A 113,084-nucleotide genomic window follows, 5' to 3' on the forward strand; every position below is an offset into this window, starting at 1 on the left:
TGCCGATGCCGCGACCGGCGATGGCGTCGAGCATGGAGTCCGCTTCGGCCGTGGGCATCATGCGGCGATACGCCGACAGCGCGGTGTTGGTCGCGACGGGTGCCGGAGTGTCGGTGGCACCCAGCTGGCGCGCGATCATCGGCGCCAGTCCCAGCCCGCGCCCCTGCGACATCGCGGTGGCGATCTGCTGGTCGTACATATCGCGGAACACCTGGTTTTCACCCGGGAACAGCGAATCCCCGAAGCCTGCCTCGCGCATGCACTTGATCATCATCTGCGCGAACTGGCCTTCCAGCTTCCGCGCGACATCGTGGATGCGGGCGTTGTCGGGCTTGCCATTGGCGTCGGCCAGCGGCAAGGGAGAATTCAGTGCGCCGATGGGCGTGCTGGCCATGTCAGATCACCTCGAGCTCTGCCCGCAGGGCGCCGGCCTGCTTCAGGGCTTCCAGGATCGCGATGAGGTCGCCGGGTGCGGCGCCCACTTCGTTCACGGCGCGGACGATTTCGTCCAGCGAGGTGCCGCCTTCGAACTTGAACATCCGGTTGCCTTCCTGGCTGACGGAGACGGTCGATTGCGGTGTCACCACCGTGTTGCCGCCGCGCGAGAATTCATTCGGCTGGCTGACGTTGGCCGATTCGGTGATGGTCACCGTCAGTGAGCCATGCGTCACCGCCGCCGGCATCACCTGCACCTGCGCGCCGATCACCACGGTGCCGGTGCGCGCGTTGACGATCACCTTGGCCGGCGCACTGCCGGGCGTGAGTTCCAGGTTCTCGACCTGGGCGAGGAAGTTGATGCGGCGGGACACGTCGGCGGGCGCGCGCACGGCAACCGTGACGGCATCCAGCGCATAGGCATTGCCCGCGCCGAAGTTCTGTTCCAGCGCGGCCACCATGCGCGAGACCGTGGTGAAGTCGGCGCGATGCAGGTTCAGCGTGATCGTGCCGTCGCCGGTGTCCAGGGCGTTGGGCACCGCGCGTTCCACCGTGGCGCCGTTGGGAATGCGGCCCACGCTGGGGACATTGACCGACACGCGCGAGCCATCGCGTCCCTGCGCGCCGAAGCCGCCCACCACCAGGTTGCCCTGGGCGATGGCGTAGACCTCGCCATCGGCTCCGCGCAAGGGCGCCATCAACAGGCTCCCGCCGCGCAGCGAGGTGGCGTTGCCGATGGAGGACACGGTGATGTCGATCGGCTGGCCCGGCTTGGCGAAGGCAGGCAGGTCGGCGTGGATCGCCACCGCCGCGACGTTCTTCAGCTGCGGATTGACGTTGGCCGGCACGTTGACGCCCAGTTCGCCGAGCATGTTCTTCAGGCTCTGCACGGTGAAGGGTGCCTGGCTCGTGCGGTCGCCGCTGCCGTCCAGGCCGACCACCAGGCCGTAACCCACCAGCGGATTGCTGCGCACGCCACCGACCTGGGCGAGATCCTTGATGCGTTCGGCACGCGCGGCGGGTGCCAGGCAGAGCAGCACCAGCCCGATCCACGCCAGCAGCCCGAGCAGCGTATAGGTGTCGATGCGGCGCGGTTTCTTCGCGGGTGTGGGGTTCGAGCGTTCGGCGTTGGGCGTGTCCATGGCGCGATGCTCAGTTGGGGAAGACAGGCGAGTTGAAGAACCGGCCCAGCCAGCCCATCGAGTTGGACTGCGCGATGGCGCCGCGGCCGCCGAAGGCGATGCGTGCGTCGGCGACCTTGCTGGAGGCGATGGTGTTGTCGGTGCCGATGTCGGCCGGGCGCACGATGCCCTGGATCTGCACCAGTTCGTCGCCCTGGTTCAGGCGCATGTTCTTCTGGCCCTGCACGACCAGGTTGCCGTTGGGCAGGCGCTGGATCACGGTGACGGTCACGCTGCCCTGCAGGCGGTTGCTCTGCGCGCTGTTGCCGGCGCCGCTGAAACCGCGCTCGCCGTTGACCGAGGCGCTGAGGATGTCGCGTCCGTTCCAGGTGACCGGGGCACCGGCGACGTTGGGTGCGGCCATGCTGATCTCGCTGCTCTTGTCCACCGACGTGGTGGCCGAGGTCTGCGCGGCGGTGTTCTCCACCAGGTTGATCGTCAGCAGGTCGCCCACGTCGCGCGCGCGGCGGTCGGCGTAGAGGTTCAGGCCCGGACCGGCGCGATAGATGGAGCCCGCGGTGGCCGGTGCCTGCGCGGCGACGATGGGCTGGATGGGCTGCATCGGCGCGTACGGGCGCACGTCGCCGTAGTAGCGTGCGCAGCCCGGCAGCAGCATCAGCGCGCAGGCGAGGGTGGTGGCGGACGTGGAGCGCTTCATGGCGATTCCCGGTATGCGTGGGTCAGACGTTGTTGTTGAGGTAGCCGAGCATCGAGTCGGTGGTGGAGATGGCCTTGGCGTTCATTTCGTAGGCGCGCTGGGTTTCGATCATGCTGACCAGCTCTTCCACCACGTTGACGTTGGAGCCTTCCAGTGAGCCCTGCACCAGGCTGCCCAGGCCGTTGAGGCCGGGGGTGCCGTTCTGCGCAGGACCGGACGCGGTGGTCTCGACGTAGAGGTTCTCGCCCTTGGCCTGCAGGCCGGACGGATTGACGAAATCGGTGAGCGTCAGCGAGCCGATTTCCAGTGCCTGCGCCTGGCCAGCCATGGTCACGCTGACCGTGCCGTCATTGCCGATGGTCATCGACTGCGCACCCTCGGGCACCTGGATGCCGGGTTGCACGGGATAGCCGCTGTTGGTGACCAGTTCGCCTTGTGCGTTGATCTGGAACGAGCCGTCGCGCGTGTAGGCCGGCGAGCCGTCGGGCAGCAGGACTTCGAAGAAGCCGCGGCCGTTGACCATCACGTCCAGCGAGCGGCCGGTCTGCTGCGGGTTGCCCTGCTGGAAATCCTTGGAGGTGGATACGACGCGCACGCCGGTGCCCAGTTGCAGGCCGGACGGCAGCTGCGTCTGCGAGGAGGTGGAGCCGCCAGGCTGGCGCACCTGCTGGTACAGCAGGTCTTCGAAGCTGGCGCGGTCGCGCTTGAAGCCGGTGGTGTTGGTGTTGGCCAGGTTGTTGGAGACCACGGACATGCGCGTCTGTTGCGCATCCAGTCCGGTCTTGGCGACCCAGAGGGCCTGGTTCATGGCGTGGTTCCTCGCTGGTGGAAGGGGTGGAGCCGCGTGGTGCGGTTCCTCGCCTCCTCTCAGGCAAGTCCTGTGCCGGAATGGGTGTCGTGGTTCTGGCGCTTGGATTCGGGTCGAACTGGGACCGGGGTCATGGCCTTGGACCAGGCACCGGCATTTTTCTGGCGGCAGGGCCTGTTCAAGCCCCTCTCCCTGCGGGAGAGGGGTTGGGGAGAGGGCCAACGAAGTCCATCGCCTGTGTGGGCCTTGGGCGTGTCCAAAGGGCGCGCCTTTGTTTCAGGTTTCTGGGCGTGGGGGGATGGTTCTTTTGGCGTGCAGGCATGGGGCTGCTCGCCGCAGAGGCCTTCTTTCTTTGCTTGTGCAAAGAAAGAAGCAAAGAAACACACCCCAGGCGGCACGCCCTCCGCGCTGCGCGCTCCGGGTTCGCGAGTGGGCCGGGAATTTTCGTAAGGCACATCCCTGTGCCATACGAAAACGCCGCCCTCCATGGCGGCGCCCTGCGGGTTTTACCCGACCCACTCGCCGTGCCTCATGGGGGCCCGAAGGCAACAGCCACAGCAAAGCACTTTCTACGGATATGCCCGGCCCAGCTTCGGGGCCCCTTAGGTCCGGCAGTCACGGCGGGTCAAACCCCGTAGGGGCGGCGCACAGGGATGTGCGTCGTTTCCGGATGACACAGGATGTGTCTTCCGGAAATTCCCGCCGGGACTGCGAACCCGCCGCGAAGCGGCGGGCGGGCCGCCGGGGTGTGCTTTCTTTGCCTACTTTCTTTGCACAAGCAAAGAAAGTAGGGCCCCCGCGGCGAGCGGCACCATGCGTGACCTCAAGCAGACTCGCACCGAAAGATGCATGCAAAAGATTCGTCGCGCGTGAGTGCTTTCGGTGAATCGTAGATGTTGTCGGGCCGCCGGTTTATCGGGGCTGGGTGACTTCGTTGGCCCTCACCCCAGCCCCTCTCTCCCACAGGGACTTCCTTTGGTCGCCGTGGGGAGAGGGGGCTTCCAGCGCAGAGAGAGGGACGGAACGAAGCGTCAACCACCCAACCGCAGCAGCTGGTTCGACGACTGCGCCATCTCGTCGCCGCTGCGGATCACCTTCACCTGCATCTCGAACTGCCGCTGCAACTGGATCATCTGCACCAGCGCACCGGCTGCATCCACGTTGCTGCCTTCCAGCACGCCCGTGGTGAGACTGTTGCCATTGGCGACCGGCAATGCCGGTGCCTGCGGATCGGCGGGCCGCATCAGGCCATCGCCACCCCGCGCCAACTGCTGCGGCGTCGCCTGGACCACGCGCATGCGCCCGACAACAGCCATCGTCTGCGGGCCTTCGCCCTGCGGAACGATGGATACCGTGCCATCGGCGCCGATGTCGATGGATTGCGCGGGTGGTACCGCAATCGGATTGCCGTTGTCGTCCAGCACCGCCCGACCGCCGGCCGTGACCAGCTGGCCGTTCGGGGTGACGCTGAGCTCGCCATTGCGCGTATAGGCCGTGCCGCCGTCCGCCGCTTGCACGGCGAGCCAGCGGTTCGGCTGCAGCGACACGTCGAGGGAGCGACCGGTGACCATCTGCGAACCGGTCCGCGAATCGAAGCCGGGATCGATCAGCATCGCGTCCACGCGTGAAGGAAAGCCCTGTCCCTGGATCTTGAACGCCTCGGTGCCGGCCAGCGCCGCCTTGAAGCCCTTGGTGTCCACGTTGGCCAGGTTGTGCGACACCGTGCCCTGCGCCTGCAGCGAAGCGCGGGCACCGGTCATTGCGACATAGAGTGCCTTGTCCATGCGTCAGCCTCCGTCGGCCGTGCCGTCATCAACGGATGTTGATGACCGTCTGGGTGATCTGGTCCTGCGTGGACAGCATCTGCGAGTTCGCCTGGAAGTTGCGCTGCGCCACGATCATGTTCACCAGCTGCTCGGTCAGGTCCACGGTCGAGGCTTCCAGCGCGCCGGAGGCCACCTGGCCGAAGTCCGACGTGCCCGGCGCACCGATGCGCGGCTCACCGGAGGCGAAGCTGTGCGTCCAGGTGTTGTTGCCCTGCGATACCAGCCCCTGCGGGTTGGTGAAGTTGGCCAGCCCCACCTGCCCGATGGCGCGGTCCACGCCGTTGGAGTAGCGCGCATACACCACGCCCTCCGGCGAGACGCTGAACTCGTTGAGCTTGCCGGTGGCATAGCCGTCCTGGTTCTGGATGCGCTTGGCGAACTGTTCGCCGTACTGGGTGGTGCCGTTGATGTTCAGCGTCATGTTCAGCACGCCCGCGCCGGTGCTGGGCGTGAACGGCGACAGCGTCACCAGGCCATTGGCCGGCGCGGTCAGCGTGCCGTTGTTGTCGAACTGCACGTTGGTCGGCGCACCCATCGAGGTGCCGTCCACGTACACGTGCATCTGCCACTGGTTCGGGGTCGGCGTCTTCACGTAGTAGACGGCCTGCTGGTGCGCCACGCCGAGCGAGTCGTAGACGGTGACCGAGGTGGTCTCGTTGTAGCTGGCGCTGTCGGTGGGCGAGAACGGGGCGATCGTCGGCTGCGCGGCATTGCCGGGCAGGGTGACGCCGAGGTCGACGTTGGTGGTGGGCGCGGGTGCGCTGTCGGTGGTCAGCAACTGCAGGTCGACCAGGTTGCCGGTGTCGAAGCCGACGCCATCGGCGCGCGGCGGGAACACCTGCAGGCGGTAGCCGTCCGGCGTGGTGACGTAGCCGTTCGGATCGCGCTGGAAGTTGCCGGCGCGGGTATACACGTTCGTCCCGTTGTTGCTGACGGTGAAGAAGCCTTCGCGGTCCACGGCCAGGTCCAGGTAGCGTCCGGTCTGGTTGATGTCGCCCTGCGAGAACTGCTGGGCGACGTTGGTCACGCGCACGCCCGCGCCGATGCCGTTCTGCAGCAGGCCGTAGCCGGTGGTGGAGAACACTTCGGCGAACTCCGCGCGGGACTCCTTGAAGCCGGTGGTGTTGACGTTGGCGATGTTGTGCGAGGTGACGTTGAGGTCGGCGTTGGCCGCCCTCATGCCGGACAGCGAGCTGTTGAAAGCCATGGATGACTCCTTGCTGGATGCGGTGGGAGTGAGGGGGTCAGGACGCCGACTTGCCGATGCGCAGCACGTAGTCGAGCGGAGCGGTGCCCAGGCCGGGCAGGTTGAGGTACAGGCCGTCGGAGCCGATGGTCACGCTGTCCACGGTGGCGTCGACGTAGGTGTTGAGCGCAGTGCCGGTGCCATCGGTGGCGGTGTGCGTGGCCTTGATGGAGTACGCACCGGCGGCGGCGCGCTCGCCGTTGGCCTTGATGCCGTCCCAGGTGAAGGCGGTTTCGCCCTTGCCGGTGGACTCGACGTCGAGGGTGTCGACCACGACGCCACTGGCGTCGGTGATTTCGAACGTGACCTTGCCTGCGCCGGGCGACATCACCAGGCCGCTGGCATTGCCGGTGGCCGGCAACGCGACCGAGTCGGAGGGCACCACGACGGCGTGCCCCACCAATGCGGCGCCCTTCAGCACCTGGTCGCCGGTCAGCGCCGAGGTGAAGCCGCCGACGGTGGTGTTCAGTTCGCTGATGCCCTGTACGGTGGAGAACTGCGCCAGCTGGGCGACGAACTCGCTGTTGGACAGCGGCTTGAGCGGATCCTGGTGGCTCAACTGCTCGGTCATCAGGCGCATGAAGTCGGCCTGGCCCAGCGTGTCGGCCTTCTTGGTCGTGGCAGCGCCCGACGTGGCGTTGTTGATGGCGGCGAACGGATCGCCATTGATGGTGGTCATGTGCGTGGTCGCTCGGTGGCAGGGCGTCAGCGGCCCATGGTCAGGGTGGCCAGGGCGAGTTCCTTGGCGGTGTTCAGTACTTCCACGCCGGCCTGGTAGCCGCGTGATGCCGAGATCAGGTTGACCATCTGCGCGACCGGATCGACATCGGGCGCGTAGACGTAACCATCGCCATCGGCCATCGGGTGGCCGGGCTCGTAGCGCTTGATCGGCGGTGCTTCGCTCTGGGTGATCTCCTTCACCTGCACCGATGTCAGCGAGCCGTCCGTATTCAGCGGGCGCGCCTGGAAGATCGGCTCGATGGGCTTGTAGACCGCCTCGGGCGAGGATGCGATGGAATCCGCGTTGGAGAGATTGCTGGCGATGGTGTTCAGGCGCACCGATTGCGCCTGCAGCGCGGAACCGGCGACGTCGAAGATGGGCAGGTTGCTCATGGCGCGTCCCCTTACTGGCCGGTGATCGCGGTGAGCATGGTGCGCACCTTGGATTCGATGAAGCTGAGCGAGGCGCGGTATTCCAGCGCCGCGCGGCCGTAGGCGGCACGTTCGGTATCGGCGTCGACGGTGTTGCCGTCCAGGCTGGGCTGCACGCCGGCGCGTTCGAAGATGCGCGGGGTGGCATCGAGCAGGGTCAGGTGCTGCTCGCTGGTGGTCAGCAATGGGGAGGCCTTGGCCGCCGCGCTCTCCAGCGCAGCCTGGAAGTTCAGGTCCTTCGCCTTGTAGTTCGGCGTGTCCGCGTTGGACAGGTTGCTGGCGATCAACTGCATGCGCTGCTCGCGCAGGGGCAGGGCCGCTCCGTGGACACCCAGGTAGTTGGAGATGGGATTGGACATGGCACCGCTCCGGCAGACCGTTGCCGGAGATGCTGCAAGGCGTGTGCCAGAACGGGGCAGGTCGGCATCCGGGCAGGCAGTGATTCCCTGTGCCGTCATCCCAGCGAACGCCGGGATCCATCTTGATCCTGCCCTTTGTCTCTTACCTCTTCCGTGGGGAAAGCAAATGGGTCCCAGCGTTCGCTGGGACGACGATCAGGCCGCCATCTGCGCTGCGACCACCTGGTTCAGGCGGAACAGCACGTGCTCGGCCAGTTCGTGCGGGCTGTACTTCGCCACGAAGGCATTCGCGCCCACGCGTTCCACCATGGCGTTGTTGAACACGCCCGACAGCGAGGTGTGCAGCAGCACGTACAGGCCGGCCAGGCCCGGGTGGCGACGGATTTCCGTCGTCAGGGTGTAGCCGTCCATGGCCGGCATCTCGATGTCCGATATGACCATGGCGTAGCGCTCGGCCGGGTTCTCGCCGGCGGCGTGCACCTGCAAGAGGTGGTCCAGCGCCTGGCGGCCGTCGGACAGCAGGGTGGTGGTCACGCCCAGTTGCTCCAGCACGCTGCGGATCTGCGAGCGCGCCACGCGCGAGTCGTCCACCACCAGCACCTGCAGCGGCGGTGCGTCCGCGGGCAGGGCCATCTCGGGCGCCAGCGTGGCGTCCATGCGCGACTGGCAGATGTCGGCCAGCACGCTTTCCACGTCGATCACCTGGATGAGTTCGCCCTGGAAGCGCGTCACGGCGGTCAGGTAGCTGTTCTCGGCGCCGAGTTCCGGAGGCGGGTGGATGTCTTCCACCGCGATGTTGACGATGCGTTCGACGCCGCTGACCAGGAAGCCCTGCACGGAGCGGTTGAATTCGGTGACCACCAGGTAGTTGGGGGTGTTCTCCGGATTCGGGTCGCGTTCGGGGTGGCGGATGCTCAGACCCAGGTCCAGCACCGGCACCGAGCGACCGCGCACGTCGGCCACGCCGACGAATTCGGTGGGCAATCCGGGCAACTGGAACAGATCGGGCCGGCGCAGGACTTCCTGCACCTTGAAGACGTTGACGCCAAAAAGCTGACGCCCGCCCAGGCGGAACAGCAGCAGGGCGAGGCGGTTGTGGCCGGCCAGGCGGGTGCGCTGGTCGATGCGGTTGAGCAGATCCTGGGTCATGCACAGCATATCGGCCTCTTCGAGGGGCGCTTGAGCGTCGTTGCTTGTTCCTTCTTCCCGCTTGCGGGGAGAAGGTGCCCGAAGAGCCTGCCCCCGCACGTGATGCGGGGGCGGATCAGGGGCAGAGCGCGGTGCTGGGGCGGCGCCAACGCAGCGCTGGCTTCGTTCGCCCCTCACCCGCCTTCGGCACCCTCTCCCCGCATGCGGGGAGAGGGAGAGGGGCACTCCTTTTCCCATTGAAGTCCCCTTCTCCCCGTTTACGGGGAGAAGGTGCCCGGCGGGCGGATGAGGGGCGAGCGGAGTCAGGGCATCGTCCAATCAAGAAACATCGTCCACATGCGTGCGCGTTCTTTCCCAAACTCGATGCGCCTTGCGACGCCAGTGAATGCGGCTCTGGCACGCCCCTTGCAGCTTCCCGGCCGATGAACCTCCGGATCCCGCCCATGCTGCGCCTGACCCTCGCCCTGATCGGCGGCCTGACCGCATGCACCGTGCTGGCGGCCGACTTCCACAGCGTGGACAGCATCAAGGCCGCCGCCCTGGGCGCCCTGCCTGCCGGCAGCGAGGCCGAGGCCACACTGGACTCCGCCTTGCGCCTGCCACGCTGCGACGCATCGCTGGTGGCACGCGTCCAGGGTAGCCACAGCGTGGAAGTCAGCTGCCCGGATGGCTGGCGCCTGTTCGTGCCGGTGCGGGTACGACGCAGCCAGACCGTGCTGGTGCTGAGCCGCGGCATCGCACCGGGCGAAACGATCACCGCCGACGCGTTCATTCCCGAAACCCGCGACGCGTCGCGCATCGTCGGCGCCGCCGTCGCTGATCCATCCCAGGCCCTGGGCCGCGTGGCACGGCGCATGCTGTCGGCAGGCACGGTACTGTCGGCCACCGATCTGGTCGCCCAGCGCCTGGTCCGCCGCGGCGACAACGTGGCGCTGGTGTCCCGTCGCGGCGGGGTGGAAGTGCGCGTGGCCGGCAAGGCGCTGGCGGATGCCGGCGAGAATGAGCGGGTCACCGTGGAGAACCTGTCCTCGCGCCGGGTGGTGCAGGGCGTGGTGGGCCCGGGCGGCGACGTCTGGGTCAACCGATGAAGAAATGTGGAACATGGCCCTCAAGTTGTTCCGGGGGCGGCCGATACCGAACGCGGGTGGAAGGAAACCGGGCAGCATCGGGCCCTTCCTCGGAAATGCGGCATCCGTCACTAAAGTCGGATCAGTCGCGGCCGATAACTCCCTTGAACCCTGTTACAGGTGAACCGACATGAGCCAGAAAATCGAAGGCACTCCCCCCGCCGCCGTACGCACCACCGGTCCCGTCAGCGGGCGTGTTGCCAACGCGGGTGCCGACCGTTCCAGGCCGGTGGAAGCCAGCGCCGGTGGTGACAGCCTGCGCCTGACCGGCGAGGCCGCCAGCCTCCAGGCCATGCAGCGCGAGCTGTCCACTGCGCCTGCCATCGACAATGCCCGTGTGCAGGCCGTGCGCGAAGCGCTGCAGGCCGGCACGTACAAGGTCAATCCCGAGGCCATTGCCGACGGGATGCTGCGACTGGACGACCAGCTGGGCGGTTGATCGCGATGACACCGGCCCCCCTCCAGCGACTGTCCACGGCCCTGGGAGAGGAGCGTCGCGCCATCCTCGAGCATGATGTCGAGGCACTGGTGCGCGCCACGCAGGAGAAGCTGGAGGCATTGCGCGCGCTGGAGGCGGCCGCTGCCGGCTTCGGCTTTCCCGATGAACTGCAGGGGCGGCTCGCCGAACTTGCCGAGATGAACCACGCGAACGGCATCCTGCTGGCCCGGCGCCGCCGCGAAGTGAACTGGGCACTGCGTCATCTGGGCCGCACCGAGAGCAGCGGCGCGTACGACGCGCAGGGCCAGACCGCGACCCTTTCCGCCACCCGTCCGCTTGCGGTTGCCTGAGCCCGGTGCCGGATCCGCAAACTGCGACGCCGCAACTTGCCGCTCCAGCGGCCGCGCCGGATACTGGCGCCCCATCGCCGCCGCCCGATGCGTCCTTGGCCACCGCCCCTCCCTCGACCCCACCGTCCAGAGCCTGCACTGCGGATGACGTCCCGACCTTCGCCGATCTGAAGGCGTTGGCCGAACTGATGGACGACGGCTACCTGTTGTGCCGTGGCGACGCCCGTCCGTTGCACGCCAACGCGGCGGCGCGCGCACTGGTGCAGGATGCCCCCGATGTGCTCGGCGCCCTGTCGCGGCTGCTGCCGCCCGACGCCATTCCCACCGCGCGCCAGTCCGGCCGCTGGAACGGCGACCTGGCCCTCGACGACGGCCTGGTGCTGCAGGTACGCGCGTACTTCCATGACAACCCGGGCGGGGGCCACTGCCTGATCGTCTTCCACGACGTCAGCGAAGCGCACGCGCGCCAGCAGGAACTCCAGCGCCGGCACGCGCAGCTGCGGCAGACGCTGGTGCGCCTGGCCGGCACGCAGGAACAGCTGGTGCAGTCGGAGAAGATGGCCTCCATCGGCCAGCTTGCCGCCGGCGTTGCGCACGAGATCAACAACCCGATCGGCTACGTGCACTCCAACCTCGGCTCGCTGCAGGAGTACCTGCACAGCCTGTTCTCGCTGATCGAAGTCTACGAGCGCGCGCTGCGCCTGCCGGACCCGAAGGCGATGCTGCCCGAGATCGAGGACCTGCGCGCGCGCTACGACATCGACTTCATCACCGGCGACCTGCCGCAGCTGATGTCCGAGTCGCGCGAGGGCATCGAACGGGTCACTGCGATCGTGCGCAACCTGAAGGACTTCTCCTACTCAGGCCGCGACGACAGCTGGAAGTCCGCCGACTTGCATGCCGGCCTCGATTCCACCATCAACATCATCTGGAACGAGCTGAAGTACAAGGTCACCCTGGAAAAGCACTACGGCAAGCTGCCCCTGGTGCAGTGCCGGCCGTCGGAATTGAACCAGGTGTTCATGAACATCCTGCTCAACGCCAGCCACGCCATCGACGAGCGCGGCACGATCACCGTCGCCACGGGCGTGGAGGGCGACGAAGTCTGGATCGAGATCCAGGACAGCGGCCATGGGATTCCCGACGACATCCTGCAGCGCATCTTCGACCCGTTCTTCACCACCAAGCCGGTGGGCAGCGGCACGGGCCTGGGCTTGTCGATCTCCTACGGCATCGTGAAGAAGCACAACGGCCGCATCGAAGTGCGCAACGAGCCCGGCTCCGGCGCCTGCTTCCGCATCATGCTGCCGATCCGGCAGCCGAGCGCCGACGCCGCGTGATGTCGCTCCCTTCTCCCCGCGAGGCGGGGAGAAGGTGCCCGGAGGGCGGATGAGGGGCGAGCGCAGGAGTACGCCTCGCGGCATACACTGCGATTGTTGCGATGGCGCCAAGTGTCCCGGCTCTGGGTCTTCGTTCGCCCCTCACCCGCCTTCGGCACCCTCTCCCCGCTTCGCAGGGAGAGGGGAATCGGTCGGCGCTTCGAAGAACGCCAGCTTCTTCGCGCGCGGCATCCGCTTGAGCTGTGCTTCCGCGCGCGACGCTGCGCTGCGATCCGGATAATCGCGGCTCGCCAGCACGCGTACCGGCGGATTCGCGCGCGTGTACTTGGCGCCCGTACCCGCCACATGCGCGGCGTAGCGCGCGTCCAGCCGGTTGGTGATGCCGGCGTAGTACGCGCCGTTGCGGCACTCCAGCAGGTACACGCACCAGCCGTCCTGCGTTCCGGTGCGGGTCTCAGGCATGCGCGCGATGGTGCGGCTGGTGCTCGTAGGTGGTGAACGCCTGGCGGATGTGTTCGCGCAGGTCGTCGTCGTTCCACGGTTTGGTCAGGAAGCGGTAGATCTCGCCGCGGTTGATCGCCTCGGTCACCGTGGCCAGGTCGGTGTACCCCGACAGCACCAGGCGTATCGTGTCCGGATACAGCATGCGCACGCGGCCCAGGAACTCGGTGCCGCTCATGTCCGACATGCGCTGGTCGGACAGGATCACCTGCACGTCGTTGGTCGCCAGCAGTTCGAATGCGTCGGTGACGTTGCTGGCAGCCAGGATGCGGTAGCCGTCGCGGCGGAACAGGCGCACCAATGAACGCAGGATGTTCTCTTCGTCGTCCAGCAGCAGCAGGGTGCGGTCGGGCTTGGTGGCGGCGAAGGCATCGGCGCGCAGGTAGCGGCGGCGCAATACCGCGCCGGCATCTTCGGCCGACATCGGTTCGCCGAACAGGTGCCCCTGGAACATGTCGCACTGGTTCCTGCGCAGGAATCCCAGCTGCACGTCGGTCTCCACGCCGTGCGCGATCACCTTCATGCCCAGCTGGTGGCCCATCGCGATGATGGCGCAGGTGATGGCCACCTCGCGGTTGCCGGACGGCACGCCCTTCACGAAGTTGCGGTCGATCTTGATCTTGTCCACCGAGAAGCGGACCAGCGAGTCCAGGTTGGAATCGCCCATGCCGAAATCGTCCAGCGTCAGCCGCACGCCTTCGTGGTGCAGTTGCGCCAGCGTGCGGTGAACCAGGTTCATGTCCTTGGCCAGCGCGTTCTGGCGGACTTCCAGCACCACCATCTGCGGGGGGATGCCGGCCTCCTGCATGGCCTCCAGCACTTCGGACACGAAGCTGGGGCGCAGCAGCTGCAGCGTCGACACGTTCACCGCGATCTCGAAATCGTCGAAGCCCCAGTCGCGCCAGACGCGCGCCTGCTTGAAGGCATTGCGCAGCACCCAGTCGCCGATCTGCACGATGACGCCCAGCTTCTCGGCCACGTGCATGAAACGTTCCGGCACCAGCAGGCCAAGCGCGGGCGAGTACCAGCGCAGCAGCGTTTCCATGCCCACCACGCGGCCGTCGTGGGCGTTGATCTGCGGCTGGTAGAACAGGCGCAGCTCGTTGTGCTGGATGGCGTTGACGATCTGGCGGGCGATGATGCTGTCGCTGCGCGCGGTGATCGCGGCGCCGCGGCGATACAGGCGCACCAGGTTCATGCCCTCGTGCTTGGCCTGTTCCATCGCGCTTTCGGCGCACTGCAGCAGGCCGGACGCAGTGTCCGCATGCTCCGGGCACAGCGCGATGCCCAGCGTGCCGGTCAGGAACAGCGTGTACGGCAGCACCGTCATCGGCAGTTCGATCTGCTCGCGCAAGGCATCGCCGAAGCGTTCCGGCGGCAGCGTGCCCGGCAGGCGCGGCACCGCCACGATGAATTCGTCGCTGCCATGGCGCCAGGCGCGTGCTTCCGGGCCGAGTGACCGCTGCAGCCGGTCGCTGAGGATCGCCAGCGCTTCATCGCCGACTTCCACGCCCATGTTCTCGTTGATCGAGCGGAAGTGGTCGATGTCCAGGTACAGCAGCATCAACGGCGTGCCGTCCGCATTCGCGGTGTCGACCATCCGCTGCAGGTCGGGTTCGCCGGCGCCGAGGCGGGGCAGGCGGGGCAGGTGGGCGTGCTCGGTGTTCAAGCGGTGTCGATGTGCGTCACGGGTGCAGGCGCATAGGGTAGGCGAAGTTGCCATCGGCTGCCGCGCCCGCCGCTGCTGGATTCCAGCCCGCCGCCAAGCGTCGCGGCCAGGGCCTGCAGCAGCGGCAGTTCGCTACACGCCGCGTCGACATCGGCATCCAGGGTGACGGCGAGTCCGCCCTCGGCATCGGCGTCGCCGGCCAGCTCCAGCGCCAGCCGGCCTCCCGCACCCGCCACCGCGCGCATGGCGACCTGCGCGATCCGGAACGCCACCAGCGCCGTGTCGGCCGCAGGCATGTTCGGCAACGGAGCGAGTGTCACCGCGGTGCCGGGAAACACGCGTTCGTGCTCGGCGCGCAATGCGGCGTCCAGCCCGATCGCTTCCAGCTGGGGCGGGTGCAACGTGGCATGCAGGTCGCGCAGGATCGCGACGGTCTCGTCGCAGGTGCGGATGATGTCCTGCAGGTCTTCCTGCTGCTGTGCCGGATCATCCTCGGACTGCACCAGGTGCGCACCCATCTTGATCGCCGACAGTGCCTGCCCGACCTGGTTGTGCAGGGCGCGCCCCACCTGGAGGCGTTCGGCTTCCTGCAGCCGGAACAACTGCAGCAAGAACGGGGAGGGAAGCGGCGGGTTCGACATCGTCAGCAGCGGTGCGATCAGCCTGCAGTATGCCAGTGGCGATCCGCAGCCGGGCGGGCCGCCGACCGGAACGCGACGGGGCGACCAGATCCTGGTCGCCCCGTCGGGATTCAGTGGTGTGCGGACGCTGTCGCGGTCAGAACAGTTCCACCGTGCCGGCGCCCATGTTCTGTTGTGCGACCGGCTTGTGCGGCGGGCGTTCCCACTCGGTGCGCTGGTCGCGCAGGCGGTTGCCGATCAGGCGCAGTGCGCTGAGCAGTTCGTTGTCGGTCGCGCCGCCGGAGCGATGCAGGAGTTCCTGCAGGGCGAGGGCTTCCTTGTTGATCGCGGTCAGGCGGTCAAGGTGGGTGTTCGCACTGCCCAGCGACTGGGTGGCGATGTCCTCGAACTGCAGCGAGCGGACGGCATCGGCCACGCTGGCATCGATGGCGTGGCCGCACATCGAGACTTCGCGCATGCCATCGCCCAGCGAGGCGTTGATCGCGGCCACCTGGTTCAGCATGCCGGCGGCTTCCGAGCGTGCCTCACGGGAGCGGTCCAGGTCGCGCGAGGCCATGTTGGAGACCGTGTCGCGCACCTTGGCGATGGATTCCTTGGAGCTGTGCGCCAGCTTGCGGATCTGTTCGTTGAACGCGGTGGAGCGCTCGGACAGGTTGCGCACTTCGTCGGCCACCACCGCGAAACCGCGACCGGCTTCACCGGCACGGGCGGCTTCGATGGCGGCATTCAGCGCCAGCAGGTTGGTCTGGTCGGCGATGGACTTCACGTCTTCCAGCAGCGAGAAGATGCCGTCCAGGTGCTGCGCCATGTCGTCGATGTGGTGCACGGTGGTGCCGCTCTGGCCGGCGACCTGCTCCAGCGCCTCCACCAGCTGTTCCATGCGCTGGCTGGCGTTCTGCGCGAAGCGCGCCACGTCCACGCCGGCACGGTCTCCCTCGCCATTGCGGTCGATGATGCGGGAGATCGCGGCACTCTGTTCGCGCGACTTGCGGTTCATCGCATCGAAGCTGCCGCCGAGGTTGCTGACGGCCTCGCGGATCAGCTCGCGGGCGCGGTCGATCTCGCTGCGCGAGCCTTCGATCTCGTTGTTGACGAAGCGGCGCAGCTCGGTGAGCAGCGCATCCTGCTCGCGGATGACGGTGGCGTGCTCGGGCGACACCACGTGGCTGTTGACGGCCGTCAGCCAGGCGAAGATCAGCCAGGCCAGCGTCAGCGAAGTCAGCAGGGCCCACTGCAGCGCGTTCGGCCAGTCGAAGGCGACCGACAGCGGGAACAGCAGGGTGAGGATGAGGGGTGCCGCAAGACGAACCAGGATGCGCGAGTACATGGGTGCTCTCTGATGAAGCTCACTGTTGAGTATCGGCCGTAGGGATCGGCTCTTTAGGCGGGAAATCGGGTGGTTTTTCGATCCCCCGCGATCTGTGACGGGCGTTGCGACCTTCTGCAGGAGCGACGTGAGTCGCGACCGCCGCAGGGAGGGGCCATTGGCATTGACGGAGTGGGATGCTCGCCCGCCACAGCCCCTTGCCTGTATCGCGAGCCAGGGCAGCGTCGGCCGTGCGGTTGCGACTTACGTCGCTTCTACAACGGCGCCAGCGCCTCAGGCGATCGCTGCCGCCAGGTCCAGCAGGCGCTGCGCGATGCGTTCCAGCGGCAGGGCTTCCTTGGCGGCGCCCAGGCGCATGGCGGCGCCGGGCATGCCCCAGACCACGCTGGTGGCTTCGTCCTGCACCAGGGTCGGCGCGCCGGCCTGGCTCATTTCCAGCAGGCCGCGGGCACCGTCGTCGCCCATGCCGGTGAGGATGGCGCCCACCGCGTTGCCGCCCGCGCTCTGCGCGACCGAGCGGAACAGCACGTCGACCGCCGGCTTGTGCCGGTTCACCGGCGGGCCGTCGTCGATCCGGCAGCGCCAGCGCGCACCGTCGCGGATGACCCGCATGTGCTGGCCGCCAGGCGGCAGGTAGGCGTGACCGGGCAGGATGGCTTCGCCATCGCTGGCTTCGCGTACGGCCATGGCCGAATGACGGTCCAGTCGTTCCGCGAAGGCGCGGCTGAAACCGGCCGGGATGTGCTGGGTCAGCACGATGGCCGGCGCGTCGGCGGGCATCTGTTCCAGCACCACGCGCAGGGCTTCGGTGCCACCGGCGGAGGCGCCGATGGCGATCAGGCGGTCGGTGGTGCGGAAGCGCAGGGCCGGAGGGGATGGCAGCGCGGTGTCCAGGCCCACGCGGGGTGCGCCGGTGCGAGCCAGCGGGCGGACACGCGCCTTCGCGGCGGCCTTCACCTTGGCGATGATCTCGTCGGCATACGCCTGCAATCCACTGGCGACATCGAGTTTGGGCTTGGACACGAAATCCACCGCACCCAGCGCCAGCGCCTGCAGCGTGGTGTCGGCGCCACGCTCGGTCAGCGAGGAGATCATCACCACCGGCATCGGCCGCAGGCGCATGACGTTTTCCAGGAACGCCAACCCGTCCATGCGCGGCATTTCCACGTCCAGCGTCATCACGTCGGGATTCAGGCGCTTGATCTTGTCGCGGGCCAGCAGCGGATCGGCGGCGGAACCGACGACTTCGATGCCCGGATCGCGCGAGAGGATCTCGGTCAGCATCTGCCGCACGACCGCCGAGTCATCGACGATCAGCACCTTGCAGGAGGAAGGACTACTCATCAGAACAGCTCCACGCCTCCGGTGACCGGCGCCCTCGACAGGCGGGCGCGGGCGGCGGATTCGGCGGCCAGGACCTCGGCATCATGGGCATGCGGCAGGCGCTGCACGACCACGCGGCCGGTGTTGGGGAAATACCAGACCTTGCGCGGATGGATGCCGCGCAGGTCTTCGGCGACCACGGGAATGCGTTCGGCATCCAGGTACTTGCGGACGAACTCGGCATTGCGCGTGCCGACCGGGTTGCTGGTGAAGCCTTTCAGCACGTTGGCACCGCCGAAGACCTTGGCCTCCAGGCGGTTGCGCGCGGCGCCCCGCTTGAGCAGGTCGTTGATCAGCAGTTCCATCGCGAAGCTGCCGTAGCGCGCGGGCGCACCATCGCCCACGTTGCCGTCCGGCAGCAGGAAGTGGTTCATGCCGCCCAGCTTGAGCAGCGGGTCGCGGATGCAGGCGGCCACGCACGAGCCCAGCACGGTGACCAGCGCGGTGTCGTTGTCCACCACCAGGTACTGCGTGGGCAGCAGTTTGGCCGCTTCGGTCTTGAAGCGGGCGTCGTGGTAGCGCATCACGCTGCCGTCGGCGAACGAGGCGGCGGCTGAACTCATGCGCCGGTCCCGGCGCGGCGGTACAGCGTGCGACCGCAGGGCTGGATGATGTCGGCGGCGTGCAGGTAGTTTTCCGAGTGCCCGGTGTACAGCATGCCGTCTTCGGCCAGGTGCGGCACCAGGCGCGCCAGGATGCCGCGCTGGGTGGGCTTGTCGAAATAGATCATCACGTTGCGGCAGAACACCGCGGTGAACGGGCCGGCCACGTCGTAGCGCGCGGTCAGCAGGTTGAGCGGGCGGAACGCGATCAGCTGGCGCAGGGCCGGATGCACGCGGCACTTGCCTTCGTTGGGGCCGCTGCCGCGCTGGAAATAGCGCCGCTTCAGGGTGTCGTCCAGGCCGGCGATGCGCTCGACCGGATAGACGCCGCGTTCGCCGGTGGCCAGCACCTGCGTGTCCACGTCCGTGGCCAGGATGCTTACCGGCGGGGTCAGCGTGCCGTAGGCCTCGCAGGCGGTGATGGCGATGGAGTAGGGCTCTTCGCCGGTGGACGCGGCACATGACCAGATCTTCAGCGGGCCGTCGTTCCGGCGCTTCGCGAGTTCTTCCTGCAGCCGCTCGAAGTGGTGCGGCTCGCGGAAGAACGAGGTGAGGTTCGTGGTCAGTGCGTTGGTGAACGCCTGCCACTCATCGCCACCGTCCCGTTCCAGCTGGTCGAGGTAATCCTTGAAGCTGCGCAGGCCCAACGCGCGCAGTCTGCGTGACAGGCGGCCATAGACCATGTCGCGCTTGCCGTCGGCCAGGGCGATGCCGGCGCGCTGGCGGATCAGGTCGACCACGCGACGGAAGTCGCGGTCGTCGAACTCGAAATCGCGTGCTGCCGATCCTGCCGCGCCGTCGTCGGCGGGAAGCGGCGCAGGGGTCCGTCGTGTCGTGGCAGCCGGGGCAGGGGAGCGGGTACTGACGGACATCGGATTCTCGACGGGACGGATGAGGCTAGGGGCGTGGCGGGACCCTTTCCCTGCCGCGGGGACAGGGAAAGGGAGCTGTTGCCGGGATGCGATGCAAACCGCGTGCCTCAGAATTCCTGCCAGTCGTCGCCATCGGCCAGGGCGGGCTCCAGCATCGACGGCGTGGCGGCGCGCGGCGCGGGCCTGGACGGAGCCGGGGCTGCTGCCTTGGCCGGCTTGGCGACCACGGCGGTCGGGGCGGCGTGGGCATGCAGCTTGAACACCGACACCGACTCGCTCAGCGCTTGTGCCTGCTCTTCCATCGAACGGGCGGCGGCAGAGGCTTCTTCCACCAGCGCGGCGTTCTGCTGGGTGGTTTCGTCCATCTGGGTGATGGTCTGGTTGACCTGTTCGATGCCGGCGCTCTGTTCCTGCGAGGCGGCGGAGATCTCGGCCATGATGTCGGTCACGCGCTGCACGCTGGCGACGATCTCGCCCATCGTCGCGCCCGCCTGGTTCACCAGCTTGGAGCCATCGGCCACCTTGTCCACCGAGGTCTCGATCAGGCCCTTGATCTCCTTGGCGGCATTGGCGCTGCGCTGGGCCAGCGTCCGGACTTCCGAAGCGACCACCGCGAAGCCGCGACCCTGCTCGCCGGCACGGGCGGCTTCCACGGCCGCGTTCAAGGCCAGGATGTTGGTCTGGAACGCGATGCCATCGATGACCGAGATGATGTCGGCGATCTTCTTCGACGACTGCTCGATGTCGCGCATCGTGGTGACGACCTTGCCGACCACTTCACCGCCTTGCGAGGCGACCCCGGCGGCACCGATGGCCAACTGGTTGGCCTGGCGGGCCGACTCGGCATTCTGGCGCACGGTGGAGGTCAGTTCCTCCATCGAGGCGGCGGTCTCTTCCAGGTTGGCGGCCTGCTGCTCGGTACGGCGCGACAGGTCGCTGTTGCCGGACGCGATTTCGCCGGCAGCGGTATTGATGCTGGTCGACGCGTCCTGGATGCGGCCAACGATGTCGGTCAACTGGGCGACGGTGGCGTCCGCGTCATCGCGCATGGTGGCGAACACACCGTGGAAGTCGCCTTCCATCCGTGCGGTCAGGTCGCCGCGTGCGATGGCCTGCAGCAGTTCGGAGACCTCGGCCAGGTTGCCGTCGGTGGTTTCCATCAGCTGGTTCAGGCCGTCGATCATGTCGCGGAAGTCGTACTGGTACTTGTCCACGTCGCCGCGCTGGCTGAAATCGCCGGAGGAAGCGGACATCGCCAGTCGCTTGATCTCGCCGTTGATCGCCGACAGGTTGGCCTTGGTGGCGTCCATCGTCTCGGTGAGATTGGCCTTCTCGCCCGGCAGCTTGGGCATGTCCAGGCTCAGGTCGCCGATCGAGTAGCGCTGCATGATCTTCAGTGCGTCGCCGATGGCCTGCAGGTGCGAGGCGACCAGGGCGTTGGTGTCGCGCACCATGCGGCCGTACTCGCCCGGGAACGCACTGTCGTCCATGCGATAGCTGATCTGGCCCTCGTCGTGGCGCGCGGCCATTTCGCTCTGGGCGGAAATCACCGACTGCACCTGCGTCTGCATGCGCTGCATGGCGGTCAGCAGCTGGCCCACTTCGTCCTGGCGGCTGGTATCGATCTTGCCGTCCAGCTTGCCGGCGGACACGTCATTGGCCACGCGGACGGCTTCGCCGACGGCGCCGGCGATGGCGCGGGCGAAGAACCAGGCCAGGGCCAGGCCGCCCACGATGCCCACCAGCAACATGATGACCATCAGCGTGCTGGAGGCAGTGAAGGTGCTGTCGGCGCTGACGCTGGCCGTCTTGGCCTGCTGGTCGACCACGTTGACCAACGTGTTCAGTGCCGCGACCGCCTTCCGGTGCTGGTCGCGCGTGGTGCCGATGAAAGTATCCACGGCATCGTCCGGCAGGCCGAGGTCCAGCATCTCCTGCACTTCGGCATACGACTGCTTGGCTGCCTTCCACTCCTTGACGAAGGTGTCGTAGGCCTTCTTTTCGTCCGGGCTGATGATCAGCTTGGCGTAGTCCTTGATGGACTGCTCGATCTTCTTGTCGGTCTGGGCGGCCAGCGTCTTGGCTTCCGCCTTGACGGCGTCGCTGGCGCGCACATGCTGCCGGTAGGAGGTCGTGCGGTATTCGCCGATCAGGTTCTGCAGGTCGCCCGCGGCCTTCACGCTGGGCAGGACGTTGCCGGTCACCTCGGTGGTGGCGCCGTTCAACGAGTTCAGGCCGACGAAAGCGGCGATGCCCTGTACCAGCATCAGCGCCAGCACGGCGCCGAAGGCGAGCATCATCTTCGTCGTCAGTTTGAGGTTCTTGATCCGCTGCATGGGATTCTTTTTCCTTTACCGGTGGCGTGCCGCGCCGCTCTCAGGTGCGACCAGGGCGGGCAGGGCGTGGCGCCCTGCCGTTGGAACGGATCAGCGGATCGTCGCGAGCTTCAGGTTGGCCGGCGAACTGACCACGATTTCGGCGCGCGAGTTGTCGCGCTCGATGGCGCCGATCACGCAGACGTCCTTGCCTTCCAGTTCTTCCGGGGCCGGCTTGAACTTGGCGCGGGCATCGCCCGGGATGCGTGCGGTGAAGGTATGGCGCGGGAAGTTGCCGCCCATGTACAGGAAGGTCGGCGTGCCTTCGGAATTCTCGGCGAAGCGGGCCTTGCCCACCTTGCCGCACACCGTGCCGTTCTTGCCCGCGAAGCGTGCGGCCATGTCGGCGGGGATCGCGTTGTCGACCTGCGACTGGCTGTTGGCCGGCGTCGCGGGCATCAGCAGGGCGGCGCCGACGACGGCGATGGACAGGGTCAGGGCGGATGCGATTTTCATTCCAGTAACTCCGGATGGACAGAGGAGGGGTAACGACTCACTGCCTGAGATCGGCCCGCCTTGGCCAAACTTGAGGCGAAGGCGTGGTGCGGGATCGCCCGTGCGCACGACTGGGCGCTGGGTCACACTTTCCGGGTGGTCGGGGCGAACACCGGTCGCGCGGCACTGCACTTACCCGGGTGCACCGGCTTCGGTTTCGACTTCGCGGGCTGCGGTGTAACCCTGTGTTTCCAGCCACTGTTCCAGCGGGCCGGGCGGCAGCGGTGGCGAGAACAGATACCCCTGCAGCACGGGAAAGCGCTGCTCGGTCAGGAAGCGGTGCTGCGATTCGGTCTCCACGCCTTCGGCAACCACCTTCATGCCCAGGCTTTCGCCGATGCGCAGCACCGAGGAGGTCAGCGTGCGCGCAATCGCGCTGGTGTCGATGTCGCGCACGAAGCTCTGGTCCAGCTTGAGTTCGCTGATGGGCAGGCGGTGCAGGTGGCTGAGGCTGGAGTAGCCGGTGCCGAAGTCGTCCAGCGACAGCCGCACGCCCAGCACGTAGATGGCCTCGATGTTCTCGAGCACGTCCGGGTCCGGGTCCAGCATGACGCTCTCGGTGATCTCCAGCGTCAGGTCGCCCGGCTCCAGGCCATGCTCGTCCAGCAGGTCCGAGATCTGCAGGGACAGCTCCGGATCACGGAAATTGATCGCGGAGACGTTCACTGACACGCGCGGGATGTCGATGCCGCGCTGCCGCCAGTCGGCCATCTGCGCACACGCCTGGCGCAGCACCCACAGGCTGAGATCGGCGATCAGTCCGCATTCTTCGGCCACCGGCACGAAGCGCGCGGGCGGAATCACGCCGAGCTCCGCGTGGTGCCAGCGCAACAGCGCTTCCACGCCATACAGCTGCCTGTCGTCGCAGCCGCCGACCTGGGGCTGGTACTGCAGCTTCAGCTGGTCCAGCCGCAGCGCCTCGCGCAGCGCGGTCTCCAGCGAAACACGCTCCTGCGCCAGCCGGTTCATGTCGACGCTGAAGAAGCGGAAGCTGCCGCCGCCATCGGTTTTTGCGCGGTACATCGCCATGTCGGCATGACGCACCAGCAGGTCGATGTCGCGGCCGTCGTCCGGGAACATCGCCACGCCGATGCTGGCACTGGGGTGCAGGGTCATCAGGCCGGCGGCGGTCGGCGCCGCGATGGCCCCCAGCAGGCGCTCGGCCACGCTGCCGGCATGCTCGGTGCTGCACATCGGCAGCACCGCGACGAATTCGTCGCCGGCCTGGCGTCCGACGATGTTGATGCCGCCGAGTTCCTCGCTCAGGCGCGCGGCGACATCGCGCAGCAGGCCGTCGCCGGCCGCGTGCCCCTGCGCGTCGTTCACGCGCTTGAAGCGGTCCAGGTCGATGAAGAGCACCGCGGCGGTGCCGTTCACCTGGGCGACGTTGGCCAGCGCCTGTTCGGCCTTGGCGCTGAACATGATGCGGTTGGGCAGGCCGGTCAGGGTGTCGTAGAACGCCAGCTGGTGCACGCGTTCGTTGGTCTGCTCGCGCTCCAGGGTCAGCGAGCACAGGTGCAGGCAGGTATCGGCCAGGCGTTCGTGCAGCTCGTCGGGGCCCCGGTTCTCGCGGTAGTAGAACGACAGCGTGCCCAGCACGCGGCCGCTGCTCGACTTGATCGGATGGGTCCAGCAGGCGCGCAGCCCGAGCGGCGAGGTGAGGTGGCGGGTGTTGGCGCACAGCGGATCGCTGGCGATGTCCTTCACCAGCACCGCGCGGCCCCGCCAGGCGGCGGCACCGCATACGCCGGCACGCGGGCCGATCGCCATGCCGTCGATCTTGCGTGCCCAGGCTTCGGGCAGGCTGGGCGAGGCGAGGGCGTGCATCAGCCCCTCGTTGTCCACGGTGATGATGGAGACCGTCAGTTCCGGCGCGATGTGCTCCACCTCGCGGCAGATCAGCGTCATCACGTCGGCCACGCTCCATTCGTGCACCAGCGCATCCAGCACCTTGTTGTGCAGCACCTGGTGCATCTTGGTCTGGGTGATGTCGCTCAGCACGCTGACCAGGCCCAGCAGTGTCCCGTCCTCGTCGTGCACGGGGTTGATCGCGGCCGACAGCCACAGCGGGCGGCCCGACTTGGTGTACAGCAGCACTTCCGTCTGCAGGCCTTCGCCGGCCTTCATCGCCTGGCTGATGCGATCGTCCAGGGTGGCGTCGGTATGCGCGCCGGACAGCAGCTGCGAGGGCTTGATCCCGCGCAGCTCTTCAAGCCGGTAACCCAGCATGCGGGTGAAGCCGCTGTTGACGTAGACCACTTCGCGGTCCGGCGCGCTCACGAAGATCGCGTTGTCGCTCTTGTCCACCACGATCGACAACTGGCGCAGGCGCTCGAGCTGGCGCTTCTGGTCGCTGGTGTCGCGCACGAAGGCGGTGTGGAAGACCTGCGTGCCCAGTTGCACCTTCGACATGGAGACCGAACAGGCGACCTCGCTGCCGTCGGGCCGATGCAGCACGGCATCCCGATGGCTGCCGAGCAGTTGCGCCAGCGCGGCGTCGGCGGTGTTGTCCGGCTGGGAGCTGGACAGCAACCGGGTGAACGGCATGCCATGCACATCTTCGCGCAGGCAGCCCCAGAGGGCTTCCGCCGCCGGATTGAACAGCACCACCCGGTGGCGCCCGTCGATGACGAACGCGGCGTCGACGGACTGTTCCAGCACGTGCCAGAGGCTCTCCGTCGGGAGATCCGTGGACGCCTGTGTGTCGCGCACCGATGTCAGCGAAGTCAGCGTGCGGCGAAGCATGCAGTGTCCTCGCGGCGCACTTGCGTGCAGCGGCTGGCGTCGTCGGTGGCGGAGGGTGCGACGGTCATCGGGTGCCAGGGAAGAGGGCCTTCTGGTGACATATCGGCCGGAGTCCGGGTTACTTGAAGGCGGTCACGGAACAGGGCGCGCGCCGGGCGCGCCCGGTGGCTCAGAATTCCTGCCAGTCCCCGTCGGCGAGTGCCGGTTCGGGCTTGCGGGCGACCGGCTTGCGGGCCACGGCCTTGGGCGTCGCCACCGGCCGCAGTGCTGCGGCGGTCACAGGGGCCTGGCGCACCGGGGCACGGGAGGCGGCCTGCAGCTTGAACACCGACACGCTCTGGGTCAGCGCACCGGCCTGTTCTTCCATGGAGCGCGCAGCGGCGGTGGCTTCCTCCACCAGTGCGGCGTTCTGCTGGGTGGTTTCGTCCATCTGGGTGATGGTCTGGTTGACCTGCTCGATACCGGCCGACTGTTCCTGCGAGGCCGCGGAGATCTCGGCCATGATGTCGGTCACGCGGTGCACGCTGGCGACGATCTCGCCCATGGTCGTGCCGGCCTGGTTGACCAGGGCCGAGCCATCGGCCACGCGGTCCACCGAGTTCTCGATCAGGCCCTTGATCTCCTTGGCCGCATTGGCCGAACGCTGGGCCAGGGTGCGGACTTCCGAGGCGACCACGGCGAAGCCGCGGCCCTGTTCGCCGGCACGGGCCGCTTCCACCGCGGCGTTGAGCGCCAGGATGTTGGTCTGGAAGGCGATGCCGTCGATGACCGAGATGATCTCGGCGATCTTCTTGGAGGACTGTTCGATGTCGCGCATGGTGGTGACCACCTGGCCGACCACTTCACCGCCCTGCGAAGCGACGCCCGCGGCACCGATGGCCAGCTGGTTGGCCTGGCGGGCGGACTCGGCGTTCTGGCGCACGGTGGAGGTCAGTTCCTCCATGGAGGCAGCGGTCTCTTCCAGGTTGGCGGCCTGCTGTTCGGTACGGCGGGACAGGTCGTTGTTGCCGGAGGCGATCTCGCCGGCGGCGGTGTTGATGCTGATGGCGGCCACCTGGATGCCGCCGACGATCTCGGTCAGCTGGGCGACGGTGGCGTTGGCGTCGTCGCGCATGCTGGCGAACACGCCATGGAAGTCGCCTTCCATGCGCGCTGTCAGGTCGCCGGCCGCGATCGCGCGCAGCAGGGCGGACAGCTGCGCCAGGTTGCTGTCGCTGATGGTCATCATCGCGTTCAGGCCCTGCACCATCTGGCGGAAGTCGTGCTGGAAGCGGGCTTCGTCGCCGCGGGCGCTGAAATCGCCGGCCGCCGCAGCCTGCGCCAGGCGCTTGATCTCGGCATTGATGGCCAGCAGGCTCTGCTTGGCCGCGTCCATCGCTTCATGCAGGAACGCACGCGTGCCTGGCAGGCGGCGCGCATCCTGGCTCAGGTCGCCGTTGGCGTAGCGCTCGAGGATGCCGATGGCATCGCGGAAGGCGTCCAGGTGCTCGAACATCATGGTGTTGATGCCACCTGCCAGCTCGCCGTACACGCCGGGGAAATCCTCGGGCATGCGATGGCTGATGTCGTCGGCTTCGTGCAGGCGGATCATCACGTGCGTTTCCTGCGAGAAGCGTTCCAGCATGTGCACCATTTCGTCGGTGGCCTTGAGCATCTGGCCGACTTCGTCGCGGCCGTGGTGGCCGGTGCGCACACTCAGGTCGCCGCGCGAGACGCCGCGGATCGCGGACAGGGCGCGCGCCACCGGTTCCAGCACCGACTGCCCGATCACCCAGCCGATCGCCATGCTCAGCAGCACCAGCAGGCCGCCGGCGATGGTCATGATGAAGGTGAACTGCAGCGCCTGCGCCTGGGTATCGTCGATGTAGACGCCGGTGCCGATCACCCAGCCCCACGGCTGGTACAGCGCCGCATAGGAGGTCTTCGGCACGGGGTCTTCCTCGCCCGCCTTGGCCCAGCTGTAGTCGACATGGCCACCGCCTGCGCGCGCCACGTGGACGAACTCGGGGAAGATGCGCTTGCCATCCGGGCTCAGCACGTCGTCCAGCGGCTTGCCGATCAGATCGGGACGGGTGGGGTGCATCAGCATGGTGGGCGCTTCGTCGGTGACGAAGAAGTAGTCCACGCCCTTGTTCGCCTGCATCGAGGCGAGCGTGGCCAGCGCGCTTTCCTTCGCCTGGGCTTCATCCAGGGTGCCGGCCTGCACCTGCTTCGCATATCCCTCGATCACGCCCAGCGCCATCTCGGTCTGCGCCTTCAGGCCGGCCTGCCGCGTTCCGGTGAGATCCAGGTACTGCATGCGCGCCGCCACCACGGCCAGTGCGATGGTGCCGATGGCGACCAGCGCGGTCTGGATGAGGAACTTGCGCTTCAGCGGCAGGTTGGAGAGCAGGGCGGCGATCTTGGCGTTGAACGTCATGGCGGGGTCTCTGGCGACAGGCCGGGTGGCCTGGGCATGCGGATTGCGGGGGCGGATTGCCCTCACCGTTGATAGCGGCCCGGGTCGGCGGAATTTCAGTGGTTTTTCGCGCCCCTACGACGAAAGGCGGGGAGTCCGGATGCCAGCAGCCGCGCAAACACAAGGGACCGCACGCCTTGCGGCCTGCGGTCCCCGGGATGCACGTGCTGCGTACCGCGAGGGCGATGCGTCAGGCCGCGGCCTGTTCCGGCAGCGGCTGGCCCAGGTCGGCGCTGTCGATGAGCGTCTCGATGTCCAGCAGGATCAACATGCGTTCATCGACGGTGCCGATGCCGGAGATGAAGCGGGTATCGACGCTGGCGCCGAATTCCGGCGTGGGACGGATCTGCTCGGCGCTGAGCGCGATCACGTCCGACACGCTGTCCACCACGATGCCGACCACGCGGTCCTCCACGTTCAGCACGATCATCACGGTGAAGGCGTCGTAGCGTGCATCCTTCAGGCGCAGCTTCAGGCGCAGGTCGATCACCGGCACGATGGTGCCGCGCAGGTTGATGACGCCCTTGATGTAGTCCGGGGCATCGGGCAGGCGGGTCACGGAATCGTAGCCGCGGATTTCCTGGACCTTCAGGATGTCCACGCCGTAGTGCTCGTCCCCCAGGGTGAAGCTGAGGAACTCGTCCGCGCTCGCCGCGGCCTGGGTCTTCTTGTCGCTCATTCGTCGGGCTCCTGTTGCAGCCGGTGAAGGTGTCGGGGTTCCCGGGACGGAACCGGTCATGGCCTAGATCGGCCCCGGGGCGGGTTTCTTTAGGGATTCAGTACGGATGCGGTTCGGCAGCGCCCCGCGGCGCGGTGCCGGCCGCGATGCGGGTCACGCGTTCGTGCACCAGTCGCGCGACACGGCCATGGCCGTCCAGGCGGAAGGTGGACACGGCCTCGGCCAGTGCCTGCGCCTGTTCTTCCATGCTGCGGGCAGCGGCGGTGGCTTCCTCCACCAGTGCGGCGTTCTGCTGGGTGGTTTCGTCCATCTGGGTGATGGTCTGGTTGACCTGTTCGATGCCGGCCGACTGTTCCTGCGAGGCGGCCGAGATCTCGGCCATGATGTCGGTCACCCGCTGCACGCTGGCCACGATCTCGCCCATGGTCGCGCCGGCCTGGTGCACCAGCGCCGAACCCTCGGCGACCTTGTCCACCGAGGTCTCGATCAGGCCCTTGATCTCCTTGGCCGCATTGGCGCTGCGCTGGGCAAGGGTGCGCACTTCGGAGGCGACCACCGCGAAGCCGCGACCCTGCTCGCCGGCACGGGCGGCTTCCACGGCCGCGTTCAAGGCCAGGATGTTGGTCTGGAAGGCGATACCGTCGATGACCGAGATGATCTCGGCGATCTTCTTCGACGACTGTTCGATGTCGGTCATCGTGGTGACCACGCGACCGACCACCTCACCGCCCTGGGAGGCGACACCGGCCGCGCCAATCGCCAACTGGTTAGCCTGGCGGGCCGACTCGGCATTCTGGCGCACGGTGGAGGTCAGTTCCTCCATCGAAGCGGCGGTCTCTTCCAGGTTGGCGGCCTGCTGCTCGGTACGGCGCGACAGGTCGTTGTTGCCCGATGCGATTTCGCCGGCAGCGGTGTTGATGCTGGTGGAAGCGTCCTGGATGCGGCCGACGATGTCGGTCAGCTGGGCGACGGTGGCATTGGCATCGTCGCGCATGCTGGCGAACACGCCGTGGAAGTCGCCTTCCATCCGCGCGGTCAGGTCGCCCTTGGACAGCGACTGCAGCACGCCGGAGACCGAGTCCACGCTGCCCGCGATGGCGACCAGCAGGCCGTTCAACTGTTGCGACAGCGCCAGCAGGAAGCCCTGCTTGCCCGACTCGGAGATGCGCCCGCTCAGGTCGCCCTGTGCCGCCGCCTGCACGATGCGCGTCACTTCCTGTTCCACCATCACTTCGGCAGTGCGGTCGGCCCACTCGACCACGTAGCCGATGCGCTGGCCCTCGCCGTCGGTCACGGGGTTGATGATCAGCTGCATGATGCGGCCGCCCACGCTGATCTGCGCGCGATGCGTGCCCTGCAGCTGGGCCAGCATGCGCGACTGGTGCTCGGGTTTCTTGTGGAAGATGTCGATGCTGCTGCCGATGACCGTACGCACATCGAAGGCGGGCAGGTCGCGGCGAAGATCCTGTTCCACGTCGCCCAGCATCTTCATCAATGGCCGGTTGGCATAGACGATGGTGCGGTCAGCGTCGGCGATCATGACGTTGGTGGTCACATCCTCCAGTGCGGTGCGGATGCGCAGGCTTTCCTTCGCCACCACGGCGTCGCGCTCGATGCGCTCGCGCAGGTTGCCTTGCATGCTGCGCATGGCCTTCATCAGGGTGCCGATCTCGTCGTCGCGACCGACATCGATCTGGCTGTCCAGCTTGCCGCTTGCGATATCGTCGGCCACGCGCACGGCGCCGGCCAGCGGCACACCGACCTGGCGACGCAGCAGCCAGAACACGGCGCCGCACAGCAACACAGCACCCAGCGCACCCACTGCGACCACCGTCCACAGCACGGCACGCGCTTCGCGCATCAGCACCGCACGCGGCACCACCACGCCCAGCGCGAAGCGCTCCTGCGCGGCGCCGATCTGCAGCGGCACGTAGGCTTCCATCACCGTTTCACCCGCGGCATCGGTCGCCTCGCGGAACACCGGCTTGCCGGCGGCCACCTGCTTGATGACGTCGGCAGCGTGGGCGCCTGCATATGGCTTGCCGACCGAGGCGGCATCCTTGTCCGCGATGACCACGCCGGCCGGCGTGAGCAGGCGGACGAAGCCTGCATCCATCGGCGTGAGCTTCGCGATGCGCTCCTGCAGCGATTGCAGCGCGAAGTCCACGGTCATCACGCCGAGGTGGTCGCCATCCTGGAGGATCGGCGTGGACAGCGTGGTCATCAGCACGTCCTTGCCGGCGATCTTGTAGACGTAGGGCTCGGCGACCACCGGACGCTTGAGTTCGCGCGGGCGACGGTACCAGTCGCCGGCACCGGGAACTTCGTAATCGCGCAGGGCTTCCAGCAGCGGGGCGCCATTGCTCCATGCCCAGTAGCTCATGAAGCGGCCGGTGTCGTCGTGGCCTTCGGCGCCGATGTGGTCCGCATCCTTGCCGTCGAAGGCATCGGGTTCCCACAGCGTACCGACGCCGACCCATTCCGGGTGCGCTTCCAGCTGGCGCTTGAAGATGGCGCTGGCGGCACTGCGGCTGATGCCGTCGTCCCCGCGCTGGGCGAGCAATGCATGCGCGAGCGCATCGTTGCCGTCGAAGGCGCGGGTGAGTTCGCCCGAGATGCGCTGCGCTTCCTGGTTCGCCAGCCCTTCCATCGTGGTCCGCGCGCCGGCCAGCAGGGACTGGCTGCTGCGCAGGTAGCTGGCCGCGGCGGCAACGCCGAAGGCGAGCAGGGCCACCAAGGCGGTGCCGTACATCACGCGTGTGGCGATGCTGCGGGAGGAGGATCGGGAGGGTGTGGATGACATGCTGGCCTCTTGCGGACTGGACGGTACGGCTTGGCGATGCCTGCGAGTGCAAGCACGACCTTGGATGGCCGTGACGCCGGTATGCAGGACCGTTACAGGGAGGTATCGGCGCGTGCGCGGGGAGGTTGAGCGGGTGTCGGCCAGAACCGACGAAAGGCGTCCGGAAAGCGGACGCAGATCACGCAGCGCCGCGTTCGCGGGCGCTGCGCTGGCGTTCGAGGCGGAAGATGTAGCGCTGGATCAGCGCATCGCCCCCGCGCGGCAGATCGGTGAACTGGCAGCCGGCGCGCCAGCTTTCGGTGCCGTTCTGGTTGAGCTGGCGATGCAGGCTCTTGACCATCAGGCGGATGCACAGCGGGCCGCTGTCGGGCAGGTGCAGGAGGCTGCCGGGGAATTCCTTGTAGGGGCGGAGCGTCGGCTCTTCGGCCTGCACGGCCAGCGCGATGCCGCCGCCGCTGATGTCCAGCACGCGATAGTTGCGGTAGGTGGTCTCGCCGTCCGGGTGACGCTCGGCGACGGCGCACTCCATGGGCTGCGTCACCGGCACCTGCAGGCGGTAGAACTCGCGACGTTGCAGGCGGAGGATGCTGTCCGGCAGCGGCGCGAGGAAGGCGACCTGTCCTTCCTTCTGCACGCGCTGCAGGTCATGGAGCTTGAACTGCACGTGGATACGGTCGAGCCGGGAGACGCAGGTGACGTGGCTTGCTTCCTCGATGCTGCGGTTGAGGGTCTCCGATGCGCTGCCATCGATCAGGACGCCATCTTCGTCCTCCATCACTTCAATGATGGAGGTGGGAAAGGTGTGGTTGCGCGGCATTGCGCAGCCACTGACGAGCGCGCGCCTGGCGATCAGCGACTGCAGGATCTGCCGGATCTCGTATTCGCCATGCACCAGGTACTTTTCTTCTTCGTCGTACCTGACGGGATCGGCCAGAGGGGCGTCGCTGGGCTCGGTCATGCGGGCGTGAAGCATCTGGGCAGGGAAGGCGTCACAGGCTGTATCGGCGGGCGTTGCAGCATCTTTAGGGTGCCGCAGGCTGTGTGGAGAGTGCCGGACCGGGACCTCGGGTGGGTGAGGCTATCGATCAAGACGGATGCTGATTGTGAGAGGGCCGGCGGGACGTAAATGTACTTACCCGACTTGCCGTCTTCCCGGTTATGCGGGGACCGTGTAGCGTTCTGGCTTGTTCACGAGGCGGCCATCCGCCGCACCTTTTGCAAGGCAGCTGAAGAGGGGATAGGGATGTTCAGAGGGCTTTCGATCATCGCGGCGATCGCGATGCTGGCCGTAGTGGCTGACGTTCGTGCACAGGCGGTTGTGATTGACGACCCCACAGGAGGGATTGCGCCTGCGGCAGTCTATTGCCCGAGTGCTGGAGGTGCGTGTAGGACATCTTGGGCGGAAGCCGAAGCGGCGCTCCGTGCGGCCACGCCCGATGTTGGACATCTGCTCACTCTCTCTGGGGAGGAGCAGATTACGACGGAAGGAATGTACAAGTTCTTCCGAGTACCAAATCAGCCCCTGGAGTCCATAGGCGCTTCCCTGTTTGGGACCGTTGAATCCGTCATAGGTGAAAATGGGCATTGCCCAGGTTCAATTGCCACCGACAGTCGAAAGAATGATTGGGGCGGGTACTATTGCTATTCCGAAGAGGAAATGATCGCTGGGTTCATAGTAAAAAAGGCAGCCGACACAAGTTGTGGATGGAATCGGTGCACTTATCACTCATTTGAGGTTGTGGGAGGGTATGCGTCGCCCTACGATTTTGTTCGCGGAAACTGGGCTTCGCGTACAGGATGGATGTACTGGAAGACATCGGGTAACAAGCAGATAAATTTCGTAGAGACGAACCTTAGTTACCCCGGATCGATCAACAGGGTACTGAGCATCTACAGACTGCAGCCGTTCACCTGTCCGCCGGGAATGCATCCGTTCGATACGGATGATCGAAATTTGTATCCGCGGCTCTGCCAAAGCACGATTAGGCCCCATATCGAAATCAGGAAGGCGCGGCAGTTTCAGTCGTGTCCAGTGAATGGTAATCCTTGTCATCCCTCCTCGGGAGACAAGACAAGAGCGGAGGTCGACTTCACATTTGCGGGCCGTCCCTTCACGCGTCACTACCATTCACTACGCGAATTTCGGCCCGATTCGTCGCGACTCGGTATAGGTTGGTCGCATTCATTTTCTATGAAGCTAGTCGCCCCTGGGGCGAACAGCACGGGGCTCTATTTGGGGAGCGGCTATCGGGCGCCACTGCAATATGTCACCAGTACTCGGTTCATTGTGCCAACGCTGGGCGACGCGCTCCTGGAGAAGCTCGCGGACAATTCATGGCGGATGACCGAAGCCAATGGCGATGAGAGCCGTTTCACGGCTGCCGGCGTCCTGACCGGCATCCGCAATAGCCGAGATCCATCGCGCGACCTGACATTTGTAGCCAACGCCAATAATCGGGTCGAGCGCCTCATCGACAGTTCCGGTCGAGAGCTAGTTCTTAACCACAACCAGTCTGGCTTTCTGACCAGCGTCACGCTGCCAGACGGCAAGGTCATTGCTTACGGTTATGACGACAAGCAGAACTTGATTTCTGTCGACTACGGTGACGGTCAGATACAGCGGTATCACTACGGTGAGACGGGTTTGGCCACGAATGGCGATCAGGGCTTGTTGACGGGAATTACCAGCGAAGATGGAAAGCGTTACGGGAGCTTTGGCTACGACATCCACGGTCGAGTGGTGCTCAGCACTCTGTTTGGCACCAGCGAGCAGCCCGTTGAAACAACTCGAATCTATTACAACGCCGCGAATCAGGCGCAGGTGACGACGGAAAATGGTGCGTTACGCACCTACACCTATAACACCGGCGATCACCGCAGGCCTCTGGCTATCAGTGATAGTCAGGGAACGTCTGCCTCAACCTTTGAAGGTTACGGGCGTCCTTTGACGAGGACTGACGTCCGGGGGGCGCAGACACGCTACGGCTACACGAGCGGGAAACTGACGTCGGTGGTCTCGGCCTTCGGCACACCTGACAAGCAGACCCGCGAAACGGTTTGGCACGCTACGTTGAACGTGCCCACACAACTGCGAACCCTGAACGCCGCTGGTCAGGTCGTGTCTCAGACCAATATGGACTACAGCGCCACCGGGCAGCTGTTGACGACGACATCCCTGGACCCGTCGACACTGGCTACGCGTACTGCCACGCGCTCCTACTGCGAGCAGGCCGATGTCGATGCCGGTACCTGTCCCCGTGTCGGCCAGCTGAAGTCGATCGATGGTCCACGCACGGACATTCCCGACACGAACGCATACGTCTACTACGGCACCGTAGGCGCGGCCTGCAGCAGCACGCTGTCCGGCTGCGGCTATCGCCCAGGGGATCTGTGGAAGCTCACCGATGCGCTGGGCCGGGCTACTGAAGTGCTGGCCTACGACGCAGCCGGGCGTCCGCTGGCGGTCAAGGACGCGAACGGCGTGGTGACCGAGACGCTCTACTACCCGCGCGGCTGGGTGGCCACGATGACGGTCAAGGGCGCGACGAGCGCAGATGACCGCATCACCTCGTACGAGTACTGGCCCACCGGGCTGGTGAAGAAGATCACCGATCCTGACGGCGTCTACACCTCGTACGAATACGACAATGCCAAGCGCCTGACCGCAGTCGCCGACAGTGCAGGCAATCGCATCGAGTACACGCTGGATGGCGCGGGCAATCGAATCGGTGAGAGCACCAAGGGTGCGGGCGGTGTGCTCAAGCGCACGCTGTCGCGCGTCTACAACACGCTGGGGCAGCTGGCCACGCAGGCCGACGCGCAGTCGAGCCCGACTGACTTCACTTACGATGCAAGCGGAAACGTGAAGACCGTGACCGACGCGCTGGGGCATGTGAACAGCAACGACTACGATCCCCTGAACCGGCTCAGGCGCACGTTGCAGGACGTGGGCGGGATCGAGGCGGAAACGAAGTTCGAGTACGACGCCAACGACAACCTGACCAAGGTCACCGACCCGAAGGGGTTGGACACCACCTACAGCTACAACGGCTTCGGCGATCTGGTGCAGTTGAGCAGCCCGGACACGGGCATCACCACCTACACCTACGACAGTGCGGGCAACCGCGCCAGCCAGACCGATGCCCGCGGCATCACGACGACTTATCAGTACGACGCGCTGAACCGGCTGACGCAGGTCGGCTATCCCACCGCCAGCCTCAATGTCTCCTACACCTACGATGTCACCCAGCCGGCCTGCCAGGCAGGCGAGACGTTCTCGGTGGGGCGGCTGACGCTGATGATGGATGGCAGTGGCTCGACCCAGTACTGCCACGACCGCTTCGGCCAACTGGTCCGCAAGGTGCAGACCACGGATGGCGTGGCGCTGACGCTGCAGTACGCCTACACCAAGAGCGGGCACCTGCAGGCGATGACCTATCCGGACGGCACGGTGGCGGACTATGTCCGCAACGCGCAAGGCCAGATCACCAGTGTCGGCGTCACCCGGCCGGGACAGGTGCGGGAAATCCTGCTGCACCAGGCGACCTACCACCCCTTCGGTCCCATCGCAGGATGGGTGTACGGCAACGGTCGTGTCATGCAGCGCGACGTTGACCTGGACTACCGTCCAACATCGATCCAGGGAGGAACGGGCGGTCTGGATCTGACCTATGGCTATGACGTGGTCGGCAATCTGGTCGACATCGATAGCGGCAGCTCACCACCGATGGAGTACCGCTATGACGCGTTGGGTCGCCTGACGGAGGCGCTCGATGGCCCGGCCCAGGCAGTCCTGGACAAGTACGAATACGACAAGACGGGTAACCGGATCAGCTACACGGACTCGTTCGGTACGAAGGCCTATGCGTATCCGGCCAACAGCCATCGGCTGGACTCGGTGGCAGGCGAGAATCGCGCCTACGACGCAGTCGGCAACACGCTGTCCATCGGTGCGGCACGCGAGTTCGAGTACAACGATGCGGGCCGGATGAGTCGGGTGCGCAACGGTGGCGTGGTGGCCATGGAGTATGCGTACAACGGGCGAGGGGAGCAGGTCCGAAAGCACCTTGGAGCAGTAAGCGCCTACACGCTCTACGATGACTCAGGGCGGTGGCTTGGTGACTATGGAACTTCTGGCGCGATGTCGCAGCAGACTGTCTGGATGGACGACATGCCGGTAGGCGTCCTGGATGATGGGCAGCTGTACTACATCCAGCCCGATCATCTGGGGACGCCGCGCACGGTCGTTGATCCGGCGCGTAACGTCGCTGTCTGGACGTGGGACTCGAAGAGCGAAGTCTTTGGCAATACACCGCCGGAACAGGACGGCGATGGAGATGGGGTTCCGTTGGTGTTGAACATGCGGTTTCCGGGGCAGCGGTTCGATGCGGCCTCAGGTCTCAACTACAATTATCGCCGCGACTATGACGCTAGTATGGGGCGTTACTCGCAAAGTGATCCGATAGGGCTCAGTGGCGGTGTATCAACTTTCAACTATGTCTACGGGGCTCCACTATCCTTCTATGATCCCTATGGGCTGGCTGCTTGTCGCATTGTTTCGAAGCAAGAATGGTTGGGTTCAGCGTACGAGCGTAGTCTAATGGTGGGTGACTCCAAGAGGATATTCCCTATATGCACGACGACGCCGGGCTATCCATGGAGCCCCGGACCAATAGATTACGTTCCAGATCCAATTGAAATGTCTAGGCGCAAGTTTCCTTTTGGTCTTCCAATGCCAACTAACGTTTACTGCGGCTGGATATGGCGTGATCGTATGCGTCTTGAGCGTGTTCAGCGTTGGCGGCAACATCGTTTCGAAGTGTGCATTGATGATTGTGGAGTGAAAACATCGCGCCATCTCTCAGGAAGCTCGGTGGACGGTGAGGATGTTGAACTTATTAAGTATTTCAACAGCTATTGGCGGGATGATCAGATGTCTAAGGTGGGATCTTACTGATGGAAAAGTGTGCAGAGAAATTTGTCTTGTTGGTTGTTTCCGCCTTTATGCTCGGTTGCAGTCCTGAGTCAAATAGAAGTCTGGATCCTGTTGTCATCGCGGATGAGTTTGCCAAGTCTCCCACAAGCGCTTCGGTCGACTATCGTAAGAAGTGGGACGGCAATCAATTGACGGAGCTGGATCGGACAACGTTGGCTGGCGAACTACTTAGGGCAGATTCTCCGCGGGGCGCAGAGTATCTAGCTCAGATTCGAGCTTCGGCCCGTTCGGATGATCCGGAAATTGCTGCCGCAGCGGCGAACTCGCTGCGGAACGCTAACGACGATGAGAGTCTTGACATGCTAGAGGAGTTGTCAGCATCGCATAAGCCGCAAGTAGCACGAGCGGCGGCGCACTCATTTGGCTATAAGCGTCAGGAGATCGTGGGTGGCGAATTAGCTGGCCCTGACGCTACACGCGTTGAGCTTCGCCTCGGCCGCATTTGCTCCCGATCGCCATTGGTGGGTTATGTAAGGGAGCTGGTGTGCGATTAGCGCGTAGGATGGGTTGAGCGAAGCGATACCCATCATCGTGATGAAGGCGCCACATGCTCGATGGGTATCGCCTACGGCTCAACCCATCCTACAGAGTGAATCTTCACGGATTTCCTTGCTTCGCATGAAAGTACAGGGCCCGGAATTTCTTGGCTGTGTGCTTGTTGCGGGCGGTTTCATACGAGCCACTCAGAACTCCTGCCAACCCTCGCCATCTCCATCGACAAACACGGGTTCCGGTTTGCGTGCGGGCTGCTTGCGGACTGCGGTCTTCGGTGTCGCCACCGGCCGCGGTATAGCGGCGGCCACAGGGGCCTGGCGCACCGGGGCACGGGAGGCGGCCTGCAGCTTGAACACCGACACGCTCTGGGTCAGCGCACCGGCCTGTTCTTCCATCGAACGGGCGGCAGCAGTCGCTTCTTCGACCAGCGCAGCGTTCTGCTGGGTGGTTTCATCCATTTGCGTAATGGTCTGATTGACCTGCTCGATGCCGGCACTCTGTTCCTGAGAGGCCGCCGAGATCTCGGCCATGATGTCGGTCACGCGCTGCACCGAGGCCACGATCTCGCCCATCGTCGTGCCGGCCTGGTTCACCAGCGCCGAACCCTCGGCGACCTTGTCCACCGACGTTTCGATCAGACCCTTGATCTCCTTGGCCGCATTGGCGCTGCGCTGGGCAAGGGTGCGCACTTCGGAAGCGACCACCGCGAAGCCGCGACCCTGCTCACCGGCACGGGCGGCTTCCACCGCCGCGTTCAAGGCCAGGATGTTGGTCTGGAACGCGATACCGTCGATGACCGAGATGATCTCGGCGATCTTCTTCGACGACTGTTCGATGTCGGTCATCGTGGTGACCACGCGACCGACCACCTCACCGCCCTGGGAGGCGACACCGGCCGCGCCAATCGCCAACTGGTTGGCCTGGCGGGCGGACTCGGCGTTCTGGCGCACGGTGGAGGTCAGTTCCTCCATCGAGGCGGCGGTTTCTTCGAGATTGGCGGCCTGCTGTTCGGTGCGGCGCGACAGGTCGTTGTTGCCCGATGCGATTTCGCCGGCCGCGGTGTTGATGCTGGTGGCCGCCATCTGGATGCCGCCGACGATCTCGGTCAGCTGGCCAACGGTGGCATTGGCATCGTCGCGCATGGTGGCGAACACGCCATGGAAGTCGCCTTCCATCCGTGCGGTCAGGTCGCCCCGTGCGATGGCCTGCAACAGTTCGGAGACCTCGGCGAGGTTGCCGTCGGTGGTCTCCATCAACTGGTTGAGTCCCCCGATCATCTCGCGGAAATCGTGCTGGTACTTGCCCACGTCACCGCGCTGGCTGAAGTCGCCCGAGGCGGCGGCCAGCGCCAGGCGCTTGATCTCGCCATTGATGGCCGACAGGCTGGCCTTGGTGGCATCCATCGTCTGCGTCAGCACCGCCTTTTCGCCCGGCAAGCGGTCCATGTCCACCGACAAGTCACCGATGGCGTAGCGCTGCATCACCTCGACGAGCCGCATCTTCACCGCGATGTGAGAGGCGACCAGCGCATTGGTGTCGCGCACCATGCGGCCGTACTCGCCGGGGAACGCGCTGTCGTCGATGCGGTGGCTGATCTGGCCGTCGTCGTGGCGGCGCGTCATCTCGGTCTGTGCCTCGATCACCGACACGACCTGGGTCTGCACATGGCGCATGGCCGACAGCAGTTGGCCGACCTCGTCATGGCGTGAGGTGTCGATGCGAGTGTCCAGCTTGCCCGCGGCCACCTCCTCGGCGATGGCGACGGCGCCACGCAGCGGACGCGAGACCACGCGGCGCACGCCGAGCCAGGTCAGCGTCGCGATGACCGCCAGCGCCAGCAGCGACAGCAGCAGGATGATGACCGTCAATGCATGGCTGGAGGCCAGCACGGTGGAGCGGGGCTCCACGGCCACCAGCGCCCACTTCCAGGGGGTGAACTGTTTCACCGCGACCAGTGCGGGTACGGCCTCTTCGCCTGTCTTGGGTGCGATGTCGAGCACGGTGTGACCATGGTCCTGCGCCAGCAGCGCCTTCATCTCCGGCACGGAGTCGGCATCCACCACCGAGGAATACAGCGCGTCCTGGCTGGCGGGATGCGCGGCCAGCGTGCCGTGGTGCTCGCCTTCGGCGATATCCACCACGAAGAAATAGCCCGCTTCGCCCAGTGCCGTGTTGCGCAGCTTGTCCTTCAGCGCCGCGAGACCATCACCGTAGTTCTGGCCGACGAACAGGATGCCGATGGTGTTGCCTTCCGCATCCTGCAGTGGCTCGTAGTGGGTCATGTAGTCGCGGCCGAAGAGGCGCGCACGCCCGGTGTAGGGCTTGTCCTGGAGGATCAGCGCGTATGCCGGGTGCTTGTGGTCCAGCGCGGTGCCGATGACGCGTTCGTCCTCGGTGTTGCGCAGGGACGTGGTGGCACGGATGAAATCGTCGCCCTGGCGCACGAAGAGGGTCGCGACCACGTCGGTGGCTTCGGTGAAGCGGTCGACGGTGGTGAAGTCCAGGTTGATCGTCTGCGCACCGAAACGCAGCTCGGGAACCTCGAAGTCGCCGATCGGCGTGGTGCGTCCGGCATCGATCGACACATCACCGGAAGGCAGGGCTGCGCGGAAACTTCTGGCCATCCGCTGCGTGGCGTCGGTCAGGGTGCTGTCGTAGAGGGCGATGGATTCCAGCATCACCTGCGCGGCGACGTCGAGATCGGCCAGGGCACGCGCCTCGATGGCGCGGCTGGATTGCCGCTGCACGACGGCGGCGAGGAGGGTGAGGACGACGGCCACGGCGACGGTGACCTGGAGGGCGAGCTTGCTGCCGAGAGAAAGGCGCTTCAGTCGATTCATGGGGGCAGGGCGGGTTTGTGGTGGTAGCTGATCCGATATCGGCGTCACAGTTCGGTCATTGAGCCCCTGTGGGGATTTCCCCGACGAACGGTAAATGCGGATACCTGTGCGAACGGGGCAGCCCAGACAGGCACGGCCCGGAAAGTCCGGGCCGTGCGGGGTGCTTCAGTCGCGCGTTCCGATCCGCGATCAGAACTCCTGCCAGTCCCCATCGGCGAGTGCCGGTTCGGGCTTGCGGGCGACCGGCTTGCGGGCCACCGCCTTCGGTGGCGCTGCCGGCCGCGGTGCTGCGGCCGCCGCGATGGCCTGGCGGACCGGGGCACTGACGGTGGCATGCAGCTTGAACACCGACACGCTCTGGGTCAGCGCACCGGCCTGTTCTTCCATGGAACGCGCGGCAGCGGTGGCTTCTTCGACCAGTGCAGCGTTCTGCTGGGTGGTCTCGTCCATCTGGGTGATGGTCTGGTTGACCTGTTCGATGCCGGCGCTCTGTTCCTGCGAGGCGGCGGAGATCTCGGCCATGATGTCGGTCACGCGCTGCACGCTGGCGACGATCTCGCCCATCGTCGTGCCGGCTTGGTTCACCAGCGCCGAGCCGTCGGCCACGCGGTCCACCGAGTTCTCGATCAGACCCTTGATCTCCTTGGCGGCATTGGCCGAACGTTGGGCGAGGGTGCGCACTTCGGAAGCGACCACCGCGAAGCCGCGACCCTGTTCGCCCGCGCGTGCCGCTTCAACGGCGGCATTGAGCGCCAGGATGTTGGTCTGGAAGGCGATGCCGTCGATGACCGAAATGATCTCGGCGATCTTCTTCGACGACTGCTCGATGTCGCGCATCGTGGTGACCACCTGGCCGACCACATCGCCACCCAGCGAAGCCACGCCGGCGGCACCGATAGCCAACTGGTTGGCCTGGCGGGCGGACTCGGCGTTCTGGCGCACGGTGGAGGTCAGTTCCTCCATCGAGGCGGCGGTTTCTTCCAGGTTGGCGGCCTGCTGTTCGGTACGGCGCGACAGGTCGTTGTTTCCCGATGCAATTTCACCGGCGGCGGTATTGATGCTGGTGGCCGCCATCTGGATGCCGCCGACGATCTCGGTCAGCTGGGCGACGGTGGCGTTGGCATCGTCGCGCATGCTGGCGAACACGCCATGGAAGTCGCCTTCCATCCGTGCGGTCAGGTCGCCGCGTGCGATGGCCTGCAGCAGCTCGGACACGTCCGCCAGATTGCCGTCCGTGGTCTCCATCAGGCGGTTCAGGCCTTCCACCATGTCGCGGAAGTCGTACTGGTACTTCTCGGCGTCGCCGCGGTGGGTGAAATCGCCGGCCGCGGCGGCACTGGCCAGACGCTTGATCTCGCCGTTGATCGCGGACAGATTGGCCTTGCACATGTCCATCGCTTCGGTGATGACCACCTTCTCGCCCGGCAGGCGGTCCATGTCCACCGACAGGTCGCCCACGGCGTAGCGGCGCATCACGTCCACGGCGCGCATCTTCACGCCGATATGCTGTGCCACCAGCGCATTGGTGTCGCGCACCATGCGGCCGTATTCGCCGGGGAAATCGCCGTCGTCGATGCGGTAGCTGATCTGGCCGTCGTCGTGGCGGCGCGCCATCTCGCCCTGCGCGCCGATCACCGATACCACCTGCATCTGCATGCGCTGCATGGCGGACAGCAACTGGCCGACCTCATCCTTGCGCGACGTGTCGATTCGGCCGTCGAGCTTGCCGGCGGACACGTCGTTGGCGACGCGCACGGCTTCGTCGACCGGTTTGACGATGGCACGCGCGATGACCCAGCCCAGGCCGATCGCCAGCAGCGTCAGGCCGATCATGCCGGCGACGATGGCGCGCGCACTGGCGCGGTAGCCGGCGTCGGCATTGGCGATCTCTTCGTTCAGTACGTCGACGCTGTGCTCGTTGAGCGTCTTCAGCGCAGCGAACAGGTCGCGGCGGCGCGGACGCGACTTTTCGTCCGAGACGGACTGCGCAAGCACGTAGTCACCTGCTTCAAGCGCGGCATCGATTTCCTTGCGCGCGTCGAAATAGGCGGTCAGCTTCGTGGTGACGTCGGCATACAGCTGCTTCTCTTTGTCGTCGGTCGGCAGCGCCTCGAACAGCGCCTGCTGCTCTTCGACGATCTTCTTGCTGGCGGCCATGCGCTTGTTGTAGTCGATGATCGCGTCGGGTTCGTCCAGGCGAGTCAGCTGGGCGATCTCGAAGGTCCGGAATTCGCCCAGCTGCGAACGTACTTCGCCCATGTACTGGACGGACGGCATGTCGACGCCGCTGACGGCCTGCAGCTGTTCAACGCGCCGAGGCGCAGCAGCGAGAACACGCCCAGGATGACGGTCATCAGGGCGGTGAGGGCGAAAGCGACGGCCAGCTTCCGGCCGATGGACAGGTTCTGGAACCATTTCATGTGATGCATCTCCGGTTGAGCATGGAAGGCGTGCAGCCAGCCAGCGCCCACGGGTATGTGGACGTCGCGGTATCGATGAGGGGTTCCCCGTCCCGATCCGGCCTTGCCGGCGTTGCATCGTCTGCAGAGGAGGTAACGGCGGCCCTGGTGGCTTCTTTATGACCGTTCGGCGGGAAAGTAATCGTGTTTACCTGATTGCCGGCCTGCGTCGCGCGCGAACTGTGACGCGCGCGACGCGTCCGGCGTGGTGCGCGATCAGAAATGCATCTGTGCGCGCAGTTCGAACACGTCGGGGCTGGCGGAGAACGCGCCGCGCTCGGCATCCACCTTCACGTAGTTGGCCTGGAACTTGAAGTTCTGCGCGAGGTACCACGTGGCACCGAGCGTCCAGTTGTCTTCGCGGCCGCCGGCAATGCCGTCGCTGTCCAAGTCGATGCGGCTGTAGCGTGCAAGCAGTTCAAGCGCACCGTACTTGCCCTTCGGCTTCGGATTGCCGACGTTGCCGGCGCTGTAGGCGCGCGACTCGCCGGTCACCATCCAGCTGCCGAACACGTAGGCGCCATCCGCCGAATACGAAGGCAGGCCGAGCTCGCGCGTGGTCTTCTGGCGCAGGTATTCGCCCTGCAGCGACCACGCGCCATGGATCCACAGGGCTTCCAGGCCGTTGCGGTCGATGCGGTCCACGCGCGTCAGCGTGCCCGAGTCCACCAGTCGTACCGCCGTCAGTGCGGCTTCCGGCTTGGCGCGCCAGCGCGCGCTCGGGTAGACGGTCACGCCCAGTCCGTTGACTTCGCTGTCCGGTCGCTCCTGTGCGGCCGAGATGCCTAAGTGCAGCACGTTGCCGGCCTGCTTGAGGGGGGTCCATGCCACGCGCGCGGCGGCGGTGTCGCCCTTGTTGTTGCCCTGCAGGTCGGATTCGAAGAAGTAGCCGGCGTTGACGATGTAGGCCTCACGCTCGAAGGCCCAGTCGATGCCGGTGCGGCGCCCCTGGTAGAACGCCTGCGTGGGCAGCGAGGCTTCCACGAAGGCTGCGCTGCGCGTGGCGGTATTGCCTTCGAATCCCAGCGGCAGCTTCATCTGGCCGACGCGCAGCTTGCCTGCATCGTGCCCGAACAGCGCCTTGGTTTCGACGCGCAGGGCGACGTCGTTCCAGGTCTTGGCTTCGAAATCGAAGGTCGCGCCGAAGTCGTACACGCCCTTGCGCTTGAGCGTCACGCCGATCTCCTGCCGGCGCCAGGCGTCGTCATCTTCCAGCGCCGCGCCGTTGTAGCCGGTGCCCGAGAAGTGGTTGGCGTCGTACTGCAGGTTGCCGCCCAGGCTCAGCTCGGTGCCGTTGGCGAAGGTGATCTTCGGCGGCCAGGCGGTGGCGCGGGTGCCGGCGTCTTCGGCATGGGCGCTGGCATGGATGGCCATCAGGGCCAGGGCGAGGGTCGACACGTACTTCATGGATTTACCTGCTGGGTGTGGGCAAGCGCCCGCCTGCCGCGACCAGTCTACGGTCGCGTCCGGTGACGGCGCATTCGTAAAAAAGTGGAGCGGCGGCGTCAGGCCGCCTGCAGCGTCTTGCGTGCGCGCACCAGTCCGCCGACATCGACGATCAGGGCCACGCGGCCGTCACCGAGGATGGTGGCGCCGGAAATGCCGTCGATGCGGCGGTAGTTGTTTTCGATGTTCTTGACCACGACCTGCTGCTGGCCGATCAGCTCGTCCACTTCCAGCGCCAGCTTCTGGCCGTCGGCTTCCACCACGACCACCAGCGGATCTTCCGCCTCGCTCTGGCCGTAGCGGTAGTAGTCGTTCAACGACACGATGGGCAGGTATTCGCCGCGCACGCGCAGCACGCGGCCGTCGCCGGCCACCGTACGCACGTCCTCGGCCTGCGGCTGCAGGGCCTCGAGCACGTAGCCGAGCGGCAGGATCAGGGTTTCCTCGCCGACCGACACGCCCATGCCGTCCAGGATGGCCAGGGTCAGCGGCAGCCGGATGACCACGCGCGTGCCGCTGCCGGACGCGCTTTCCAGTTGCACTTCGCCACCCAGTGCCTGGATGTTGCGGCGGACCACGTCCATGCCCACGCCACGACCGGAGAGATCGGTCACGGCTTCGGCGGTGGAGAAGCCCGGCTGGAAGATTAGGTCCCAGACCTGCGAATCGCTGGGATTCTCCGGCACGGCCAGGCCGCGCTCGGCGGCCTTGGCCAGGATGCGCTCGCGATTCAGGCCGCGGCCGTCGTCGCTGACTTCGATGACGATGTGGCCGCCCTGGTGCGAAGCGGCGAGGGTGATCGTGCCGGTTTCGTCCTTGCCCGCCTCGCGGCGCGCATCGGGCAGTTCGAGGCCATGGTCGATGGAGTTGCGGACCAGGTGCACCAGCGGATCGGCGATGCGTTCGATCAGGCCCTTGTCCAGTTCGGTGCCTTCGCCGATGGTGCGCAGGCGCACCTGCTTGCCGAGGCGTGCGGACAGGTCGCGGACCAGGCGCGGGAAGCGGCGGAACACGGCATCCACCGGCAGCATGCGCACGCCGATGACGGCTTCCTGCAGGTCGCGCGTATTGCGTTCCAGCAGGTCCAGACCGGCGAACAGGCGCTCGCACTGGGCCTGGTCGAGCAGGCCGGAGACCTGCTTCAGCATGGCCTGGGTGATGACGAGTTCGCCGACGAGATTGATCAGGCCGTCGATCTTGTCGACGCTGACGCGGATGGAGGTTTCTGCGGTGTCGTTGGCGGCGGGCGCGGCGCCTGCCGGTGCCTGCGCACCGCTGGCGGTAACCGGGGCGACCGGCTGCGCAGCCACGGCCACGGCGTCCACCGGCACCGCATCGCGCTGCATCGGCTGGATGTCGAGTTCGCAGTCGTCCACGACCCAGGCGAACACGTCGTCGACGGCGCTGCGCGGCACCTTGCCGATCAGGCCCAGGTCCCATGCGAGATAGGCTTCCAGCGGATCGATCTGCTCGAAGCCCGGCAGGCGTTCCATCCGGCACGCGATCTCGAGCGGACCGAGGTGTTCCAGTTCGCGCAGGATGCGCAGCGGATCATTGCCGCTCATGAACAGCGACGGCGCGGGGGTGAAGCCGATCTTCCAGCCTTCCGGCGTTTCGTCGGCCTTGGCGGCGGCGGGCGTGGCGGCAGGCGCATCCTGGCCGGACAGGACGGCGTTGAGCCGGTCCTTCATGGCCTGCACGGCGGCGGGGTCGGCCGGAGTGCCGTGTTCGGCCTCGGCCAGCAGGGCACGCAGCACGTCCACCGAGGCCAGCATCGCGTCGACCGCCGGCGGGCTGACGGCGCGCTGGCCGGCGCGCAGTTCGTCCAGCAGGGTTTCCAGTACATGGGTCATGCCGGCGATGGCGTCGAAGCCGAACGTCGCCGAACCACCCTTGATGGAATGCGCCGCACGGAAGATGGAATTGATCAGGTCGCCGTCGCGGCTGCCCTGTTCCAGCGACAGCAGGCCGGCTTCCATGGCTTCCAGCCCTTCGCGGCTTTCCTCGAAGAACGTGGCGTGGAAGCGCTGCATGTCCATGTTCATTGCGGTGGAGCCCTGTGGCGGTATGCGAAGTGGGGAGGAAGTGCGGGGCTCAGCCCAGGACTTTCTGGACGGTGGCGACCAGCTGTTCCGGATTGAACGGCTTGACCAGCCAGCCGGTGGCACCGGCGGCCTTGCCTTCGGCCTTCTTGTCGGCGGCCGATTCGGTGGTCAGCATCAGCATGGGCGTGAACTTGTAGTCGGGGATGCCGCGCAGGGCGCGGATCAGCGAGATGCCGTCCATGTTGGGCATGTTGACGTCGGTGACCACCGCGTTGAACTTCTGCCCCTGCGCACGTCCCAGCGCGACCTGGCCATCTTCGGCTTCATCCACCGAATAACCCGCCGAAGTCAGGGCGAAAGCGACCATCTGTCGCATCGAGGCCGAATCGTCCACTACCAGAATGCGTGCGCTCATGCGGCGTTCTCCACTTGTTGCATGTTGTTTTCGTTGTTGGTGGTCGCCAGGCCAAGCTGCGGCGCGAGGCCGAGCAGGCGTGCCGCGTCGCGGAAGCTCTGGCTGACCGCGCTGAAGTCGGTGGCCAGCCCGGCCTGCTCGCGCTGGCGCACGAAGCTGCACAGCACCTGCAGGCTGGCGGTGTGCACGCGCTGCACCGTGCCGGCGTCCAGCACCAGCGGGCCAGGCTGTGCGACATGCATGGCCAGGTGTTGCTTGAGGTCGGTGGCGGCCTCGATGCCGAGGTCATCACCCAGGGGCACTGCGCTCATCGTGTCTCCGGAAGGGCGGCTCTAGTGGGGTATCGGCGCACGCGGGCCACTCTTGAGCGTCCGGTGTGAATATGTGATGCGCGTCGACCTGCCATCGCCATGGCCTAGGTGAGCAGCTGCGAGGCATCCAGCAGGATCACCGCGCGTTCGTTCAGGCGCGCCACGCCGCGGAACAGCGGATTGGCGATGCGGCCGACGCGGGCGTTGTCCGGGGATTCGATCTGGTTGTCGGTCAGGTTGGCGACGTCCTCCACCGCGCTGACGCGCAGGCCGAGGGTCTCGCCATGTTCCTCGAGCACCACGATGCGCGTGGCGGCATCGGTGTCGATCGCATTGCGGCCCAGGTACAGGCCCATGTCGATGACCGGCACCACCTGCCCGCGCAGGTTCATCACGCCCAGCATGTGCGGCGCGGCACCACGCAGGGGCAGCAGGGTCGCGGGGCGCACGACCTCCTGCACCTTCAGCAGTTCCAGCGCGTAATGCTGCTGGTCGCAGCGCAGCCGCAGCCAGCGGGTCTTGCGTTCGGTCGCGCGGCGGCGCTCGCCGGTATCGGGCAATGCCTCCTGCAGGTAGGGCTTGCTCGGCAGCGGCGGCAGCGCGCGCGGCGCCTGCACGGGGCGTGCAGCGGGTGCAGCGACCGGAGCGGCGACCGGCGCGGCTTCGGAAACCCGCGCGGTGGGCGCCGCGCTTCCGTGCAGGTCGTCCAGCAGGGCCTCGAACTCGTCGTCGCTGATCATGTCGCTGGCGCTGCCTGCGCGCGCAGGTGCGACGGCGAGCGCAGGCGCGGGCGGGGCGGTGACGACGGGTTCGCTGGGGGGGCTGGTTACGGCGGTGGGCGCGCCGCTGCCGTGCAACTGGTCCAGCAGCGCTTCGAATTCGTCGTCGCCGATCATGTCGGCGTCGCTGCCTGCACGTACCGGTGCGATCGCCAGCGCAGGGGGAGCTTTGAGGTTCGCGGCGGGCGGTGCCGGTGTGTCGGCCGCATCGGGCGATGTCCCGGTGGCGGCTGTTTCCGCGGCGACCGCGGTCAGGGACGGGGCGGCAGCGGTCGCCGTGCCCACGTCGCCCAGCAGGTCGTGCAGGTAGTCGTCGAGGACGGCGGGCGTGGTCATGCGGCTTGCTCGGTGGCGCGTGCTTCCGTCAGCAACAGCCAGTCCAGGGCGCGGCGGTACGCCGACAGGCCGCGGCCGGGATACTGCGCGGCGGGGCTGGAACGGGTCAGTGCATCGACGCTGCAGATGCGCGTGTCATTGGGGATGGCGTCGTTCCAGACGCGTCCGCCGTACTCGTCCTGCATCGCCTTCAACGTCTCGGCACCGGTGCGGGTGCGCTTGTCGTAAAGCGTGGGCAGGATCGAGACCGGCAGTTCGCGATGGCGCGAGCGCTGGATCATGTCGGCGGTGCGGCACATGCCTTTCAGGCCGTGCAGAGCCAGCGGTTCGGTCTGGGTCGGAATGATGACGTGGTCGGCGGCAGCCAGTGCATTGACCATCAGCAGGCCCAGCGTGGGCGGGCAGTCGAACAGCACGTGGTCCCAGGCTTGGCCGCCGCGCGCGAGCGCATTGGACAGGGCCAGGCCCAGGCCTGGCTGGGTGGCGCTGCGGCGCTCCAGCGTGGCCAGCGGTGTCTGTGCCGGAACGAAGGCGAGGTTCTCGATCTCGGTGGCGCGCGCCACGCTGGCGAGCAGCGGCGGCTGCTCGTCGAACAGGTCCAGCACGCCGGCAGGCTGCGGCTCGGCGGGCACGCCGAACGCGCGCGTCAGCGACGCATGCGGATCCAGGTCGACCAGCAGCACGCGACGGCCACGCATGGCCAGGGCGCGCCCGAGGGCGAGGGTGGTGGTGGTCTTGCCGACGCCGCCTTTCTGGTTGGCGATTGCCCACACGCGCATCACTGGACTCCTTCATGGACCTGGGGCGCCGGCGGCGCTCCGGGCATGGGCGACGCGGCGTGGGTCGGCAGCGACGGCAGTGCGATCACTGACGGCGCTTCGACGGCCTGTTCCTGGGCATGCAAGTTCGGTGCCGGGCCGGCCGGGCTGGCCAGGATGATCAGCAGCACGCGGCGGTTGGCGTTGCGGCCTTCGAGGGTGGCGTTGTCGCCGATCGGCCGGAACTCGCCGTAGCCGATCATCGCCAGCCGCTCCGGCGGAATTCCGTCGCGGACGAACAGGTGCACCACGCTCGCCGCACGGGCCGAAGACAGTTCCCAGTTGGACGGGAACTGCGCGGTGCGGATCGGGCGGTCGTCGGTATAGCCTTCCACGCGCACCGAGTTGGGTACGTTGCCCAGCACTTCCGCCAGCTTGCCGACGGTCTGCTGCGCCTGCGGATCCAGCGCCGCCGAGCCGGTGGCGAACAGGATGTCGCTGTTGATCTGCACTTCCAGCCACAACTCGGAGCGCTTGATGACCACCAGCTTCTCGTCGATCAGCGGCGCCAGCGCGCGCTCCAGGTCATCGGCGATGCGCTTGAGCTCGCCCTGCGCGCTCTGCAGGCCCTTGGCGTCCAGCGAGAGGTTCATCTGCGAGGCCATCGCCGCCAGCAGGGTGACGTTGGGCGAAGGCGAGGGCGCGGAGGGTCCCTGTTTGGCACCGGACTTGATCGGCGAGGGCCGGTCGAAGTCGGCACCCTGCAACTGGTGGTTGCCCACCTGCACCGGGTTGATCGTGCGCGGGGCGCCGCCGAAGGCGGCCGTGAGCGCATCGGCCATCACGCGGTACTTGCCCTCGTTGATGGTGGAGATGGCGTACATCACCACGAAGAAGGCCAGCAGCAGCGTCATCAGGTCGGCGTAGGGGATCGCCCAGGCCTCGTGGTTCGCATGCTCCTCGTGTTTCTTCCTGCGCGCCATCGCCGTCGTTCCGCAGGGGTCAGTTCAGGAAGCCGGCCAACTTGGCCTCGATGTTGCGCGGGTTCTCGCCCTGCGCGATCGCGATCAGTCCTTCGATGATCATTTCCTGTTCGCGGCTGCGCCCGCCGATCACGCTCTTGAGCTTGCTGGCGATGGGCAGGAAGAACAGGTTGGCCGAGGCGATGCCGTAGATCGTCGCGGTGAACGCGGCGGCGATGCCATGGCCCAGCTTGCTGGGGTCGGCAAGGTTCTTCATCACCGCGATCAGGCCGAACACGGCGCCGATGATGCCCAGGGTGGGGGCGTAGATGCCCATGGCCTCGAAGACCTTGGCGGCCGCGAGATCCTGGTGTTCCTGGCCGTTGAGGTCGATCTCCATCATGTGGCGGATCGATTCGGGCTCCACGCCGTCCACCAGCATCTGCAGGCCCTTCTTCAGGAACGGGTCGTCCTGCTGGTTGACCAGCGGCTCCAGCCCCAGCAGGCCCTGCTTGCGGGCGATGTTGCTCCAGTCGACGATCTCGGCGATCAGCGCATCGCCATCGGTGCCCGGTGGCCGGATCACCCAGCGCACGATGGACAGCGCGCGCTTGAATACCGGCGGCGGCGTATGCACCAGGATCGCGGCGATGGTGCCCAGGATCACGATGACGAAGGCCGCCGACGACCACAGCGAGGACAGGCCCGCGCCCTTGAGGATGCTGCCGCCTACCAGGGCGACCAGCGCCAGGATGAGTCCGATGAGGCTGAAGATGTCCATGTGCAGATCTATCGGCCCGGTTCAGGTGGACTTGAGTCGTGAGTCCTGTAGGAGCGACGCAAGTCGCGACCGTGATCACACAGACACCGGGTTGTCATGCCGCGCGTGATCTGGAATCGCGAGCTGTCGCCTGGCGGTTGCAGCAGCGACGTTATTTGCGACCGGGTCACACCGCCATCCAGGCGTCATGTTGTGCAGGGCGTGCGGTCGCGACTTGCGTCGCTCCTACAGGGAGCACGATGCGTCACGCCGTCGCGCGCAGGCCGTCCACGTCCAGGATCAGCGCCATGCGGCCGTCGCCGATCAGGGTGGCGCCTGCGTAGCCGGGCAGGCCGCGCACGGCGCGTGGCAGGGGCTTGATGACGACTTCTTCGCGGCCGCGCACCTGGTCGACGATCAGGCCGAAGCGTTGTTCGCCCATCTGCAGCACCACGATGGTGAGCAGGGGCGTCATCACCGGGTCCACCTGCAGCCAGTGGCGCAGGTCGACCAGGGGCAGGGTATGGCTCTGGCGGTCCAGCACGGCCTGGCCATCGAACCAGCGCAGGCTTTCGGACGGTGCGTGCAGCACTTCCATCACGCGCGCGAGCGGCAGTGCATAGACGGGGTCGCCGGCCTGCACCAGCAGGGTGGGCAGGATCGCCAGGGTCAGCGGCACGCGGATGACGAAACGGCTGCCGCGCCCGATGTCGGAATGGATGGTGATCTGCCCGCTGAGTTCGCGGATGCGCGATTGCACCACGTCCATGCCCACGCCGCGGCCTGAGATGTCGGTGACCTCGGCCTTGGTGGAGAAGCCGGGCAGGAAGACCAGCTGCAGGCATTCGTCGTGGGTCAGGCGCGCGGCGGCTTCGGGATCGATCAGGCCCTTTTCCAGCGCCTTGGCGCGCAGGCGTTCGGGATCGATGCCGGCGCCGTCGTCGCGGATTTCGATGGTGACGAAGTCGCCTTCCTGCTGCGCCGACAGGCGTACGTGGCCGGCACGCGGCTTGCTGCAGGCTTCGCGCAGGCTGGGCACTTCGACACCGTGGTCGATGGCGTTGCGGACCAGGTGCACCAGCGGATCGGCCAGCGCTTCCACCAGGTTGCGGTCCAGCTCCGTCTCGGCGCCGACCAGTTCCAGGTCCACTTCCTTCTGCAACTGGCGGGCAACGTCGCGCGCGACCTTGGGAAAGCGCGAGAACACCTTGCCCACCGGCTGCATGCGCGTACGCATCACCGCCGTCTGCAGGCGCGCGGTGGCGATGTCGAGGCTGCTGACGGCGCGGTCCAGTTCTTCGTCGCGGATGCGCGCGCGCAATGTCTTCAGGCGGTTGCGCGACAGCACCAGTTCGCCCACCAGGTTGACGATGGCGTCCAGCCGCTTGGTGTCCACGCGGATGGTCTGTTCGGTTTCGCCACCGGTTTTCGCGGCCGGCTTCGGTGCGGCCGGTTTCGCAGGCGAAGGTGCCGGTCGCGCGACGGGTGCGGGCGCAGCGGCGCGGGTGGGTGCGCCATCGCCGTGCAACTGGTCCAGCAAGGCCTCGAACTCGTCGTCGCTGATCAGGTCCGCGCCGGCCGCAGCGGGCGCGGCGCTTGTCGCGGCGGTGGGTTTCGGCGCGGCGGGTGCGGCATCCCCCCGGGTATCGAACTGGTCGATCAGCATCTGCGGGGCGTGCGGCGGGTCTTCGCCGGCACCGATCGCATCCAGCATCTGTTGCAGCCAGTCCAGCGATTGCTGGGCGGCATCGAAGTGTTGCGGTTCCAGCGTCGCCTGGCCGGCGCGCACCAGGCCCAGCGTCTCTTCGGCCGCATGGCACAGGTTGACCATCGGCTGGATGCCGAGGAAGCCGGCGCCGCCCTTCAGGGTGTGGAAGCCGCGGAATACCGCGTTCAGCTGCTCGCTGTCGGAGGGGTCCTGTTCCAGCGTGACCAGTTGCTCGCCCAGCCGGTCGAGGATTTCCTGCGCTTCGATCAGGAAGTCGGCGGCGATTTCAGGGGTGACGGCGGACATGGGCGGGGCAGGTACCGGGACGGGTGATCAGCGGGAGGAGTCGAGCAGGTGCAGGGCGTGCGCGTGGCGACGCCGCAGGAAGCGGCCGACCAGGACATCGCAGACCAGCAGCGATCCCACGAACAGCAGGACGAGGGGATGGCAGGAACGGCGGGCGGAAGCGTCGGGCATGGCAGGTCTCCGGTTCCGCTGCGCGTTCGCGGGTGCCTACAGCCCCAGTCCGGAGAGCAGGTCGTCTGCGTCGTTCTGTGAAAACGCGTTGCGGTCCAGACCAGCAACGGCCGGACCGGCCAGATCTGAAGGGTTCTTCTTCTCCGGCGGCGGCAGGCCCAGCGCGCCGAAGCCCTCGTGCACGCGACGGACGATGCCCGCGACGCGACGGATGATCTGGCCGGTGAGGTCCTGGTAGCTCTGCGCCAGGGCCATCTCCGACAGCCCCTTGCCGATGCTGTCCACCAGCGCCGCCTGCTCGGGCGACAGCGCGGTGCCCTTCAGTTGGGTGGCGTAGCCACGGCACTGTTCGGCCAGGTCCAGCGTGGCGTGGCTGGCCTGTTCGGTCATTTCCACCACATGGTCCAGGCGCGCGCAGGCGTCGTCCAGCTCGCCCGGTCCGGTGGGTGGCAGTTCGCCCAGCGTCTGCGCCAGCTCGCGCGCCAGGCGGCCCAGGCCCTGCATCATCGGCTGCGTGCGCCAGGCGGCGATGGCATCCAGTTCGCGACGCCAGCCGGCTTCGTCGCCCTGTTCCAGGGCATCCAGCGCGTGCTGCAGTTTTTCCACCAGCGCGGCGCGTGCGCCGGCGACATCGGCCACGGCGCTCATCAGGCAGCGGCTCCCAGGCGTTCGAAGATCTTGCCCAGCTTCTCTTCCAGCGTCTGCGCGGTGAACGGCTTGATGATGTAGCCGTTCACGCCGTTCTGCGCCGCCTCGATGATCTGCTCGCGCTTGGCCTCGGCGGTGACCATCAGCACCGGCAGGGTCTTGTAGCGGTCGTCGGCGCGGATGGCCTTCAGCAGCTCGATGCCGGTCATGCCGGGCATGTTCCAGTCGGTGACCACGAACTCGAAGCTGCCCTGGGACAGTGCGGTCAACGCGCTGTTGCCGTCTTCGGCCTCGGCGGTATTGGTATAGCCCAGGTCATTGAGCAGATTCTTGATGATGCGGCGCATGGTGGAAAAGTCGTCCACGATGAGGATGCGCATGTTCTTGTTGGCGGTCACATCGAACTCCAGTAAAGCGTGCCCGGTCAGGGGCGACGGCAAGGCAGGGGCTGCACGCGGCGGCCTACCGGAGCCTTATCGGCAGGCCGTGGGGATTCTTCAGTCGTTGTCTTCCAGGCCGGCGTCGGCCTTCTCGAACACCTGCAGGCGTCCGCGCAGCCGCACCATGGCCTGGCCGTGGATCTGGCAGACGCGCGACTCGCTGACGCCGAGGACGGCGCCGATCTCCTTCAGGTTGAGCTCCTGCTCGTAGTACATGGACAGCACCAGCTGCTCCCGTTCGGGCAGGTGGCCGATGGCCTTGACCAGTTGCTGGCGGAACTCGCTGCGCTCCAGGTGCTGCTGCGGCGAGGGGCCGCCGGTACGCGCGGTGTTGGGTTCGCCATGGTCGTCGATGTGCGATTCCAGGCTCAGCACCTGGCCACGCGCGGCATCTTCCATCAGGCGCAGGTACTCGGGCAGCGGCATTTCCATCGCACTCGCCACTTCGGTGGCGATGGCGGCACGGCCGGTGCGCTGTTCGATCTCGCGCACGGTGGCGGCCGCCTGGCGGGCGCGACGGTGGACCGAGCGCGGTACCCAGTCGCCGCGGCGGATCTCGTCGATCATCGACCCGCGGATGCGGATGGAGGCGTAGGTCTCGAACGAGGCGCCCTGCTCGGCATCGTAGCTGCGCGAGGCTTCCAGCAGGCCGATCATGCCGGCCTGCACCAGGTCGTCGATCTCCACGCTGGCCGGCAGGCGCGCGGCCAGGTGATGGGCGATGCGGCGGACCAGGTCGGCGTGCTGGGTGACGAAATCGTTCGCACTGCTGCGCTGTACGGCGCGGTATTGGGCGGCGGCGGTGTTCATGCGGCGACTCCCCGCTGGATCAGGCGTTCGACGAAGAACTCGACGTTGCCGCGCGCTCCCAGAGGCGGCTGCCAGCGTGCCGTCATGCGCGCGATCTCGGCGATGGCGCGGGCCGACGGGCTGCCCGGATAGGCTTTCACGACGGGCTGCTGGCGCTGCACCGCACGGCGCAGCCAGTCGTCCTGCGGCACCGCGCCGAGGTAGTGCAGGGCGACATCGCCGAGGAAACGCTCGCAGACGCGGGCGAGTTTTTCATACAGCTTCCGGCCCTCGTTGGGGTCGCGGACCATATTGGCGATGACGTGCACGCGGTCCAGGCCGCGCTCGCGCGCCAGCACCTTGATCAGCGCGTAGGCGTCGGTGATCGAGGCCGGCTCGTCGCAGACCACCACCACGGTGTCCTGCGCGGCCTGGCAGAAGGTCAGCACGCTGTCGGTGATGCCGGCGGCGGTGTCGACCACCATGAAATCCAGCGCCCGCTGCAGTTCGGAGAACACGTTGACCAGGCCCACGTGCTCGGCCGGCGCCAGTTCGGCCATGTGGCGGAAACCCGACGAGGCGGGAACCACCAGCACGCCCTCGGGGCCTTCCAGCAGTACGTCTTCCAGTCCGCAACGTCCTGCGACCAGGTCGGCGAGGGTGAACTTCGGCGACAACCCGAGCAGCACGTCCACGTTGGCCAGGCCCAGGTCGGCGTCCATCAGCAGCGTGCGCTTGCCCATTTCGGCCAGCGACACGGCCAGGTTGACCGACACGTTGGTCTTGCCCACGCCGCCCTTGCCACCGGTGATGGCGATGACGCGCACGGGATGGAATGCGCCGGCGGCCGGCGGCGTGCTGCGGGGATTGGTCTGCAGCAGGTGGTCAGGCGACATGGGTGGCCTCGGTCGAGCAGGGTTCGTCGGCTTCGCGGCGCAGCTGGTCCAGCCGCAGCACGAGGTGGGCGCTGTTGGCGCGGTGGAGATCGTGGGGAACGCGCTGGCCGTCGGTTACCCAGGTCATCGGCAGCTGGTGGTCCACGACCACCGACAGGGCGCTGCCCAGGCGGCCTGTCTCGTCCAGCTTGGTCAGCACCACGCCTTGCGGCTGCACGCTGCTGAAGCGGCGGACGACCTCGTCCAGGTCGGAGAAGTGCGAGTTGGCCGGCAGGCACAGCAGGGTCTTCACCTGGCCCGATGCGCGCAGCCAGTTGAGCTGGCCCACCAGGTTGCGGTCGCGCTGGCCCAGGCCGGCGGTATCGATCAGTACCAGCTTGTAGTCGCGCAGGCGCTCCAGCAGCAGTGCGAGGGCCTGCGCGCTGTCGGCCTCGTGCACGGCGATGCCGAGCTGGCGGCCGTAGCCGTGCAGTTGCTCGCGACCGCCGACCCGCACGGTGTCGGTGGTGATCAGCGCCACGTCGCGTGCGTTGTAGCGCTGCGCGAAGCAGGCGGCGAGCTTGGCGATGGTGGTGGTCTTGCCCGCGCCGGTGGGGCCCACCAGCGCGATGACGCCGCCGGTTTCCAGCAGGTCGGTGTCGACCACCGGCAGCTTCTTCGACAGCAGGCCCAGCATCAGGCCACGGCCGCGGTGCAATTCGGTGTCGGCGGGAATCTGCAGGGCGATGTCGCGGGTGATGCCGGCGTCGAAGCCGTAGTCTTCCATCAGTTCCATCGCCTGCATCCGCACCGGCGAACCGCGCAGGCGTTCGTCGGTGAGGCGGTGCATCTCGCGCTCGATCATCTCGCGCATGGCGGACAGTTCGCCGCGCATCTGCACCAGCTGCTCGTCGCTCTCGCGGGCGTGCGTGGCGTTGTCGGTGACGACGGTCAGCGTCGGTACGGTGACGGCAGCGGGCGCCGGTACCGGTGCGATCACCGGTGCACGCGTGGCGTGCAGCGCGACGACCGGCGCAGGCTCGGGTTCCGGCAGCGACACCGGCGGCGCGATCGAGGGCAGCAGCGCATCCAGGTCGAGCGTGTCATCGGCGTCGGCGCGCGGCGCGGGCTGACGGCGCGGCGGTGCAGCGGGTTCGCTCGCGGCGACCGGCTCGTTGGCGGGAGCGGCCGGCAGGCAGGCGGCCAGCTTGGCGGCGAAGGATTCGGGTTCGATCAGCAGCGGCGCGATGTCGCGGACGACCGGCGCCGGAATCTCGCCGGTGATCGGCGCGGGCGTGGCGGCCACCGGCGCGCGTGGCGCTGCGACGGGTGCTGCCGGCGGTGCGATCGACGCAGGTGCGGCGACGGCCGGCTTGGCGGTCCCGGCACGCGGTGCAGCGGGGACGGCCGGCTGGCGGCGGGCGAAGTAGCTGGCGGCGGCTTCGGCCGGTGACAGGGCCGGAGCGTTCGCGGTCGGTGCCTGCGGCGCCGGGTCGAGCAGCGGATGCAGCGGCGCAGGGGGCGTGGCCGGGCGCATCGCTTCCAGCGTGCGCTGCACCAGCGCTTCGTCGTAATTGCTGGCAGCAACGATCTCGATGCCATCCTCGGTCACCCGGTTGGACAGGATCACCGCGTCCGGGCCGTGTTCCTGCCGGACCATCGCGAAGGCGGTGCGCATGTCGGGGGCGACGAAGCGTTTGATTTTCATGGCGTGCTATCCGGTTCGATGTCGCGTCGGGTTCTGCTGCTTCCGGTCTCAGCTGATCGTGCCGACCAGCTTCAACCGCTTGTCCTCGGGAACCTCGCTGTAGGCCAGCACCGACAGCGAGGGGACGCTGTGGCGGACCAGGCGGGCGAGGGCGGCGCGGACCGAACCCGGTACCAGCACCACCGCAGGCTCGCTGCGGGCTTCCTGCTTGTTCACCACGTCGGCGAGGCTCTGGTGCAGGCGTTCCGCCAGTCCCGGTTCCAGCGCCGCGCCGGTTCCCTGGGTACTGTCCTGCAAGACGCGTTCCAGATTCGGCGCCAAGGTATAGACGGGCAGTTCCGGCGCCATGCCGGAGATTTCCTGCACGATGAACCGGCCCAGCGAGGTGCGTACCGCAGCGGTCAGTGCGGCCGGATCGGCGTTCTGCGGGGCGAACTCGACCAGCGCCTCGACGATGCGGCGCAGCTGGCGGATCGGCACGCGCTCGATCAGCAGGTTCTGCAGCACGCGCACCACCGTGGCCAGCGGCAGCGCCTTCGGGGTGAGGTCCTCGACCAGCTTCGGCGCGCTGCGGCCCAGCTGGGACAGCAGCTGCTGCACTTCCTCGTGGCCCAGCAGCTCCGGCGCGTGTTCGCGTACCAGATGCGAGAGGTGGGTGGCCATCACGGTGGCCGGATCGACCACCGTATAGCCCAGCGATTCGGCGGTGGCTTTCTGGTGCGACTGGATCCACACCGCGTCCAGCCCGAACGCCGGGTCCTTGCCGGGGATGCCGTCGATGGCGCCGAACGCGCCGCCCGGATCGAGGGCCAGCTCGCGGTCGGGATGGATCTCGGCCGACGCCACCGGCACGCCATGCACCAGCAGGCGGTAGCCGTTGGACGGCAGTTCGAGGTTGTCGCGGATGTGTACCGGCGGCACCAGGAAGCCGAGGTCCTGGGTCAGCTTGCGGCGCACGGCCTTGATCCGCGACATCAGTTCGCCGCCCTGGTTCTTGTCGACCAGCGGGATCAGCCGGTAGCCGACTTCCAGGCCAAGTGGGTCGACCGGGCGCAGCTCGTCCCAGGTCAGTTCGGCATTGCGGTCGGGGGCTCCGGGTGCAGGCAGGGCCGCCAGGTCGCCGGCAGCGGCCTCGGGGCTTTCCTGGGTCCGCTTCCACATTTTCCAGGCCAGGTAGCCCAGGCCGGCCGCGAGCGTCAAAAAGGCGACGTTGGGCATGCCGGGCACCAGCCCGACCAGGCCCAGTACGCCCGCCGACACCGCCAGCGCCTTGTGCTGGCCGAAGGCCTGGCCCATCACCGCCTGGCCCATGTCCTGCGAGCGCGAGGCGCGCGTCACCAGCATGGCGACCGAAGACGACACCAGCAACGCAGGCAGCTGCGCGACCAGGCCGTCGCCGATCGACAGCAGGGTGTAGGTGGAGGCCGCGTCCGCCGCCGCCATGCCGTGCTGGAACATGCCCACGGCAAAGCCGCCGACCAGGTTGATGAACAGGATCAGGATGCCGGCGATGGCGTCGCCGCGGATGAACTTGTTGGCACCGTCCATCGCGCCGTAGAAATCGGCTTCCTCGCGCACTTCCTCGCGGCGGGCCTTGGCTTCCTCGCGGGTCAGGATGCCGGCATTGAGGTCGGCGTCGATGGCCATCTGCTTGCCGGGCATCGCGTCCAGGATGAAGCGCGCCGACACTTCCGAGATGCGCCCCGCGCCCTTGGTGATCACCACGAAGTTGATGATGGTCAGGATGGCGAACACGACGATGCCGACCGCGTAGTTGCCGCCCACCACGAATTCGCCGAACGCGGCGATGACCTTGCCTGCGGCGTCATGGCCGTTCTGGCCATTGAGCAGGATCACGCGGGTGGACGCCACGTTCAGCGCCAGCCGCAGCATCGTGGTCATCAGCAGGATGATCGGGAAGATGGTGAAGTCGAGTGGCCGCTTCACGTACACCACGGCCAGCAGCACCACCAGCGAGATGGCGATGTTGAAGCTGAAGAGCGCATCCAGCACCGGCGGTGCCAGCGGCACCACGATCATGGCCAGCAGTGCCAGCACGACCAGGGGTGCGCCGAGGCCGTTCTTCAGCATCTCCATCCAGCGCATGCCGCCGACGGGTTGCGCACTCATGCCTTGCCCCCGTGCTCATCCACGTCCACCGCGGGCAGGTCGGGCAGCGGGGCCTCGCCCACGCGCCAGGCACGCAGCTGGTACACGTAGGACAGGATCTGGGCGACGGCGGCGTAGAGTCTCACGGGGATTTCCCGGCCAAGTTGACCTTCGCGATACAAGGCGCGTGCCAAAGGGGGCGCCGAGACGATGGCGATGCGGTGGGCATCGGCCACTTCGCGGATCCGCATGGCCAGTTCGTCCACGCCCTTGGCGACCACCGTGGGTGCGCCCATCTGACCGGCCTGGTATTTCAGCGCCACCGCGTAATGGGTCGGATTGACCACGATCACGTCGGCGGTGGGCACGTCTTCCATCATCCGGCGCTGCGACAGCTGGTGCTGCATCTGGCGGATGCGGCCCTTGACCTCGGGGCTGCCCTCGCTTTCCTTCATCTCTTCGCGGAGTTGCTGGCGCGTCATCTTCAGTTTCCGCAGCCAGTTCCATTTCTGGTACGGCGCGTCGATGGCGGCCAGCAGGATCAGGCCGCCGGTGGTCGCCAGCAGCAGGGTACTGGTGAAACTCAGGCCGCTGCGCACGGCCTGTTCCAGCGGCATGGTCAGCAGTTCCCGCAGCGGGTTCAGGCCCAGCTTCACGCAGATCGCCGCCGCGCCGCCGATCAGGGCCACGCGCAGCAGCGACTTCAGCAGCTCGGCCACGCTCTCGGCGCCATACAGCCGCTTGAGGCCGGCAGCGGGGCTGAGCCGCTTGAAATCCGGCATCAGCGCCTTCTGCGAGAACTGGAAGCCGCTCATCGCGATCGGTGCGGCCAGGCCGGCCAGCACGCAGATGCCGGCCACCGGCGCGACCACCGCCAGCAGCTTCAGCAGCAGCAGGCCGACATGCCCGAACAGCTGGTCCGGCTGGCGCATCAGCGCGGGGTCGGGCGTCAGCGCGATCTTCATCCAGCCGAGCGTGTCGCGTGCCAGGCCCGGGCCCATCGCGATGATCGCCAGCACGCCGGCCCCGAAGACAGCCGCCGTCGCCAGCTCGCGCGAACGCGGGATGTTGCCCTGCTCGCGGGCTTCGCGGCGTCGTTTTTCGGTAGGAAGTTCTGTGCGTTCGCCGCTTTCGTCCTGCTCAGACATGGCGCGTTTCCGACGGGGTCGGGTAGGTCACTGCAAGACGTGTTCCAAACCAGCGCCGGCGCGGTCTGCTGCTGAAGAAATCCGCGGGCGCAACCGATGCGACCCCGCTTCGTGATGATAGTAATTGGTGTGGGACGACGGCGCGTTCTGCATAGCGATGACTTCGCGCGAAGCTTCTTGTAGCCCTCAAGCGGCTAGCGTTAAAGTCACTCAGCTCGAGAGGACGCGCGAGCGAACGTGTGCGTCACCGACATTTCACACTTCATGGAAGGCATCAATGATTAAGATCGCACTAGCAGTATCGCTATTGGCAGGCATGACGGGTCTGGCGTTTGCTGGAACGGGCAATGGAAAGGTAGTTCACATTTCGCCCCTGCCGGGCGATGTGGTCATATTTGCCACTCAGATCCACTCGAGCAAGCCCGCCTGTTCGACGGCCGGAAACGACTGGACAATCAAACTCGATACTGAGACAGGACGAGCTACTTACGCGTTGCTGCTCTCTGCGGCCAGCTTGAATAAGCCCATTACGGTGTATGGCACTAACGATTGTCGCCACTGGGGCGATCGCGAGGCGGTAGAGCGTATCGTGGTCGGCTACTAGGTCGTACGCAGCGTTGCCAGTTACAGGGCTGGGCTCGCTTTGGCCCGGATGAAGGCGTTCAGCACTACACTGATGGCTCAGCAGTATGAGCGCTACGGCGCTGATGAGGCCTAGCACTGGCGTGATCGTGGTCCTAATCGAGCTTCAGCGCGATCTTTATCCCGCCCAGAGCGTTGCGCGCGAGACAGGGAGCCATGCCGATGATCGTCAGCACGCCCATCCAGAACACCGCCGCCGTCACCAGCTGGCGTGAGCGCGGGATGGTGCCCTGCTCACAGGCTTCGCGAAGGCGTTTCTCGGTGAGTATTCAGTGTGTTCGCCGCTTTCGTCCTGCTCAGGCATGGTGCGTTTCCGACGAGGCAAGGGACATTGCACGACCTGTTCCAAAATGCTCCAGACATGCATTGCTATCGGGGCACACCGAGCCCGCAGATGCTCGCTACGAACTGGTCAAGACGGATGGGGGCGCTAGGCCCTGCCGCGGCCCATTTCAACGGCATGCCAACGTCTACTGCAGCGAGTACGCGGATGGAAGCATTGGAGTTGCGCAATCGCTCCCATGTCGCCCTTCAGTGCGCCAAGTAAATGCATGTAGATGACCCCGTCACTTTCTGCTCGAAAATCTCTTCTTGTCCCCTAAGTGGCTGATCATTCGAGGCTTGCGATTCGTGATGCGTGGTTGCGGCTCGACTCAAAAGTGAGTCGATAGCGATAGCAGTACAGACAAGCGGGTGAGAGCCTTGACATTCAGTTGCGTGATTCGGATAAATGAAGTGCGCCATCAGTGGCGCTCGGGGATCCAAGACGCAAATCGTGCCAGGCGCATGCGTCTTAAGCGCAAGATTGGATAGAAGCCGCAGGGAGTAGGCATGCGAACGAGTTTGGCTTGGAGCGGAGAGCCCGTTGCGGCTCGCAGCTGCGCGAACGTCCGAATGGACGTGAGGCCCGCGATAGTCGCGACGGCGTCTACTTAGTATTCCCTCAGGAAAATGGAGCAATACATGCGACGAGAAGCGTTTCGAATCGGCGGACTCATCGGTCTGTGCGGATTGATGCTACTGATCGGTGCAGTCAGTGCAGAGCCGTCTTCGCCCGCTACAGTCAAGATCATGCAAGTCAGGCCGTATGCGAATAGCCACTCGGTCTACATCCATGTGTCTTCAGGTCAGCTCTGTAGCACTTCAGCTTTCGTCATCATGACGGATGAGCCAGGAGGTAAGGGAATGTACGCCGCGGCACTCACTGCGCTTACCACTGGCAAGCGGGTCATCCTCGAAGTTTCCAATGCAACTGGGTGCACTGGCTGGGGTACCAAGCTGCAGTCCTTGTACGTACTGGCTAACTGATGACGTCTTAGAGAAGCGCTTTTCCAATTACCTGGTCGATGAAGGACGATGATCATGCTCAACAAGGCGTTAGTTATTGCGGCGGTGGCAGTAGGGGTGTTGGGACTGTTGGTGTGGAGGAGTGCACATGCCGCTGAGGTCGTAACGGCGCGGGTGACGCTGGTGGAGCCGACCTACATGCCGAATGTCGTGTCGTTCCAGATAGACAAGCCCTTCCCATCGTGTCCATTGGGGTCCTGGCTCACCTGGAACAAGGGTCCTGATAACAATCGCGCCGTCTACGCCGCGTTGTTGTCCGCTATGAGTTCCGGCAAGCGGATAACCCTGTACATCAACAGTGGGGACACCACATGTACAGGCCAGTATCTCCACGTGCTGAAGGACTGATCATGAAGATGGTCCGTGCGTTGCTGATTGCGATACTTTTGCTTTCAGCTGCCAATGTTGGCGCTGAGCAGCAGTTCATCAGCAACATCAAAGTGGTGCAGATCGGAGCCTATCAGCACTCACCAGGCCACTTCGTTTGGTTCTCGATAGCACTGCCGGGATGCGCGTCAACGCCGAGCTTCGATGAGTCCAGGCCCGGGGGAAAAGCACTCCTCACGCTGCTGACGACGGCGCTTGTGGGTGGGCGCAAGGTGGATGTTCGCTATCAGGCTTGTGACATCACGGAGATCTATCTGAAATGAATTTCCGTGCGGTAGATCAGTACTAGCGAGGGGGTGAGTATGAAGCGGAAGGCGTGGTTGATGGGTGCGCTGGTGATGTTCTGTGCATCAAGTGCTGTGGCGGACACTTGGGTCGTCTTCATGTCGGCACGTGTCACTGCCATTGTCCAGTGGCAAGACAATGCCGACGTGCTCTTCGAGGTGGCGCCACAGACGTACTGCTATCTGCCGGCCGGTGAGAAGAACGCGATCGCGTTAGTGACGACCCTGTACAGCACCGGTCGCAAGGCTGACATCCATTGCCACGCGGCCTCGGTGACTGTTGGTGGCATGCCTGCTCATCGCGTGCATCGAATTATCGCTCGCTGATTATCGGAATTGAAGTTAGGGCGTGGTGCGCCGTTTGTGCGTGGGAAATTAATAGCGTCTAGGGAGTAAACAAGTGCTATCAATTCGATTCAAGGGACGTGGGAATGACTCGGGCGGAATCGCCCCAGCGACGCTGACGCAATGTCTCGTCAAGCGAGAGGATGATCTGATCTGGTTGCTGAGGCGCGCAATCAGAGACGGGAGTGATTCTTGCCCATCCAGCCGACGATCGCTCGGATCATCAAGTATCGTTGTTGCATTCTTGTTTGCGGCAGCGGCGCTGTCGCCTGCCACTCAAGCCGCGGAAGATCAAGCAGACCCAAGTACGATGGATCCGGTGGTGGTAACGGGAGTTAGGCCGCCGGTGCTGGATGGTTTTAATAACGACATGTATGGCCGCGTCTCACCCCTCTCCCTTGCATCCAATTTCGGAACCATTGGCCCCGGCTACTATTTCATCCCTAGCCAGCAGGTGCCTTCCGGGGCGATATCGTCCGTGGTGCCCAGTGACTGCAGTGATGCGGCGGGAAATCCCGAGGTGGCGGGGAATCCCGTCGTGCTTCTCAACGGAAACAAAATCGAGCGCGAGGTGGATTTCGTCGCCGACGGTGAGGCGGGACTACACTTGCAGCGCGTTTACAATCACTATTGGCCTGGGATTGGGATCTTCGGAAAAAACTGGATCAGCAATTTTGATTTCAAGCTTGCGTTCGGAAGCACGCAATCGACTGACGCTTGCTATCCAAGACCCGGTGGTGGCACCTGCGGTGTCGGCGCCAACACGAAAATCTACGCATTGCGTCCAGACGGCAGCGTGAGGTGGCATGAGTTGAATGCGGCCGACGGTATCTTTTACGAAGTCAAGGATGGCCCCGTATCGAAGATCGTCAGGCAGACGAACGGAGATTTCGTACTGTATGGCGAAGGAAATCAGATCGAAACTTATTCTTCCTCGGGCTACATAAAATCGGTGGAGAATGCGCAAGGTGTTGGCTGGACATTCGCATACACGAACCTCACCTATCCCGTTCGTGTAACTCATACATCAGGGCGATATGTCGAGTTCATTTGGACAGGTAACCAACTGACCACTGCGCGCGACCCGGCGGGAACTTCCTATAGCTATACCTATACCGCCAACCAGTTCGGCACCGGGCTCCACCGCTTGGCTTCTGCGTCCCAAGCCAATGCTACGACCACCTACCACTACGAGTTGGCTGTCGACCCCTCTGCACTGACGGGAAAGTCGTTCAACGGCGCCCGCTACTCGACATTCACCTATGGCGCCGGAACTCGTCCGGCTGCTATCCAGACAACGCATAATGGCGTCGAGACCTGGAAGTTCACATATGAAGATATGAGCGGAGCGCCCGGCGGCGGCGGCGCCGGCATCACCGTTACGACTTATGTGAATCCATTGGGACGAACCACAAAGAACGCATACAAGAATGGAAAAATCTACTTGGTTTCAGGATTAGCCAGCGCTAACTGTCCTGGAACCATCGTGAGTACGACCTATAACGCCACCACCGGCTACCCGGAGGTGGTGACGGATGCCAGTGGCAACAAGACTGCTCTCACGTACAACACCAAAGGCCAGTTGCTTGCCCAAACAGAAGCTTATGAAACTCCACTTGCTCGTACGATCACCTACGCCTGGGATGACGCCAAAAACCGTAAGATCAGGGAGACAGTGGCAGGACTGAGCGAAACCAGCTTCAGCTACGCTAACCACGGCCGATTCGCGTCGGTAGTGGTCCGGGATTTGGTTACCGGACAAGTGCGTACCACCACCTATCATTACACCCATCACAGTAATGGTGTCCTCGCATCAGCGCGAGTGGACGCGCCGCTGACAGCGGATGACGTGACGAGGACCTACAGCACCAGTGGCGACCTGATAACAGTGACCAACGCAGGCAATCAGGTTACGACTTACGGGAATTACAACGCATTGGGGCAGCCTGGTCGCATCATCAGCCCCAGCGGAGCGGTGGTTGAGTATGACTACGATGCCAGAGGCCGAGTTGTTGCGGAACGGACATTCCCGGCCGGTAGTCCGGTGGAGGTCCGCTACGTCTATGGCGCCAGTGGGCTGTTGGAGGCAAAAAGCACCAGCGACGGCAACACTTCCCTCTATCATTACGATTCAGCACGGCGCTTGATACAAGAGGATCTGACCGAGCCTGGTGGTGGGTATTCTGTCAAGCGGTACACCTATGACGCCATGTCCAATCCAATCAAGGTCGAGATAGGCCGCGACAACTGATGTGGTCGATTGTTGGAAGCTCGAGAATCGTGCCAGCTTGCATGCATCGGAGTTCAGGCAGATACCTTTCAAGGGGAAGGATCCATGTTCAGTAGCATCATCTTGGCCTCGGCCTTGACCGTCACCCAAGTGACGACTTATGAATACGACGAATTGGGGCGGGTCATTGCCGTGAAAGGCGATAGTGGTCGGCAGCTGTCCAGGATCGCGTACGACGCCGAAGGCCGCGTCATCGAGCGGACAAATGGAAACAACGAGACGACGCGGCTCAGCTACGATGCTCTCGGGAGGGTGGCAACCTCTACAGACCCACAGGGCGGAATAACCAGGCTCGGCTATGACGCGGGTGATCGGTTGACCCGCGTTGAAGATCCCCGGGGATTGGTCACAACATCGCGCTACGACGGGTTCGGCAGGCTCCTGGAACTGGTTAGCCCAGATACCGGGCGCACAACTTTCACCTACCGAGCCGATGGCTTGCCAGAGCAGATCGTCCGTAACGACGGCAGTTCGATCAGCTACCAGTACGATGCGCTTGGGCGTATCACCAGGGCGGCCGGCGGCGTGGATGAGCGCAGCTTTGTTTACGATACGTGCGGCGCGGGCTTCCTGTGTGAGCAGCGCGTCGCCGCATCGGGTGCCACGCAGGCTGTGACCAAATTCACCTACAGTGCCGATGGCCGCCTGCTCACGCGCTCCGACGCGATTCCGGCCGCTGAAGACGTCACCCATTATCAGTACGACACGCTGGGTCGGATAAGCGGGGTGACCTATCCAAGTGGTGTCAATCTTGGTTATGGCTATACGTTGGGGCGGCTCACCGCCATCAGTGCGGTGGTTGATGGCACAACATATCCCGTCGTCAGCAACGTCCGGTACCGGCCGTTTGGTGGGCCCGAATCTTGGACATACGGCAACGGACTGGAGCGGCGCTACAACTTCGACAGGGACGGCCGCCTGTTTGGTGTTAGTGCGACTAACGTCGACACCGTCGCCCAGAGTCTGACCTATGGTTTTGACGCGGCCGACCGCATCAACAGCATCTCCAACGGCGGCGGCCTCCCGGTCGGCCAGCAATACAGCTATGACGCGATAGGAAGACTTCGGTCGGACTCGATCAGCGGGCAGAGCGGTCATGACTTGATTGATGCTTACGACGCCAACGGAAATCGGACCCGGCACGGCTGGAACGGCGAAGTGGAGGCGCACGCTATAGATGCCCAAAGCAACAGGCTGATGGCAATCTTGGGCACGTCGAACGCGGCTCGCCACCACCAGTATGTGTATGATCTACGGGGGAATCGCATCCAAGACATCACCGGTTCGGTGACCACAGGCTTCCAGTATGACGCGTTCAACCGATTGAAGCTGGTCGGTCGTTCACAGGTGGCACAGGTCTGCGAGCCCTACGGTTCCTGCCGGACGTTGCAGGCTGGCGAGACTACCTACATTGTCAATGCAGGTGACCAACGTGTTGCCAAGACGCGGACTGGTGAGCAGACTCGCTATGTGTACGGTGGGGAGACACAATTGTTGGCCGAGCACGGAGCCAGCGGCTGGAAGAGCTACCTCTGGTTTGGTAAAGAACTGGTCGGCCTGGTAACCCCTAGCAGTGGCAGCATCGTCGCCTGGTACGAGGACTATCCGATTATGCTGGGGCACGGAGGTGTGAAGTATGTGCACACGGACCACCTCGGTCGGCCAGAGGTAGTGACGAATGGGAATGCAGTAACGATCTGGAGGGCGCAGAACTACGCTTTCGATCGCAATGCGACTCTAGATCTAATTGGTGGTTTGAATCTGGGCTTCCCGGGGCAATACTACGATGAAGAGAGCGACCTGTGGTCGAACGGCTTCCGCGATTACGATGCTAAGGTAGGGCGCTATCTACAGAGTGATCCGATTGGATTGTCCGGGGGCGTCAATACCTATGCCTACGCGAACTCAGATCCTGTGTCTTTCGTGGATCCAAATGGCCTAAACTCAATCCCAAATCCAAATGGAGTCGTGCCGGGAGGACCTTGGACGCCGCACGATGCAAACAGACCGGGACAATTTTTGGGGCCTAGCCCCGCGGACGGAAAGGGCGGACGAGCTCAATGTCAGTTCGTGCCTCCTGAAGGGAAGGGAGGTCCCCCAGGAAGTCAAGGCTATTGGAAGACTAATCAACCGGGCCAGAAGGGCTGGCAACGATTTGACCTGAAAGGAACTCCAATATCACCAGGTGAAGCACACAAGATTCCCTTGCCCAAAATTCCAACCCCTAGTTCTGGCGCACCTCTGATATGCTTCATTTGCCATCTATATTTTCCCAAGGCGCCTCCTCCGCCTCCGTCGACTTGAGTGATGTTCTCCCTATCCAGTAAGAAAGAGCTCGACACACTTTTGCATGCTCATGGGATGCGGATAGGTGATTGGGGCGATATATCTGCGGTCGCAGCACGCTTTACTACGCAGCCATGCATTTGGAGGCCTGCCGGAGAGTTGCAAGGTGCGTACGTAGATTTTTGGCATATCGCACGCTATCTTCTTAATGAGGAGAGGCTGCTGGTCAGCATTGACAATTCAACATTTCCTAGAGAGGGGGAGGTCGCGGCCTTTTACGAGTGTCTCGGCCTATCGGTTCATGAGAGTCATGGGGTTGTGGAACTTTGTGACTCCTTCATTGCGACTAGAGTCGGCAACCGGTGGTCCGAATCTCAGATAGGGCGCCTGAGTATCTTGTTGCTATTCTCTACATCAGCAGAATGGCACATCCATTTTGCCGCGATTGGTGAATCTGGGTTCCGCCGCGTTGCAGTGTTGGACGGGACCTTATTTTCGTTCACGTCAGAAGTGAATAATTCTGCATTCCAAAATTGCACTGGCTACGATGTTCCTTGATATATTCAGTTGCATTGAGTCTCTACATATTTCTTGGTTGTGTACTAAGCTCTGGGGTATGTGTGACTTTCGAGACTCTGACTGATGTAATCACCAGGTGCGCTATGCTTGGCTGAGTTGCGGAGCTTATATATAGCTGATTGCGACTGGCGCGCCCAATGATTGCATTCATCTACGAAGTGCTCGCTTCCAGGCGCTTAATCAAGTAGTTGTGCCGAAGCGCCCCCGCCCTGTAGGCGTCCCATAAGTAGAACTTTATGTCAAGGTTTCCTGTGCATGGGGTTCCATGAGTATCTTGCTTTTCCGAATTGGTGGGAAACGCACTAGCGAAACCATTTTGTTCGAATGGGAGGGTGGGATGATCGAGTTTCAACTCCGGAAAGTTGGACTGGCGTTTGGCGTGCTAACGTTTCTCGCTGCAGGGTCTACGGCCATCGCGACCGAGATCCAGCGCTATAGCCTCACGATCAGCAAGATTCGCGTGGTTGGCGATTATCAAGGGACAACACACGACAACACCGTCGAATTGTGGTTCACGACGTCACTTAATTTGCCCGGCGGAGCTTTATGTACCGACAGTTCGCGAGCGTATATCGACGCCAAGAATACGCATATGGTCGCCGCGGCGTATCAGGCGCTCGCCTCCAAGACCCGGGTCAGCATCAATCTCGATGACACGCTCCCGGTGCGGGGTGGGGCATGTGGGATTTCGTTCCTTGATATTGGTGGACAGTAGGCGGCAAGAGCGTTGTAGCGAGCGCGTATTTCGATGAGCAGTCGGGATCTTTGCGCGCCGTTTGGTCTGTATGGGGGTAAGGTTCTTATGGCTCAAGGAGGGCGGTTTATGAAGCATCTACTGAGCGCGTCGATGCTAGTGCTATTGATGGGGGTGCCGATCGCAGTCCAGTCGGCAGAGCACCTTGTTGGCAAGGTGACACGAATCTATCCGAACTCGACGGGTGTTTACTTCAGGCTGAGCGGAACGTGCAAGACGAACACCTACTTCTACTTCTCACTCGCGAATGACTCAGGTAAGGCTTGGTACGCCATGTTGCTCAGTGCCGCCGTTACCAAGCAGCCGGTGCGAGTCGCAATTGGCGAAACTTGTGACCCCGCGGTCAATCAAACCATCCAGTACGTCTACCAAGACTTCTAAGGCTGGCAAATGGGGTGTGCTGATGATGCGGAGCCGCATCACAGCTTTTGTCGACGCCTTATGCAGGGGCCTGCAACTGGCCCCGGCTGGCCTTACATACCCATACTAAGCGTCACGCGCTCGCGGAACACGCGCTCGAAGCCAGCGTAAGGGAGCGGCTGGGCTGATAAGGCCGCAGCTTCCAGGGCTTGTTTGGCGCTTACGCCCATGGCGCAGGATTCTGACACGGCCGCGACGACGCGGCCGCCGACCGTCTGCTGGATGGTGATCGAGCACGGTCCCGTGCCGGGCGCCCACTGGGCACGGATGGCTTCGCGCAAGGCCATCAGATAGTCGTGCTCGCGCCCATACGGAGGAAAGGCGGGCAGCGGGCTCTCAACACGCTCTACAGGCATGCCGGCCTCACCGCCGTTCGGCGCAGTCATTGTGGCCGTTGGCGGCGAGGGCGCGGATGAAGGAACTTCCGGGGACTCGGCCACGGCCACCGCCGTAGGCGCCTGCGGGTTGGGGGACGTGTCCGATAGCGGCTCGACGGGGATCAGGTCCGGCCTCTCCGCTTGCGGGGTCGTCTTGGCGATCACCAAAGGTTGCCGGAATTCGTCCTCGCCCAAGAAGGTCATGGAGAGCTGGCCGGAGGTTGTGTCGCGCGCGGAAGAGCCCTCCGACAGAGTGGACGCGGCGGTCAGCGTCCATAGCAGCGCCAAGAGATGCAGACCCGCCGATACGCCGCCGGCCCAATACCGATCGTGTCTGGCATCGTGGTTGAGGGGAAGCGTTGCCAACGGGATATCCTTGTCTTCGGTTCGTCCTGGTGTGGATGTCTGCCGTCGCCGGTGTCTGCATCTTGGCCAAAGTGTAGTCGAGTCTGGCGAAGAAACGCATGCCTCCAGCCTGAACCACGAACACGCCGACACGCGGCGACAGATGGACTGCATCTCAGCGCTCTCAGCTCAGGGGAATTGTCTAACGGCGCGTTGCGCGGCTAGCATGTGCCCATGCTGTTCCGCGTCCTCCGCCAATGCCGCTTCCTGTTGCGCCTGCCCGCGCTGGCGGTGCTGTTGCTGGCCGTGCTGGCGAACCCGGTACTGGCCTCGCTGGGCGACCTGCACGAGTTGGGCAGCGGCGGCGACCACCTGCATGCGGTCAGCGAACATGCGGGTGAATCCGCAGGCAACGACCATGGTCACGCGGATGGGGAGGCGGGCGAGGGGGATCTTCTGCACGCCCTGATGCACGCCAGCCACTGCTGCGGCCACCTGACCGCCATCGTGCCCGCGGCGATGCGCGTGCCAGCCATGAAGCTGCTTTCCGCCGCGCCCGTCGCGGCCACGATGGCGGTGCCACGCGCGCCGGCCACCTCCCTGCTGCGTCCTCCGATCAGCGCGTGATGTCCATGCCGGGCTGGCGTCCTGTCGCCCGCGCTCCATCACCGACTTTCCGGAGAATTCCCATGTGGTTGCGACTGGCGGCATTGGCCGCCTTCGCGATCGCGCCGTGCGTGCATGCACAGGCGCCATCGCCCGCTGTTGAATCCCTGACGCTGGACGACGCCATCGCGCGCGTTGCCCGTGTCCATCCCGACCTGCGCCTGTTCGGCGCCCGCACCGACGCACTGCTCGCCGAGCGCGATGCCGCGATCCTGCGCCCGCCGTTGAGCGCCGGCATGCAGCTTGAGAACATGCTGGGCACGGGCGACGCCCGTGGTTTTTCCGGGGCCGAACTCACGCTGACATTGGCCGGCGTGCTGGAACGGGGCGGCAAGCTGGATGCCCGCCGCACGCTGGCACAGGCACGCATCGATGCCCTGGCCGTGCAGCGCGAAGCGCAACGCCTTGACCTGCTGGCGGAGGTGGCGCGCCGCTATCTGGCCGTCACCGCCGCGCACGCGCAACACGAGATCGCCGAACAGGACATCGCGCAGCGCCGCCGCACCGTGGCGGCCGCGCGACAGCGGCTGCAGGCGGGCGCGTCCCCGGAGTCGGTGCTCCTCACCGCGCAGGCCGCACTGGCGCGTGCAGAGATGGCGGCGGCACGTGCGAAGCAGCAGCAGGACGCCGCGCGCCAGCACCTGGCCGCGTTGTGGGGCGAGCGCGATCCCGGGTTCGCAGTGGCGCCAGGCGATCCTCTGGCGCTGCCCGCCATCGAAGACACGCAGGCCCTGGCCGCGCTGCTGCAAGGCACGCCGGAACTTGCCCAGTTCGCCGACGAGCGCCGCCTGCGCGAGGCACGCCTGCGCCTGGCACGCAGCAGCGGGACGGCAGACCTCGATTGGCAGGTCGGCGTGCGCCGGCTGCAGGAAAGCGGTGACACGGCACTGGTCGGCAGTGTGTCGCTGCCGTTGGGAAGCGCGCGCCGTGCCGGCCTCGAGGCGAGGGCTGCGGAAGCCGACCTGGCGGCGCTGGACATCGAGCGCGAATCGCGTGACATCGCGCTGTACTCGACGCTCACCGACGCCCACGGCCGCTTTCGCGTTTCGCAGCTCGAAGTGCAGCGCATGCGCGACGACGTGCTGCCGCGCCTGGTGCGCGCCGAACAGGCGGCCGAGCGTGCCTACCGGGCCGGCGCCATCAGCTACCTGGAGTGGGCGCAGTTGCAGTCCGACACCACGTCGACCCGCCGCCAGCAACTCGAGGCAGCGCTCGAAGCACACCGCGCGCTGATCGAACTCCAACGCCTCACCGGCCAGGCCCTCGTGGCCGGGACCGCAACTGCCGAACAGGGAAGCACGCCATGACCCTGCACCCCCTCCTGCGCGCGCTCGCGCTCTCCCTGATGCTGGCAGGCTGCGGCGGCGCGGCCGACAGCGCGTCCACGGACGACCACGGCCACGAAGAAGGCGGCGAACACGCCGCCGCCGATGCCGCACGGGGTGGACACGGTGGCCGATTGCTGAGCCAGGACGGTTTCACCGTCGAGCTGGCGATCGCTGAAACCGGCACGCCCCCCAGGTACCAGGCCTGGCTCTACCGTGACGGCACGCCCTTGCCCGCAAGCGCGGGCAGCGTGGAAGTCCGCCTCATCCGCCTGGGCGGCGTGCGCGAAACGCATGCGCTGACACCGCAACCGGACGGCAGCCTGCTGGCGAAGACCGTAGTGGACGAACCGCATTCCTTCGACGTCGAGGTGGTTGCGAAGATCGAGGGACGCACGTTGCGCTGGACCTACGACAGCTACGAAGGCCGCACCACCATCGCCGCGAAGATCGCCGATGAATCCGGCATCCGCGTGGCACCGGCACAGGCCGGCACCATCGCCGACGAGCATGAAGTGCAGGGACTGCTGACGCCGGTCGAAGGACGCGTGGCCAACATCGCCGCACGCTTCCCCGGCCCCATCCGCCGACTGGCCGCCAACGTGGGCGACCGCGTGCAGGCCGGCCAGACGATGGCCACCGTGGAAAGCAATCTCAGCCTGACCACGTATGCCGTCACCTCACCGATCACGGGCGTCGTGCTGGCGCGGCATGCGAGCGTGGGCAGCGTGGTGGGCGAGGGCGCCACGTTGTTCGAAGTGGCGGACCTGTCCACCTTGTGGGTGGACCTGCACATCTTCGGCGCGGATGCGCAGCACATCGTGCCCGGCGTACCGGTGACGGTGACCCGGCTGAGCGACGGCGCCACCGTGCAGACCACGCTAGAACGCGTGCTGCCGGGCACCGCCACGGCCAGCCAGAGTACGGTTGCCCGGGCCACGCTGGAGAACGCGGATGGACTGTGGCGTCCCGGCTCCGCGGTCAAGGCACGCATCACGGTGGAGCAGCAGCCTGCCGCGCTGGTGGTGCCGGTAGCCGCGCTGCAGACATTCCGCGACTGGGAGGTGGTGTTCGTGCGCGTGGGCGACACGTATGAAGTGCGGCCCGTCGAACTCGGCAAGCGTGATGCACGACAGGTGGAAGTGCTGTCCGGCCTGAACGCCGGCGACCAGGTGGTGGTGGAGCAGAGTTACCTGGTGAAGGCCGACATCGAGAAGTCGGGGGCATCGCATGACCACTGACCGCTCCCTTCCGGCATCGCACGGCGTGCTGGAACGCATCCTGCGCTTCGCCATCGCGCACCGCTTGCTGATGATGGCGCTGACGTTGGCGCTGGTCGTGGTCGGCGCCTGGAGTTTCAGCAGGCTGCCGATCGATGTCACGCCCGACATCACCAACGTGCAGGTGCAGATCAACACGCAGGTGGACGGCTACTCGCCGCTGGAAGCGGAACAGCGCGTGACCTATCCCATCGAGACTGCGCTCGCCGGCCTGCCGGGGCTGGACCATACGCGCTCGATTTCCCGCTATGGCCTGTCGCAGGTGACCGTGGTCTTCAAGGACGGCACCGACCTCTACTTCGCCCGCCAGCAGGTCGGCGAGCGCATCCAGCAGGCCAAGTCGCAGCTCCCCGCCGGGCTGGAACCCGGCATGGGACCCATCGCCACCGGCATGGGCGAGATCTTCATGTACACGGTGGAAGCAAAACCCGATGCGCTGAAGGCCGACGGCACGCCGTACACTGCCACCGACCTGCGCACGCTGCAGGACTGGGTGGTGCGGCCGCAACTGCGCAACGTGCCGGGCGTGACCGAAGTGAACACGATCGGCGGCTTCGCGCGGCAGATCCACATCACGCCGGATCCGGCACGACTGGTCGCGCTGGGGTTCACCCTGCACGACGTGGTGGAGGCCGTCGCGAGCAACAACCAGAACGTCGGCGCGGGCTACATCGAGCGCAACGGCCAGCAGTTCCTGGTGCGTGCGCCGGGCCAGGTGGCCGACCTGGACGGCATCCGCGACATCGTGCTGGACCGCCGCGAAGGCGTGCCCATCCGTGTGCGCGACGTGGCGCAGGTGGGCGAGGGACCGGAGCTGCGCACCGGCGCGGCCACGATGGACGGCAAGGAAGTCGTGCTGGGAACGACCTTCATGCTGATCGGCGCCAACAGCCGCGACGTGGCGCGCGCCGTGGCCGCACGGCTGGCCGAGGCCAACCGCAGCCTGCCTGCGGGCGTACGCGCTGAACCCATGTACGACCGCACCTCGCTGGTGGACCGCACCATCCGCACCGTGGCGAAGAACCTGGTGGAAGGCGCGGTGCTGGTGATCGTGGTGCTGTTCCTGCTGCTGGGCAACGTGCGCGCGGCGCTGATCACCGCCGCGGTGATTCCGCTGGCCATGCTGTTCACGCTGACGGGCATGGTGCGCGGCGGCGTGTCGGGCAACCTGATGAGCCTGGGTGCGTTGGACTTCGGCCTGATCGTGGATGGCGCCGTGATCATCATCGAGAACTGCCTGCGCCGCTTCGGCGACCTGCAGCACGCGCTGGGTCGCCTGCTGACGGAGGAGGAGCGCCTCGATGCCACCGCCTCGGCAACGGCGGAGGTCATCCGCCCCAGCCTGTTCGGCCTGGGCATCATCACTGCCGTGTATCTGCCGATCTTCGCCCTCACCGGCGTGGAGGGAAAGATGTTCCATCCCATGGCGATCACGGTGGTGCTGGCGCTGACCGGTGCGATGGTGCTGTCGCTGACCTTCGTGCCCGCGGCCGTCGCGTTGTTCATGCGCGGTCGCGTGCAGGAGAAGGAGACCCGCCTGATGCGATGGGCGCGGCGTGCGTATGCGCCGGCGCTCGCATGGACGCTGCGCCGCCGCATGCTGGTCGGCGCGGGTGCGGCGTCTCTGGTCGTGGTGTGCGGCGTACTCGCCACGCGCCTGGGCACCGAGTTCGTGCCCAGCCTGGACGAAGGCGACATCGCCATGCACGCCATGCGTATTCCCGGCACCAGCCTGGACCAGGCAGTGCGCATGCAGGCGACGCTGGAGGCACGCATCAAGCAGTTTCCGGAAGTGCACCGCGTGTTCGGCAAGCTTGGCACGGCGGAAGTGGCGACCGATCCGATGCCGCCCTCGGTCGCCGATACGTTCATCATGCTCAGGCCGCGTGCCGAATGGCCCGACCCGCGCAAGCCCAAGGCCACGCTGGTGGCGGAGATCGAACGCGCCGTCCAGCAGATTCCCGGCAACAACTACGAGTTCACCCAGCCCATCCAGATGCGCATGAACGAGCTGATCTCGGGCGTGCGCGCGGACGTCGCCATCAAGGTCTATGGCGATGACCTGGATGCACTGGTGGAGTTGGGTGAGCAGATCGAACGCGTGGCGAAAACCGTCGACGGCGCGGCCGACGTGCGACTGGAACAGGCGACGGGACTGCCACTGCTGACGATCACGCCGGACCGCCAGGCGCTGATCCGCTACGGGCTGAACCCCGGCGACGTGCAGCACACGGTGGCGACCGCGGTGGGCGGTGAAGTGGCAGGGCAGTTGTTCGAAGGCGATCGCCGCTTCGACATCGTCGTGCGCCTGCCGGAGGCGCTGCGCCAGGATCCGTCCGCGCTGCACGACCTGCCCATCCCGCTGGGGCGCGGCGACAACGAGGACGAATCCACGCGCTCCGCTGCGTGGGATTCCGGCACGCCGCGTACCGTGCCACTGCGCGAGGTCGCGAAGATCGAGACCACGCTGGGACCGAACCAGATCAACCGCGAGAACGGCAAGCGCCGCGTGGTGGTGACCGCGAACGTGCGCGGCCGTGACCTGGGCGGCTTCGTGGCGGAGCTGCGGGAGAAGATCGGCGCCGGGGTGGAGGTGCCGGCCGGCTACTGGGTCGAGTACGGCGGCACGTTCGAGCAATTGATCTCGGCCAGCCGGCGGCTGGGCCTCGTGGTGCCGATGACGCTGGTGGTCATCTTCGCGCTGCTGTTCTGGGCGTTCGGTTCGGCCAAGGACGCCGCCATCGTGTTCACCGGTGTGCCGCTGGCGCTGACCGGGGGCGTCGTGGCGCTGGCGTTGCGCGGCTTGCCGCTCTCCATTTCGGCCGGCGTCGGCTTCATCGCGCTGTCGGGCGTGGCGGTGTTGAACGGGCTGGTGATGATCGCCTTCATCCGCAAGCTGCGCGAGCAGGGCGGCCCGCTTGATACCGCCGTCGTCGAAGGGGCGCTCGGCCGCCTGCGTCCGGTGCTGATGACCGCACTGGTGGCATCGCTGGGCTTCCTGCCGATGGCGCTCAATGTCGGGGCGGGATCGGAGGTGCAGCGTCCGCTGGCCACGGTGGTGATCGGCGGCATCGTCTCGTCCACGCTGTTGACGTTGCTGGTGCTGCCGCTGCTTTACCGGTGGTGGTGGAGCAGGCAATGAGTGGATCGATCTCGGCGGGCTGATCCCGATCCCGTCATTCCAGCGAAGGCTGGAATCCATTGCCTGTGAGTGGCGGGGCTTTCGGGGCAAGAGCAGATGGGTCCCAGCTTTCGCTGGGACGACGGCAAAAGAACCGGGGCGGTGATGAGTGCGATGCAGCCCATTGGCCACGCGATTCAACGCACGCCTAGAACAGGTCGTCGGCGATCACGTAGCTGTCGCGTCCGGCCGACTTCGCGCGGTAGAGCGCGGCGTCGGCGCGCGAAAACCAGTCGTGCCAGGTCTTTTCCTGCTCGCGCAGCAGCGCTGCGCCGAGCGAGATGGTGATGCGCCCGCCGGGGCCGCGCAGGGCGCTGCGCACGGCCTTGCGCAGGCGCTCCGTGGCGGCTTCCAGGTCCTGGCTGTTGTCGAGGTCCAGCAGGGCGACGAACTCTTCGCCGCCGAAGCGGAACACGTGGTCGTTGCGGCGCATCTCGAAGCGCAGGATCGAGGCGAGGTCGGCGATGGCGGCATCCCCGGCGGCATGTCCGTACTGGTCGTTGACGTCCTTGAAACGGTCCAGGTCGAGCACGACCAGCCCGTAGTTGTGTCCGGTCCGCTGGAACGTGTCCACCGCATCCGCAAGCGCGCGCTCCATGCTGCGCCGGTTGGGGACGCCGGTCAGGGCATCGATCGCGGCCAGCTTCTCCAGCCGCGCCCGGTCTCCCTGCGTGCGCTTGGCGAAGATGTACGAGAAACCGGTGATCAGCAGCACGCTGACCGCCACGGACGTGGCGTGGAACCCGTCGTGGAAGAAGTCGGGCAGCAATTGCACGCCGACCAGGATGACGAGGTTGGCGGAGGCCGCCAGCCAGCGGTTCGCGATGAAGAAGTTGGTCAGCAGCACCAGGTAGATCCATGTCAGTGCGGTGTGTCCCGCCAGCAGGCACGCCGCCAGGGTGCCTGCCGAGTTCAACACGCACAGCGCTGCGCCGGCCCGGGTGCTGTCGCCGGTTCGCCACGCATACAGCACGGGCAGCATGACGCAGGCGACGATCGCGAAGTCGAGCCAGGCGAGGGCATGCTGTCCGCTGAGCCAGCGATAGATGCCGAAGACGGTGATGGTGACGCCCGTGATCGAACCCAGCAGGACGATGATGTCGAGGCGGAAGTCGCGGCGGGTCGGCTTCATGGCAAGGGCCGGATGCGCCCGGGGGCGGGATGCTTCTTCGTCGTTCAAACGTTCACGCGATCGCAGGCAAGTCGGCGGAGATGGACCACCGCGCAGTGTATGCGGTTGCCCGTGGGCGGGCGTGATGAGAGTCACGCTTGGGCGTTGGCATCGGCGTGCGCGAGCGCTCGGCAGCGTGTGCCGGATTCCGCATGGCACGGTGTTCGGTACGTCATTGCGCATTCAGTGCGGAGCATCAACACTCCGGCCTCCCGAAACAGGAGAAGTGGCATGAGAGCATTCGCACGCTGGGCCGTGATCTTTGCGGTATGCGCTTCCGCCTGGGCGGGCGCCGAACCTGTCCATGCGCAGACCGTGGGCTACAACATCCGCACCGGCGATGTATGGGTCGACACCCGCCTGGGAGAGATCAACGACTACGGGCGCCGGTACCGGGACCCGTTCGTTTCCGAGATGACCGGGCACTACGGCGCGCCGCGCTCGCTGGTCCTGGATCTGCTCGACCGTCGCGGGTGGGCCCCCGCCGATGTGTACTTCGCCTGCGCCATCGCGCGTGCGCTCGGCATTCCCTGCCTGGATGTCGTGCAACGTTACGAACGCAATCCGGGCCAGGGTTGGGGCAACCTCGCCAAGCAGATGGGCATCAAGCCCGGTTCGCCGGCCTTCCATGCCTTGAAGAACGGGGCGGTGGGCACCTATGACCGCTGGGGTTATCCCATCCGCATCGACCAGCGCACCAGCGTGGACTGGTCCAAGCATGGTCCCGGCCAGGGCAAGGGTGCAGGCGGCCGGAAGCCGGCGCAGGCGAGCCAGGGCGGCAAGCCCGCCCACGCCGACCATCCAGGCAAGGGCAACAGCGGGAAGGCTCAAGGCAACAAGGGCAACGGCCGCGACAAGTAATCGCACCGGCGTTGCCCCATCCCACCCACGACAACGGCCGCCGACGCGGCCGTTGTCGCGTCTGTCCCTGCGCGTGCGGGCATCACCCGGCTTTCCAGCGCACCACCCACACCACCCCCAGCGCCAGATTCAGCAGCATGCCGGCGATGGTCAACGCGTAGGCCACCGTCGGGCTGCCCGCGATGGGCAGCAGGGTCAACAGTGACCATGGCAAGGCCAGCAACCAGGCGAATGCGTGCGCGAGGGGGTCGGGCTGCAGCCCCAGCAGTTGATGCTCGGAGACATGGATCAGTCCCAGCGCGCCAACGCAGCACAGCAGGTAGAAAGCGAGCAGGGCGCAGGAGGTGGCGCGCATGGCGGTTCCTTGCGCAGGAGCGGGCGCGAGCAGCATGACACCTGGAACCACCCCGGGATGGCCCGTGGCCGGACATGTCGGGCGGGCTTCCGATATACGGCGCCTAGGCGCGCCGCGGCTCAGGCCGTCAGCGCTTCCAGCGTCTTGAATACCTGTGGCACGGCCATGGCCGGGGTGCCGCCATTGACCGAGACGGCACGCAGGCCGTGCTGGTAGCTCTGCCAGATCATCTCGTCCGCGTGCTGGATGTCCACGCCGCGGAATTCGCCTGCGGCCATGCCGCGGCTGAGTTCCTGGCGCACCGGCTCGCGCATGCGGCGCAGCGCGGTGTTCATTTCCGCCTCGACGCTCGGCGACCAGCGCGCCGACACGCTCCAAAGCGCGGGGAACGCGATGAAGTTGGCGGCGTCCTCGCGCGCCGTCCAGAAATAGAAATCGAGGATGCGCTGGGCATGCGTCGAACCCTGCGGGCGTTCCACCATCGGCGCCTTGCGCGCGGTGTAGTCGCGGATCAGCAGGGTGGCGATGATGTCCGCCTTCGTCTCGAAGTGCAGGATCACGCCGCGGGCACTGAGTCCGGTTTCTTCGCCCAGGTCCATCAGGGTGGTCTGGTCGAACCCCTTGGTGAAAAACAGCCTGCGCGCAGCGATGAGCACGGCTTCCCGGGTCTCCTGGCTGGTACGGCGCTTGTGGGTAGGGCTTGGACTCACAGGCATTCTCCGGTTCGCGGGGGAAGCTCTCCTGCGTCGGCCTGGACCTGGGTCCATTCCGTGCGCTGGCGTATGTGGCGCCTCCCTCTGGCCCATTCTGCACAAATTCATGCAGTTAGTGGAACAGGAGGCGCATACATCATGTGAAACCCGCACGCAGGGGCCTGAATGGCAGGCGCCGCGTGGCCCGTCAGAGGATAACCGCAGTTTCGTTAAGCGCTGATTTGCCGCGCTGCATCAAATGTGAGATCGAAGATGCGCTGTACCGGCGGCCCCAGCTCGCCTGCCAGCAGCGCCAGCAGGAACAATCCCAGCAACAGCGCCGTCGGCAGGCCCAACTGGATGGGATTGAGGGCCGGCGCGGCGCGGCCCAGCACGCCGAACGCCAGGTTCACCGCAAGCATCGCGACCATCACCGGCAGCGCCAGCCCGACCGCCGCACGCAGGATGTGGCTGAACAGCATCGGCGCGACTTCGAGCATCTGCTGCACATCCGGCAACGCGGTGCCGATCGGCAGCGAGCGATAACTGTCCACGAGCAGCGACACCAGCGCCAGATGGCCGTTGGCGGTGAAGAACAGCAGGCCGAACGCCAGATAGAACCATTGCCCGACGACACCGGAGTTCACCCCGCGCAACGGATCGGACATCTGGGCGAAGGCCAGGCCCGTGCCCTGCGAAATCAGTTCGCCCGCCATCGCCCCGGCCTCGAACGCCAGTCGCAGCATGAAGCCCATGCTCGCGCCGACGGCCAACTCGCGCGCCACGTTCAGCACGGTGCTGGCGTCGAAGGCGATCCGGTCCGGCGTGCCCGGAAGCAGTGGTGCCAGCGCCATCGCCAGTGCGCCGGCGATGATGACCCGCACCCGCACCGACACGGCGCGCGTGCCGATCAACGGTGCCGCCATCAGCAGTGCGCCAGTGCGCAGCATCGTCCACAGGATGGCGTTGACCATGCCGAAGGCCTGCTGGCCGTCGATGACCATCTGGGTCGCGGGATCCATCGCGTCGCGTCCGCGTCGTCAGCCGATCAGGTGGGGCAACCGCTGGAACAGGTTGGTCGTGTATTCGACCAGCACGCCGAGCAGGTAGCTGCCGGTGGCGAACAGCGCCGCAGTCAGCGCGATCGCCTTGGCGACGAAGGCGATGGTGGGCTCATTGAGTTGTGTCGCCGCCTGGATCACGCCGACCACCACGCCGACGATCAGCACCACGAGCAACAGCGGGCCACCGACCCACAGGGCGATCTCCAGGCCGTCACGCAGTTCGGTAAGGGCAAGTTCGGGACTCATCGCGTGTTCCTCAGACGCCGTTGAAGCTGGCGGCCAGCGAGCCGACGATCAGTACCCAGCCGTCCACCAGCACGAACAGCAGGATCTTGAACGGCGCGGACACCAGCATCGGCGACAGCATCATCATGCCCATCGACATCAGCACGCTGGCGACCACCAGGTCGATGATCACGAAGGGAATGAAGATCAGGAAACCGATCTCGAACGCGGTCTTCAGTTCGCTGGTGATGAACGAGGCCACCACGATCGGGAACGGCACGTCCGCCGGGCTGGCATAGCTGCCGTGGCCGGCAAGACCGGCGAAGGTCATCAGGTCGGTTTCGCGCACCTGCGCCAGCATGAAGTCGCGCAGCGGGCCGGTGGTCATCGTCCACGCAGTGGAGAAATCGATCTGGCCGTTGAGGTACGGCGCCATGCCCTGTGCCCACGCCTTTTCGCCTACCGGCATCATCACCAGCATGGTCAGGAACAGCGCCAGGCCCACCAGCACCTGGTTGGACGGCGTCTGTCCGGTGCCCAGCGCCTGCCGCAGCAGGCCGAGCACGATGATGATGCGGGTGAACGCGGTCATCGCCAGCAGCGCGGACGGAATCAGCGTGATCGCCGTCATCAGCAGCAGCGTCTGCAACGGCAGGCTGACGGTGTTGTCGCCGATCTGGCCCACGTTGACCTTGGGCAGGGCAGGCAGGGTCGGTGCGGTCGGCGCGGCAGGCGTCGCCGCGGGCGCGGGGTTCTGTGCCGGTGTGGTGGCGGGGGCCGTCTGCGCCAGCGCCAGGACAGGCGCGCACAGCCACAGCAGGCAGATCAGGGAAAGAACGAAACGGCGCATCTCAGCTCTCTCTGCGCAGGCGCTTGGCCAGCAGCTCGGCGAAATTCGGCATCGTCGGCGCGGGCGCGACGACCAGGGGTTCGGGCAGCGTGTGCAATGCCGTGATGCCGCCGGCGGTCACGCCGACCAGCAGCTGCTGCTTGCCCACCTCGATCACCATCACGCGCTCCTTGGTACCCACCGACAGCATCGAGACCACGTGGAGCTGGTCGCTGGGCCGGATGCCCAGGCCGGCGCCCGGCATGCGCTTGAGCAGCCAGGCCATGCCCAGGATCAGGCCAAGCACCAGGATCAGGCCGACCAGCGCGCCGCCGATGCCGGGCGTGGACGGCGCGTGCTGGCCGATCTTCTGTGCGGGTGCCGCGGCGGTGGCGAGCAGGGCGAAGGCGTGCATGGACATCGACTCAGCGCAGGCGGCGGATGCGTTCGCTGGGGCTGACCACGTCGGTCAGGCGCACGCCGAAACGGTCGTTCACCACCACGACTTCGCCGTGCGCGATCAGCGTGCCGTTGACGAATACGTCCAGCGGTTCACCGGCGCCGCGTTCCAGTTCCACCACCGAGCCCTGATTGAGCTGCAGCAGGTTGCGGATCGGCATGCGCGTGCGGCCCACTTCCAGCGACAGCGTGACCGGCACGTCCAGGATCACGTCCAGGCTCATGTCGCTGTCGTTGTCGTTGTCCTGCACGGAGGCATCCGGGCGGGTGTCGCCGAAGGCGGCGAGGGTGTCTTCGTTCTCGGGAATCATGGAGTGGCGTCCTGGAAGGCGACGGGTGTCAGGGCATGGCGGGGCGGCGCCGCGTGCTTGTGGTGGCTGCCGGGAGGATGCTTGGCGGTGATCTTCACCGCGTTATTGCCGTTGGAGATGCCGAACTCGCCGGTGAATACCGGCACCTGTTCGACGCACACCGGCACCGACTTGGGCAGGTCGATGGGCAGGATGTCGCCCACCTTCAGCCGGGTCAGCTGGCGCAGGTTGATGCGCTTCTCCGCCAGTACGCTGGAGACGGTGACTTCGGCGCCACGCAACTGTTCGTGCAGGGTGACGCGGAAGCTGTCGTCGTCGTGCACGCGGTCGGACTGGATGCCCGCATCGAGCAGCTCGCGGATCGGTTCCAGCATTGAATACGGCAGGGTCACGTGCAGGTCGCCGCCGCCGCCGTCGAGCTCCACGTGGAAGCGGCTGACCACCACGTATTCGCGCGGGCTGACGATGTTGGCGAAGTGCGGATTGACCTCGCTGGTGATGTACTCGAAGTCCACCGGCATCACCGGCGCCCAGGCGTCGATCAGGTCGGTGAAGGTCTGCTTCAGCAGCAGCTGGATCACCCGCATCTCGGTGGCGGTGAACTCGCGCCCCTCGATCTTGGCCGGGTAGCGGCCGTCGCCGCCGAAGAAGTTGTCCACCATGGTGAACACCAGCTTGGGTTCGAACACGATCAGGCCCACGCCGCGCAGCGGTTTGAACTTGACCAGGTTGAGGTTGGTGGGCACGTACAGCGAGTGCAGGTAATCGCCGAACTTGATCGTCTCGATGCCACGCACCGAGAGTTCGGCCGATCGCCGCAGCAGGTTGAACAGGCCGATGCGCCAGGTGCGCACGAAGCGCTCGTTGATCATCTCCAGCGTCGGCAGCCGGCCGCGCACGATGCGGTCCTGGCTGGCGAAGTCGTAGGTGCGCGCGATGGTGGGATCGACCGGCGGTTCCTCGGTCTCGATCGCGCCGGTATCCACGCCATTGAGCAGGGCGTCGATCTCGTCTTGCGACAGCAGGTCACTGGTCATCATGGCGTCGCGGTTCCGTCACTGCATCACGAAGCTGGTGAACAACAGGGCGTCGGCGGAGGGCTTGCCGGTTTCGGCGACCAGCAGCGCTTTCACTTCATTGAGTGCGGTGTTCTGCAGGCGTTCCTTGCCTTCGCGGCTCATCAGGCCGGCGGCGTCCTGCTGTGCGAACAGCATCAGCAGGCGCGCGCGGATGGCGGGGGCATGCAGTTCGATGGCCTTGAGCGCTTCGGGATCGCGCGTCATCAGCTGCACTTCGACCTGCAGGTAGCGTGCGCCGCCCGTTTCGCCGACGAGATTGACGACGAACGGCGGCTCCAGCGCGAAGTACTGGGCCGGCGCGGGTACTTCGCCCGGGCTCTTGGCCTTGGGTGCGTCGGCCTTCACTTCCTTGCCGGCATGGCTGGCGAAGTACCACGCGCCACCGCCGGCGGCACCGGCCGCAACCAGCGCCACCAGCCCGATCGTCAGCAGCGACTTGCCGCCCTTGGGCTTGTCGGCCTTGTCGGCCTTGGATTTGCTTGCGGTCTTGTCGGCAGCTGCCACGGCGGTGGATCTCCTGAGGGGTCTGCCCAGGTGATGCAAGCGGCGTGCCGTGGTGGGCAGGAGGGCCCGACGGGGTTTTGACGGGGGTACCTTCTGTAGGAGCGACGTGAGTCGCGACCGCACGTCACGTGGGTCCGGTAACCGCGTTCAGGCAGGGATGCGCGCATGATCAGGCACCCATGGCGCCGGATTTCCGCGGTCGCGACTCACGTCGCTCTACAGGAACAGCGATCCGTCAGGCGTACGCGTCCACCAGTCCCCGCGCCGTCATGCGGACGGTACGCGGTGTCTCGGCTGCGGCGTCGCTGGTGTCTGCGGCGCTTTCACCGTGCTGCGCCGTGCCGCCGTGCGACGGCGGGGCATGCTGCTGGCCGACATCGGCGTGGGCGAGCTGGAAGCCATGCTGGCCCAGCATGTCGCGCAGCTTGGGCAGGCTGTTTTCCAGCGCCTGCCTGACGTCCGCCTGGGCGCTGGTGAAGTCGGCATGCACGCGGTCGCCGTCCAGTCGCAGGCGGATCTCCACGGTGCCGAGGTCGTTCGGGGTCACCTTGATGTGCGCGTGGCCGATCTTCTGGTCGGCCATCCAGCGCACCGCATCGGCGACGTCCTCGTCGAAATGGCCGCCATGCAGGTCGGCGCTCGGTGCTTCCATCGCATTGACGGTCTCCGTGCGCGAGAGGCCGAGCGGGGCGTTCGACGCGCCGACGCCGGCGAGGAGCGTGCCGGTGGGCGACGTGGGGGTTTCCGCGTCGTCGCTGCGCAGGGCATCGATGAAGTCGCGGCCGAGGTTGATCACGTCCGGTATCGCGGCGGCGGCCTGGCCGGTGGCAAGGTGGGCGGTGAAGGAGAGCAGGTTCTGCAGCGGCGCCCGGGCCACATGGCCCATCGCGGCGGTGGCCGTCGGCGACGCCGTCGCAGGTGCGTCGGTTGCGTTGGGGGAGGCAGCGTTCTGGAGGTCGGGCGGAACCGCGTTGCCGGTGTCTGCGGCGACCGGGGCAGCCAAGGCGCCCGCCGGAGAAGCCGGCGTCGTGGCGCGACCGCCGGCCAACACGGCGTCGGGGGAAGAGACGGCTTCTGCAGGGATCACGTCGCCGAGCAGTGGATTGCCCAACAGCGGATTGCCCAGGGGATCGGTCGGCACGGTGATGCGGGGATCAGCCTGCGGGATGGCAGCCGCCGGTAGCGGAACCTCCGGCAGCACCAGCGTCGCAACGCCAGCCTCCTTGATGTCCTGATCGTCCGTCGTGCGCGCCGCGTCGTCGGGGTGGCGGTTGGCGGCGTGCGGTTGTTGCAGGGCGGTGGTCTCCTGCCCCTCGTCGCGCCGGGGCGCGGGCTTTCGGGCCGGGGCTTCGTCACGCGTCGCCGGGTGACGCACCATCTCGTCGAAGCTGGGCTTCGACGGGTCCGGTGTGCTTTCCCGTGCCTGTGCGACACCGCCTGCGGCAGCGGGGAACACGGTCTTGCCCGCGGGAGGCAGCGACGCCATCGGGGATGGCATCAGGCTTCCTCGCTTTCCTGTGCGGTGGCGGCCAGTCGCGCACGGCGCGCGCCGAGGTCATCCATCTCGCGCTGGTCGCGCCGTTCCACCACCTGTCGCTCCTGGGCGCGGTAGCTGGCGGCGAGCTGTTCGAGCACCTGCTTGTCGCGGCTGGCCAGCAGCAGGCGGTCGCGCTCGATGTCCACGCTGCTGCGGCTGCGGTCGACGTTCTGCAGCTGCTGCGCCAGCGCCTGGTCGATGCGTTCCAGGAAGGCACGGCGATTGGCCAGCTGCGCCGGACTGGTGGCGGCCATCTGGCTGTTGGCGTAGTCCTCGGCGTACTGCCGCAGTTCCTCCAGGCGCGACTCGTGCTGCGCCAGCGTGTTCTGGCGTTCGGCCAGGTCGCGGGCAACGGAATCCTCGTGTTCCTGCGCGCGGCGCAGCAGGGGATCGATTCGGCGGGACTGCATCATGGCGGGGATTCCTTGGCGTTACTGCGGGCTGCGGGGTGCGGGGGCACCGGCAGCGACGTTGCGTTGGACCAGCGATTCGAGGGCGGCACGGCTGCTGGGCAGGTCGGCGGCGTGCGCCACGTCCTGGCCCAGGAATTCGACGATCTCGGGCCAGCGTTCCAGCGCTTCATCCACGGTGGGATCGTTGCCGCGCTGGTAGGCGCCGATGGCGATCAGGTCGCGGTTGCTGGTGTAGGCCGACAGCAGGCGCTTGAGCTTGCGGATGCGGTCGCGCCAGGTTTCGTCGGCGATCTCGGTGACCACGCGGCTGACCGAGGATTCCACATCGATGGCCGGATACAGGCCGCTGTCGGCCACGCGGCGCGAGAGCAGGATGTGGCCGTCGAGGATGGCGCGCGCGGCATCGGCGATCGGATCCTGCGGATCGTCGCCTTCGGTCAGCACGGTATAGAACGCGGTGATGGAACCACGCCCCTTCGCACCATTGCCGGCACGTTCCACCAAGGCGGGCAGTCGCGCGAACACCGACGGCGGATAACCGCGCGTGGTGGGGGGCTCGCCGACCGACAGGCCGATCTCGCGCTGGGCCTGCGCGAAGCGGGTCAGCGAGTCCATCAGCAGCAATACGTTGAGGCCCTGGTCGCGGAACCACTCGGCGATGGCGGTGGCACGATACGCACCTTGCAGGCGGGCCAGCGGCGGCCGGTCGGCGGGACTGGCCACCACCACCGCACGTGCCAGGCCCACCGGGCCGAGCGTGCTTTCGACGAAGTCGCGCACTTCGCGGCCACGTTCGCCGATCAGGCCGACGACGATCACGTCGGCGGCGGTATAGCGGGTCATCATCCCCAACAGTGTGGATTTGCCCACGCCGGAACCGGCGAACAGGCCCACGCGCTGGCCACGGCCGATGGGCAGCAGCGCGTTGATCGCGCGCACGCCGACATCGAGGGGTTGGGTGATCGGTTCGCGCGACAGCGGGTTGATCGCCATGCCTGCGAGGCTGACGCTGCCTTCGGCACGGATCGGGCCACGGCCGTCCAGCGGAACGCCATCGCTGTCGATCACGCGCCCCAGCAGCCCTTCGCCCACCTCGACGCCGCCGCGCCGCCGCGAGGGCACCACGCGTGCGTTCGGCAGCAGGCCGTGCAGTTCGGCGCTGGGCATCAGGTAGGTGCGTTCGCCCGAGAAGCCGACGACTTCGGCATCCACCCAGCCGCCGTCGACCACTTCGACCTTGCAGGTGGCGCCCATCGGCGCTTCGCAGCCGATGGCTTCCAGGGTGAGGCCGACGGCACGGCGCAGGATGCCTTCGCGGATCAGGCCGCGGCCACCGAGCTCGGGATTGATCTGCGACAGGCGCGCGGACAGGCGCAGGTCGCGGGCGGTCAGCCATTCCAGCGGTTGGGCGCTCATGCGCGTGTGCTCCGGTTGAGCACGGTTTCCAGCGCGCCGCGCAGGCGGGCCTCCAGCGTCCCGTCGATGCGTACGCTTTCGGCATGCACGCGCAGGTCGCCGCGGCTGAGCGAGGTGTCCGCCGTCAGTCGGGTACCCGGAGCCATCGCCAGTACCGGGGTCAGGGCCGCGATGTCGTCGGGATGCAGCCGCAGTTCCACTTCGCGCTGCGCGCCGCCGACGGCATCCAGTGCGCTGGTGGCCAATTCCTGCAGCAGGACCGGGTCGGTCTGGTAGGCGCGGCCCACCAGGGCGCCGGCAATGCGGACGGAGAGTTCGGACAGCGCAGCGACGACTTCGTTCTCGAGCCGGTCCAGCGGGCGCGAGAAGTTGTCGAGGATGCCTTCCATCTGTGCGGCCAACCGGCGGACTTCGGTCTGGCCGGTCGCGAAGCCTTCGGCATGGCCTTCGGCCAGCCCGCGTTCGAGCCCTTCGCGGTACGCGGCATCCTGGATGGCCTGGATCTCTTCGATCGTCGGCGGTACCAGCGGCGGGGCTTCCTGCTCGGGGGCGGGTGCCGCGACGACGACATCGAGCGGCGCGGGCATCCAGCGCAGCGGCGACGGCGTGCTCATACCATTTCCTCGGCACCGGCCATCAGCGAGATCACGCCCTGGTCAGCCAGGCGGCGCACGATGGCGAGGATTTCCTTCTGCGCGCCTTCCACATCGGACAGGCGCACCGGGCCGCGGGCTTCCATGTCTTCGACCAGGATCTGCGCGGCGCGCTGGGACATGTTGCGGGTGATCTTTTCCTTCACCTTGGCGTCGGCGCCGCGCAGCGCCAGGCCCAGGCGGTCGTTCGGGACTTCGCGCAGCAGCGCCTGCAGTTCGCGATCGCCCAGCTCGGCCAGGTTGTCGAACACGAACATCAGGTCCTGGATGCGTGCGCCTAGCTCGGCGTCGACCTGGGTGATGTTGCCGAGGATGGCCTGGTCCTGGCCGGAGTCCATGAAGTTGAGGATGTTCGCCGCGACCTTCACGCCACCGATGCTGGAGGCCTTGAGGTTCTGGTTGCCGGCGAACTGGCGCTCCATGATCTCGTTCAATTCGTTCAGTGCGTTCGGCGGGATGCCGTCCAGCGTGGCGATGCGCAGCAGCACGTCGGTGCGGGTACGCTCGGGCAGCAGCTTGAGGGTGTCGGCGGCCTGGTCGCTGTCCAGGTGGGCCAGCACGATGGCGATGATCTGCGGGTGTTCGTTGCGCACCAGGTCGGAGATCGCGCGCGGGTCCATCCACTTCAGCGTGTCCAGGCCGGTGGTGTTGCGGCCCAGCAGGATGCGGTCGATCAGGCTGCCGGCCTTGTCTTCGCCGAGTGCCTGCACCAGCACCTTGCGCACGTAGTCGTCGGCGCCCATGCCCAGCGAGGTCTGCTTGTCCAGCGATTCGCCGAACGTGGCCATGACCTGCATCACCTGCTCGCGGCTGACGCCGGAGATGGTGGCCATGGCGATGCCGAGCTTCTGCACCTCCTTGGCGTTCATGTGCTTGAGCACTTCGGCGGCATCTTCCTCGCCGAGGGAGAGCAGCAGCACGGCTGCGCGCTGCACGCCGTTGAGTGCCGGTTCCTGTACGTTATTCATCGCTGGCCACCCAGTCCTTCACTACCTGCGCCACCTGCTTGGAATCGGTCTTCACCGCCTCGCGCGCCTGGCGCAGGCGGTCTTCGTAGGCGTCGGAGGGCAGGGCGCGCATCGGGGGCAGCGCGTCGTGCGACAGCGTGGCCACGGCGCCGGCCTGCATGTCGTCATCGTCCATCACGGTGACGTCGATGCCGTCGTCCTCGTCCTCCACCTTCCGCCGGGCGGCGGGGTGGATGATCTGGCGCATGGCCGGACGCAGCACGCCGAACAGCAGCGCGATCACCACCAGCGCGCCCAGGCCGTAGCGGGCGATGTCGCGCAGCATGGGGTTGTGCAGCCACGGGCTTTCCCAGAACGGCACGTCCTGCGGTGCCTCGGTTTCGCGCACGAACGGTGCGTTCATCACCGACACCGAATCGCCGCGCGCCGCGTCGAAGCCCACGGCTTCCTTCACCAGCGCTTCGATGCGGGTCAGCGTGGCGGCGTCCAGTGCGGTCATCACCACCTTGCCGTTCTCGCCGGTACGCGGCACGTGGTCGACCAGCACGGCGGCGGTGACGCGGCGCACCCGGCCGGCCGGCTGGCGCGTGTGCTGCAGCGTGCGGTCCATTTCGAAGTTGCGGGTGGCGCTGCTGCTGGTCTCGACCGGCGCGGCAGGATTGGGTGCGGCGGCCGCGTTGGGGCCGGGCGGCGTGTTGCTGGTGGCGCCGGGCACGCCCTCCGGGCCGGTGCCGGCGACGGAGTTCTGGCTGACCTGCTCGCTGCGGATCTTGGCCGGATCATTGGCGAAGGTCTCGCGCGCCTCCTCGGTGACCGAGAAGTCCATGTCCACCGCGACTTCGGCGTTGACGCGGCCGGCGCCGGTGAGCGGCTCCAGCAGTTCGCGGATGCGGTCGTTGAACGAGGTCTCCAGCTTGCGCACGCGTTCGAACTGGGCGGCGTTGAGCGCGGCCTCGCTGTTCGGGTCGCTGATGGTGAGCATGCGGCCGCTCTGGTCGACCACGGTGACGCGTTCGGGGGCGAGGTCGGGGATGGACGACGACACCAGGTGCACGATGGCATCCACCTGGTTGCGTTCCAGCAGGGCGCCCGAGCGCAGGTCCAGCACCACCGACGCGCTGGCCACTTGGCGCTGGCGGGTGAAGGCGCTGGGCTTGGGAATGGCGAGATGCACGCGAGCGTCGCGGACCGGGCGCAGGGTGGTGATGGTGCGGACCAGTTCGGTTTCCAGTGCGTGCTGGTAGCGTGCGTTCTCGACGAACTGGCTGACGCCGAAGCCGGGATCGCGCTCCATCATCTCGAAGCCGAGGCGACCGCTTTCGGCCAGGCCGGCGCCGGCCAGCTTCAGGCGGGCGTCGTGCAGGTTTTCTTCCGGCACGGAGATGGCGCCGGTGCCCTGGTCCAGCTGGAACGGGATCTGCGCCGCGCGCAGCATGTCGGTGGCTTCGGCGGTGGCCTTTGCGTCCAGGCCGGTATACAGCGGTGTGTAGGCGGGTTTCTGCGACCAGAAGAACACCATCATGCCCACGGCGACAGCACCGGCGATCAGCAGCAGCGTACCCATCTGCTTGAACACGCGCGCGTCCTGGATCCTGGTCAGCGCCGCGCCTGCCTTGTCGGCGGTCAGCGATTCCTTCAGGGCTTCCTTGGAAAGGGTCAGGGCCATGGTGGTGCGGTTCCTGCGCGGTCGGCTCGGTGGAGTGGGGCGGTCAGCGGTCGGGCATTGCGGCGGCAGTCTTTACAACGTCGGGACCTACAAAGGCATGTTCATGACGTCCTGGTACGCCTGCACCAGGCGGTTGCGGACTTCCACCGTGGCGCGGAAGGCCACCTGCGACTGCTGCGCGGCCACCATCACCCGTGCCAGGTCCGCGCGCGGGTCGCCCAGTTCGAAGGCCTGCGCGAGTGCGCCGGACGTCTTCTGCGCTTCGTTCACGCCTTGCAGCGCGTTCTGCAGCGTGTCGCCGAAACTCGGCGCCTTGACGCCCGGTTGCTCGAGCCCCACCCGGTTCGGGGTGAACGCACCCGGGTTCGGCATCGGCTCGAGGGCACGCGTACCGACCTGGTGCTGGTAACTGCGGATCTGCGAGAGGATGGAGGAGACGTCGGACATGGGCGGGTGCTTCGGTCGTCGGGGTGTCTTGTCAGATCAGTTGCAAGACCCGTGCCGAAAACGCCGTCCGTCGCCAGTCAGTTTTCCGTCGCCAGGGCGACCTCTTCGCGCTCGATGCCGTACTTGCGCAGCTTCTCCACCAGCGTGGTGCGGCGCAGGCCCAGCAGTTGCGCGGCGTGCGCGACCACGCCACCGGCGCGGTCCAGTGCATCGCGGATCAGGTTCAGCTCGATCTGCGCGATGTGTTCGCGCAGGTCGATGCCGGATTCGGGCAGGCGGTCGGCCGGCGACACGGCGGCGGCCACGACGGCGGTCGGCAGCGGGGCCGGTGCAGCGGCCACCGGTGCAGGGGCCGGCGCCTGGGCGGCCAGCGCCTCCACGCCTTCCGGCTGGTAGCGCTTGGGCAGGTCGGCCACGCGCACCAGTCCGCCCGGATGCAGCACCGCCAGCCGTTCGACCAGGTTGGTCAGCTCGCGCACGTTGCCCGGCCACGCGTACAGGCGCAGCGCCTGCAGCGTCTCGTTGGCGAAGCGCACTTCCCCGCGGCCGGTGCGTGCCAGCTGCGCGGCGATGGTGGTGACCAGGTCGGGCAGGTCGTCGGCGCGCTCGCGCAGCGCCGGCATCTCGATGGGGAACACATTGAGGCGGTAGAACAGGTCTTCGCGGAAGTGGCCGTCGGCGATGCGCGCTTCCAGGTTGCGATGGGTCGCGGCGATCACGCGCACATTGCAGCGGATGGTCTGGTTGCCGCCCACGCGTTCGAAGCTGCGCTCCTGCAGCACGCGCAGCAGCTTGACCTGCATCGGCAGGCTCATGTCGCCGATCTCGTCCAGCAGCAGCGTGCCGCCCTCGGCCATCTCGAAACGGCCCTTGCGGGCGCTGAGCGCGCCGGTGAAGGCGCCCTTCTCGTGGCCGAACAGTTCGCTTTCCAGCAGGTCCGGCGGAATGGCGCCGCAGTTGATGGCGACGAACGGCCCGTCGCGGCGCGGCGACTGGTCGTGGATGGCACGCGCCACCACTTCCTTGCCGGTGCCGGATTCGCCCAGCACCAGCACGGTGGTGTCGAAGCTGGCGACCTGTTCGATCATGCGGCGCAGGCGCGTGACGGCGGGGCTGTTGCCGGTCGGCCCGCTGGTGCTGACCTGCTGCGCCTGGTGTTCGGTATCCAGCCGCTTCAGGCTGGCGCGGCGCAGGCAGGCTTCCAGCTGCGTGTGGCGGATGGGGCTTTCCAGCGTCCATACACCGGCGTGGTGCAGGCCGTGCGCGGCGGCGAAGGCGGCGGTGTCGCCTTCCATCAGCAGCACCGGCGGCGGCAGTTGCGCCTTGCCCAGCCAGGCGAAGAACGCGTCGGCGGCCTTGCCATCGTCGAGGGTGCCGACGACGATCGCCAGCCAGTCGTGCGGGCGTTGGCGGCGCACATCCACGTCACCGGCGCTGGCGACCCAGCGGGGTGTCAGGTCCATGAATTCGAGCAGGCCGGCCAGGCGTTCGGCACGCGTGGCGTCGGCGTCGATGACGAGGATGCGGGATTCACTCATGGCGGCTGTCTTTGAACCTTTCGAGGATGGGCAAGACTTCCTGGATGTAGGAAAGCTTGCTGACGAATTCGTCGGCACCGGCGCGCATCGCATGTTCGCGGTGCTCGGCGTCGTCGAAATGGCTGGCGATCACGATGAAGGGCGGTGCGTCCTGCGTCTTGATGAGGCGGGTAGCCTGCAGGCCCCCCATCTCCGGCATGGCCAGGTCCATCAGCACCACGTCCGGACGCAGGGTCTCCGAGCGTTCGATGGCTTCCAGGCCGTTGCTGGCGCGGCCCACGATGTCCAGCCACTCCACCTTGCGCAGGTGGCGCAGGGCGGCGTTGATGAAACCTTCGTGATCGTCCACCAGCAATACGGTGATCTTGCTCATTGCGGTCGTGCTCCGTTCTTATCCGGCCTTGGCCAAGACCGGTACGGTAGCGCGTCGGCGTTCCCGGGCGGGAGCGATATCGAGTTGTTCCCGGTACTTCGCCACAGTTCTGCGGGCAATGTGGATGCCCTGGCGGGCCAGCAGGCCGGCGATGGCTTCGTCGGCCAGCGGCTTGCCGGCCGGTTCGGAATCGATCAGGCGGCGCACCATGGCGCGCACGGCCGGGCCGGACACGTTGGCGCCTTCCAGGCGCACCGCGAAGAAGTGCTTGAGCTCGAACGTGCCGCGCGGCGTCTGCATGTACTTGCCGGTGGTGATGCGCGAGACGGTGGATTCGTGCATGCCGATGGCATCGGCGATTTCCTTCAGCGTCAGCGGGGCCATCGCTTCATCGCCCTGGGCCAGGAAACCGGCCTGGCGCTCGACGATGGCGCGTGCCGTCCGCAGCAGGGTGTCGTAACGGATCGAAAGGCCACGGGTCAGCCAACGCGCTTCCTGCAGCAGCTCGCGCAGCTTGCCGGCGCCTTCGGAGGCTTCGGCCTGGTCCAGTGCGCGCTCCTGCATCGGATTGACCCGCACGCGCGGCGTGGTCGCCGGGTTCAGGGCCACGCGCCAGGCGCAGTCGGCATGCCAGGCGACCACGTCCGGGACGATGTAGCCGGTCGGTGCCGGCGCCAGCGACGCGCCGGGGCGGGCATCCAGCGACAGCACCAGGCGTACGCCTTCCATCACCTGATCGAGTTCCAGGTCCAGCAGGCGGGCGAGGGCGTCGTATTCGTGTGCGGCCAGCAGCGCCAGGCCTTCGGCGACGATGCGGCGGGCGACGTGGCGGCCGGGCACGCGGCCCTGCAGGCAGTCCAGCTGCACCTGCAGGCATTCGCGCACGTCGGCGGCGGCCAGGCCGGGAAATTCCCCGCGCAGCAGGCGCTCGCGCAGCAGCAGCGCGGCGTCGGTGGTCAGGTCGAAGCGGGCCGAGGCCAGCAGCGCCAGGGTGTCGGGCGCCTGCTCCAGGTAGCCGGCGTCGTTGGTGTGCTCAAGCCAGAAGGCGACCACGTCCAGTGCGCGGCCATCCAGTTCCAGCGCCAGACGGTCGAGCACGCGCACGTGCGGGTCGCTGGATTCGCCGGCTTCGACACGCTGCATGCGATCGTCGTCGCCGTCCTGCCAGTTGGCGCCGGCCACGTCCCACAGGCTGGATTCGGGCAGTTCGTCGAACGCGGCGGCATCGAGGGCGGCGGCGTCCTGCGCCGGCAGCACGTCGATCTCGGCGACCGTCTCGGCATCCTGGGCTTCTTCGACTTCCAGCAGCGGATTGAGGTCCAGTGCGCGGCGCACTTCCATCTCCAGCTGCAGGCCGTCCAGTTGCAGCAGCCGGATCGACTGCAGCAGTTGCGGCGTCAGGTGGAGTTGCTGGCCGAGCTGGGTGGAAAGTCCCGTCTTCATTCCCGTTGTCCCCGATTCGATGGCGTGCCGAGGTCGGCTTCACATCGTGTGAACACTTTGGGCGCCCGGTGACGGAAAAAAAATCAGGGCGTTTCTGGTTGTGCTGCGGGCACGCCCCACTGGCCGTCAGGGTTTCCCCTACAGCGTCGGGTTATCGTCGATGGGAAGTGCCCGTCAGGGCGGTGCGGCAACGGGAATCCGTCGCCGGCGGGGGGCATCCACGCCGTACCTGCAAGGCTCAGGCCAGTTCGTTCTGGTGGCGTGCGGCCAGCAACAGCAGATCGTTGGCGCGACGGCAGCCCAGCGATTCCATCATCCGCGCACGGTGGGTTTCCACCGTCTTCACGCTGATGCCGAGTTGGGCCGCGATTTCCTTGCTGCTCATGCCGCTGCCCAACTGGCGCAGGATCTCGCGCTGCCGTGGCGACAGCGCGGCGATGCCGGTGGGACGCTGCGGGTTGAGCATCGGCGCCAGCATCTTCGAGGACACCTGCGGACTCAGGAACACCTGGCCGCTGGCGGCGGCGCGCAGGGCGAGTTCCAGTTCCATCGGCGCGGCTTCCTTCACCACGAAACCGGCGCAGCCGCGGTCCAGCGCCACGCGCACCTGGGTGGGATCGTTGTGCATGGACATGATCACCACGCGGGTCTGCGGCAGCGATTCGCGCAGCAGCGGAAGCAGGTCGAGCCCGCTGCGGTCGGGCAGGGAGAGGTCGAGCAGGATCAGGTCCGGGCGGTGGATCGCCGCCATGTCCAGCGCCTGTTGCGCGTTGCAGGCTTCGGCCACGACATCCACGTCGGGCAATGACTGCAGCAGCCGGCCGATGCCGGCGCGGACCAGGGTGTGGTCGTCGACGATGAGTACACGCACAGGGAAGAACCAGTCGATATCGCGTTGCTTAGTGATGTCACGATAGCCGCGCCGTCCCCGTGCGCCAATTCAGAATCGCGATGGGAAAGTGAAACCACGACATCAGTCACACTTGTGATGACCGTGTTCGCGTGAAAAGGGCGAATACCGCAATCGCGGCGTGTGATGCGTGCACATCGCGGATGCCGCAGTGGGCGCGGATGCGCGAAAAGCGGGCTACGGACGAGCCGCGTGCTGGGACTGGCGGGCTTCGGCGATCTGGCGGCGATGCAGGCGGAACAGGTGGCGGTCCATGGCCTCGGCAAGGCCGGCGCCCAGGGTGTCGAACTGCAGCCAGAGATGCTGCATGCCTTGCGAGCCTTCGGCCTGGGCCAGCAGCGTGGCGGGCAGTTCGATGTGGTCGCTCAACCAGGTGGCGGGCTGCACGGTCACCACGCCGGCGACGCCGACGGCCAGTTCCTGCGGCGACACGACATCCAGGCGCAGGCCTCGGTGCGACCAGCGCAACGGGGTGGCGGGCAGGGTTTCGTGCTGGCTGCGCGCCAGCCGGCCGAGCAGCGACAGCACCAGGTCCAGCTTGGCTTCGATGCGCTGCTGCGTGGGGGTGGCTTCCTTGCGGTCGTCCGGGTCTTCGCCGCGCACGTCCTCGGCGACCGCCAATCCTTTCAGCAAGGCCTCCGACGGGGCCTGCATCAGGACCCGTGCACCCGCGTCAAAGCGCGCAGGCAGCACCACCTCGCAGGTGAGCGCGCCATCGAACAGCGCGTGCTCGGCAGGGTGCTCCACGAGGATGATCGAAGCGGTCATGGCTCACCCCTCGACAACGGAAAGATAGGCGCGCGCGGCGCGGTCGGCGCTCTGGTTGACATGCATGCGGATACGCACCTGTTCGCGCGCATCCTGCATCGACTTCTGGAGTTCCAGTTGCGCACGCAGCAACACGGCCAGCGCGTCGTAGCCGGCCGAGCGGCCACCATCGGCATGCAGGAAGGCCCGCACGTCGTGGTCGTGACGGTTGAGCAGGCGCTCGACGTCCTCCAGTTCGCCCGCGTGCAAGGCATGGCGCATGCCGTCGAGCTGGGCGAAGAGGTCGTCGAGGGCCGGTGTGGCGTTCATCGCGCGGCAGCCATGGCCGGGGGCTGACGTTGCTCGGAGGGAATGGCGTTCCAGGCGGACTCGATCTCGCCCAGCAGGTCGAGCGATTCGCGCAGTGCGGCGGCATCGTTGTGCAGGTTGGCATCGATCAGGCGCGTCTGCACGTAGTCGTACAGCGCGGAGAGACTGCCTGCGATTTCGCCGCCCGCCTCATGGTCCAGCGAGCCATTGAGGTGCCCGATGATCGCGCACGCTTCGCCGATTGCCTTGCCCTTGCGTGCCAGGTCGCCACGTTCCATGCATGCGTCCGCCAGTCGCAGGCGTTCGCAGGCGCCCGACAGCAGCAGGGCCACCAGGCGGTGCGGATCGGCGTCCATGACGGCGCTGCTGAGGCCGGTGTTGCGGTACTGGGCGGCGTACGAATGCGATGACATTCCATTTTCTCCTGCGATCCCCGCGCGTCACCCGACGGCGGTTCGGATCGGCGGTTATCCGGTCTGGTTGGCGAGCGAGGCGAGTTGCTGGGCCAAATAGCTGCTGGTGCTGCTCATCTGGGCGACCATCGAATCCATCGCCACGAACTGGGCCTTGTAGCGGTTGCCGACGGCTTCCATGCGCGCATCCAGGGCCAGGCGCTGCGTGGCGACGTCCTTGATCTGGGCATTCAGGCCGCTGGTGCGCTGGGTGAAAGCCCCATTGGTGCCGATATAGCTGCCCACGGCCGCCTGCAGCTTGCCCGCGAAGCCGCTGTCGCCGGTGAAGGCGCTGCGGATCTTCTCCGGGTTGCTGACCAGGACGGCGGTGAACTTGCTGCTGTCGAACACCAGGGTGCCATCGGAAGACGGATAGCCCCGGGTCTGCAGGCCCAGCGTCTTGGCGTCCAGGCCCTGCGAGGCGAGGTCGCCCAGCACGCCGCTCAGCACGTTCCTCAATTGGCCCGAGGCACTGCGCATCTGCGCATCGCCGGTCAGGGCCGAAGGCTCGTCGCTTTCGGCGTTGTACTTGGTGGACGTGTTGATGGCGCCGATGGCCGCGTTGTACGCGGTCACGAAATCCTGGATCAGCTTGCTGGCGGCAGCGGTGTCGGTGGACACGGTGACGGTGCTGGTGCCCTTCGTCTTCACGTCCAGGGTCAGGCCGGGCACGGCGTCGGTGATCTTGTTGCCGCTGGCGGTGACGGTCAGGCCGTCGATCTTCACTTCGGCATCGGCGGCGGGGACGCGTTCCTGCAGGCTGGCGGCCAGGGCCTGCAAGTCGCTGCCGCCGGAGGTGAACGCGAGCGAGATGCCGTTGGCCGCGCCGGTCTTGTCGGACGACACGGACAGGTAGAGCCCGTCATTGGACGTCAACACGCTGGCCTGCACGCCCTTGCTGCGGGCAGCGTCGTTGATCGCGCTGCGGACATCCTGCAGCGTGCTGTCCGCGGCGATGTCGATGGCCAGCGCCTCGCCGCCGACCGTCAGCGTCAATTGGCCGGCGCCGAAGGTCGTGCCGGCCGTCACCGGCTGGTTGGTGATCCATTTGTTGGCGGTGGCCAGTTCGACCACTTCGACCGCGTACGTGCCGTTGGGCGTGCCGCTGCCCACCGTGGCGCCCACCACCGTGTCGGTGGCGGACTTGACGGTGCGGGTATCGAAGGCGGTGGCGGCCTTCAGCGCGGTCAGGGCCTTGTCCAGGTTGCTGAAGGCGGAACTGACCGTGCCCAGTGCGGACAGCTTGAACTTGGCCTGGCTTTCGATGCGGGTCAGGCGGTTCTCCGCAGGCGCGCGATCGGCCGCCACCAGCTGGGACACCATGCCGTTGATGTCCATCCCGGTGCCGATGCCGCCATAACCCAGCGAATAGTCTGCCATTGCCGTCTCCTGTCAGTGCCCTTCCGAAAAAGGGTGGCCGGGCGGGCCTGGCATCCGGTACCGGATGGGGCCCGCCCGTGCAGTTTCAGTAGCGGCCTGCCGCGGCCGTTCTTTAGCCCGCATCTCTCCGTCTCCCTCCGCCGCCGTGGGTCCGGCGACTGGTGAGAAATGCGGGCGCAGGAGCTGATGCAGGGTTTGTGCCACAAAGCGGTGATGCGTGATGGGGGATGGGTGATGCGGCAACTCAGAAGCCGGTGTTCCCCATCACCCATCACCCCCAAAAAAAATACCCCCTCCGTCGCCGGAGGGGGTTGGGGTACTGCCAAACGGAGGGAGACGAATCCGTCCGTGACGACAGGTAACTAGGAGGAACTGCGGATAAAGCGTGCTGCGTATCAGCGCAGCAGGGACAGCACGTTCTGCGGCACCTGGTTGGCCTGGGCCAGCATGGCCGTACCGGCCTGCTGCAGGATCTGGGTGCGGGTCAGTTCGGCGGTTTCCTTGGCGAAGTCGGTGTCGCGGATGCGGCTGCGCGAAGCGGCCAGGTTTTCCGAGCTGGTCTGCAGGTTGGCGACCACCGAGGTGAAGCGGTTCTGCACCGCACCCAGGTCGGCGCGCGCGCTGTTGACGGCGGTCAGCGCCTTGTCGACGATTTCCAGGGCCTGCTGCGCGCCCTTGAAGGTCGAGATGTCCAGGTTGCTGGCGTACTGCTTGGTCGTCGCGACGGTGCTGGCGGCCACGTCGGCCGGAGCGGTACCGCCGGTCCAGGTGCCGGTTTCCACGGCGATGCCCAGGAAGTCGCCATCCGAATCCACGCTGTCCTTGACCGAGGTCAGGTTGACGGCGCCGTTGGCACCCAGCTCGGCCAGCACGCCGGTCTCGCCGATCTTGGCATTGATCGCGCCGACCAGCGCGGTGGCGGCGGCGTCACGCGTGCCGGTCGCAGAACCCTGCGCGGCGACTTCGACGGTGTCGATGGTGACCGCGGTGCCGTCGGCGTTCGTCAGCTGCAGACCTTCGATCTTCAGGTCGGTGGTGCCGTTGGCCGGCGTCGCCGTGGTGAACGTGGCGGTGGCGAACATCGCGCCGCCCAGTGCATCGGCCTGCGCATCGACGACCTTGTCGATGGCGATGGCCTGCGACGCATTGGCGCCGACCTGAAACAGCTGGCTGGTGAACGAACCATCCAGCAGCTTGGTGCCGTTGAAATCGGCCTGCTTGGCGACGCGGTCGATTTCGGAGGTCAGCTGCTTGACTTCGGCATTCAGCGCGGCGCGGTCGGACGAGGAGTTGGTCGCGTTGGCCGACTGCACCGACAGCTCACGGATGCGCTGCAGGTTGTTGCCGATTTCGGTCAGCGAACCTTCGGCGACCTGGGCCAGCGAGATGCCGTCGTTGGCGTTGCGCACGGCAACGTCCAGGCCACGGATCTGGGTGCTGAAGCGTTCGGAGATGGCCAGGCCGGCGGCGTCGTCCTTGGCGCTGTTGATGCGCAGGCCGGACGAAAGACGCTGGATGGTGGTGGCCAGTGAAGCCCCGCTGCTGCTCAGATTGCGCTGCGCATTCAGCGAGATGGTGTTGGTGTTGATGACCTGTGCCATGGAAGTTTCCTCTAGGCGGGATTACGAAGGGGAGAAGCCCGGGCCGGAAAGGGTGGCGATGAAGACCACCCGTTCCGGCGCTTCACCGCGTTAGCGGAGCAGGCTGAGCACGTTCTGAGGCACCTGGTTGGCCTGGGCCAGCATGGCCGTACCGGCCTGCTGCAGGATCTGGGTGCGGGTCAGTTCGGCGGTTTCCTTGGCGAAGTCGGTGTCGCGGATGCGGCTGCGCGAAGCGGCCAGGTTTTCCGAGCTGGTCTGCAGGTTGGCGACCACCGAGGTGAAGCGGTTCTGCACCGCACCCAGGTCGGCGCGCGCGCTGTTGACCGAGGTCAGGGCAGCGTCGACGATTTCCAGGGCCTTCTGCGCGCCTTCGAACGTGGTGATGTCCAGGTCCTTGGCGAACTGCGCGGTGCCTGCCGTGGCCGCCGTGGTCGCGGCCGTCAGGCCCGAGCCGGTGACCGTGCCGCCCACGACCAGGTCGGTGTCGGCCTTGACCGAGGTCAGGGTGACCTGGTCGGCGTCGACCGAGGCGTACACGCCGGTCTCGCCCAGCTTGGCGTTGATGGCAGCGGCCAGGCCCTTGGCGATGTCCTCACCGCTTGTGCCGTTCGTGTACTCGACGTCCGCGATGGTCACACCGTTGATGGTCAGGTCGGCGATGCTGCCGTCGGCGGCGGCATCGGCGATGGCCGCGCTGGTGACGTCGGCGGCGAACTTCACGTTGCCCAGTGCATCGGCCTGCGCATCGACGACCTTGTCGATGGCGATGGCCTGCGACGCATTGGCGCCGACCTGGAACAGCTGGCTGGTGAACGAACCATCCAGCAGCTTGGTGCCGTTGAAATCGGCCTGCTTGGCGACGCGGTCGATTTCGGAGGTCAGCTGCTTGACTTCGGCGTTCAGCGCGGCGCGGTCGGACGAGGAGTTGGTCGCGTTGGCCGACTGCACCGACAGCTCACGGATGCGCTGCAGGTTGTTGCCGATTTCGGTCAGCGAACCTTCGGCGACCTGGGCCAGCGAGATGCCGTCGTTGGCGTTGCGCACGGCAACGTCCAGGCCACGGATCTGGGTGCTGAAGCGTTCGGAGATGGCCAGGCCGGCGGCGTCGTCCTTGGCGCTGTTGATGCGCAGGCCGGACGAAAGACGCTGGATGGTGGTGGCCAGTGAAGCCCCGCTGCTGCTCAGATTGCGCTGCGCATTCAGCGAGATGGTGTTGGTGTTGATGACCTGTGCCATGAGTTCTACTCCTTAGGCGTTTTCTGCACGGGGGAAAAGTTTTCCAACGATCCCCGCCGTGCCGCCGGGGATACCTGGTTCAGCGTTGCAACAAGCTCATTACGTTCTGCGGCACCTGGTTGGCCTGGGCCAGCATGGCCGTACCGGCCTGCTGCAGGATCTGGGTGCGGGTCAGTTCGGCGGTTTCCTTGGCAAAGTCGGTGTCGCGGATGCGGCTGCGCGAAGCGGCCAGGTTCTCCGAGCTGGTCTGCAGGTTGGCGACCACCGAGGTGAAGCGGTTCTGGATCGCGCCGAGATCGGCGCGCGAGCCGTTCACGGCCGTCAGTGCCTTGTCGACGATTTCCAGGGCCTGCTGGGCGCCGGCGAAATCCGAGATGTCCAGGTCGGACACGAACTTCGGCACTTCGCTGGTGGCGACGGCCGTCGCGGTGTACGTACCGCCCGTGATGGCGACGCCGAAGGCCGCGAAGTCGCCGTTGGCGTCCACGCTGGTCTTGACCGAGGTCAGCTCCAGGCCGGTGCCGGCGGCATCGACGTTGGCGTAGATGCCGGTTTCGCCGAGCTTGCCGTTGATATGGGCGGCCAGTGCCTTGGCGGCGGCTTCGTTGGTGGCGGCGACCGAACCGGCGCTCTTGACGGTCAGATCGTCGAAGGCGACGGCATTGCCGGCGCTGTCGGTGAGGGTCAGGCCGGTGATGGTGATGTCCGCAGTGGCGGAAGCCGCGGCCGTGATGGCCAGCGTGCCGCTGTCGAACTGCGAACCGCCCAGGGTCAGGGCGCGGGCATCGACCACCTTGTCGATGGCGATCGCCTGGCCGGCGTTGGCGCCGACCTGGAACAGCTGGCTGGTGAACGAGCCGTCCAGCAGCTTGGTGCCGTTGAAGTCGGCCTGCTTGGCGACGCGGTCGATTTCGGAGGTCAGCTGCTTGACTTCGGCATTCAATGCCGCGCGGTCGGAGCTGGAGTTGCTGGCGTTGGCCGACTGCACGGCCAGTTCGCGGATGCGTTGCAGGTTGTTGCCGATTTCGGTCAGCGAACCCTCGGCGACCTGGGCCAGCGAGATGCCGTCGTTGGCATTGCGCACGGCGACGTCGAGGCCGCGGATCTGGGTGCTGAAGCGTTCGGAGATGGCCAGACCGGCGGCGTCGTCCTTCGCACTGTTGATGCGCAGGCCCGACGACAGGCGCTGGATGGTGGTGGCCAATGAAGCGCCGCTGGTGCTCAGGTTGCGCTGAGCGTTGAGCGACATCGTGTTCGTGTTGATTACCTGTGCCATGTTCGTCTCCTCTTATTTGGATTCACGGCGTTGAAGGGAAAAGACGCTGCCGGTTTGTTTTGTGGTGGCTAGTCGTCTTCGTGTTGCGAAATGAATAACGGCGCTGCCGAAAAAACCTTTAGGGCAGGCGCGAAAAAATGTGTTAGGCCACGCAATCGCGCGGGAAAACCAGCGGTTTCCGGGGGGGCGCGAAGTGGCCTAAAGAACGGGTGCGCGATGCCGCTAAGCGGCGGCACGGCAGGGGGCGGTGTGATCGGGGTGCGCCGCTGCGCGGCGCGGCGGCGCCGGCCTCAGGGCTGCGGCGTGCGCCAGGCGTCGGCGGGATCGGCCAGCAGCAATACGCCGGGCATGCGGTATTCGCAGCCGATCAATGTGCGTTGCCTGAGACCGGGGTGTTCGCCGGGATAGATCACCAGGGCATGGAAATCATCGAGGGCGCCGGACAGGGGCGCATCGCGGCTGTCTTCCAGCGCGCGTTCCAGCTGCGCCGCCGCCTGCTCGATGGAGTCATCCACCAGCAGCAGGACGCGGTTGTCGGTGATGACGACGGCATCGCTGTGATGCCCCCACGCCTGCACGGGTTCGGCCAAGCGGTAAAGATCCATCATCGGCGCGCTGAATTGACGCTCGGTCTGGGTGAATTCCGTCGGGCGCTCGCGGCGGAGCCGTTGCAACAGGGTGGCGAGATCGCCATTGGCCGTGCGGCAGGTGAGGGCATCGAGCAAGGTATCGGACGGTGCGCCGGCCGCAACGGGCGCGGGCGCGGGTGGCACGTCGGTAACCGACTGTGCTGACACGACAGGCACGCCAGCCAGCCACAGCGCGGCCAGCACGAAGAAAACCGTCTTACTCGATCTGCGCATTCGCGTGGGCAGCATCCAGCGCTTCCATGGCGTCGCGCGGCTTGAGCTTGCCGGCTTTCTCGAACGAGGCCGCCGCGGCGTCTTCCTTCTTGTCGCCGTGAAGCAGCAGCAACACGTTCGCGTATTCCACGTGCGCGATGGGCGAATCCGGTGTCAGCTTGAGCGCGGTCCTGATATGCGACTCGGCTTCACTCGCCTTGGCACCGTAAGTCAGGCCGCCGATCATCGCGCCGATCTTGTCGATGATCTCGGCGTGGTACAGCGCCAGCGCGGTATGCGCTTCGGCATGCTTGGGATCCAGTTCCAGCGTGGCGTCCAGTGCGGTGCGGACCTTGCCCGCGATGCCCTGCTTGAGCGCCTTGGCGATGCTCAGGCCCTGGCTGTAGCGACCGAGCGCGAAGGCGTGCCGGTAATGACTGTTGGCTTCCTCGGGCAGCGCCTTGATGGCGGCTTCGGCCAGTTTCGCGGCCTGTTCGAAGCGCTTGAGTTGCTCGGATTCGTCTTCCACCAGATAGGTGGCATGGATGCCCAGCGCCTTGACCGCGACCGAAGCGCCCAGCGGGCCGAGGGCTTCACCGGCCTCATACGCGGCCTGGAAGTCACCGCGATGGAACGCGCGCCACGCATCCTGCAGGCGCTGCGCGAGGTCGGCGGGTTCGATGCCTTTGGCTGCCTTGCCTGCGGCGGCGATCAGCGCCTTGGCACGCTTTTCGTCAGGGTAGGGCTCCTGGTCGCCGGCATGCAGCGCCGGCCACGCCTTCTTCAATGCATCGCCCGTATAGGCGTAGCCCTTGGCGTCATGCGGAAACGCAGCCCACTTCGAAGACTTTCCTGCCATTGGTCGTCCCTCCCAGGATGCGGGGAGCATCGCCGCGAACGCGGTCGTCAGGCAACCCCTACGCATTCCGTCGCGCGAGCGGCCAATAGTGTGATTGCTCGACGCCGGCAGGACAGCATCGCGTCATGGAAGCCGGCCACCGTGGTCGGCATGTGGACTGCCCCCATGGCCGCCAGGAAGACCACCCGCAAGACCCCCGAACCCACCCTGCGCCACGTCTGGCTTGCCGGACTGGGCCTGATCGCCGTCGCGCGCCGTGAAGCCGTCGCGGCCGCCACCGATGCCGCTGGCCGGTTGCAGGCGGCGCGCGAATACGCCGGGAGCTTCGCCGGCCAGGCGCAGCGCGACGTACTTGACCGCCTGGCCGAAGTGCGTGAACAAGGCGAAGCCCGCGTGGGCCGGTTCAGTGCCGAGGTGGAAACTCGCCTGGAACCGGTGCTGACCAAGCTGGGCCTGAAGCAGCCCGCCCGGAAGGCCGCGCCCCGCGCCCGCAAGAAGCCGGCTGCCAAGCGCGCCCGCGCCACACCCGTCCGCAAGCCGGTGGCCAAGCGGCCGGTGCGTCGCAGCCGGGCCTGACGGCCCACGGACGCAACGCGTCCCGAACGCCCCGGTTCCCGGGGCGTCCTGTCATGGGGGCCCGATCAGAGATGCGCGGTGACGGCGGGTTCGGAGAACCAGTCGTTGTCGCGGCCGTTGGCGTAGCGGATCGGAACCTGCGCCAGCGCGGCCGGCTCCACGTCATCCAGGCAGGCCAGGTTCACCGAGTAGTAGCGGCCGCCGAGGACTTCCAGCTCGCCCCGGCCGAACGACTTCACGCCGCAGTGCCGGCAGAACAGATGTTCGGCCACGCCGCTGCCGAAGGGGTAGCGGGTCAGCGCCTCTTCGCCCTGCCGCAGGCGGAAAGCGTCCGGCCGGACCACTGTGCCCCAGTAGCGCGTCTTGGTACAGATCGAGCAGTTGCAACGGCCACTGCCGGCGGCCAGGTCGAGGTCGACTTCGTAACGCACGGCGCCGCAATGGCAGCTGCCCTGATAGGTCTGCACGGTCATGGGGTTTCCTTCCGGCGGGAGAGAGCTTCCAGTCTGGCCGACATCGAGGACAGAATCAGTCCTCAATGGGCGGCATACTGCGCCCATGCTCAGCACATCGAACCGCCTGCTCCGCCTGCTGTCGCTGCTCCAGTCGCGCCGTCACTGGACGGGCGCGGAACTGAGCCAGCGGCTGGAAATCGACCGCCGCACGCTGCGCCGCGATGTGGAGCGCCTGCGCGAGCTCGGGTATCCCATCGATGCGTCGCCAGGCCTGGGCGGCGGCTACCGGCTGGGTTCCGGCGCGACCATGCCGCCCGTGCTGCTGGAGGATGACGAGGCCGTAGCCGTGGCGGTGGCACTGCGCACGGCGGCGGCCAGCGTGGGCCGGATGGAGGACACCGCGCTGCGGCTGCTGTCGAAGCTGGACCAGTGGTTGCCGGCGCGGTTGCGCAAGCGCGCCAGTGCCCTGTATTCGGTCACGCTGTCGCTCGCCGGCGGTGCGCCCACGTCCGATGTGGACGCGCTGCTGCGCATCGCCGGTGCCTGCCGCGACGGCTTCCGCCTGCGCATGCAGTACCGCGACCGCACGCAGCGAGCCAGCGAGCGCCTGATCGAACCGCTGCGTCTGGTGCATACCGGCAGCCGCTGGTACCTGGTGGCTTGGGATCTGAAACGCGAGGACTGGCGGACGTTCCGCGTGGACCGCGTGCAGGCGCTGCACGATACCGGCACCCAGTTCCCGCCGCGCGAGTTTCCCGGCGACGTGGCGGACTACGTCGCGAAATCGATCACCCAGCCGTTCACCCGCTTCCAGGTGAGGCTGCGGCTGCCGGGGTCGGTGGAAGAGCAGGCGACACGGGTGCCCACCTGGTGCGGGATCCTGGAAGCCGGCGATGCACACCACTGCGTGCTGGAGCTGGGCGCCGAATCCGTCGAGGCGCTGCTCGCGCTGCTGGCCCTGGTGGGGCCGGAGTTCGAGATGCTGGATGATCGCGGCCTGCTGCCGGAACTGCGTGCGGCGTCGGCGCGGCTGGGCGATGTGCTGGCGGCGGCCTGATTCCCGGCTTTGCCGACGCAATGGTAGGAGGGGCTTCAGCCCCGACGCCTTTCCTACGGTCCTCGTTAATCTGACTGCACAGCGTCGGGGCTGAAGCCCCTCCTGCAGGCAAGCACGCTAGTTGGTATAGGCCTGCGTCAGCGTGTTCAGGTGCACACGTTCCGCGTCGCGCAGGAACGGTGCCACCAGCATCATCACCTGCACGATGCCCTGGCGGATGGCGGCCTGTTCGTCCTTCTCGCCACGCGTCGACGCGTAGTTCAGCCAGAAAGTGGAGATGACCAGCACGTTGGTGGCGGTGGCGGCCAGTTCCGCCGCCGACGCCCGCATCACGCCGGCCTGGCCCATGCCGCGCATCACCGCGTGCGCGCTGTCGTCGGCGCGCTTGAGGATGCGGGCGAAGCGCATGCGCAGCCGCCGGTTGCGGCTCAGGATCTCCACCAGGTCCCGATACAGGAAGCGGTAGTCCCAGATGCACTCGAACACGAGGTGCAACTGCAGCCAGATGTCCTCCAGCCCGGGCAGCCGGTCGGTGGGGGGCGTCAGCGCAGCGTCCATCCGCTCTTCGTACCGCGCGAAGAGCTGCTCGATGATGTCGTCCTTGTTGCGGAAGTGGTAGTACAGGTTGCCCGGGCTGATCTCCAGCTCGTCGGCGATGTGGTTGGTGGTGACATGCGGCTCGCCCTGCGTGTTGAACATCGCGAGGGCGGCGTCGAGGATGCGCTGGCGGGTATCGCGCGCCACGTCGGGCTTCAGGCCAGCAGCTTCTTCACCAGGTCCACGTACTTCTTCTGTGCGTCTTCCTGCGCCGTGCCCTTGAGCTTGGCCCAGGCCTCGTACTTGGCGGTACCGACGAAGTCGAAGAAACCCGGCTTGTCACCCTTCACATCACCTTCCGCGCCTTGTTTGTAAAGGCCGTAAAGCCGCAGCAACGTGTCGTTGTCCGGGCGCTCGGACAGCGTCTGGATGTCCTTGGATGCCTGGTCGAACGCGCTCTTGAGGTCTGCCATGGATGATCCCTCCCAGTGATCCAGGCCATCACACCACGGGTGGTGGAAGCGGTCAATGCGTGACGGGATTGTCGAATCTGGGCGGCTCTGGCAAGTTAGGCCGCAGGGCAGTCGGAGGGGCTCGCCCATACAACTTGAGGATAGGGGTCGTCATGAGCTATTTCGTCACGGGCGCCACAGGATTCATTGGCCGTTACCTGGTCGGCAATCTCCTCAAGCGCAGCGGGACGGTCCACGTGCTGGTCCGCAAGGACTCGCAGAAGAAGTTCGACGCCATCGCGAAGAAGGCCGGCTGGGACATGAAGCGCGTGTCCGTGGTGCACGGCGACATGACCAAGCCCAAGTGTGGCCTGACGCCCGCGCAGTTGCGTGCACTGACCGGCAAGGTGAAGCATTTCTTCCACCTGGCGGCGATCTATGACCTGACCGCGACCCGCGAAGCGCAACAGGCCGCCAACATCGACGGCACCCAGCATGCGCTCGACCTGGCCGCCGCCTTGAAGGCCGGCTGCTTCCACCACACCAGTTCCATCGCGGCGGCCGGGCTTTATCCGGGCATCTTCCGCGAGGACATGTTCGAGGAAGCCGAAGGGCTGGATGATCCCTACCTGCGCACCAAGCACGAATCCGAGGGGCTGGTGCGCAACGAGAAGCGCATCAAGTGGCGCATCTACCGTCCGGGCATGGTGGTGGGCCATTCGAAGACCGGCGAGATCGACAAGATCGACGGCCCGTACTACTTCTTCACCCTGATCAAGAAGCTGCGCGAGCTGCTCCCGCAGTGGGTGCCGGTGCTGGGCATCGAAGGCGGGCGCATCAACATCGTGCCGGTGGACTTCGTGGCCGACGCGATGGACCACATCGCGCACAAGCCCAAGCTGGATGGCCATACCTTCCACCTGACCGATCCCGAGCCGATGCGCGTGGGCGAAGTGCTCAACACGTTCTGCCGGGCCGGCCACGCGCCGGAAATGACCATGCGGATCGATGCGCGCATGTTCGCCTTCGTGCCGGGCAGCATCCGCATGGCGGTGGGCAACCTGCCGCCGGTGCGGCGCTTCATCGGCATGCTGCTGCGCGACTTCAAGATCCCGAAGGAAGTGTTGAAGTTCATTACCTATCCGACGCGCTTCGACAGCCGCGAGACCGAGCGGGCACTGAAGGGCAGCGGCATCGCCGTGCCGCGCCTGGACGACTACGCGTGGCGCCTGTGGGATTACTGGGAGCGCCACCTCGATCCGGACCTGTTCATCGACCGCTCGCTGAAGGGCAAGGTGCGCAACAAGGTGGTGGTCATCACCGGCGGTTCGTCCGGCATCGGCCTGTCCACCGCGCAGCGCGTGGCGGAAGCCGGCGCGACCACGATCATCGTGGCGCGCGGCGAGGAGGAACTGTTCAAGGCCCGCGACGACATGAAGAAGGCGGGCGGCAAGGTGTTCGCCTATACCGCCGACCTGGCCGACATGGCCGACTGCGACCGGCTGGTGAAGACCGTGCTGGACGAGCACGGGCATGTCGACATCCTGATCAACAATGCCGGCCGCTCGATCCGCCGCTCCATCGAGGCCAGCTACGACCGCTTCCACGATTTCGAGCGCACGATGCAGCTGAACTACTTTGGCAGCATCCGCCTGATCATGGGCTTCCTGCCGAAGATGACCGAGCGCCGCAAGGGCCACATCATCAACATCAGCTCGATCGGCGTGCTGGCCAATTCACCGCGTTTTTCGGCCTACGTCGCATCGAAGGCGGCGCTGGATGCATTCAGCCGCTGCGCGCAGGGCGAGTTGTCGGGCAAGGGCATCAGCTTCACCACCATCAACATGCCGCTGGTGAAGACGCCGATGATCGCGCCGACCAAGATGTACGACAGCGTGCCTACGCTGTCGCCGGAGGAGGCGGCCGACCTGCTGGTGAAGGCCATCATCGAGAAGCCCAGCCGCATCGCCACGCGCCTGGGCATCTTCGCTGCGCTGGTCAATGCCGTGGCGCCGAAGGCCTACGAGGTGGTGATGAACACCGCGTTCGAGCTGTTCCCGGATTCGGCCGCAGCCAAGGGTGACCGCAAGGCATTGAAGGAATCGGCGCCCAGCCAGGAACAGATCGCGTTTGCGTCGTTGATGCGGGGTGTGCACTGGTAGCGCTTTGCGTAGAGCCGAGCTCGCTCGGCTCTACGCCGCCACGTCACTGACGCAAGAGCTGCGGAACAAGCCCCGCTCTACGCGTCCTGTGGGTCCGCCCACCGCAACGGCACCGCCTGCATGTTCCGCATGTGCAGCGCCAGCGGTTCGATCCGGGACCACAGGAAGTCGCGCAGCTCGGCGTCTTCGACCGTCTCGACCATCGCGCTATGGAAACAGGCCAGCCAGCCGCTGGCTTCCTCCATGCCGATCCGGAAGGGCAGGTGGCGGGCGCGCAGCATGGGAGCACCGTGCTTCTGCGTGAACAATGGTGGGCCACCCAGCCAGCCGCTGAGGAATTCGAACAGCTTCTGCTCGCTGCCGTCGAGCGTGGCCGGATGCTGCGCGCGGACGGCGGCGGCTTCCGGCAACGTGTCCATCAGCGCGTACATGCGTTGGGTCATCCGGCGCAGGCCGGCTTCACCGCCGATGCGGTCATAGGGCGTGGGAGCGGCAGGATCATTCATCGAAACGGGAAGCGGGTCGACGGCAGCGCGATCATCCTGCAGCGCTGCCCGGGCGCACAGCGACGAAGTGTCGCGGCGGAATCACATCGTCTTGCACTGGCGCCAGCGCACCGGCTCGCTGCTGCCCGGCGGCGGGTTGAGTTGCACGCGGGTGGCGCGCAGGGCCGGGTAACGCTCCAGTTCCAGGCAGATCCACGGCCATATTTCCTTCTCGCTGCCCATGCGATCGATGCTCAGCGTCAGCTTGGTCTGCCAGACGCCGCGGGTGATGCCGGGGGTTTTCGACAGTGCCTGGAGCACGCTGCGCATCTGTGCTTCCAGTTCTTCCTGCGTCGGTTCGCGGAAGGCTTCCTGCGGCGCAGGCGTGGCGGGTGCAGGTGCGCTGACCGTGCGTGCCGGCACGGTTGCTGCCGGCCGTGCATCGACGCTCGTGTCGGCCGCCTGCCTGCTGGCCCATCCCGCCATGGCGAGGGCACCGAGCGTCACCGCCGCGAGCCAGCTGATGCCGACATGCCGTTTGGCGCGCGCCGATGCGTACGTCACGATCTGTTCGCGCAGGCTCGGCTCGATGAGGTGTCGGACTTCCGGCCACAGCCGCGGCCCGTCGAGCAACTCGATGTTGTTGCCCTGGGCCGCCTCCCGACCTTCCTTTTCCACTTTGCCCTCGGTGGCGAGGATGCCGCCACTGGCCGCACCCAGGCGGATGCTGGCGGCAAGTTCCTGTACCGGGGCAGCGGCGATCCGGTAGGCCGAACCGTGCTTGCACGAGAGCAGCCACTTTTCCTGGCCGCGCGCGAGCAGGAAGGTCGTCTGGGGTTCGCGGGACTCCTGGGGATCGGGGCCGGTTTCGACCAGGCCACGGCCTGCCATCGCGGCAAGGACGAGTTTCGAGAATTCTCTCCAGCGCAATCCGGACAAGGCATGCAGCCCGTAGGACATTTCGTCGCTGGGGCGTCGCACAAGCCAGAGATAGGCGGTGGCTGCCGCACCGGTCACAAGGGTGACCGCCAAACCGAGGAGCCAAATGGACATGCGTCGCGGGTGCGTTGTTGTTATTAGGCCCGCGATTCTACCGGGCCGCACCCACGGCTGTCTGTGCTGGCGGGTGCCCGCGCCGGGCGGCGGGCAAAGAAAAGCCCGCCAGTCCGAAGCCGTAAGGGGAGGGGAGCAAACGAACTTCGATGGACTGGCGGGCTGGAATGATTGTTACGCCATTCGATGTTGCCGCGCAACAAAATTTTATTCAGAAATACGCATGAAAATGCGCATGCAGCCTTATGGTGCAGCCTTCTTGCGCGCTGCACGTTTCGCGGGCGTTTTCTTCGCGGCAGGTGCCGGTTTTTTGACGGCCGGCTTGGTGCTGCGCTTGGCACGGGATTGCTTGGTGGCCGGCGCACCGCCCATCGTGCGCAGTTGGGCATTCAGTGCGTCAACGCGATCGATGAGCGCGGACAGATCCTCGCGGCTGGGCACCTCGAGACGGCGCAGCGCGCGATGCACGCGCTCTTCGAACACCTTCTCCAGGCGGTCCCAGGTATCCGACGCACGTTCGCGCGCCTGGCCGACGGTGGTCTCCATCGCATCGCGCATGGCCTGGGCCTTGCCGCCAGCCACCTTGCGCGTGGCCTGCTCCAGCGACAGACCTTCCTTCACCAGCGTTTCGAACAGCTTGGTGCCTTCGGCCTGCGCGCGCCCGAAAGCGCCCACGCCTGCCAGCCATACCTGCTGTGCGGATTCGCCCAGGCGCTTGGACATCTGCTCGGCCTGGGCCTGCAGGTTGTCGTTGTTGGAAGCGGATGCAGAAGCGGTCTTCTTGCGTGCGGATTTCTTCAGCGTGGCCATGGCGTTCCGTCAGTGGGTGGTGTCGGGGATTGCGCGCCAGAATCGGCGTGCTGTCTAGAGTTTTCACACCAGCCGGTGACGCGGCCGTGAGCGCATCAGCCGCGACGGGCCGCGCGGTGCCGCGACACGAGCTGGTCCACGTCGTCCAGGGCACGTCGCAGGCGCGCGGTGGTTTCGGTCATCCGCGGCATCACGTCCAGCCCGTCGAGGATGGAACGGTGGCGGTCGTTGACGATGTCCTCGTTGTAGCGGATGCCGTGCGCGGCCAGCATGGGCTTGAGCACCGACGCGCGCTTGCGCAGGTCGGCCAGCGTGTTGCGGTAGGCCAGCTGGCAGACGCGGTGGCGCGAAGAGAAGCTGAAGAGGTTGGTGAAGAACAGTTCGCTGTCGTCCGAATTGGGCTCGAACACCAGCTGGTCGATATCCGGGTAGCGATGCGGATACTTCTCCATGCCGATCTGCATGCGCGACTGCAGCAGTGTGCGCAGGGTCTGCGACAGCACGGCCGGGAGGCCGCCGCTTGCCAGGCCCACCTGTTCGGCTTCGTCGGCCTGGGGCGTGGCCTGGTTCGCATCGAACGGCACCAGCGGGTTGATGCCGATCATCAGCTCGATGCCGCGGTCCAGGACCGTGCTCGCATGCATGGTCCGGCGCAGGGCGCCGTCGAGGAAATGGCGGCCACCGATTTCCACCGGCGGATACAGGCCGGGCAGGGCGGAACTGGCCTGCACGGCGCGCGAGATCGGGATGTCGTCCCAGCCTTCCTCGCCGAAGCGCACGGCCTCGCCGCTGTCGAGATCGACCGCGACGACGAACAGGTCCGCGTCGAGCGTGCGGAAGTCATTGCTGCGGCCACGGCGGCTGAAGATGTCGCGCAGGAAACGCTCCACTTCCTCGTTGGCGAAGATGCCGGTGGGTACCAGGCCGCCAAAACGCAGGAACATGTCGGACCAGCGCGTCGCGCGGCGCGGATTGCGCACCAGCCGGTTCAGCCAGTCGGCGTACAGGCCGGGGAGGCTGGCCGCACGGCGCAGGTACTCGCCAACATTCGGGCGCAGGAAGGTTTCGGGCCGGAATTCCGCATCGTCGCTGGTGCCGGTGATGAAGATGCGGCACATCTCGGCCGTGCCCATCCGGTTGGCCAGCCCGGCGGCGAGGAATGCACCGGAACTGACGCCGACATAGCAGTCCATCCGGGTCAGGTCCAGGCCGTCGAGGGCTTCGTCCAG

The 113,084-nt window shown here is 66.2% G+C and carries 103 protein-coding genes and 3 pseudogenes (2 of these 106 cut by a window edge); 23 read left to right on the forward strand and 83 right to left on the reverse strand.

Translation table 11 applies throughout. The features are described from left to right. The 10 genes from flgJ to AC3DET_RS10430 all read right to left on the reverse strand — a co-directional run. On the reverse strand, positions 1–394 hold the beginning of the coding sequence (gene flgJ / locus AC3DET_RS10385) for a flagellar assembly peptidoglycan hydrolase FlgJ (RefSeq protein WP_488391545.1). It extends 668 nt beyond the left edge of the window; the window shows 394 of its 1,062 coding nt (coding positions 1–394); the start codon lies at positions 392–394; its stop codon lies off the left edge, out of view. Between the two features lies 1 nt (position 395). Next, positions 396–1,577, reverse strand: a complete 1,182-nt coding sequence (locus tag AC3DET_RS10390; protein WP_488391546.1) for a flagellar basal body P-ring protein FlgI — start codon at positions 1,575–1,577, stop codon at positions 396–398. Positions 1,578–1,587: 10 nt separating this feature from the next. Beyond that, complete coding sequence (gene flgH / locus AC3DET_RS10395; RefSeq protein WP_488391547.1) at positions 1,588–2,274, reverse strand: flagellar basal body L-ring protein FlgH; 687 nt, start codon at positions 2,272–2,274, stop codon at positions 1,588–1,590. A 22-nt stretch (positions 2,275–2,296) separates the two neighbouring features. Then, positions 2,297–3,082 carry a flagellar basal-body rod protein FlgG gene (flgG, locus tag AC3DET_RS10400; protein ID WP_185896369.1) on the reverse strand — a complete coding sequence of 262 codons (786 nt, stop codon included), beginning with the start codon at positions 3,080–3,082 and terminating at the stop codon, positions 2,297–2,299. Between the two features lie 1,031 nt (positions 3,083–4,113). Continuing rightward, the gene (locus AC3DET_RS10405; protein WP_337732136.1) at positions 4,114–4,866 is read right to left on the reverse strand and encodes a flagellar basal body rod protein FlgF; all 753 of its coding nucleotides are present in this window, start codon (positions 4,864–4,866) and stop codon (positions 4,114–4,116) included. A 28-nt stretch (positions 4,867–4,894) separates the two neighbouring features. Continuing rightward, positions 4,895–6,115 (reverse strand): flagellar hook protein FlgE, encoded by a 1,221-nt coding sequence (gene flgE, locus AC3DET_RS10410; RefSeq protein WP_337732135.1) that lies wholly within the window; start codon positions 6,113–6,115, stop codon positions 4,895–4,897. A 37-nt stretch (positions 6,116–6,152) separates the two neighbouring features. Continuing rightward, a complete protein-coding gene (locus AC3DET_RS10415) occupies positions 6,153–6,833 on the reverse strand; it encodes a flagellar hook capping FlgD N-terminal domain-containing protein (RefSeq protein ID WP_192202694.1) in 681 nt (226 codons plus the stop codon). Positions 6,834–6,859: 26 nt separating this feature from the next. Then, entirely contained in the window at positions 6,860–7,267 is a 408-nt protein-coding gene (gene flgC / locus AC3DET_RS10420) for a flagellar basal body rod protein FlgC (protein WP_488391548.1), read from the reverse strand. Between the two features lie 11 nt (positions 7,268–7,278). Continuing rightward, positions 7,279–7,665, reverse strand: coding sequence for a flagellar basal body rod protein FlgB (flgB, locus tag AC3DET_RS10425; protein WP_142124951.1), 387 nt, complete (start codon positions 7,663–7,665; stop codon positions 7,279–7,281). Positions 7,666–7,860: 195 nt separating this feature from the next. Continuing rightward, the gene (locus AC3DET_RS10430; protein ID WP_192202692.1) at positions 7,861–8,814 is read right to left on the reverse strand and encodes a chemotaxis protein; all 954 of its coding nucleotides are present in this window, start codon (positions 8,812–8,814) and stop codon (positions 7,861–7,863) included. A gap of 443 nt (positions 8,815–9,257) precedes the next feature. On the opposite strand from AC3DET_RS10430, the gene flgA reads away from it, so the two are divergent. The 4 genes from flgA (at position 9,258) to AC3DET_RS10450 (ending at position 12,070) form a co-directional block, all read left to right on the forward strand. Continuing rightward, positions 9,258–9,902: a flagellar basal body P-ring formation chaperone FlgA gene (flgA, locus tag AC3DET_RS10435; RefSeq protein WP_337732132.1), complete on the forward strand. Its 645-nt coding sequence runs from the start codon at positions 9,258–9,260 to the stop codon at positions 9,900–9,902. A 169-nt stretch (positions 9,903–10,071) separates the two neighbouring features. After that, complete coding sequence (flgM, locus tag AC3DET_RS10440) at positions 10,072–10,380, forward strand: flagellar biosynthesis anti-sigma factor FlgM (RefSeq protein WP_192202690.1); 309 nt, start codon at positions 10,072–10,074, stop codon at positions 10,378–10,380. A gap of 5 nt (positions 10,381–10,385) precedes the next feature. Then, positions 10,386–10,730 (forward strand): flagellar protein FlgN, encoded by a 345-nt coding sequence (locus tag AC3DET_RS10445; protein ID WP_488391549.1) that lies wholly within the window; start codon positions 10,386–10,388, stop codon positions 10,728–10,730. 188 nt (positions 10,731–10,918) lie between these two features. After that, positions 10,919–12,070: an ATP-binding protein gene (locus AC3DET_RS10450; protein WP_488391729.1), complete on the forward strand. Its 1,152-nt coding sequence runs from the start codon at positions 10,919–10,921 to the stop codon at positions 12,068–12,070. Positions 12,071–12,211: 141 nt separating this feature from the next. Here AC3DET_RS10450 and AC3DET_RS10455 read toward each other — a convergent pair whose 3' ends face one another. From AC3DET_RS10455 to AC3DET_RS10520, 14 genes are all read right to left on the reverse strand, one after another. Further along, positions 12,212–12,532: a GIY-YIG nuclease family protein gene (locus AC3DET_RS10455; protein ID WP_446539417.1), complete on the reverse strand. Its 321-nt coding sequence runs from the start codon at positions 12,530–12,532 to the stop codon at positions 12,212–12,214. Continuing rightward, entirely contained in the window at positions 12,525–14,240 is a 1,716-nt protein-coding gene (locus tag AC3DET_RS10460) for an EAL domain-containing protein (RefSeq protein WP_446539416.1), read from the reverse strand. The genes AC3DET_RS10455 and AC3DET_RS10460 overlap by 8 nt, the downstream gene beginning before the upstream one ends. Next, positions 14,237–14,881: a histidine kinase gene (locus AC3DET_RS10465; protein ID WP_488391550.1), complete on the reverse strand. Its 645-nt coding sequence runs from the start codon at positions 14,879–14,881 to the stop codon at positions 14,237–14,239. Before AC3DET_RS10465 ends, AC3DET_RS10460 begins: the two co-directional genes overlap by 4 nt. Before the next feature lie 136 nt (positions 14,882–15,017). Further along, on the reverse strand, positions 15,018–16,208 hold the full coding sequence (locus AC3DET_RS10470; protein WP_192202685.1) for a methyl-accepting chemotaxis protein: 1,191 nt from the start codon (positions 16,206–16,208) through the stop codon (positions 15,018–15,020). 273 nt (positions 16,209–16,481) lie between these two features. Then, positions 16,482–17,552 carry a protein-glutamate methylesterase/protein-glutamine glutaminase gene (locus AC3DET_RS10475; protein ID WP_337732129.1) on the reverse strand — a complete coding sequence of 357 codons (1,071 nt, stop codon included), beginning with the start codon at positions 17,550–17,552 and terminating at the stop codon, positions 16,482–16,484. Beyond that, a complete protein-coding gene (gene cheD, locus AC3DET_RS10480; RefSeq protein ID WP_192202683.1) occupies positions 17,552–18,154 on the reverse strand; it encodes a chemoreceptor glutamine deamidase CheD in 603 nt (200 codons plus the stop codon). The genes AC3DET_RS10475 and cheD overlap by 1 nt, the downstream gene beginning before the upstream one ends. Beyond that, positions 18,151–19,065, reverse strand: a complete 915-nt coding sequence (locus AC3DET_RS10485; RefSeq protein ID WP_337732128.1) for a CheR family methyltransferase — start codon at positions 19,063–19,065, stop codon at positions 18,151–18,153. The genes cheD and AC3DET_RS10485 overlap by 4 nt, the downstream gene beginning before the upstream one ends. Positions 19,066–19,172: 107 nt before the next feature. Beyond that, positions 19,173–21,401 carry a methyl-accepting chemotaxis protein gene (locus AC3DET_RS10490; RefSeq protein ID WP_488391551.1) on the reverse strand — a complete coding sequence of 743 codons (2,229 nt, stop codon included), beginning with the start codon at positions 21,399–21,401 and terminating at the stop codon, positions 19,173–19,175. Between the two features lie 90 nt (positions 21,402–21,491). After that, entirely contained in the window at positions 21,492–21,896 is a 405-nt protein-coding gene (locus tag AC3DET_RS10495; RefSeq protein WP_192202680.1) for a hypothetical protein, read from the reverse strand. A gap of 171 nt (positions 21,897–22,067) precedes the next feature. After that, positions 22,068–24,680 (reverse strand): EAL domain-containing protein, encoded by a 2,613-nt coding sequence (locus tag AC3DET_RS10500; protein WP_488391552.1) that lies wholly within the window; start codon positions 24,678–24,680, stop codon positions 22,068–22,070. A gap of 169 nt (positions 24,681–24,849) precedes the next feature. Then, positions 24,850–27,099 carry a methyl-accepting chemotaxis protein gene (locus AC3DET_RS10505; RefSeq protein WP_488391553.1) on the reverse strand — a complete coding sequence of 750 codons (2,250 nt, stop codon included), beginning with the start codon at positions 27,097–27,099 and terminating at the stop codon, positions 24,850–24,852. 229 nt (positions 27,100–27,328) lie between these two features. After that, complete coding sequence (locus tag AC3DET_RS10510) at positions 27,329–27,817, reverse strand: chemotaxis protein CheW (RefSeq protein WP_192202677.1); 489 nt, start codon at positions 27,815–27,817, stop codon at positions 27,329–27,331. 97 nt (positions 27,818–27,914) lie between these two features. Beyond that, positions 27,915–30,620, reverse strand: a complete 2,706-nt coding sequence (locus AC3DET_RS10515; RefSeq protein ID WP_488391554.1) for a methyl-accepting chemotaxis protein — start codon at positions 30,618–30,620, stop codon at positions 27,915–27,917. A 178-nt stretch (positions 30,621–30,798) separates the two neighbouring features. Beyond that, positions 30,799–31,578 carry a flagellar brake protein gene (locus AC3DET_RS10520; RefSeq protein WP_488391555.1) on the reverse strand — a complete coding sequence of 260 codons (780 nt, stop codon included), beginning with the start codon at positions 31,576–31,578 and terminating at the stop codon, positions 30,799–30,801. A gap of 966 nt (positions 31,579–32,544) precedes the next feature. On the opposite strand from AC3DET_RS10520, the pseudogene AC3DET_RS10525 reads away from it, so the two are divergent. The 3 genes and pseudogenes from AC3DET_RS10525 to AC3DET_RS10535 form a co-directional block, all read left to right on the forward strand. Then, positions 32,545–32,811 (forward strand): annotated as a pseudogene (locus AC3DET_RS10525) (DUF6531 domain-containing protein); the annotation flags it as partial. Further along, on the forward strand, positions 32,812–36,576 hold the full coding sequence (locus AC3DET_RS10530) for an RHS repeat-associated core domain-containing protein (RefSeq protein ID WP_488391730.1): 3,765 nt from the start codon (positions 32,812–32,814) through the stop codon (positions 36,574–36,576). Further along, complete coding sequence (locus AC3DET_RS10535; RefSeq protein ID WP_488391556.1) at positions 36,576–37,109, forward strand: hypothetical protein; 534 nt, start codon at positions 36,576–36,578, stop codon at positions 37,107–37,109. Before AC3DET_RS10530 ends, AC3DET_RS10535 begins: the two co-directional genes overlap by 1 nt. A gap of 189 nt (positions 37,110–37,298) precedes the next feature. Here AC3DET_RS10535 and AC3DET_RS10540 read toward each other — a convergent pair whose 3' ends face one another. The 19 genes and pseudogenes from AC3DET_RS10540 to flhB all read right to left on the reverse strand — a co-directional run bounded on the left by AC3DET_RS10540 (position 37,299) and on the right by flhB (position 60,123). Beyond that, on the reverse strand, positions 37,299–39,950 hold the full coding sequence (locus AC3DET_RS10540; RefSeq protein ID WP_488391557.1) for a Cache 3/Cache 2 fusion domain-containing protein: 2,652 nt from the start codon (positions 39,948–39,950) through the stop codon (positions 37,299–37,301). 189 nt (positions 39,951–40,139) lie between these two features. Next, positions 40,140–42,227, reverse strand: coding sequence for a methyl-accepting chemotaxis protein (locus tag AC3DET_RS10545; protein WP_488391558.1), 2,088 nt, complete (start codon positions 42,225–42,227; stop codon positions 40,140–40,142). A 398-nt stretch (positions 42,228–42,625) separates the two neighbouring features. Further along, a complete protein-coding gene (locus tag AC3DET_RS10550; RefSeq protein ID WP_488391559.1) occupies positions 42,626–43,816 on the reverse strand; it encodes an OprO/OprP family phosphate-selective porin in 1,191 nt (396 codons plus the stop codon). Between the two features lie 98 nt (positions 43,817–43,914). Then, positions 43,915–45,900 carry a chemotaxis protein CheA gene (locus AC3DET_RS10555; RefSeq protein ID WP_488391560.1) on the reverse strand — a complete coding sequence of 662 codons (1,986 nt, stop codon included), beginning with the start codon at positions 45,898–45,900 and terminating at the stop codon, positions 43,915–43,917. Positions 45,901–45,949: 49 nt separating this feature from the next. Next, positions 45,950–46,315, reverse strand: a complete 366-nt coding sequence (locus AC3DET_RS10560; protein ID WP_192202671.1) for a response regulator — start codon at positions 46,313–46,315, stop codon at positions 45,950–45,952. Continuing rightward, complete coding sequence (locus AC3DET_RS10565) at positions 46,312–46,626, reverse strand: STAS domain-containing protein (RefSeq protein WP_192202670.1); 315 nt, start codon at positions 46,624–46,626, stop codon at positions 46,312–46,314. Before AC3DET_RS10565 ends, AC3DET_RS10560 begins: the two co-directional genes overlap by 4 nt. Before the next feature lie 104 nt (positions 46,627–46,730). After that, entirely contained in the window at positions 46,731–47,741 is a 1,011-nt protein-coding gene (locus AC3DET_RS10570; protein WP_488391561.1) for a chemotaxis protein CheW, read from the reverse strand. Further along, positions 47,738–48,520 carry a ParA family protein gene (locus tag AC3DET_RS10575; RefSeq protein WP_142124926.1) on the reverse strand — a complete coding sequence of 261 codons (783 nt, stop codon included), beginning with the start codon at positions 48,518–48,520 and terminating at the stop codon, positions 47,738–47,740. The genes AC3DET_RS10570 and AC3DET_RS10575 overlap by 4 nt, the downstream gene beginning before the upstream one ends. Next, a complete protein-coding gene (gene motD / locus AC3DET_RS10580; protein WP_192202668.1) occupies positions 48,520–49,482 on the reverse strand; it encodes a flagellar motor protein MotD in 963 nt (320 codons plus the stop codon). The genes AC3DET_RS10575 and motD overlap by 1 nt, the downstream gene beginning before the upstream one ends. Positions 49,483–49,501: 19 nt before the next feature. Beyond that, positions 49,502–50,242, reverse strand: a complete 741-nt coding sequence (locus tag AC3DET_RS10585; protein ID WP_488391562.1) for a flagellar motor protein — start codon at positions 50,240–50,242, stop codon at positions 49,502–49,504. Positions 50,243–50,486: 244 nt separating this feature from the next. Then, complete coding sequence (locus tag AC3DET_RS10590) at positions 50,487–52,235, reverse strand: chemotaxis protein CheA (protein ID WP_192202666.1); 1,749 nt, start codon at positions 52,233–52,235, stop codon at positions 50,487–50,489. A gap of 27 nt (positions 52,236–52,262) precedes the next feature. Further along, positions 52,263–52,406, reverse strand: coding sequence for a hypothetical protein (locus AC3DET_RS10595; RefSeq protein ID WP_337732114.1), 144 nt, complete (start codon positions 52,404–52,406; stop codon positions 52,263–52,265). Between the two features lie 36 nt (positions 52,407–52,442). After that, on the reverse strand, positions 52,443–53,054 hold the full coding sequence (locus AC3DET_RS10600; protein WP_488391563.1) for a protein phosphatase CheZ: 612 nt from the start codon (positions 53,052–53,054) through the stop codon (positions 52,443–52,445). Further along, the gene (locus AC3DET_RS10605; protein WP_192202794.1) at positions 53,054–53,434 is read right to left on the reverse strand and encodes a chemotaxis response regulator CheY; all 381 of its coding nucleotides are present in this window, start codon (positions 53,432–53,434) and stop codon (positions 53,054–53,056) included. Before AC3DET_RS10605 ends, AC3DET_RS10600 begins: the two co-directional genes overlap by 1 nt. A 117-nt stretch (positions 53,435–53,551) precedes the next feature. After that, positions 53,552–54,304 carry an RNA polymerase sigma factor FliA gene (locus AC3DET_RS10610; protein WP_192202664.1) on the reverse strand — a complete coding sequence of 251 codons (753 nt, stop codon included), beginning with the start codon at positions 54,302–54,304 and terminating at the stop codon, positions 53,552–53,554. Further along, positions 54,301–55,113, reverse strand: a pseudogene (locus AC3DET_RS10615) (MinD/ParA family protein); the annotation flags it as partial. The pseudogene AC3DET_RS10615 and the gene AC3DET_RS10610, both read right to left, overlap by 4 nt. A gap of 55 nt (positions 55,114–55,168) precedes the next feature. Further along, positions 55,169–56,866 carry a flagellar biosynthesis GTPase FlhF gene (gene flhF / locus AC3DET_RS10620; protein ID WP_446539615.1) on the reverse strand — a complete coding sequence of 566 codons (1,698 nt, stop codon included), beginning with the start codon at positions 56,864–56,866 and terminating at the stop codon, positions 55,169–55,171. Positions 56,867–56,914: 48 nt separating this feature from the next. Then, on the reverse strand, positions 56,915–58,996 hold the full coding sequence (gene flhA / locus AC3DET_RS10625; protein ID WP_337732111.1) for a flagellar biosynthesis protein FlhA: 2,082 nt from the start codon (positions 58,994–58,996) through the stop codon (positions 56,915–56,917). Further along, entirely contained in the window at positions 58,993–60,123 is a 1,131-nt protein-coding gene (flhB, locus tag AC3DET_RS10630) for a flagellar biosynthesis protein FlhB (RefSeq protein WP_337732110.1), read from the reverse strand. Before flhB ends, flhA begins: the two co-directional genes overlap by 4 nt. Before the next feature lie 277 nt (positions 60,124–60,400). On the opposite strand from flhB, the gene AC3DET_RS10635 reads away from it, so the two are divergent. Then, positions 60,401–60,727, forward strand: coding sequence for a hypothetical protein (locus AC3DET_RS10635; protein ID WP_488391564.1), 327 nt, complete (start codon positions 60,401–60,403; stop codon positions 60,725–60,727). Between the two features lie 133 nt (positions 60,728–60,860). Here the strand turns inward: AC3DET_RS10635 and AC3DET_RS10640 are convergent, their stop codons facing one another. Continuing rightward, positions 60,861–61,034: an EscU/YscU/HrcU family type III secretion system export apparatus switch protein gene (locus tag AC3DET_RS10640; protein ID WP_488391731.1), complete on the reverse strand. Its 174-nt coding sequence runs from the start codon at positions 61,032–61,034 to the stop codon at positions 60,861–60,863. 1,087 nt (positions 61,035–62,121) lie between these two features. Between AC3DET_RS10640 and AC3DET_RS10645 the strand changes: the two genes are divergently transcribed. The 7 genes from AC3DET_RS10645 (at position 62,122) to AC3DET_RS10675 (ending at position 69,418) form a co-directional block, all read left to right on the forward strand. Continuing rightward, positions 62,122–62,460, forward strand: a complete 339-nt coding sequence (locus AC3DET_RS10645; RefSeq protein WP_488391565.1) for a hypothetical protein — start codon at positions 62,122–62,124, stop codon at positions 62,458–62,460. Between the two features lie 2 nt (positions 62,461–62,462). Continuing rightward, positions 62,463–62,762 (forward strand): hypothetical protein, encoded by a 300-nt coding sequence (locus tag AC3DET_RS10650; RefSeq protein ID WP_488391566.1) that lies wholly within the window; start codon positions 62,463–62,465, stop codon positions 62,760–62,762. A gap of 60 nt (positions 62,763–62,822) precedes the next feature. Then, complete coding sequence (locus AC3DET_RS10655) at positions 62,823–63,110, forward strand: hypothetical protein (RefSeq protein WP_488391567.1); 288 nt, start codon at positions 62,823–62,825, stop codon at positions 63,108–63,110. Between the two features lie 328 nt (positions 63,111–63,438). Further along, positions 63,439–65,379, forward strand: coding sequence for a DUF6531 domain-containing protein (locus tag AC3DET_RS10660; protein ID WP_488391568.1), 1,941 nt, complete (start codon positions 63,439–63,441; stop codon positions 65,377–65,379). A gap of 84 nt (positions 65,380–65,463) precedes the next feature. Further along, a complete protein-coding gene (locus tag AC3DET_RS10665) occupies positions 65,464–67,722 on the forward strand; it encodes an RHS repeat-associated core domain-containing protein (protein ID WP_488391569.1) in 2,259 nt (752 codons plus the stop codon). Positions 67,723–68,548: 826 nt separating this feature from the next. After that, positions 68,549–68,998 (forward strand): hypothetical protein, encoded by a 450-nt coding sequence (locus AC3DET_RS10670; protein ID WP_488391570.1) that lies wholly within the window; start codon positions 68,549–68,551, stop codon positions 68,996–68,998. Positions 68,999–69,106: 108 nt separating this feature from the next. Continuing rightward, positions 69,107–69,418, forward strand: coding sequence for a hypothetical protein (locus AC3DET_RS10675; protein WP_488391571.1), 312 nt, complete (start codon positions 69,107–69,109; stop codon positions 69,416–69,418). 92 nt (positions 69,419–69,510) lie between these two features. Here AC3DET_RS10675 and AC3DET_RS10680 read toward each other — a convergent pair whose 3' ends face one another. Then, entirely contained in the window at positions 69,511–70,200 is a 690-nt protein-coding gene (locus AC3DET_RS10680) for a hypothetical protein (protein ID WP_488391572.1), read from the reverse strand. Positions 70,201–70,413: 213 nt separating this feature from the next. Between AC3DET_RS10680 and AC3DET_RS10685 the strand changes: the two genes are divergently transcribed. From AC3DET_RS10685 to AC3DET_RS10700, 4 genes are all read left to right on the forward strand, one after another. Next, positions 70,414–70,806 (forward strand): hypothetical protein, encoded by a 393-nt coding sequence (locus AC3DET_RS10685; protein ID WP_488391573.1) that lies wholly within the window; start codon positions 70,414–70,416, stop codon positions 70,804–70,806. Between the two features lie 62 nt (positions 70,807–70,868). Then, positions 70,869–72,152 (forward strand): TolC family protein, encoded by a 1,284-nt coding sequence (locus tag AC3DET_RS10690; RefSeq protein WP_488391574.1) that lies wholly within the window; start codon positions 70,869–70,871, stop codon positions 72,150–72,152. Next, complete coding sequence (locus tag AC3DET_RS10695) at positions 72,149–73,411, forward strand: efflux RND transporter periplasmic adaptor subunit (RefSeq protein WP_488391575.1); 1,263 nt, start codon at positions 72,149–72,151, stop codon at positions 73,409–73,411. Before AC3DET_RS10690 ends, AC3DET_RS10695 begins: the two co-directional genes overlap by 4 nt. A gap of 25 nt (positions 73,412–73,436) precedes the next feature. Beyond that, complete coding sequence (locus AC3DET_RS10700; protein WP_488391732.1) at positions 73,437–76,592, forward strand: efflux RND transporter permease subunit; 3,156 nt, start codon at positions 73,437–73,439, stop codon at positions 76,590–76,592. Between the two features lie 187 nt (positions 76,593–76,779). Here AC3DET_RS10700 and AC3DET_RS10705 read toward each other — a convergent pair whose 3' ends face one another. Next, a complete protein-coding gene (locus AC3DET_RS10705) occupies positions 76,780–77,763 on the reverse strand; it encodes a GGDEF domain-containing protein (RefSeq protein WP_337732105.1) in 984 nt (327 codons plus the stop codon). Between the two features lie 270 nt (positions 77,764–78,033). Here AC3DET_RS10705 and AC3DET_RS10710 point away from each other — a divergent pair, with 270 nt between their 5' ends. Further along, positions 78,034–78,663 carry a hypothetical protein gene (locus AC3DET_RS10710; RefSeq protein ID WP_337732104.1) on the forward strand — a complete coding sequence of 210 codons (630 nt, stop codon included), beginning with the start codon at positions 78,034–78,036 and terminating at the stop codon, positions 78,661–78,663. An 82-nt stretch (positions 78,664–78,745) separates the two neighbouring features. Here AC3DET_RS10710 and AC3DET_RS10715 read toward each other — a convergent pair whose 3' ends face one another. The 29 genes from AC3DET_RS10715 to AC3DET_RS10855 all read right to left on the reverse strand — a co-directional run bounded on the left by AC3DET_RS10715 (position 78,746) and on the right by AC3DET_RS10855 (position 104,268). Beyond that, positions 78,746–79,018: a hypothetical protein gene (locus AC3DET_RS10715; RefSeq protein ID WP_192202654.1), complete on the reverse strand. Its 273-nt coding sequence runs from the start codon at positions 79,016–79,018 to the stop codon at positions 78,746–78,748. Positions 79,019–79,137: 119 nt separating this feature from the next. Continuing rightward, the gene (locus AC3DET_RS10720; protein WP_192202653.1) at positions 79,138–79,728 is read right to left on the reverse strand and encodes a TetR family transcriptional regulator; all 591 of its coding nucleotides are present in this window, start codon (positions 79,726–79,728) and stop codon (positions 79,138–79,140) included. A 212-nt stretch (positions 79,729–79,940) separates the two neighbouring features. Then, positions 79,941–80,732, reverse strand: a complete 792-nt coding sequence (gene fliR, locus AC3DET_RS10725; protein WP_192202652.1) for a flagellar biosynthetic protein FliR — start codon at positions 80,730–80,732, stop codon at positions 79,941–79,943. A gap of 18 nt (positions 80,733–80,750) precedes the next feature. Beyond that, a complete protein-coding gene (locus AC3DET_RS10730) occupies positions 80,751–81,020 on the reverse strand; it encodes a flagellar biosynthetic protein FliQ (RefSeq protein ID WP_192202651.1) in 270 nt (89 codons plus the stop codon). A 10-nt stretch (positions 81,021–81,030) separates the two neighbouring features. Continuing rightward, positions 81,031–81,849, reverse strand: a complete 819-nt coding sequence (gene fliP / locus AC3DET_RS10735) for a flagellar type III secretion system pore protein FliP (protein ID WP_446539609.1) — start codon at positions 81,847–81,849, stop codon at positions 81,031–81,033. Position 81,850: 1 nt separating this feature from the next. After that, positions 81,851–82,249 carry a flagellar biosynthetic protein FliO gene (gene fliO / locus AC3DET_RS10740; RefSeq protein WP_488391576.1) on the reverse strand — a complete coding sequence of 133 codons (399 nt, stop codon included), beginning with the start codon at positions 82,247–82,249 and terminating at the stop codon, positions 81,851–81,853. 4 nt (positions 82,250–82,253) lie between these two features. Continuing rightward, a complete protein-coding gene (gene fliN / locus AC3DET_RS10745; RefSeq protein WP_192202648.1) occupies positions 82,254–82,598 on the reverse strand; it encodes a flagellar motor switch protein FliN in 345 nt (114 codons plus the stop codon). Then, positions 82,595–83,638, reverse strand: coding sequence for a flagellar motor switch protein FliM (fliM, locus tag AC3DET_RS10750; protein WP_488391577.1), 1,044 nt, complete (start codon positions 83,636–83,638; stop codon positions 82,595–82,597). Before fliM ends, fliN begins: the two co-directional genes overlap by 4 nt. Positions 83,639–83,653: 15 nt before the next feature. Beyond that, complete coding sequence (locus AC3DET_RS10755) at positions 83,654–84,211, reverse strand: flagellar basal body-associated FliL family protein (RefSeq protein WP_192202792.1); 558 nt, start codon at positions 84,209–84,211, stop codon at positions 83,654–83,656. Positions 84,212–84,416: 205 nt separating this feature from the next. After that, positions 84,417–85,679: a flagellar hook-length control protein FliK gene (locus AC3DET_RS10760; protein WP_446539607.1), complete on the reverse strand. Its 1,263-nt coding sequence runs from the start codon at positions 85,677–85,679 to the stop codon at positions 84,417–84,419. Next, positions 85,679–86,131 carry a flagellar export protein FliJ gene (fliJ, locus tag AC3DET_RS10765; protein WP_298119955.1) on the reverse strand — a complete coding sequence of 151 codons (453 nt, stop codon included), beginning with the start codon at positions 86,129–86,131 and terminating at the stop codon, positions 85,679–85,681. Before fliJ ends, AC3DET_RS10760 begins: the two co-directional genes overlap by 1 nt. 18 nt (positions 86,132–86,149) lie before the next feature. Continuing rightward, on the reverse strand, positions 86,150–87,547 hold the full coding sequence (fliI, locus tag AC3DET_RS10770; protein ID WP_192202644.1) for a flagellar protein export ATPase FliI: 1,398 nt from the start codon (positions 87,545–87,547) through the stop codon (positions 86,150–86,152). Beyond that, positions 87,544–88,161 carry a FliH/SctL family protein gene (locus AC3DET_RS10775; protein ID WP_446539606.1) on the reverse strand — a complete coding sequence of 206 codons (618 nt, stop codon included), beginning with the start codon at positions 88,159–88,161 and terminating at the stop codon, positions 87,544–87,546. The genes fliI and AC3DET_RS10775 overlap by 4 nt, the downstream gene beginning before the upstream one ends. Beyond that, positions 88,158–89,168, reverse strand: a complete 1,011-nt coding sequence (gene fliG / locus AC3DET_RS10780; protein WP_446539605.1) for a flagellar motor switch protein FliG — start codon at positions 89,166–89,168, stop codon at positions 88,158–88,160. The genes AC3DET_RS10775 and fliG overlap by 4 nt, the downstream gene beginning before the upstream one ends. Further along, positions 89,161–90,834 carry a flagellar basal-body MS-ring/collar protein FliF gene (gene fliF / locus AC3DET_RS10785; RefSeq protein ID WP_488391578.1) on the reverse strand — a complete coding sequence of 558 codons (1,674 nt, stop codon included), beginning with the start codon at positions 90,832–90,834 and terminating at the stop codon, positions 89,161–89,163. The genes fliG and fliF overlap by 8 nt, the downstream gene beginning before the upstream one ends. 87 nt (positions 90,835–90,921) lie before the next feature. Further along, positions 90,922–91,281 carry a flagellar hook-basal body complex protein FliE gene (gene fliE, locus AC3DET_RS10790; RefSeq protein WP_142124897.1) on the reverse strand — a complete coding sequence of 120 codons (360 nt, stop codon included), beginning with the start codon at positions 91,279–91,281 and terminating at the stop codon, positions 90,922–90,924. Between the two features lie 77 nt (positions 91,282–91,358). Further along, positions 91,359–92,819 (reverse strand): sigma-54 dependent transcriptional regulator, encoded by a 1,461-nt coding sequence (locus tag AC3DET_RS10795; RefSeq protein WP_488391579.1) that lies wholly within the window; start codon positions 92,817–92,819, stop codon positions 91,359–91,361. Further along, positions 92,812–93,192: a response regulator gene (locus AC3DET_RS10800; protein ID WP_142124895.1), complete on the reverse strand. Its 381-nt coding sequence runs from the start codon at positions 93,190–93,192 to the stop codon at positions 92,812–92,814. Before AC3DET_RS10800 ends, AC3DET_RS10795 begins: the two co-directional genes overlap by 8 nt. 18 nt (positions 93,193–93,210) lie before the next feature. Beyond that, positions 93,211–94,635, reverse strand: coding sequence for an RNA polymerase factor sigma-54 (rpoN, locus tag AC3DET_RS10805; protein WP_192202639.1), 1,425 nt, complete (start codon positions 94,633–94,635; stop codon positions 93,211–93,213). 238 nt (positions 94,636–94,873) lie between these two features. Then, positions 94,874–95,506 (reverse strand): response regulator, encoded by a 633-nt coding sequence (locus AC3DET_RS10810; protein ID WP_142124893.1) that lies wholly within the window; start codon positions 95,504–95,506, stop codon positions 94,874–94,876. Positions 95,507–95,722: 216 nt separating this feature from the next. After that, positions 95,723–96,313 carry a PilZ domain-containing protein gene (locus AC3DET_RS10815; protein WP_446539601.1) on the reverse strand — a complete coding sequence of 197 codons (591 nt, stop codon included), beginning with the start codon at positions 96,311–96,313 and terminating at the stop codon, positions 95,723–95,725. A 3-nt stretch (positions 96,314–96,316) separates the two neighbouring features. Further along, positions 96,317–96,622 (reverse strand): hypothetical protein, encoded by a 306-nt coding sequence (locus AC3DET_RS10820; protein WP_142124891.1) that lies wholly within the window; start codon positions 96,620–96,622, stop codon positions 96,317–96,319. Then, on the reverse strand, positions 96,619–97,035 hold the full coding sequence (gene fliS, locus AC3DET_RS10825; protein ID WP_142124890.1) for a flagellar export chaperone FliS: 417 nt from the start codon (positions 97,033–97,035) through the stop codon (positions 96,619–96,621). The genes AC3DET_RS10820 and fliS overlap by 4 nt, the downstream gene beginning before the upstream one ends. A 54-nt stretch (positions 97,036–97,089) precedes the next feature. Further along, positions 97,090–98,454 carry a flagellar filament capping protein FliD gene (gene fliD / locus AC3DET_RS10830; protein ID WP_337732093.1) on the reverse strand — a complete coding sequence of 455 codons (1,365 nt, stop codon included), beginning with the start codon at positions 98,452–98,454 and terminating at the stop codon, positions 97,090–97,092. Positions 98,455–98,849: 395 nt separating this feature from the next. Continuing rightward, positions 98,850–100,055, reverse strand: a complete 1,206-nt coding sequence (locus tag AC3DET_RS10835) for a flagellin (protein WP_488391580.1) — start codon at positions 100,053–100,055, stop codon at positions 98,850–98,852. Between the two features lie 90 nt (positions 100,056–100,145). After that, positions 100,146–101,291, reverse strand: a complete 1,146-nt coding sequence (locus tag AC3DET_RS10840) for a flagellin (protein WP_142124887.1) — start codon at positions 101,289–101,291, stop codon at positions 100,146–100,148. A 79-nt stretch (positions 101,292–101,370) separates the two neighbouring features. Continuing rightward, a complete protein-coding gene (locus AC3DET_RS10845) occupies positions 101,371–102,567 on the reverse strand; it encodes a flagellin (RefSeq protein ID WP_142124886.1) in 1,197 nt (398 codons plus the stop codon). 290 nt (positions 102,568–102,857) lie between these two features. Continuing rightward, positions 102,858–103,430 carry a hypothetical protein gene (locus AC3DET_RS10850; protein WP_488391581.1) on the reverse strand — a complete coding sequence of 191 codons (573 nt, stop codon included), beginning with the start codon at positions 103,428–103,430 and terminating at the stop codon, positions 102,858–102,860. Next, positions 103,414–104,268: a hypothetical protein gene (locus tag AC3DET_RS10855; RefSeq protein ID WP_488391582.1), complete on the reverse strand. Its 855-nt coding sequence runs from the start codon at positions 104,266–104,268 to the stop codon at positions 103,414–103,416. Before AC3DET_RS10855 ends, AC3DET_RS10850 begins: the two co-directional genes overlap by 17 nt. Before the next feature lie 165 nt (positions 104,269–104,433). Between AC3DET_RS10855 and AC3DET_RS10860 the strand changes: the two genes are divergently transcribed. Continuing rightward, a complete protein-coding gene (locus AC3DET_RS10860; protein ID WP_488391583.1) occupies positions 104,434–104,844 on the forward strand; it encodes a hypothetical protein in 411 nt (136 codons plus the stop codon). Between the two features lie 65 nt (positions 104,845–104,909). Here the strand turns inward: AC3DET_RS10860 and AC3DET_RS10865 are convergent, their stop codons facing one another. After that, positions 104,910–105,317, reverse strand: coding sequence for a GFA family protein (locus tag AC3DET_RS10865; protein ID WP_277726337.1), 408 nt, complete (start codon positions 105,315–105,317; stop codon positions 104,910–104,912). 85 nt (positions 105,318–105,402) lie between these two features. Between AC3DET_RS10865 and AC3DET_RS10870 the strand changes: the two genes are divergently transcribed. Continuing rightward, entirely contained in the window at positions 105,403–106,356 is a 954-nt protein-coding gene (locus AC3DET_RS10870) for a helix-turn-helix transcriptional regulator (protein ID WP_488391584.1), read from the forward strand. Positions 106,357–106,378: 22 nt separating this feature from the next. Here the strand turns inward: AC3DET_RS10870 and AC3DET_RS10875 are convergent. The 3 genes and pseudogenes from AC3DET_RS10875 to AC3DET_RS10885 form a co-directional block, all read right to left on the reverse strand. After that, positions 106,379–106,468, reverse strand: a pseudogene (locus AC3DET_RS10875) (DUF6053 domain-containing protein); the annotation flags it as partial. Positions 106,469–106,473: 5 nt separating this feature from the next. Continuing rightward, complete coding sequence (locus AC3DET_RS10880) at positions 106,474–107,100, reverse strand: TetR/AcrR family transcriptional regulator (protein WP_192202629.1); 627 nt, start codon at positions 107,098–107,100, stop codon at positions 106,474–106,476. An 8-nt stretch (positions 107,101–107,108) separates the two neighbouring features. Beyond that, positions 107,109–107,366, reverse strand: coding sequence for an acyl-CoA-binding protein (locus AC3DET_RS10885; RefSeq protein WP_192202628.1), 258 nt, complete (start codon positions 107,364–107,366; stop codon positions 107,109–107,111). 152 nt (positions 107,367–107,518) lie between these two features. On the opposite strand from AC3DET_RS10885, the gene AC3DET_RS10890 reads away from it, so the two are divergent. Beyond that, on the forward strand, positions 107,519–109,507 hold the full coding sequence (locus AC3DET_RS10890) for an SDR family oxidoreductase (RefSeq protein WP_337732087.1): 1,989 nt from the start codon (positions 107,519–107,521) through the stop codon (positions 109,505–109,507). A gap of 77 nt (positions 109,508–109,584) precedes the next feature. Here the strand turns inward: AC3DET_RS10890 and AC3DET_RS10895 are convergent, their stop codons facing one another. From AC3DET_RS10895 to AC3DET_RS10910, 4 genes are all read right to left on the reverse strand, one after another. Further along, positions 109,585–110,013, reverse strand: a complete 429-nt coding sequence (locus AC3DET_RS10895; protein WP_488391585.1) for a group II truncated hemoglobin — start codon at positions 110,011–110,013, stop codon at positions 109,585–109,587. An 81-nt stretch (positions 110,014–110,094) separates the two neighbouring features. Next, positions 110,095–111,045 carry a restriction endonuclease gene (locus tag AC3DET_RS10900; protein WP_488391586.1) on the reverse strand — a complete coding sequence of 317 codons (951 nt, stop codon included), beginning with the start codon at positions 111,043–111,045 and terminating at the stop codon, positions 110,095–110,097. A 243-nt stretch (positions 111,046–111,288) separates the two neighbouring features. After that, positions 111,289–111,855: a phasin family protein gene (locus AC3DET_RS10905; RefSeq protein WP_488391587.1), complete on the reverse strand. Its 567-nt coding sequence runs from the start codon at positions 111,853–111,855 to the stop codon at positions 111,289–111,291. A 95-nt stretch (positions 111,856–111,950) separates the two neighbouring features. Beyond that, positions 111,951–113,084, reverse strand: the 3' portion of a protein-coding gene (locus tag AC3DET_RS10910; protein WP_488391588.1) for a patatin-like phospholipase family protein. It continues 111 nt past the right edge of the window; 1,134 of the gene's 1,245 nt are visible here — the last part of the coding sequence; its start codon lies beyond the right edge, outside the window; it ends in the stop codon at positions 111,951–111,953.

This window comes from Pseudoxanthomonas sp. 97-1-1, assembly GCF_057773125.1.

Excerpts from the sequence above, each read along its gene's own strand:
- AC3DET_RS10795 (WP_488391579.1), bottom strand. The coding sequence starts at position 92,819 with ATGAGTGAATCCCGCATCCTCGTCATCGACGCCGACGCCACGCGTGCC.
- AC3DET_RS10895 (WP_488391585.1), bottom strand. The coding sequence starts at position 110,013 with ATGAATGATCCTGCCGCTCCCACGCCCTATGACCGCATCGGCGGTGAA.
- AC3DET_RS10610 (WP_192202664.1), bottom strand. The coding sequence starts at position 54,304 with ATGAACACCGCCGCCGCCCAATACCGCGCCGTACAGCGCAGCAGTGCG.
- AC3DET_RS10545 (WP_488391558.1), bottom strand. The coding sequence starts at position 42,227 with ATGCCGTCCGTCCAGTACATGGGCGAAGTACGTTCGCAGCTGGGCGAA.
- fliJ (WP_298119955.1), bottom strand. The coding sequence starts at position 86,131 with ATGATGCAGTCCCGCCGAATCGATCCCCTGCTGCGCCGCGCGCAGGAA.
- AC3DET_RS10540 (WP_488391557.1), bottom strand. The coding sequence starts at position 39,950 with ATGAATCGACTGAAGCGCCTTTCTCTCGGCAGCAAGCTCGCCCTCCAG.
- AC3DET_RS10690 (WP_488391574.1), top strand. The coding sequence starts at position 70,869 with ATGTGGTTGCGACTGGCGGCATTGGCCGCCTTCGCGATCGCGCCGTGC.
- flgH (WP_488391547.1), bottom strand. The coding sequence starts at position 2,274 with ATGAAGCGCTCCACGTCCGCCACCACCCTCGCCTGCGCGCTGATGCTG.
- fliF (WP_488391578.1), bottom strand. The coding sequence starts at position 90,834 with ATGGCCCTGACCCTTTCCAAGGAAGCCCTGAAGGAATCGCTGACCGCC.
- AC3DET_RS10635 (WP_488391564.1), top strand. The coding sequence starts at position 60,401 with ATGATTAAGATCGCACTAGCAGTATCGCTATTGGCAGGCATGACGGGT.
- AC3DET_RS10855 (WP_488391582.1), bottom strand. The coding sequence starts at position 104,268 with ATGGCAGGAAAGTCTTCGAAGTGGGCTGCGTTTCCGCATGACGCCAAG.
- AC3DET_RS10490 (WP_488391551.1), bottom strand. The coding sequence starts at position 21,401 with ATGCAGCGGATCAAGAACCTCAAACTGACGACGAAGATGATGCTCGCC.
- AC3DET_RS10860 (WP_488391583.1), top strand. The coding sequence starts at position 104,434 with ATGGCCGCCAGGAAGACCACCCGCAAGACCCCCGAACCCACCCTGCGC.
- AC3DET_RS10870 (WP_488391584.1), top strand. The coding sequence starts at position 105,403 with ATGCTCAGCACATCGAACCGCCTGCTCCGCCTGCTGTCGCTGCTCCAG.
- AC3DET_RS10655 (WP_488391567.1), top strand. The coding sequence starts at position 62,823 with ATGGGTGCGCTGGTGATGTTCTGTGCATCAAGTGCTGTGGCGGACACT.
- AC3DET_RS10595 (WP_337732114.1), bottom strand. The coding sequence starts at position 52,406 with ATGCCCGACGCTTCCGCCCGCCGTTCCTGCCATCCCCTCGTCCTGCTG.
- AC3DET_RS10775 (WP_446539606.1), bottom strand. The coding sequence starts at position 88,161 with ATGAGCACGCCGTCGCCGCTGCGCTGGATGCCCGCGCCGCTCGATGTC.
- AC3DET_RS10430 (WP_192202692.1), bottom strand. The coding sequence starts at position 8,814 with ATGACCCAGGATCTGCTCAACCGCATCGACCAGCGCACCCGCCTGGCC.
- fliN (WP_192202648.1), bottom strand. The coding sequence starts at position 82,598 with ATGATTCCCGAGAACGAAGACACCCTCGCCGCCTTCGGCGACACCCGC.
- AC3DET_RS10495 (WP_192202680.1), bottom strand. The coding sequence starts at position 21,896 with ATGAAAATCGCATCCGCCCTGACCCTGTCCATCGCCGTCGTCGGCGCC.
- fliP (WP_446539609.1), bottom strand. The coding sequence starts at position 81,849 with ATGCGCCGTTTCGTTCTTTCCCTGATCTGCCTGCTGTGGCTGTGCGCG.
- AC3DET_RS10710 (WP_337732104.1), top strand. The coding sequence starts at position 78,034 with ATGAGAGCATTCGCACGCTGGGCCGTGATCTTTGCGGTATGCGCTTCC.
- AC3DET_RS10455 (WP_446539417.1), bottom strand. The coding sequence starts at position 12,532 with ATGCCTGAGACCCGCACCGGAACGCAGGACGGCTGGTGCGTGTACCTG.
- AC3DET_RS10885 (WP_192202628.1), bottom strand. The coding sequence starts at position 107,366 with ATGGCAGACCTCAAGAGCGCGTTCGACCAGGCATCCAAGGACATCCAG.
- flgE (WP_337732135.1), bottom strand. The coding sequence starts at position 6,115 with ATGGCTTTCAACAGCTCGCTGTCCGGCATGAGGGCGGCCAACGCCGAC.
- cheD (WP_192202683.1), bottom strand. The coding sequence starts at position 18,154 with ATGAGTTCAGCCGCCGCCTCGTTCGCCGACGGCAGCGTGATGCGCTAC.
- AC3DET_RS10815 (WP_446539601.1), bottom strand. The coding sequence starts at position 96,313 with ATGACCGCTTCGATCATCCTCGTGGAGCACCCTGCCGAGCACGCGCTG.
- AC3DET_RS10575 (WP_142124926.1), bottom strand. The coding sequence starts at position 48,520 with ATGCGCGTGTGGGCAATCGCCAACCAGAAAGGCGGCGTCGGCAAGACC.
- AC3DET_RS10835 (WP_488391580.1), bottom strand. The coding sequence starts at position 100,055 with ATGGCACAGGTCATCAACACCAACACCATCTCGCTGAATGCGCAGCGC.
- AC3DET_RS10470 (WP_192202685.1), bottom strand. The coding sequence starts at position 16,208 with ATGTACTCGCGCATCCTGGTTCGTCTTGCGGCACCCCTCATCCTCACC.
- motD (WP_192202668.1), bottom strand. The coding sequence starts at position 49,482 with ATGGCGCGCAGGAAGAAACACGAGGAGCATGCGAACCACGAGGCCTGG.
- AC3DET_RS10670 (WP_488391570.1), top strand. The coding sequence starts at position 68,549 with ATGAGTATCTTGCTTTTCCGAATTGGTGGGAAACGCACTAGCGAAACC.
- rpoN (WP_192202639.1), bottom strand. The coding sequence starts at position 94,635 with ATGAAGACGGGACTTTCCACCCAGCTCGGCCAGCAACTCCACCTGACG.
- AC3DET_RS10850 (WP_488391581.1), bottom strand. The coding sequence starts at position 103,430 with ATGCGCAGATCGAGTAAGACGGTTTTCTTCGTGCTGGCCGCGCTGTGG.
- AC3DET_RS10645 (WP_488391565.1), top strand. The coding sequence starts at position 62,122 with ATGATCATGCTCAACAAGGCGTTAGTTATTGCGGCGGTGGCAGTAGGG.
- AC3DET_RS10800 (WP_142124895.1), bottom strand. The coding sequence starts at position 93,192 with ATGAGCAAGATCACCGTATTGCTGGTGGACGATCACGAAGGTTTCATC.
- flgC (WP_488391548.1), bottom strand. The coding sequence starts at position 7,267 with ATGAGCAACCTGCCCATCTTCGACGTCGCCGGTTCCGCGCTGCAGGCG.
- AC3DET_RS10840 (WP_142124887.1), bottom strand. The coding sequence starts at position 101,291 with ATGGCACAGGTCATCAACACCAACACCATCTCGCTGAATGCGCAGCGC.
- AC3DET_RS10550 (WP_488391559.1), bottom strand. The coding sequence starts at position 43,816 with ATGAAGTACGTGTCGACCCTCGCCCTGGCCCTGATGGCCATCCATGCC.
- AC3DET_RS10445 (WP_488391549.1), top strand. The coding sequence starts at position 10,386 with ATGACACCGGCCCCCCTCCAGCGACTGTCCACGGCCCTGGGAGAGGAG.
- fliE (WP_142124897.1), bottom strand. The coding sequence starts at position 91,281 with ATGTCCGACGTCTCCTCCATCCTCTCGCAGATCCGCAGTTACCAGCAC.
- AC3DET_RS10510 (WP_192202677.1), bottom strand. The coding sequence starts at position 27,817 with ATGAGCGACAAGAAGACCCAGGCCGCGGCGAGCGCGGACGAGTTCCTC.
- AC3DET_RS10590 (WP_192202666.1), bottom strand. The coding sequence starts at position 52,235 with ATGTCCGCCGTCACCCCTGAAATCGCCGCCGACTTCCTGATCGAAGCG.
- AC3DET_RS10905 (WP_488391587.1), bottom strand. The coding sequence starts at position 111,855 with ATGGCCACGCTGAAGAAATCCGCACGCAAGAAGACCGCTTCTGCATCC.
- flhA (WP_337732111.1), bottom strand. The coding sequence starts at position 58,996 with ATGAGTGCGCAACCCGTCGGCGGCATGCGCTGGATGGAGATGCTGAAG.
- fliD (WP_337732093.1), bottom strand. The coding sequence starts at position 98,454 with ATGGCAGACTATTCGCTGGGTTATGGCGGCATCGGCACCGGGATGGAC.
- AC3DET_RS10760 (WP_446539607.1), bottom strand. The coding sequence starts at position 85,679 with ATGCCATCCCCGATGGCGTCGCTGCCTCCCGCGGGCAAGACCGTGTTC.
- AC3DET_RS10660 (WP_488391568.1), top strand. The coding sequence starts at position 63,439 with ATGGATCCGGTGGTGGTAACGGGAGTTAGGCCGCCGGTGCTGGATGGT.
- fliG (WP_446539605.1), bottom strand. The coding sequence starts at position 89,168 with ATGAATAACGTACAGGAACCGGCACTCAACGGCGTGCAGCGCGCAGCC.
- AC3DET_RS10600 (WP_488391563.1), bottom strand. The coding sequence starts at position 53,054 with ATGAGCGCCGTGGCCGATGTCGCCGGCGCACGCGCCGCGCTGGTGGAA.
- AC3DET_RS10900 (WP_488391586.1), bottom strand. The coding sequence starts at position 111,045 with ATGTCCATTTGGCTCCTCGGTTTGGCGGTCACCCTTGTGACCGGTGCG.
- AC3DET_RS10715 (WP_192202654.1), bottom strand. The coding sequence starts at position 79,018 with ATGCGCGCCACCTCCTGCGCCCTGCTCGCTTTCTACCTGCTGTGCTGC.
- AC3DET_RS10585 (WP_488391562.1), bottom strand. The coding sequence starts at position 50,242 with ATGGACATCTTCAGCCTCATCGGACTCATCCTGGCGCTGGTCGCCCTG.
- fliI (WP_192202644.1), bottom strand. The coding sequence starts at position 87,547 with ATGAGCGCCCAACCGCTGGAATGGCTGACCGCCCGCGACCTGCGCCTG.
- flgA (WP_337732132.1), top strand. The coding sequence starts at position 9,258 with ATGCTGCGCCTGACCCTCGCCCTGATCGGCGGCCTGACCGCATGCACC.
- fliO (WP_488391576.1), bottom strand. The coding sequence starts at position 82,249 with ATGTCCATGCACGCCTTCGCCCTGCTCGCCACCGCCGCGGCACCCGCA.
- AC3DET_RS10560 (WP_192202671.1), bottom strand. The coding sequence starts at position 46,315 with ATGAGCGCACGCATTCTGGTAGTGGACGATTCGGCCTCGATGCGACAG.
- flhB (WP_337732110.1), bottom strand. The coding sequence starts at position 60,123 with ATGTCTGAGCAGGACGAAAGCGGCGAACGCACAGAACTTCCTACCGAA.
- AC3DET_RS10390 (WP_488391546.1), bottom strand. The coding sequence starts at position 1,577 with ATGGACACGCCCAACGCCGAACGCTCGAACCCCACACCCGCGAAGAAA.
- AC3DET_RS10450 (WP_488391729.1), top strand. The coding sequence starts at position 10,919 with ATGGACGACGGCTACCTGTTGTGCCGTGGCGACGCCCGTCCGTTGCAC.
- AC3DET_RS10675 (WP_488391571.1), top strand. The coding sequence starts at position 69,107 with ATGAAGCATCTACTGAGCGCGTCGATGCTAGTGCTATTGATGGGGGTG.
- fliM (WP_488391577.1), bottom strand. The coding sequence starts at position 83,638 with ATGATGACCAGTGACCTGCTGTCGCAAGACGAGATCGACGCCCTGCTC.
- AC3DET_RS10650 (WP_488391566.1), top strand. The coding sequence starts at position 62,463 with ATGAAGATGGTCCGTGCGTTGCTGATTGCGATACTTTTGCTTTCAGCT.
- AC3DET_RS10695 (WP_488391575.1), top strand. The coding sequence starts at position 72,149 with ATGACCCTGCACCCCCTCCTGCGCGCGCTCGCGCTCTCCCTGATGCTG.
- AC3DET_RS10605 (WP_192202794.1), bottom strand. The coding sequence starts at position 53,434 with ATGCGCATCCTCATCGTGGACGACTTTTCCACCATGCGCCGCATCATC.
- flgG (WP_185896369.1), bottom strand. The coding sequence starts at position 3,082 with ATGAACCAGGCCCTCTGGGTCGCCAAGACCGGACTGGATGCGCAACAG.
- AC3DET_RS10505 (WP_488391553.1), bottom strand. The coding sequence starts at position 27,099 with ATGACGTTCAACGCCAAGATCGCCGCCCTGCTCTCCAACCTGCCGCTG.
- AC3DET_RS10520 (WP_488391555.1), bottom strand. The coding sequence starts at position 31,578 with ATGACCGAGCCCAGCGACGCCCCTCTGGCCGATCCCGTCAGGTACGAC.
- AC3DET_RS10500 (WP_488391552.1), bottom strand. The coding sequence starts at position 24,680 with ATGCTTCGCCGCACGCTGACTTCGCTGACATCGGTGCGCGACACACAG.
- AC3DET_RS10705 (WP_337732105.1), bottom strand. The coding sequence starts at position 77,763 with ATGAAGCCGACCCGCCGCGACTTCCGCCTCGACATCATCGTCCTGCTG.
- AC3DET_RS10685 (WP_488391573.1), top strand. The coding sequence starts at position 70,414 with ATGCTGTTCCGCGTCCTCCGCCAATGCCGCTTCCTGTTGCGCCTGCCC.
- flgM (WP_192202690.1), top strand. The coding sequence starts at position 10,072 with ATGAGCCAGAAAATCGAAGGCACTCCCCCCGCCGCCGTACGCACCACC.
- AC3DET_RS10890 (WP_337732087.1), top strand. The coding sequence starts at position 107,519 with ATGAGCTATTTCGTCACGGGCGCCACAGGATTCATTGGCCGTTACCTG.
- AC3DET_RS10535 (WP_488391556.1), top strand. The coding sequence starts at position 36,576 with ATGGAAAAGTGTGCAGAGAAATTTGTCTTGTTGGTTGTTTCCGCCTTT.
- AC3DET_RS10485 (WP_337732128.1), bottom strand. The coding sequence starts at position 19,065 with ATGTCCGTCAGTACCCGCTCCCCTGCCCCGGCTGCCACGACACGACGG.
- AC3DET_RS10405 (WP_337732136.1), bottom strand. The coding sequence starts at position 4,866 with ATGGACAAGGCACTCTATGTCGCAATGACCGGTGCCCGCGCTTCGCTG.
- flhF (WP_446539615.1), bottom strand. The coding sequence starts at position 56,866 with ATGAAAATCAAACGCTTCGTCGCCCCCGACATGCGCACCGCCTTCGCG.
- flgB (WP_142124951.1), bottom strand. The coding sequence starts at position 7,665 with ATGTCCAATCCCATCTCCAACTACCTGGGTGTCCACGGAGCGGCCCTG.
- AC3DET_RS10465 (WP_488391550.1), bottom strand. The coding sequence starts at position 14,881 with ATGTCGAACCCGCCGCTTCCCTCCCCGTTCTTGCTGCAGTTGTTCCGG.
- fliR (WP_192202652.1), bottom strand. The coding sequence starts at position 80,732 with ATGGATCCCGCGACCCAGATGGTCATCGACGGCCAGCAGGCCTTCGGC.
- AC3DET_RS10555 (WP_488391560.1), bottom strand. The coding sequence starts at position 45,900 with ATGAACATGGACATGCAGCGCTTCCACGCCACGTTCTTCGAGGAAAGC.
- AC3DET_RS10730 (WP_192202651.1), bottom strand. The coding sequence starts at position 81,020 with ATGAGTCCCGAACTTGCCCTTACCGAACTGCGTGACGGCCTGGAGATC.
- AC3DET_RS10515 (WP_488391554.1), bottom strand. The coding sequence starts at position 30,620 with ATGTCATCCACACCCTCCCGATCCTCCTCCCGCAGCATCGCCACACGC.
- AC3DET_RS10475 (WP_337732129.1), bottom strand. The coding sequence starts at position 17,552 with ATGAGTAGTCCTTCCTCCTGCAAGGTGCTGATCGTCGATGACTCGGCG.
- AC3DET_RS10565 (WP_192202670.1), bottom strand. The coding sequence starts at position 46,626 with ATGAGCGCAGTGCCCCTGGGTGATGACCTCGGCATCGAGGCCGCCACC.
- AC3DET_RS10665 (WP_488391569.1), top strand. The coding sequence starts at position 65,464 with ATGTTCAGTAGCATCATCTTGGCCTCGGCCTTGACCGTCACCCAAGTG.
- fliS (WP_142124890.1), bottom strand. The coding sequence starts at position 97,035 with ATGTCATCGCATTCGTACGCCGCCCAGTACCGCAACACCGGCCTCAGC.
- AC3DET_RS10865 (WP_277726337.1), bottom strand. The coding sequence starts at position 105,317 with ATGACCGTGCAGACCTATCAGGGCAGCTGCCATTGCGGCGCCGTGCGT.
- AC3DET_RS10820 (WP_142124891.1), bottom strand. The coding sequence starts at position 96,622 with ATGAACGCCACACCGGCCCTCGACGACCTCTTCGCCCAGCTCGACGGC.
- AC3DET_RS10530 (WP_488391730.1), top strand. The coding sequence starts at position 32,812 with ATGAAGCTAGTCGCCCCTGGGGCGAACAGCACGGGGCTCTATTTGGGG.
- AC3DET_RS10570 (WP_488391561.1), bottom strand. The coding sequence starts at position 47,741 with ATGACCACGCCCGCCGTCCTCGACGACTACCTGCACGACCTGCTGGGC.
- AC3DET_RS10845 (WP_142124886.1), bottom strand. The coding sequence starts at position 102,567 with ATGGCACAGGTAATCAACACGAACACGATGTCGCTCAACGCTCAGCGC.
- AC3DET_RS10415 (WP_192202694.1), bottom strand. The coding sequence starts at position 6,833 with ATGACCACCATCAATGGCGATCCGTTCGCCGCCATCAACAACGCCACG.